Below are 113,187 nucleotides of genomic sequence, written 5' to 3'. Positions count from 1 at the left end.
ATGCCGAGCGAAGGACGCCCGGTCACGTCGATGCGCATCGTCTTCAGGCGGCGATAGAGGACGGTCGATGTGGCGAGATAGTGCTCAATGTCGGAGGTGCCGATGCCGTAGCCGAGCGCACCGAAGGCACCATAGGCGGTGGTGTGACTGTCGCCGGCGGCGATCACCATGCCGGGCATCACGAGGCCCTGTTCGGGCGCGACGACATGCTCGATGCCCTGGCGCGGATCGAGAATGTCGAAATATTCGATCCCGAAATCGCGGGCATTGTCGGCGAAATAGTCCACCTGCCGCGTCGCGTCGGCATCCGGCATCTGCCGCGTGCGGCGGGCCGCGGTCGGGTTGACGTGGTCAACGACCATGAGCGCCGCGGCGGGGTTGCGCACCTCCCGCCCGGCCGCGCGCAAGCCGGCGAAGGCCTGCGGGCTGGTGTATTCGTTCAGGACGGTGCGATCGACATAGAGCAGCACGAGCCCGTCGTCGTCGATCTTGCGCACCACATGCGCGTCGATGAGCTTGTCGTAGAGAGTGCGCCCGGACATTCCGCCTCCATGGGACTTCTGACTTTCCCCGACCGTGCAGGCACCCCTTCTGGAAATCCAATGTCAGCTCATGATATGATTATGCAGAATTTGCATAAGCGGGCGGGATCATGGAAATCAACTGGCTGCACGATTTCATCGCGGTGGCGGCGACGCGCAGCTTTTCACGCGCCGCGGAGCAGAGGAATTCGTCGCAGCCGGCGCTCAGCCGCCGGATCAAGGCGCTGGAGCTGTGGGCAGGCGCCGCGCTGTTCGAGCGCACGACGCACGCGGTGAGCCTCACGGCCGCGGGCGAGGCGTTTCGCCTCACCGCCGAGGACGTCATCCGCCGGCTTTCAGCGGGCCGTCTCGAGGCCCAGGAGCTGGCGCGGGGCTCGTCGGACGTGCTCAAATTCGCATCGACCAACGCGCTGTCGCTGACCTTCTTTCCGGACTGGCTGCGCGGAATCGAGACCGAACTTTCCTTCGTGCCGAGTGTCCAGCTGGTCGCCAACCACATGGAGGCGTGCGAGCGCATGCTGCTGGCCGGCGAGGTGCATTTCCTTCTGTGCCATCATCATCCGGCGGTGGTCGCAGCGGTGACGACATCGCAATTCCGCTCGGCTCACGTCGGCAACGACCGTCTGATCCCGGCATCCGTGCCTGTTTCGAGATCGGGCAAGATCCCGCGCTTCAGGCTTCCCGGAACCGAGGCCGCGCCGACGCAGTTCCTTAGCTTCCGGCCCGAGTCCGGTATGGGGAAGATCCTCGAAGCGGTCCGTTCGACATCGCCGCTGAAGCCGCAGCTGAAGCCGGCGTTCACGTCACATCTCGCCAAGCTTCTCGTCACCATGGTCCAGGCCGGCCGCGGCATGGCCTGGCTTCCGGAGAGCCTGATCGGCGACCAACTCGCATCGGGCGAGCTGGTGAGGGCCGGCGGACGGGAGTGGGAGATTCCGATCGAGATCCACGTGTTCCGGCCGAGATCGCGGCTGACGCCTGCGGCGGAGGCATTCTGGAAACACGTTCAGGAGCATCCACCCGAAAGCAGCACGCGCAAGGCGGCGCGTGTTCGTCGCGGCCGAGGCTAGCGCCGCTACTCCTCCGGCTCGGTCGTGAACAGCAGGGGATAGCCCTTGGCGCGGCCGGCGTCGGTGGCGCGGGTGGCCTTGGTCTCGGCGACGTCCTTGGTGAACACGGCGACGACGCAGGCGCCGAGCTTGTGGGCGGTGATCATCACCTTGTAGGCCTGATCCTCGGTCATCCGGAACTCGGCCTTCAGGATCATGGTCACGAATTCACGCGGCGTGTAGTCGTCGTTGATCAGGATGACCTTGTGCAGCTTCGGCCGCTCGACCTTGGTCCTGGTCCGCGTCTTCGGCTTGCTGACGGTGTCGTTCATTCCGCCTCCTGGACGCGGCGGGCGCGGGTTCCCCGCCGGGAGCGATCAGCTCGTAGCCTTCGCACCATATTGCAGAACCTGCACCTTCTCCAAGGTGATCAGCCCGCTCGATATCATGCCGTCGAGGATGGGCAGGAATGCATTGATGTTGTCCTCGCTGTCGACGATCTCGATCAGCAGCGGCAGATCCTCCGAAAGCCGCAGGATCTTGGAGGTGTGCAGCCGGCTCGACTTGCCGAAGCCCATGGGACCGCGCAGCACGGTGGCGCCGGCGAGATGCAGCTCGCGCGCCTTCGTCACGATTGCCTCGTAGAGCGGTTTGCCGTCGAAATGATCGCTCTCGCCGATGAAGATCCGGAGCGAAACTGCCTGATTGGGAATTTGCATGCTCAGCTCCTTGTCAAGCGGTTGTAGCGGCTCGCCATCATATGGCCGATCCATACCGACACCAGCCAGCAGATCACGGATGCGGCGATGTAGGCGAGCGCGGTGTATTTCATGCCGCCGTGGAACAGGCGGAAGGTCTCGAGGCTGAAGGTCGAAAAGGTGGTGTAGCCGCCGCAGAACCCGGTCATGATGAACTGCCGGTGCTCGGGCCGTGCCAGCATGCGGCCGTCGGGACCGGTCAGCGTCGCGTAGAAGCCGATGATCAGCGAGCCCGTCGCGTTGATGAACAGGGTGGCGAAGGGAAAGCCCGGTCCGGTGTCGAGCGCGAGCCCGACCAGATAGCGCGTCAGTCCGCCGACGATGCTGCCCGCGGCAACCCAGGCATAGAGCGTCGCACTGCGCCAGCGCTCGGAGGATGGGGAGTTCATCGCACGCTAGCCTCCAAGACTGTCCGCAAGGAGGAAACCGCAACTGACGGCGGCAAGGCACAGCCCGACCGAGAGAACGACGTTGCCGAACGCATGCATCGGCTCGCCGCTGCGCGCGAGCGTCAGCGTCTGCAGGCTGAACGAGGACACCGTGGTGTAGCAGCCGAGAAAGCCTGTTACGGCGAACAGCCATGGATCGGGCGCGGCGAAGGCCGAGCCGGGATGGGTTGCCAGCGCGCCGAAAATGCCGATCAGGAAGGCGCCGGTGACGTTGATGGTCATGGTGCCCCACGGAAACGTCTCGCCCAGCCGCCGCGCGATCGCGCCGGAGACGAAGTAGCGCGCGCAGCCGCCGAGGACGCTGCCGATCATGATTGCGATTGCCCCGCTCAGCACGATGAAGCGTCCTCCGTCATCGTTTGTCCTCCGTGGCCAGTCCATTGCCGATGGCGAGCAGCCCCAGCAGTGAAACCAGGGCGAAGCCGAGCCCCGCGAGGAACGTTCCGGCCGGACCATAGGCGTCCCACAGCGCGCCCGCGATCACGCTCGCGGCCAGCAGGGCAAGGCCGGTGAACAGGTTGAAATAGCCGAACGCGGTGCCGCGCAGGCTGGGCGGTGCGGCGTCGGCGACGAGGGCCGAGAGCAGGCCCTGCGTCAGTCCCATGTGCAGCCCCCATAGCACGACGCCGAGAGCAAGGCCTCCGAGACTCGGCAGCAGCGCGAGCGCAAGTTCAGCGCCAGCGAGGAAAACGAGGCCGAGCGCGAGCAGGCCGGTCCGGTTGATGCGGTCCGAGAGCACGCCGGCCGGATAGGCGGAGAGCGCGTAGACGATGTTCATCAGCACCAGCACCGCCGGCACCCACATCGCATTGAGGCCGATGTTCTGTGCGCGCAGGATCAGGAACGCTTCGCTGAAGCGCGCGAGCGTGAAGACGACGCCCACGGCGACGACGCGCCAATAGACCGCGCCGAGCTGGCGCATCGCGGCGAGATTGAGCGGGTTCTTGGCGGGCTCCCGGCCCGGGTCCGGATCCGGCTCGCTCACGGCGAACGTAATCAGGCCGAAGGACAGGAAGGCCGGCAGCACGGCGAACCAGAACACGAGGGCGAAATTGTCCGCCGTCAACCACATCAGGCCGATCGCCATCAGCGGCCCGACGAAGGCGCCGATGGTGTCGAGCGACTGCCGCAGGCCGAAGCTCGCCCCGCGCAGGCCGACGGGCGCGATATCGGCGATCAGCGCATCGCGCGGCGCGCCGCGGATGCCCTTGCCGACGCGATCGACGAAGCGCGCCGCCACCAGCCATCCGACGCTGGGTGCGAGCGGGAACAGCGGCTTGGTGAAGGCGGCAAGGCCATAGCCGAGGGCGGCGAGCAGCTTGCGCCGGCCGAGCCAGTCCGACAGCGCGCCGGAGAAGATCTTGGTGATCGAGGCCGTCGCTTCCGCCATACCTTCGATGAAGCCGACAGTCAGCGTCGAAGCGCCGAGCACGGTGACGAGATAGACCGGCAGCAGCGCGTGGATCATCTCGGAGGAGACGTCCATCAGCATCGAGACGAAGCCCAGCACCCAGATCCCCCTGGGCAGCGCGCTGCGTGCAGTATTCGGTGTCGTCGTCGTCACGTCTTCGCCTTTGTCGCCAGACAACAAAAAACCCGCCACCGGCGGGTTTGTCCATGCTCCCGCCGAAGGCAGAGGCTCAAAGATTGCCCCTCCTCAAGCAGAAGTCATCAGCCCACTACGGTCAGAGGCCGCCGGGCGGTTATCGGGGGACTCCATCCCCATCTGTGCGGCCAACCTAGCACGGAAATCGGGCTGGACAAGTGGCGGGGGCTCTGTCCCGTGACGCGTCGCTCCCACATCGCGCATCGTGAACCCGATGGTGCGAGCGCGTTCCGGCGGCGCGAGCGCGGCCATATGGCGGCAGCTTTGCGCAAAGCGCGTGCACGCCGAACCCGCAGATTCCTAACTCGAATGTGAAGCACAAGCGATCTTCGCGCTTTGCGGCAAGGCGATTGCATGTCACCATCACGTCATACGACGGGAGGCTGCGATGCGCTTGCTGTTCTCGATCGGGGCTGTACTGGTTGCCGGCATGTTCGCCGGAGGGGACGTCGCGGGCATCGCGGCACCGGGGCCGAAATTCGAGCCGCCCAAAACGCAACCGCAGCGGCTTGCGGCCGACAGAGACGCGCAGACGGTCGACGTCGAGTTGATCCTCGCGGTGGACGTCTCCTATTCCATGGACATGGACGAACTCGCGATCCAGCGCGAAGGCTATGCGCAGGCGATCCAGTCGAAGGAGTTTCTCCAGGCGCTGAAGCTCGGCCCGAACGGCCGGATCGCGGTGACCTATTTCGAGTGGGCCGCCTCGAGCGATCAGAAGGTCATCATTCCCTGGCGGCTGGTCGACGGCCCGGAGACGGCCGATGCGGTCGCCGCCGAGATCATGAAGACGCCGATCCGGCGCGCCTCGCGCACCTCGATCTCCGGCGCGATCATGTTCGCGATGCCGCTGTTCGACGAGGATCCCTATCGGGGCTTGCGCCGCGTCATCGACATTTCCGGCGACGGCCCCAACAACAATGGTGGGCCGGTCACCGTGGCGCGCGATGCCGCGCTGGAGAAGGGCATCGTCATCAACGGCCTGCCGATCATGGTCAAGGAGCCGTCCTATTCGACCATGGATATCGACAATCTCGATCTCTACTACGAGGACTGCGTCGTCGGCGGTCCCGGCTCCTTCGTCATCACGATCAAGGATCGCGACAAGTTCAAGGAGGCGATCCGCACCAAGCTGCTGATGGAGGTCGCCGGTCGCACGCCCGAGCGTCCGGTGGTGCGCGTCGCCGACAAGGAGCCGCGCGTCAATTGCCTGATCGGCGAGAAGATCTGGTCGGATCGCTGGGGGCGCTAGAAGCCGGATCCGGAACAGGCGGGGAGGCGGCCTGAAGCGATCAGGCCCAATGTTCCCGTGCCGGCTGAGACCTTTTGCCCGCCCCGGCGATGCCTGAACTTAACCGCTCGTTAACCGGCGCGGGGCCCTAATCGCATGGTTTCTGTTCGTTTCCGCTCGGCATCCTGACATTGCCGAAGCGGACGAAAACGGGTTGTCAGGCCCGTCCCCGAGCAATCCAATGGCCATCGTCTCATCGAGCACCAGTCAGATTTCGCCAGCCAACGAGCGCCTGTATCACCAGAGCGCTTTGATCGGCGACTGGAAGGGCAATTGGGTGGGCAACGGCAACCAGCCCGTCGGCTTCAAGGTCGTGAACATCCGCGGTGCCCGGGCGCAGGTCGAGTACACCCATAACGGGCACACCGAGCGCGGCTTTGCCGAGGTCCAGGGCACGCTCATCACGTTTGGCGGGGTCACGGTCGGCACCAAGGACGGCAAGAACATGGTGATGCTGTTCTCCTTCGGCGGCGCCGGCAAGCAGACCGCGAACCTCGAAAAGCAGGCCCCGCCGGCTTCCGACAGCCGTCTTATGGGAAGCTGGGGCGGCTATTCCAGCGACAACGGCAAGAGCGCGAGCTTCAAGGTCCTGGCCGTCAACGGCAAGGAAGCGCAGGTCAGCGTCACCACCGACGGCGTCACCCGCCAGGGCACCGGCTACGTCTACAAGAACGTCATCATGTTCGGCCAGGCGCAAATCGCGACCGATGACGGGCAGAACGGCAAGATCATCTATCAGGTCGGCACCAAATCCTTCGTGGTGCCCGTGACGAAATATCCGCCGGCGGATTCGTCGTCCTCGGTGGACAGGACCGCCTGAACGCGCCGGCCTCTGCCCGGTGTTTCATCACCGCGTCGGCGCCCGCTTCACCAGATGCGGGATCGTGAGCGGCAGGAGCGCGGCTTCCTGGAGCGCGCCCTTTTCGTTGATCAGATAGCGGTCGTTGAGCGCGAACAGCACTCGCGCCGCCTTGGGCGACGACCAGATGACGTTGCGGTGCGACCCGTGCAAGACCTCGCCCGCGCATGCTAGACTGCGCGGGAGCGATTGCTCGCGACGGAGAGAACAGATGGCCGACGAACATCCGATGCTGGCCGGCTGCGCCACCGTTTTCGTCGTCTCCGACATCGCCGCGAGCCTCGCCTATTACCGCGACGTGATCGGGTTCGAGGTCACCTTCGAATACGGCGAGCCTCCGTCCTATGCCTGCCTTTGCCGCGATGAGGTCGCGCTGCATCTGCTGGCGGCGCGTGCGACGAAACGGATGCCCGGACAAGGCGGTCTCTGCATTTTCGTAAACGACGTCGACCGGATCTATGCCGAGATGACGGGACGCGGCGCAAGGCCCATCAACCGGCCGGAGGACCGCGATTACGGCATGCGCGATTTCGACGTCGTCGATGCCGACGGCAATCAGCTCACCTTCGGCATGGGTATCCCGGAACCCGGCTGAGACGCCGTCGGCGCAGCCTCGCTGGCATTCCTCCTTCCAGGAGGGTATGATTTGTGCGGTTTTCGAAGGTCGTCCGAATGTCCCGCCTTGCAGCTTCATGCGGTCTCGCAGCTCTCCTTGCCGTGCTCGGCCTCGGCGCAGCGCCCGCCGATGCTCAGGTTGCGCCGCTGAGATACTTCATCCCCGGCGGGCCGTTCGGCTTTGGCGGCAGCGATGGCCAGAGCTCCGATCCTTACGGCAGTTTTTCGAGCTTCAATGCCGACGAGGTCGGCGGGCGTACCAATTTCGCCAACGGCTTCTTTGTCGGCAGCCAGCGCGGTAATCTCAATTGGAGCGGCCTCAGTCAGGCCGGATTCAATCAGGCCGGACTTGCCAACAATTTCAGCGCGCTCTCTTATGACAGCACGCAGTTCGGCTACACCACCAAAAGCCTGGGCGGCATGCCGGTCACGTTCTTTGCCGGTGTCGACACGCTGAAATACGGCAACGGCATCGGCAGCTCGGTTGCTCCGCTGACGTCTGGCACGGCCCCCGGCACCAGCGCATTTGCAGGCATCGAGTTCAAGCCGACCTCCAATCTCAGCCTGTCGTTCGGCGCCGGCGTGATCCAGCAGGACTCCGGCCGCATGGACAGCGACATCCGGTCGAACATGCTGCCCGGCGAGTCGCCGGCCTTGAGCGGCCTTCGGCGCTAGGAGCGCATCACCGCTTCCGGCGGCCGCCGCGGCGATCTCGGCAGGTCCGGGCCGGCTCCGAAACGCATCACGATGTCGGGTCGGCGCTCGCCAAGGCCGAGCGAGGCCGCAAATTGCGGCCTCAGCGCCGCCACCTCGACCGGCTGGTTGACGAAGGAATATTTCAGCCCGAGTGCGGTTGCCTGCAAACCAAAACGCTGGCAGGCGCGGCCGACCGCAATCCAGTGCGCCTTGTCGCTGCGATCGGCCGCGAGCACGACGACGCCAGAAGAGCTGGCGAGCTGCTGGCGATACTTCTCGTTTTCCCCGCTCTCGGTGAAGAAGAGCTTCAGCAGCGGCCGCGCCAGCCACGACGGCAAAGCGGGATTTCCCGAGGCGGGCGCGAACAACCCGTCCAGGGTCGCAAGCGCCTCCGCGTCGTTGAAGCGAATCCAGCTCACGAGCTCGCGCATGAAGGCCTTGTCGCGCATTTGCGCCGAATTGCCTTCGAGCACATAGTCGGTGATCCCGGCGATCGCGTTGCGTTCGGTCAACAGGATGGCGGTGACATCAGGTTCGCGGCAGGCATCTTCGAGCCGGCGCAAGGTCTCGGCCGTGGCCGGCTTGCCGTCAAACGGCGCGCGCGTGCATTGCCTGACCGGAATCGCGGCCGCCAATGCCGATGCGGCGACCGGCGCTTGCTCGAGCGCGATCACGATCCTGTCGCCGTCGATGACCGGGTCGGCGCGCCAGCCCAGCGTGGACGCGGCAAGGATGAGGTTCTCGGCGGCGCAGCCGAGACTGACGAAAAGGTGATGGTCGTCGGGATCGACGGCCGGACAGCGGCGCGTGAAATCGGGTGCGATCGCGATCTCGTTGCCGCGCGCCGAGAAGATCCACGGCTGGGTGTTGTGGCTGTTGGCGGCGAGCGTGGCAAAACGCACGAGCTCGCGATCCCTTGGCACGGACTGCAGGGGAGCGCGCGATGCCGCCACGACCGCGTCGAAGGTCACGGCCGCAGCTGCAGCGGGGTCGATCGCCGCCCCGGAAAGTGCGAGCGCGGCCGCGATGAATTGGCGTCGGTCAACCACGAAAGTCCGCTCCACGTTGAATTGCGCAGGACGCTTTTAAGTCAGCGGGCGGCGGCGCGATTGACTGGCATCAAGCTTGGAGGACGCACGCCCGATTATGAGCTCTACCGCGTGAACCGTGCCACCAGCTCGACATGCGGCGTGTGGCGGAATTGATCGACCGGCACGACGACCTCCAGCCGATAGCCGCCGTCGATCAAGAGCCGAGCGTCGCGGGCAAAAGTGGCGACGTTACAGGACACCGCGATCACGACGGGCACCTTGCTTGCGGCAAGCTTCAGGGCCTGCGCCTGTGCGCCCTGCCGCGGCGGATCGAACACGACGGCGTCGAAATCGCGCAGCTCCGGCGGCACCAGGGGGCGGCGGAACAGGTCGCGCGGCTCGGCCTTGATCGGCTTCAGGCCCGGCGTGCGCGCGGCTTTCGCCAGCGCCGCGACGGCACCGGCATCGCTGTCGTAAGCGGTGACACGGGCCTTCTCGGCAAGCCTGAGCGCGAACGGCCCGACGCCGCAGAAGAGATCGAGAACCTCCTTCGCCTTGCCGATGCGCTCGGTGACGAGCGCGGCCAGCGTCTCTTCGCCCGCCACGGTCGCCTGCAGGAACGAGCCCGGCGGCAGCGTCACCTCGGCGCGCCCCATCTTCACCGTCGGGGGCAGGCGTTGCAGCACCAATTCGCCGTGCCGCGTCAGCCGCGCCAGGCGGTGCTGCTCGGCGACGCGCGACAGCGCCGTGACCAGCGGCGTCGGCAGCGGTCCGGAGCCGCGCACGTCGACATCGAGGCCGTTGGCGGTCGCGGTGACCTGGATGTCGAGCGGCTTGGTCACCGGCATCTTCGACGTCAGCGGCTCGGCGAGCGCCCAGGCGGCATCGAGCGCGCCGTCGAGCGCAGGATCGAGGATGGGGCAGCGATCGATGGGGATGACGTCGTGCGAGCTCGTCGCGGAGAAACCGACCTTGAGGATGTCATGCGTGCCGAAGCGGCCGTGCAGGGTGATGCGCCGGCGGCCGGCGCCATGGGCATCGACCAGCGGCGCGACCTCGCAATCGATGCCGGCCTGCGCCAGCGTCTCCACCACGATGCCGCGTTTCCAGGCGTGGTACGGCTCGGCCGCCCAATGCTGGATCGCGCAGCCGCCGCAGACGCCGAAATGCGGACAGAACGGTGTGATGCGTTCCGGGCTGGCAACCTCCACGGCGAGCAGCTTGCGACGGTCGGGATGATGACCCACGACGTGGTCCACCTCGACGGTCTCTCCGCCCAGCGTGTAGGGCACGTAGAGCGCATCGCCCGTGGTCAGGCAAACGCCGTCGCCGCGATGACCGACGTGATCGATGGTCAGGCGCTCAACCACGGCGCGCGCCCAGGAAGAATTCGATGTTGCCGTCGCCGCCCGATATTGACGACGGGAATACCTCGATGTCGGTGCAGCCGAGCGAGGCGGCGAAGGCGGCGATGTCGTCACAGATCTCCTGATGCACGGCGGCATCGCGGACGATGCCTTTCTTGTTGTGCTTCCGGTCTGCCTCGAATTGCGGCTTGATCAGGGCCAGCAGGCTCATCGGCGCCGCCGCGAGGGAAAGCGCGACCGGCAGCACGGTCTTGAGCGAGATGAAGCTGACGTCGATGACGACCACGTCGGGCCGCGCCGGCAGCCGCTTGCCTTCGTAGCTGCGGATGTCGGTCTCCTCCATCGACACGATCTTGGAATGACCGCGCAGCGAGGGGTGCAGCTGGCTGGTGCCGACGTCGATCGCGAACACCAGGCTCGCGCCGTTCGCCAGCAGCACTTCGGTGAAGCCGCCGGTGGAGGCCCCGACGTCGAGGCAGACATGGTCCTCGATCTCGATTGCGTAGCGCTCCAGCGCGCCGGCGAGCTTGACGCCGCCGCGGGAGACATAGGGGTGGGCGGGCTCGGCCTGGATCACCGCGTCCTCGGCGATCGTCTCCGAAGGCTTTGCCACCTGCTTGTCGTCGGCCGTGACCAGCCCGGCCTCGATGGCCGCGCGCGCCCGCGCCCGGCTCTCGAACAGGCCGCGCTCGACCAGCAATACATCCGCGCGTTTGCGGGCAGGGGACAATCGACTCTCCAGGGCAGGGACTGGCGCTTAGGTAGCGATCAATCGCGCGGCCGCCATCCGGACGCAAGTCTCGAACGCGGTCAGATCGTGCCAGACGTCGATCGGCATCGTGGCCGGCGTCACCAGCGGGCAGCCGTGCAGCTCCAGTGCATGGATCATCATGAGGTTGTCGACGAGGCCGAAATCCTCGACCGTCAGCCCCTGGGCATCGACCAGCCGCCCGTCCTCGGAGCTGACGTCCATGAAGCGACCGAGGCGGTCGGCATAGGTGGCGGGATCGTTGGAATAAGCGAAGCAGAGCTTGCGGCGGCCGGCCATGTAGCCGAGCTCGTAGACGGTGCCGGGATCGGCCCCGGCGCCGCGGAACGGGGTGAGGTTGGCAACGATGGCATCAGCCGCATCCATCATCGCCTCGTTGCCGCAAAAGATCTGGCGCGCGGCATCGGGCGCGGTGAGGTCGATGGCGTTGTCGAGGGGATAGAGGCCGGTGAGGCCGTAGCGGCCGCAGATATCGACCTTGCGCCGGCCGATCGCGATCGCATCCGGCAGGAACACGTCGGGGCCTGCCAGATAGATTTTCATGGAAGATGGCTTCGGAGAAATTCAGGCGAGCCGCGAATCGCGGCGAATACTGCGTTCCCTCCCCCGCCTGCGGGGGAGGGCTGAAAGCGGCCGTCAGGCCAGCTTGACCGTCTCGGCCTTGACGTCCTTGCCGAGGGCTTCGAACACCTTGGCGACGATGCCCTTGGCGTCGAGACCGGCGCGGGCGTACATCGCGGCAGGCGTGTCGTGGTCCTGGAACACGTCGGGCAGCACCATCGCACGGAACTTGACCATGCCGGTGTCGAGCACGCCCTGGTCGGTCAGGAACTGCGCGACATGCGAGCCGAAGCCGCCGATCGAGCCTTCCTCGACCGTGATCAGCACATCGTGGTCGCGGGCGAGCTTGAGCACCAGCTCGGTGTCGAGCGGCTTCATGAAGCGCGCATCGGCAATCGAGGTCGACAGGCCGTGGGCTGCGAGCTCGTCGGCAGCCTTCTCGCACTCGGCGAGGCGGGTGCCGAACGAGAGCAGGGCGATCTTGTTGCCCTGGCGGATCATGCGGCCCTTGCCGATCTCGAGCGGAATGCCGACTTCGGGCATCTCGACGCCGCGGCCTTCGCCGCGCGGATAGCGCAGCGAACTCGGACGGTCGTTGATCGCAACCTGCGTCGCCACCATGTTGACGAGCTCGGCTTCGTCGCTAGCTGCCATGATCACCATGTTCGGCAGACAGCCGAGATAGGCGTTGTCGAACGAGCCGGCATGGGTCGCGCCGTCGGCGCCGACGAGGCCGGCGCGGTCGATGGCGAAGCGCACGGGCAGATTCTGGATCGCGACGTCGTGCACGATCTGGTCGTAGCCGCGCTGCAGGAAGGTCGAGTAGATCGCGCAGAACGGCTTGTAGCCTTCGGTCGCAAGACCGGCGGCGAAGGTCACCGCGTGCTGCTCGGCGATGCCGACGTCGAAGGTGCGATCGGGGAAGGCCTTGTTGAAGATGTCGACGCCGGTGCCCGACGGCATCGCCGCGGTGATGGCGACGATCTTGTCGTCCTTCTGGGCTTCCTTGACGAGGCTTTGGCCGAATACGTTCTGGTAGGCCGGCGCGTTCGGCTTGGCTTTCGCCTGCGTGCCGGTCGCGACGTCGAACTTGACGACGGCGTGGTACTTGTCGGCGGAGGCTTCCGCCGGGCCGTAGCCCTTGCCCTTCTGCGTCACGACGTGGACCAGGATCGGACCGGTCTCCATGTCGCGCACGTTCTTCAGAACGGGCAGCAGATGGTCGAGGTTATGGCCGTCGATCGGGCCGACGTAATAGAAGCCGAGCTCCTCGAACAGCGTGCCGCCGTCCATCATGAAGCCGCGGGAGTATTCCTCGACGCGGTTGGCGCGGTTGGCGATGATCTTGGGCAGGCGCTTGTTGATCTGCTTGGCCGCCTCGCGCAGCGTGCGATAGGTCTTGCCGGAGTAGAGGCGCGATAGATACGCGCTCATCGCGCCGACCGGCGGAGCGATCGACATGTCGTTGTCGTTGAGGATGACGATCAGGCGGGAGTTCATCGCGCCGGCATTGTTCATGGCTTCATAGGCCATGCCCGCCGACATCGAGCCGTCACCGATCACGGCGATAACGTTGTTCTTGCCGCCCGAGAGGTCGCGCGCGACGGCCATGCCGAGGCCGGCCGAAATCGAGGTCGAGGAGTGCGCCGCGCCGAACGGATCGTAATCGCTCTCGCTGCGCTTGGTGAAGCCGGAGAGGCCGCCGCCGGTGCGCAAGGTGCGGATGCGGTCGCGCCGCCCGGTCAGGATCTTGTGCGGATAGGCCTGATGGCCGACGTCCCAGATCAGCCGGTCGCGCGGCGTGTCGAAGACGTAATGGATCGCGGTGGTGAGCTCGACCACGCCGAGACCTGCGCCGAAGTGACCGCCGGTCACCGAGACGGCATCGATGGTCTCCTGCCGCAGCTCGTCGGCAACCTGGCGAACCTGCTCGATCTTGAGCTTGCGCAGGTCTTCCGGCGTCCGAATGGTGTCGAGAAGCGGCGTCTTGCTATATGCGTTCACGGCGATTTCCAATTTGTCAGCGCCGGAAGGTCATTCCGGTGCGCGATGGGTTTGCACAATATCGGCGCAGCGCGAGTCCTCAAACCGTCGGAGCCACCTGCATGGGGCCAAGCCTCTTCTTCAAGCTGACAACCCCGTCTTCAAGCTTAGGTAAGCTTAAGTGCGCTCCGGTTCAGTCTCTGTGATCCCTGTCACTTAGATCGGCTTCGTCCGTCCCAGCCAATTTCATTAGCAGTTTGAAGCGCTTGTCGTCGGTAATCGGTGCCCACGCAAGGCTTGCAAAAAGCCACACTCCGCGCAGCTTTACACCAAAGCTTGGGCCAAAGCCAACCCGCCGGACCGATTAGGGGTATGCAGGTGCAACTACCGGGCCAGAGTGGTTAACCGCGGGCGGGGACCAGGGGTTCCCGGCCTGCCCGGTTCTTTGGCAGGCTTTTTTACCCCGAAATCAGGTCTTTTTGACCGCCATGGGCCGATTCGAGGGCCGAGGATTGCCAGCACCGAATGGAACCACGGACCGGCCGGGGACAGGAAGCCGTGCGAACATGAAAACGCGGCGCAAGGCTTCGCCTCCCTGCGAAGAAGTTTCGCAGGAGCGCGGCAATGCTGCGGGAAAGGCTTTGGCTACTGGACGTCCAGCGGCGCCGTCCCGGTGGCCTGGCCGCTGGCATCGGTGGTGATCTTGTCGACCCGCGCCTCGGCCTGGCGCAGCAATTCCTCGCAGCGGCGCTTCAGCGCCTCGCCGCGCTCGTAGATCGTCACGGATTCCTCGAGCGGCACCTTGCCGTCTTCGAGCCGCTTCACGATCGTCTCGAGTTCCTCGATCGCGCGCTCGAAGGTGAGCCTGGAGACGTCGACTTGGGTGTTTTCGGCCATATCCGTTTCCGATCGCCCGATTCGCTTAGCCCGCAGTGAAGGCGGGTTTTGCGGGCTTAATGTGGCGGGTCCTTCAGGCGCCCATCAGGGCGCCGACATGCGCCGTAACAGATTCTTTCAGCCCTTGCAGGTCGTAGCCGCCTTCGAGCACGGACACAACGCGCCCGCCGGCGGTCTTGTCGGCGAGATCCATCAGCTTGCGCGTCACCCAGGCATAATCCTCCGCGCGCAAATTCAGCGAGGCCAGCGGATCGCGGTAATGCGCATCGAAGCCGGCGGAGATGACCAGCAGCTCGGGGCTGAATTTTTCGAGCTGCGGCAGGATCAAATTCTCGAACGCGGAGCGGAATTCCGGCCCGCCGTCCTCGGAGGCGAGCGGCGCGTTGACGATGGTGTCGTGATCGCCGCGCTCGCCCTTGGCTCCGGTGCCCGGAAACAGCGGCATCTGATGCGTCGAGCAGTACATCACGGTGGGGTCGGACCAGAAGATGTCCTGCGTGCCGTTGCCGTGATGCACGTCGAAATCGACGATGGCCGCGCGCTTGATGCCGAATTTACGCTGCGCATGCCGCGCGGCGATCGCGACGTTGTCGAAGAAGCAGAATCCCATCGGCTTGCCGATCTCGGCGTGATGTCCGGGCGGGCGCACCGCGACGAAGGCGTTGCGATGCTCGCCGTTCATCACCGCTTCGGTCGCCGCGACCGCGCCGCCGACGCCGCGCATCACCGCTTCCCACGTGCCGGGGGACATCGAGGTGTCGCCGTCGATATAGACCTGACCGCTCGTCGGCGCGATGTGGCGCAGCTCGGTGACGTAATGTTCGTTGTGGCAGAGCGTGACGAGGTCGAGATCGCCTTCGGGGGCCAGATCGCGCGCCAGGAACTGGAAGCGCTCATGCGACAGCGCTTCTTCCACGGCACGCAGGCGATCGGGCCTTTCAGGATGTCCCGGCGGGGTGACATGGTCGAGGCAGGCCTTGTGGGAGAGAAGAAGCGTGCTCATCAGGTCGGCCTCACAGGAAACGGACTCGCGTCGTCGCTTGGCGCATCCGGCGCCAAAACGCAATCTCAAAGGCCAATCTATGCGCTTGGGCGGCAATGGCAAAGGGGCGTCCGGCCATCGCCCGATTGATCCGGATCAATTCACCCGCAGGATGCGGGTGGGCGGTAACGGACCGATCGGCCCATGCGCCCGGAAGAACGCGAACAGCGCATCGGCGTCGTAGCCGCCATATTGCGGTGCCGTGCCCTGTTTGGCGACGGTAAAACCGTCGCCGCCGACTGCGAGGTAATCGTTGAGGGTGATCCGGTAGCCGCTTCCAGGTTCGATCGGGCGGCCGCTCAGCATCATCCTCTCGGGGATCACGCGCTCGCCGAATGGCTTGGACGCATCCCAGGCATAGCTGAATCCATTCGAGACCTGGAGGATCCGCGGCCGCTTCGGGTCCAGCCATTGCTGCTCGAGCATGTCCTTGAGCTGGCTGCCCGTCAGCGTCATCGTGACGAGGCGGTTGCGGAACGGCTGGCTGGCAAAGACATCGCCGAAGGATATCGCGCCGTTCTCCTTGGGCACGATGTCGGTGCGGATGCCGCCGGGATTGGTAAGGGCGATGACAGCGCTGCCATCCTGGGCCGCCCGGGTCGCGGCAAGCTGGGCGTCCGCGATGATGTCGCCGAGCGCGCTTTCGCCGGCCTCGTTCGGCACGCGCGACAGGGTTTGCGTCACCGATCCGGCCGGCCGGTTGGCGATCGGCGCCGACAGCCTGTCATAGGCCTCGATCAGCGCGGTCTGCTCGGGATCCTTCGCGAGCGACGCGTTGGCGACGAGAAGATTGTCGGCCCTGGCACTGACGATGTCGCGCGTCGTGCGGTCGAGCTTGATGTCGATCGCGGTGACCAGGGTGCCGTACTTGTCCCCGCTGGTGACGAGCCGCCCGTCGATATCGCAGACATAGGCGCGGTGGGTATGGCCGCTGACGACGACGTCGACGGCGCGGTCGAACTTCCTGACGATGTCGACGATCGGCCCCGTGATCCCCGGACATTCGTTGTAGTCGCCCGAGGGCTCGCCGCCCTGGTGGATCAGCACCACGATCGCTTCGACGCCGCGCGCTTTCAACTGCGGCACCAGCGCGTTCACCGTCTCGGCCTCGTCGCGGAATTCGATCCCGGTGATGCCCGATGGCGAGACGATGCCCGCCGTCTCCTTCAAGGTCAGCCCGATGAAGGCGACGGGAATGCCGTCGAATTCGCGGATCTCGTAAGGCGGCAGCACGCTCTTGCCGGTCGCAGTCTCCACGGTGGACGCCGCGAGATAGCGGAATTTGGCGCCGGTGAAGGGATGTGGTCCCTGGCAGCCGTCGACCGGATGGCAGCCGCCGTTCTGCATCCTGAGCAGCTCGGTCTTGCCCTCGTCGAACTCGTGGTTGCCGACGGAGGTGATCGCAAGCCCCATCATCGAGAGCGCCTCGATCGAGGGCTCGTCGTGAAACATCGCCGACAGGAACGGGCTCGCGCCGATCAGATCGCCGGCGGCGACGAAGATCGTGTTCTTGTGTCCCTCGCGCAGCTGCTTGACCAGCGTCGCCATGTATTCGGCGCCGCCGGCCGCGACCATCACCTTTTTGGATTTGTCCTCGGGATCGTTGATGCGGATGCCGCCCGGCGGCGGGCGCAGATTGCCGTGGAAATCGTTGATTGCAAGGATGCGCAACTCGACGGAGGCGGCGGTCTGGGCCGCAGCGGGGAGGGCAAAGGTCAACGTCAGCGCGAGTGCGGGGAGGACGGATCGGTATCGCATGAAACCAAGATTAGTCGGTCCGCACGAAGATTTCACGAAGCATTGTCGTGAACGTGCGGGATGAGAGATCTGTCCTCAACTACGGTCTCGTAGGGTGGGCAAAGCGGAGCGTGCCCACGTCTTAAGGCGTGGGCGCGGCGCAAGTGCGCCTTTGCCCACCCTACGATACTGTTGGCTTGGAGCGGGCTCGTCCTACCGCTTCTTGCGGCTCGCGAACGCGTTGAACGCGGCCACGGCTTCGTCCGACTTCAGCCGCTCGCCGAACAGATGGCCTTCCTGGTCGATGCGGCGGGTGAGCTGTTCGGCCGGCGCGCGCAGCAGCTTGCGCGAGGTTGCGACCGCCTCGGCCGGCAGGCGGCAGATATCGCGCGCCACCTTGCGTGCCTCGACCTCGGTATGCCCCGGCGACACCACGGTGTTGACGAAGCCGGCGGCATGGGCTTCCGCGGCGGAGAAAGTCCGCCCCATCACCAGCATGGCAAAGGCGCGCTGATAGCCCATCGTGTTCGGCACCAAGAGGCTGGCTGCGCCGACCGGCACCAGGCCGAGATGGATGTAGGGTGCGGAGAAGGTCGCAGCGTTCGAGGCGAGCACGTAGTCGCAGTGAAACAGCATCACGGTGCCCATGCCGATCGAGGCGCCGTCAACCGCCGCGATGATCGGCTTGACGTTGAGGGCGAGCGAATAGAGAAACTTGGCGCCTTCCGACAGCGTCTCGGGACGCGATGTGTCGGCGTGCATGAAATCGTCGATGTCGTCGCCGGCGGTGAACACGCCGGAGCCGCCGGTGATGATCATGCAGCGGATATCGGGGTTGTTCTGCGCGGTATCGATCGCGCGGCCCATCTCCCGGTACATGTCCTGGGTGATCGCGTTCTTCTTGCCCGGGCGGCGCAGGGTGATCACACGCGTTCCGCGCTCTTCGGTCACGACGATGTTGCCGTTCGGCATGAGAACTCCCTGCGGTCGCCGCGAGGCTTGCCGCTTTGCAAGCCCCACCAAGCACCAGCCTACATGATCCCGCAGGCGTGCCAATGCGCTGGGTCAAGCTTTTCGCTGCCAGGTCCGGCGAGGCCGCGCATGGCAGCCGTCGTCTTCACGCATCGCAACAATCGGCTACAATGTTTCGTTTGAAAAACCGCTGGTTGTGGTGCACGATCCCGTGGCTCCATTTGACCGATTGCCCGATCGATGGTTGTCGCAACCCGTGTCGACGAATCCTCGCTGCACTACCGCGGCTGGCGCGTCGTGCTGGCCTGCTTCCTGATGGCCTTCTTCATGTTCGGCTTCGGCCTGTACGGGCAGGGCGTTTATCTTGCCGAGCTGCAGCGCGCCCATGGCTGGCCGGGCACGCTGATCTCCGCGGCCAGCACCTTCTCGTTTCTCCTGACCTCCGTGCTCGTCGTCTTCACCGACGATCTGCTCGCCCGCATCGGGCTGCGCTCCCTGATCCTGGGCGGCCTGGTGGCGCTCGGCGCCTCGACGGTGCTGCTGGCGCTGATGCAGACGCCCTGGCAGCTCTATCTCGCCTATGCGCTGATGTCGGTCGGCTGGACCGGCATGGGCACGGTGGTGATCGCGACCGTGCTGAACTCCTGGTTCGAGCGGCGGCGCGGGCTCGCGCTGAGCCTCGCCTTCAACGGTGCGACCTGCGGCGGCATCATCCTGGTGCCGCTGCTGCTGTCGTTGACCGGCAGCATCGGCTTTCGGTCCGCCATGCTGACGGTCACGCTCGCGATGATGGCGCTGGTGGTGCCAGTCGTGGTGATCTTCGTCGGCTGGCCTGCCGGGATGTCGCCGGCATCGGATCGACGTTCCGAAGGCGGCCGCGCGGCCGCGCGGGGCCAATCCCGCAAGGCGCTGCTCGCCAACGCGGCGTTCTGGACCATGGTGCTGCCGATCGCGATCGCGGTGATGGCGCAGATGGGGTTCATCATCCACCAGGTGAGCTTTCTCGAGCCGCTGATCGGGCGCGCCAGTGCCGGCCTTGCCGTGACCCTCATGGCGGCGATGGCGGTGGTCGGCCGGCTGTCGCTCGGCCTGTTCGTGGACCGGCTCGATCCGCGTCTGGCCTGCGCGGCGTCGATGACGAGCCAGGCGGCGGCGCTGCTCGTTCTCCTGCAGAGCACGAGCCCGACCATGTTGCTGCTGTGCTGCGCCGTTTACGGCTTCTCGATCGGCAACATGATCACGTTCCCGCCCCTGATCATCCAGCGCGAGATCGGCGCGGGTGCCTTCGCCGCTGCGATGGGATTGGGTACCTCGATCAGCGGCGTCGTCAGCGCCTTCGGTCCAGGCCTCGTCGGCGTGGTGCGCAGCCTCACCGGCAACTACACGACGGCTTTTGCCATGTGCGTCGCGCTCGATCTCATGGCGGCCGGGTTGGTGCTGTGGCGGCCGGGGAGAAGGGTGAAAGTCGCAAGCTTGTAGGCGGGATGGAGCGCAGCGCAATCCGGGGACAGCTGCCTGCGTATGCCACACGCGTTCCACACATTCGCTATCACCGCCCGACTTGATCGGGCGATCCAGTACTCCGAGACGTTTGTTGTCCATCGAGAAGCTGCGGCGTACTGGATTCCCCGCTTTCGCAGGGAATGACAGCGGAGGAGAGGAGGGACCTCCGACATCCGCTGTAAGTAGTCGCGCTCTCAGCCCAGCAGCACCGCATCCGCCGCCGCAACCGACTCCGCGCTCTCGGTCACCGTGCGCTCGAGCGCGCCGGCCTGCACGGTGATGTTCTCGGCGAAGAAGCGGGCGAGCGAGACGTAGCGCGCGGCGTCCGTGTTGCCGTCGGCTTTTGCGGCGAGCGCCTCGGAGGCGAGCAGGCAGCCGCCGAGCGTGGCGCCGAACTGCTGCAGATAGGGCGTCGCGCCGGCGAGCGCCTCGTTCGGCGCGGACGTCACGCGCTCCAGCAGCCATTTGCTGCTGCGCGTCAGCGCGTCGAGCGCTTCCCGCAACTTCGCACCCGTGGTGCCGAAGGCGGGATCGTTGGAGGCCTCGACCTGCTTGACGGTGGCTGCGAGCTCGTCGAGCAGCGCCCACACCGAGGCGCCGCCGTTCGCCGCCAGCTTGCGCGTGACGAGGTCGATTGCCTGGATGCCGTTGGTGCCCTCGTAGATCGCGGTGATGCGGGCATCGCGATAATGCTGCGCCGCGCCGGTCTCCTCGATGAAGCCCATGCCGCCATGGATCTGGACGCCGAGATAGGCGACCTCGTTGCCGATGTCGGTGGAATAGCCTTTTGCCATCGGCGTCAGCAGCGCCGCGCGCGCGGCGGCATCGGCGCGCACCTTGGGGTCCTTGGCGCGGGTCGAGACGTCGATCGCGACCGCGGTGGCATAGCAGATGGTGCGTGCGGCGGCGGTCTGCGCCCGCATCCGCATCAGCATGCGCTTGACGTCGGGATGCACGAAGATGGCGTCCGAGCCGTCGCCCTTCTTGCCGACGGCGCGGCCCTGCTTGCGCTCCTGCGCATACGACAGGGCTTGCTGATAGGCGCGATCGGCAACGCCGACGCCCTCGAGGCCGACGCCGAGGCGGGCCTGGTTCATCATCGTGAACATGCAGCGCATGCCCTGGTTCTCTTCGCCGATCAAAAAGCCGATCGCGCCGCCGTGGTCGCCCATGGTCATGGTGCAGGTCGGCGAGGCGTGCATACCGAGCTTGTGCTCGACGCCGCTGGCAAAGATATCATTGCGCGCGCCGAGCGAGCCGTCGGCATTCACCATGAACTTCGGCACCAGGAAAAGCGAGATACCCTTGGTGCCTACGGGCGCGTCCGGCAGTCGGGCCAGCACGAAATGCACGATGTTGTCGGTCATGTCGTGCTCGCCATAGGTGATGAAGATCTTCGTCCCCTTGATGCGATAGGTGCCGTCGGCCTGCTTCTCGGCGCGGGTGCGCAGCGCGCCGACGTCGGAGCCGGCCTGCGGCTCGGTCAGCTGCATCGTGCCGGTCCATTCGCCGGAGACGAGCTTTTCGAGGTAGATGGTCTTCAGCTCGTCGCTGCCGTGGGCGTCCAGCGCTTCGATCGCCGAGGCCGTCAGCAGCGGGCAGAGGCCGAAGGCGACGTTGGCAGCGCTCCAGATCTCGGTGCACGCCGCGTTGATCGCGATCGGCAGGCCCTGGCCGCCGAAATCTTCCGGGCCGGACACCGCGTTCCAGCCGCCTTCGGTCCAGCGCTTGTAGGCGTCGGGCCAGCCCGGCGCGGTCGTGACCTTGCCGGCGTCCAGCTTGATGCCGTGCTCGTCGCCGACCTTGTTGAGCGGTGCCAGCACGTCGGTTGCGAACTTGCCGGCTTCCTCCAGCACCGCCGCGGCGATGTCTGCGTCGAAGTCGCCGTAATGACCGGCCTCCACGGCAGCCTTGAGGCCGGCGCCATGGTTGAGCGACAGCAGCATGTCATTGATCGGCGCGCGGTAGGTCATGGTTCACTCCCGTGGACAAATATTGGCGCCGTATTCCCATGAAACGGGGGAGGTCTCAATGGGCGGAACGCCTCCTGCCGGAACAGGCCCGGGCCGGTCATCCCGGGACTATTATAAAGTGTGGCGCGGCCGAGCCCGGGGCCAGCGGTATTTTGCCCCTCCAGGCGGTTGAAATGCCGCGCCGCTCCCTATAGACCGGCTGCGACCGGAGGGAATCTGCGGCGGCCAGTCCTTCGCCATCCCGTCCGTCGTCTGTTGGGGCGTAGCCAAGCGGTAAGGCAGCGGATTTTGATTCCGCCATTCGGAGGTTCGATCCCTCCCGCCCCAGCCAGCAGCTCCGCGGGTCCTGAAATTGCTGGCGAAACGGCCTGGCTGGGGATCTGCTGCACAGGTCTTCGACACCTTACCGCTTGCACGGGGGGCGCTCTGCCGCCCCTTGCCATCGTCGCGGCTGGAAGCTTGCGGCTGGCGCGAGAACCCTGTCGCAACTCTGCATGAGGCACTGCGAAGGAGCGAAGATTGATCAATCGCAAATCAGGATGGCTATCCCGCGCATAAGTTTTCGTGACGACCGGTGGGACGGCAATCGCCGCGAGCCGAAGCGCTCTCCGGAAGGTGGCGGCGCTGACGAGCAGATCGCCCCCACTGCCGGACGATCGGGAAAGGCCTCGCCGCATGAGCTTCAATTCCGTCTCCGAGCAAGTGCCGGGCGCACGCTCATCGACCGCGAAATGGATTGGATGGACAGCCGCCGCACTGCTTGCCTGGGGCACGCTCTACAGCCAGCTCATTCCCCTCTCGCACTGGATCGTCGCGTCGACGGGCGTCGATCCGAACAGCCACCTCGGCGAAGCCGTCGGCTTCTTCGCCTATGACACGCCGAAGGTGCTCATGCTGCTCACGCTCGTCGTGTTCGGCATGGGCGTGGTGCGCAGCTTCTTCTCGCCGGACAAGACCAAGGCGCTGCTTGCCGGCAAGCGCGAGGGCGTCGGCAACGTGCTGGCGGCGTCGCTTGGCATCGTCACCCCCTTCTGCTCCTGCTCCGCCGTTCCGCTGTTCATTGGCTTTGTCAGCGCCGGCGTGCCGCTCGGTGTCACCTTTTCGTTCTTGATCTCGGCGCCGATGGTGAATGAAGTGGCGCTCGGCCTCTTGTTCGGGCTCGTGGGATGGAAAGTGGCGCTCACTTATCTTGGCTTCGGGCTCGCGGTTGCCATCGTCTCCGGCTGGGTCATCGGCCGGTTCAAGCTCGAGCATTGGCTGGAGGAGTGGGTCCGCAACATCCGCGCCGGCGCGGCCGATCTTCCGGCGGAAGAACTTTCGGTCGTCGATCGTATCAAGGCGGGCGTCGATGCTGTCCATGAGATCGTCGGCAAGGTCTGGCCGTGGATCATCGCGGGTATCGCCGTCGGCGCCTTCATCCACGGCTACGTGCCCGAGGATCTGCTGGCGACGATCATGGGACGAGGGGCGTGGTGGTCGGTGCCCGCCGCGGTCGCGATCGGCATCCCCATGTACTCCAACGCTGCCGGCATCATCCCGATCGTCGAGGCCTTGCTCGCGAAGGGGGCCGCGCTTGGAACCGTTCTGGCGTTCATGATGTCGGTGATCGCGCTGTCGCTACCCGAGCTGATCATCCTGCGGAAGGTTCTGACGATCCGGCTGATCGCCGTCTTCGTCGGGGTCGTCGGCACCGGCATTCTCGGTGTCGGCTTTCTGTTCAATGTCCTCTTCTAGAGCGTTTTCGAGCGAAGTGGGTACCGGTTCGCGTCAAGAAAACGCGTCCGAGCAAGAATCTGGGGCCTCGTTTCGATGCCATCGGAACGGAAATGGCTCTAGCAAGTACGGAGAAGGTTCATGCGGGAAGTGAAGGTCCTTGGCCCCGGCTGCAAGCGCTGCGTCGCGACGGCCGAGATGGTTCAGAAGGAGGCGGACAAGCTCGGTATTCCCATCGAGATCGAGAAGGTGACCGACTATGCGGCCATCGCCGGCTACGGCATCGCCGCGACACCGGGCGTCGTCATCGACGGCAAGGTGGTGCATGCGGGCGGTCTGCCGAAGCCCGAAGATCTGGCGCGCTGGCTGACATCCTAGCTCCATCGCATCGTGCCCTGAACCGAGGATCGCCTGATGAACGACGTTCTGCCCGCCTCGGCAATACCCGATCTTCTCAATCGCGAATGCTTCTGCATTACGCTGGACCACGATGCCTTGTGCCGGGAGGTGGAAAGGGAGGCAGGCGATCGCGAGATCTGTGCGAGCCTCGCCAGGGAGCGTCCGAATCTCTTCTCGAATGCGCCCGTATTTCTTTCGGAGGCGGTCACGCGAGCGATGGCTCGGATCGTTCGCGCGATCGAGACCGTGGCGGAAGTGCCGGCCTATCAGGATGCGTCGTTATCCTGGGCTCCGCCGATTGCTGCGAGGAATTTTGGGCCGCGAGGATCCTTCATGGGTTACGACTTCCATGTCGGTTCTGGCGGCCCCAAGTTGATCGAGGTGAACACGAATGCGGGCGGCGCCTTTCTCAATGCCCTGCTCGCCAAAGCACAGCGCGCCTGCTGCCGGGAGGTCGAGGCCGGCCTGATGAGATCTCACCTCGATGAATTCGAACCAGCCGTCTTGCGCATGTTCATCGATGAGTGGATCAGCCAGCGAGGGAAGGGCAGGCCTGGACGGATCGCCATCGTCGACGACGATCCGGAAGGGCAGTATCTGTATCCGGAATTCCTGCTGGCCAGACAGTTCTTCCTGAGGCACGGCATCGATGCGGTCATCGCGGATTCGCGTGCTCTGGCTTACGCCGACGGTGAGTTGAGGTTCGGCGACCGGACCATTGATCTCGTCTACAATCGCGTGGTCGATTTCTCCCTTGAAAAACCCGAGCATGCCGAGTTGCGGGCGGCCTACCTTGACGGCGCGGTCGTCGTGACGCCCAATCCGCACGTTCATGCATTGTATGCTGACAAGCGCAACCTGGCGCTGCTCTCCGATCGGGCGCTGTTGCAGTCGTGGGGAGTCCCGGCGGATGCGCTTCAGGCTCTTACCGGGGTTCCGCGCACCGTTCTCGTCACGTCGGAGAACGCCGAATACCTCTGGACGACGCGCAAGAACTGGTTCTTCAAGCCGGCGACGGGCTATGGCAGCAAGGCGGTCTATCGAGGTGCCAAAGTCACCAAGGGTGTATGGGCCGAGATTATCCAAGGGGGATACGTCGCTCAGGAGTTTGCAGCACCGAGCGAACGCATTGTCCGGTTGGACGGAATGGCCGAACCTCGCAAAATGGATGTTCGCCTCTACGTCTACCATGGCCGGGTGTTGCTGACGGCCGCTCGTCTCTATCAGGGGCAGGCGACGAATTTCCGGACACCGGGCGGCGGGTTCGCGCCGGTCTTCGTGGTTTGAACGCGATCCGGAGGGTCGCCGAGGACGCGAGGGAGCTGGGTCGAGCCGGGCCAGCTAGCTCAACGCGGCCGACAGCTTGTGCATCACCCGGTCGAGCACCTTCACCTCCTCGGCGGTCAGCGCGCCGAGCAGCTCCGTCTCGCGCGCCAGCGCGAAAGGCACGATCTTGCGATAGAGCGCGCGGCCGGCCGGTGTCAGCGAGACGATCAGCTCGCGCCGGTCGTCGGGATGGTGCTTGCGGCTCGCGATGCCGCGCGACTGAAGCCCCTGGACGGCGCGGCTGACTTGCATCTTGTCGAGCGTCGTCAGCGGGCCGATCTCCTTGGTGGCAATTTCCGCTCGCGCGCCGAGAATGGCGAGCACGCGCCATTCCTGCCGCGTCAGCGCAAAGCGCTCGGAATAGACCTCGGCAACGGCCAGCGACACCTGCTCGGCGAGACGCGCCAGCCGGTAAGGAAAATATCGCTGCAGGTCGAGCTCGCCATCATCCTGCGCAGTACCGCGCGCGGTCGCTTCCCGCCCTCGCGACTCGCCCGAACGTCCCGTCACGCCGCTTCCGCCCCGCCGGTCCATGGCAGATTCTTCCGAGCCGATTGATCCAGATCAAATCCGGGAAATAGTAACATCTGATACGAATTTCGCAACGGCAAATCCAGGGAGCGAAACATCATGAAGATCGAGAAGATCCATCACGTCGCCTATCGCTGCGTCGACGCCAAGGCCACCGTCGAGTTCTACAAGAAGGTCATGAACATGGATCTTCTCGGCGCCATCGCCGAGGACCGGGTGCCGTCGACCAAGGCGCCCGATCCCTACATGCACATCTTCCTCGACGCCGGGAACGGCAACATCCTCGCCTTCTTCGAGCTGCCGAATTCGCCGCCGATGGGCCGCGATCCCAACACGCCGGAATGGACCCAGCACATCGCCTTCCAGGTCAAGGATCTCGCCGAGCTCGAAGAGGCCAAGGCGCGCGCGGAAGCCGCCGGCCTCGACGTCGTCGGGGTCACCGATCACACCATCTTCAAGTCGATCTATTTCCGCGATCCCAGCGGTCATCGTCTGGAGATCGCGGCCTGGACCGCCACGCCCGAGCAGATCGACCGCATGAAGTCGGTTGCGCACGAGATGGTCGAGGAATGGTCGCGCACCAAGCGTCCGCCGCGCCACACCGCCTGGATGCACGAGAAGGAATTCGCGGACGCGCATTGATTCCCGGCCGAGCATCAGGAAGCGAACATGACGAGCTACATCTATCCGAAGTTCGGCTATCGGCGTTCCCAGGAGCAGGCCGAGGGGATCGTGAAGCGGCATCCGATCGTGGTGGTCGGCGCAGGTCCCATCGGCCTCACCGCGGCGCTCGACTGCGCGGCACGCGGCCAGCCGGTCGTGGTGCTCGACGACAACGACACCGTCTCGATCGGCTCGCGCGCGGTCTGCTATGCCAAGCGTCCGCTCGAAATATGGGACCGCCTCGGTTGCGCGGCGCCCATGGTCGAGCGCGGCGTCAGCTGGAATGTCGGCAAGGTGTTCTTCCGGGACCAGATGTCCTACCAGTTCGATCTGCTGCCCGAGGCCGATCATCAATGGCCGGCCATGATCAATCTGCAGCAATATCATCTGGAAGAGATGCTGGTGGCCAGATGCCGGGCCAATCCGCTGATCGAGCTGCGCTGGAAGCACCGTCTCCTCAGCCTCAAGCAGGCCGCCGACCATGCCACGCTGGCGGTGGAAACGCCCGACGGCATCTTCCCCATGGAGGCGCAATGGGTGATCGCCTGCGATGGGGCCAACTCCGACGTGCGCAAGATGGTGGGCGCCGAGTTCACGGGGCAGTTCTTCCAGGACCGCTTCCTGATCGCCGACGTCGCCATGAAGGCGGACTTCCCGACCGAGCGCTGGTTCTGGTTCGATCCGCCGTTCCATCCCGGTCAGTCGGTGCTGCTGCACCGGCAGGCGGGCAACATCTGGCGCATCGACTTTCAGCTCGGCTGGGACGCCAATCCCGAGGAGGAGAAGAGGCCGGAGCGGGTGATCCCGCGCATCCGCGCCATGCTCGGCGAGGATACCGAGTTTGCGCTCGAATGGGTCTCGATCTATCAGTTCGCCTGCCGGCGCATCGACAACTTCCGGCAAGGTCGGGTGCTGTTCGCCGGGGATGCCGCACATCAGGTCTCGCCGTTCGGTGCCCGCGGTGCCAATACCGGCGTTCAGGACATCGACAATCTCGCCTGGAAGCTCGCGATGGTGCTGCGTGGCGATGCCTCGGAAGCGCTGCTCGACAGCTATCACGAGGAGCGTGCCTACGCCGCGGACGACAACATCCTGAATTCGACGCGGGCCACCGACTTCATCACGCCGAAGACGAAGCCGAGCCGCTACTTCCGCGACGCGGTGCTGGAGCTCGCCCGGCATCACGGCTTTGCGCGACCGCTGGTCAACAGCGGCCGGCTCTCGACGCCGACCCCTTACGTGACGTCGGCGCTCAACACGCCCGACCATGATGCGATGATGGTCGGCATGCGACCCGGCACGAATGCGGCCGATGCGCCGATTGCGGTGGATGGCAAGCCGGGCTGGTTCCTGCACTGTCTCGGCGATGGCTTCACGGTCGTGGCCTTCGGCAAGGTGAGCGACAAGACCGAGATCGCGGTGGGGCCGTTCGCGGCCAAGCTCCTTCTCGTCGGTCGCGACATCGAGGATCCCACCGGTGTCCTTGCGCAGCGCTACGGCGCCTCGCCCGGGACCACCTATCTGTTCCGCCCCGATCAATACGTTGCGGCGCGGTGGAGCGGATTCGACGAGGCCAAGATCACCGAGGCGGTGCTGCGCGCCTCTGGCCACGACACCGCCGACCGGACGGAGCTTGCGGCATGATGCTCTATTTGTCGCCGAACATCGCCGATCCCGACGATTTCTACGCCGAGCTGATCAACAGCCAGCGCGACCTCGACGAGGAGCAGGCGCTGCGCATGAACGCCCGGCTGATCCTGCTGCTCGCCAATCACATCGGCGACCGCAAGGTGCTGACGGAGGCGATCGGCTGCGCCCGCGGCGGTGGCGGCTAGCGCACGGGAATCTCGGCCTCATCGGCGAGGGCGGCCGCGCCAGGCCTGCAGCGTCGGCGGAGGTCCCGATTGCGTGATCCCACCGCTTTCACTTGGCTTCTCTTGACTTGGCTCAAGGTAAATTCGGCAAAGTTCGACACCCTCGTTGCGCCCACACCAGGGCCGGAGGAAGCGCCATGCTAGGTCGAACCGTTGCTGCAGCGTTGCTGCTCGCCGTCCTGGGCCAGCCAGCTCTGGCTCAATCGTCGGCGGACCATCAGAACCATCATCCCGGACAGGAGCAATCGCCGGCGTCGCCGCAGCCGCAGTTGCAGCCGCAGACGAGTTCTCCAGCGAACCCATCCGCCGAGCGGCAAAGCCCGGCGCGCGGTGGAGACATGATGGGAATGATGGGGCGCGGAATGAAGGGGCAGGGAATGAAGGGCGACGGCGCGACAGGCGGTGACGCCATGGCGCCGCCGGTCGCCTTCCGCATGATCTTCGCGCTGATGGACGCCGATGGCGACGGGACCGTCTCGTTATCAGAGTTTCAGGTCGCGCATGAGCGAATTTTCAGGGCCATGGATCGCGACAAGGACGGCAAGCTCACTCCGGACGAGAGGAACAAGAGCGCCGTCCCGCAGCAATAGCGATCGGAACCCAAAGGGCGGCGCGCCAAGCCATGTTGTTTGCAAGTCATGTCGTTTGATCGGGTTTTGCGATGGGCCCTGGTTGCGATCGCAATCGCAGGATTGACTGCGGGGACACTCGCGCGAGCCGCGGGCCGGCCTGATCTCGCCGATGCCGCGTGGGCGCTCGGCACGGCACCTGTGATTGCGGGATTGGCGGTCTCGATCGTCCAGGACCTCTTGAGAGGCCGCGTCGGCGTGGACGCGATCGCACTGCTGTCGATGAGTGCGGCGTTGGCACTCGGGCAGCCGCTCGCAGGCGCCGTGGTCGCGCTGATGTATTCCGGCGGCAACGTGCTGGAGGAGATCGCGGTCGCGCGGGCCGAGCACGATCTGCGATCCCTGGTCGATCGGGCGCCGCGGCAGGTCCATCGCAAGTCCGGCGAGCGGATCGAGGATGTTCCGATCGGGGACGTCGCGGTCGGCGAAGAGCTGCTGGTCAAGGCCGGCGAGATCGTGCCGGTCGACGGTGTCGTTGCGTCGGCCTTCGCAGCGATCGACGAGTCCGCGGTGACCGGCGAGCCGATTCCGGTGGAGAAGAGCCGCGGAAGCGCCGTTCTGTCCGGCTCGCTGAACGCGGGCGAGACCTTCCAATTGACCGTGACCGCGGCCGCCAGCGAGAGCACCTATGCGGGCATCGTGCGCATGGTGACTGCGGCGCAAACGGCGAGAGCTCCCTTCGTGCGTCTGGCGGATCGCTACGCGCTGATCTTTCTTCCGGTGACGCTCGTCATCGCCTTTGCCGCGTGGCGCATCTCCGGCGACGTGACCCGCAGCCTTGCCGTGCTGGTGGCGGCGACGCCGTGCCCCTTGATTCTGGCCGCACCTGTCGCCTTCATCGCCGGGGTGGCGCGAGCGGCCCGCCGCGGCATCCTGGTCAAGGGCGGCAAGGCGCTGGAGGCGTTGGCCCGTGCGCACACGGTGCTGTTCGACAAGACCGGCACCCTGACGGTGGGCGGAGCGCGATTGCTGTCCGTGGAAGTTGCGCCGGGCGAGGATCCGGACGAGGTCCTCATGCTCGGGGCGTCGCTCGAGCAGGCTTCGCATCACGTGCTTGCGAAGGCCGTCGTCGCTGCGGCCCTCGCCCAGGGGCTCAAGCTGAAACCGCCGGAACACGTCAAGGAGACCATGGGCTCCGGCCTCAGCGGCCTGATCGACGGACGCCAGGTCATGGCGGGCTCGCGAGAGATGGTTCTTTCGCGTGCCGAGCCCTCGCCATGGGAGTTGCGGGCGATTCGACGCGCTTCGTGGCGTTCGGCGCTGATCGTCTTCGTCGCGGTGGACGGCCGTCTCATCGGCGCGTTGTTGCTGGCAGACGAATTGCGGGCCGATACCCCGCGCGCGATCCGGCTGCTGCGCGATGCCGGCATTGCGCGCATGGTGATGGTCACGGGTGATCGCGCCGCCGCGGCGCAGGCCATCGGAGCGGCGCTGGATCTCGATGCCGTGCTGGCCGATCGCGTTCCCTTGGACAAGGTCGAAGCGGTGCGGAGCGAACAGCGGCTGCATCCGACCATCATGGTCGGCGACGGCATCAACGACGCCCCCGCGCTGGCCGTGGCTGACACGGGGATCGCGCTCGGTGCGCGCGGTGCAAGCGCATCCTCCGAGGCGGCGGATGTGGTGATTCTCACCGATCGGCTCGATCGGGTCGGCGAAGCGATCATCATCGCCCAGCGCGCGCGGCGCATTGCCCTGCAAAGCATCTTCGTCGGGATGGGGTTGTCACTGGCGGCAATGGCGGCTGCCAGCCTTGGCTGGCTCGATCCCGTACCCGCCGCGATCGTTCAGGAGGTGATCGATGTTGCCGTGATCCTGAACGCATTGCGAGCGCTGAACCCGCCCCACGCCAGGAGCGGTCCGCGCCTCACCGCGGAGCAGGGGCTGACGTTGCATCATGATCATCAGGCCCTGCTCAGGGATCTCGACCGCCTCCGCCATATCGTCGATGCGCTGGACGATACGGAGCCCGAATCCGCCGCCGACCTGATTGGTGAAGCCGACCGGCTGGTTCAGGCCAGCGTCGTGATGCACGAACGCGAGGACGAGGACAGCGTCTATCCGAAGCTCACGGAGGTGCTGCGCGACCGGCACGGGCTCTCCGCCATGAGCCGCGCGCATCGCGAGATACTGCATCTTGCGCGGCTGCTCGCGCGGATCGCGGAGGATCTGCCGTCAGAGAAGATCGACCGCTACCTCGTTCGGGACGCTCAGCGCGTGATCGAGGCGATCGAAACGCTGGTGCGCATGCACACGGCCCAGGAGGAAGATATCTACGAGGCCGTTGCCGCATAGGGTGAATCCATGCCGCGCGCTGGCGCCCGGCGATTGCCGCATCACCAGACCGACGCGCCCGCGTCGATGAGTCCGCGCAGCTCACGAGCGGACTTGAGTCAGCTCAATGCAGCGTGGGGCGATCGGTTCTAGCTGACGGCGCAAGGCCGCGAGGGAAGCATGCAGAAACTCAAACGGGTATTGTGGGGCACTCTGGCGGTTCTCGTCCTGCTGTGGCTGTTCGCGGAGCCCAGGCCATTTGGGCCGGGTTCCTTCTTCCCACTTCGCGAGAGGATGGTGCAGCTGAGCGGCGTCCTGGCAATCGTTTGCATGAGCATGGCGATGATCCTCGCGCTACGACCACGTTGGCCCGAGGCGTGGCTCGGCGGCCTCGACAAGATGTACCGCCTGCACAAATGGCTCGGCATCGCAGCCCTGGTGACTGCCATTATCCATTGGCTCTGGGCCAACGCCCCGAAATGGGCGGTGGGTTGGGGCTTGCTGACCCGACCACAGCGTGGCGAAAAGCCCGCCATCGAAAATCCGATCGAGGCCTTCTTCGGCAGCCTTCGTGAGCCGGCGGAAGGGCTGGGGGAGTGGGCCTTCTACGGCGCTGTCGTTCTGATGGCTTTGGCGCTCATTCAAATGTTCCCCTATCGGCTGTTCTACAAGACGCATCGGCTCCTCGCCGTCGCCTACCTGGTTCTGGTCTTTCATGCGGTCACGCTGATGAAGTTCAGCTACTGGATGTCGCCGGTCGGTTGGGTCGTGGGGGCGCTGCTTGCCTTCGGGACATGGGCGGCCGCGGTGACGCTGTTGCGGCGGATTGGGGCTCGGCGCCAGGTCCAGGGCACGATCACCTCGCTCAAATATTATCCCGGCGTCAGGACGATCGAGACCGAGATCGAGGTGCCCCATGGCTGGCCGGGGCATCGGCCGGGCCAGTTCGCCTTCGCCACGTCCGACGTCTCGGAGGGCGCGCATCCCTACACCATCGCCTCCGGCTGGAACGCCGCAGATCCCCGGATCATCTTCATTACCAAGGAACTTGGGGACCACACCAGCCGGCTGCGGGAGAACCTCCGTGTCGGGCAGAAGGTGAAGGTGGAAGGGCCCTATGGCTGCTTCACGTTCGATGACGATTGTGCGCATCAGATCTGGATCGGCGGCGGTATCGGCATCACGCCCTTCGTGGCCCGCATGAAACAGGCGGCCATGAAGGATGTTCCTGGTTGCTCGGTCGCGCAGACCGTTGACCTCTTTCACACCACCGCAGACGTGGACGAGGAAGCCCTCGGCAAGCTTGCGGCAGATGCGCGCTCGGCAGATGTTCGTCTCCACGTTCTCATCGACGCCCGCGACGGACGACTGACCGGCGAACGCATTCGCGAAGCCGTCCCGCAATGGCGCCAGGCGAGCATCTGGTTCTGTGGTCCGGCGGCTTTTGGCGAAGCGCTCAGGCGCGACTTCGGCGCGCGCGGCTTCCCCGTCGAGCAACGGTTTCACCAGGAGCTGTTCGCGATGCGATGATGAAAGCCGCATGTGCATGCGGCTTCCCAACTTGCCCTGGCGGCCAGTCCCTGTAATCTGCAACAAATAACAGGGAAGGGTTCGATGGGAGGAGTTTTGGAGGGCGTGCGTGTGCTCGATTTCGGGCGCTATATCGCAGGTCCCTATTGTGCGACCTTGCTGGCCGAATTCGGCGCCGAGGTCATTCGCGTCGAGAAGCGTGACGGCAGCGAGGATCGCTTCGTGGCGCCGGTCGGCGAGAATGGCGAGGGCGCGCTGTTTCTCCAGGTCAACCGCAACAAGAAATGCGTCACGCTCGATCCGATGAAGCCCGAGGGGCAGGAGGTGATGCGCCGCCTGATCGCGACCGCGGACGTCGTGGTCGCCAATCTGCCGCCGCAGACTCTGCGCGCGATGAAGCTCGACTACGAGTCCCTGAAGGCGATCAAGCCGGACATCATCCTGACGACGGCAACCGCGTTCGGCGGGCCGGGACCCTGGTCCGACCGTGTCGGCTTCGACGGTGTCGGACAGGTGATGTCGGGATCGGTCTACATGACGGGTGCGGGCGATCCGCCCTATCGCGCTGCGGTGAACTGGGTGGATTTCGGCACCGCGCTGCATTGCGCGTTCGGCACGCTCGCAGCGCTGATCGAGCGCGGCAAATCCGGGCGCGGGCAGATCGTCGAGGGCGCGTTGCTCGCAACCGCCTTGTCCTTCACCAATGCGACGCTGATCGAGCAGGCCGTCATCAACGTCAACCGCGTCCCGACCGGCAATCTCGGCCAGACAGCAGCGCCCGCCGACATCTACCGCACCAGGGACGGCTGGGTGCTGTGCCAGGTCACGGGACATCCGCTGTTCAAGCGCTGGGCAAGGCTGATGGGCGAGGAGAATCTGTGGCTGAAGGATCCGCGTTTTGCCGACGACATCAGCCGCGGCAACAACGGCGCCGTCATCAGCGAGCGGATGGCGCGCTGGTGCGCCGAGCGCACGACGCAAGAGGCGGTCGATACGCTGGGCCAGGCCATGATTCCGACCGGGCCGGTGCTTTCACCGCAACAGGCGCTGGATCATCCGCACATCCGCGCCACCGGCTTCATGCAGGACGTCGACTATCCCGGCCTGCCCAAGCCCGCACCGGTGACGCGTGCCGCGGTCCGTCTCTCGGAAACGCCGGGCGAGATCGCGCATCGCGCGCCGACGCTCGGCGAGCACACCGATCTCGTGCTCGGTGAGCTCGGCTATGGCGAGGCCGAGATCGCGGCGCTTCGGCAAGGCGGGATCATCTAAAGCATGATCCGGAAAAGTGCGAAGCGGTTTTCCGGAAAGATCATGCGCAAACAGCAACCTAAAGCGCGATGACGATTCATCCCGATCTCATCGCGCTTTAGTTCGACGCCAGCGCGGCCTTCGCCACTTCGGCCATCCAGCCCGCCGCCACGGGCAGGATCGCATCGTTGAAATCGTAGCGCGGACCGTGCAGCTCGGCGCCGTCGCGCAAGGGTCCGTTGCCGATCCAGACAAAGGCGCCCGGCCGCTGCTGCAGGTAATGGGCAAAATCCTCGCCCGCCATGCTGGGCGCGAGGTCGCGGCGCACGGGCGCCTGCACCTTCTCGGCGGCGATGCGCGCGAGGCCAGCCTCATCAGGCGTGTTGACCACGACGCCGACGCCCCAGACGATCTCGGGCGTCACCTTGACGCCGAAGCTGGTCGCAATCCCGGCGCAGCTCCGTTCGATGCCGTCGAGGATGACGTCCTTCACCGCCTCGCGGTGGTAACGCAGCGTGCCGCGGATGGTCACGCGTCCGGCGATCTGGTTCGGCGCGGTGCCGCCTTCGATGGTGCAGAGCGAGAGCACGGCAGTGTCGAGCGGATCGACACTGCGCGCGACCACCGATTGCAGGGCCACGATCAGATGGCCGGCCGCCACCACCGGATCGCGCGTCAGATGCGGCATGCCGGCGTGGCCGGCATGGCCCTCGATGGTGATGGTGATGCGCCCGCCGGAGGCCATGACGACACCGTCGTGCACGGCAACGCTACCGGCGGCAAGGCCCGGCCAATTGTGGAAGCCGAACACGCGCTCCATCGGAAAGCGGTCGAACAGCCCGGCCGCGACCATCGCGCGCGAGCCACCAAAGCCTTCCTCGGCCGGCTGGAAGATGAAATCGACCGTGCCGCTCCAGCTGGTGTCGGCCGCGAGCAGCGCGGCGGCGCCGAGCAGCGATGCGGTGTGCCCGTCATGGCCGCAGGCGTGCATCACGCCCGATGTCCTGGAGGCGTAGGGCAGGCCGGTGTCCTCGGTGATCGGCAGCGCGTCCATGTCGGCGCGCAGGCCGACCCGCCTTTGCGCGTGCCCGCGGGTCAAGGTCGCGACGATGCCGTGGCCGCCGATGCCGGCCTCGAAGGGAATGCCGAGCTCGGTGAGCTTGTCCTGCACGAAGGCCGCGGTCTCCTTCTCCTGGAGCGACAGCTCCGGGTGGGCGTGAAGGTGTTGGCGCCACGCGGTCAGTTTCTGATGCAGCTCGGGTGTCAAGGCGGCGGTCTCTCGCAAAATGTCGGTGGCCGCCACCATAGCGGATTATCCGCGGCCCGCATCCCGCGTTGGGGAATGGCTCGCGTGCAGCCGCATCGTCATGGCCGGGCTTGACGCCGTGCTCTAAGGCGCCAGCGTCGCCAGCCCCTTCCAGTCGAAGCTGATCCCATGCCCGGGGCGGTCCGGCGCCAGCGCCTTGCCGTCCTCGAGCACCAGCGGATGCTCGATGTACTTGTCGAGGCCGAATCCGTGCGCTTCGAGATAGGAGCGGTTCGGGCAGGCGGCGAGTAGGTGCACGGTGATGTCGTGCGCGCCGTGGCTGGTAACGGGCAGGTTGAAGGCCTCCGCCAGCCGCGCGATCTTCATGAAGGCGGAAACGCCGCCGCAATTGGTGACGTCGGGCTCGGGATAGGACACCGCGCCGCTCGTGATGTAGTTCTTGAACTCCCACAGCGAGCGCAGATTCTCGCCCGCCGCGATCGGCACGCCGCCGGCCTGCATGATGCGCGCATGACCCGCGACGTCGTCGGGAATGATCGGCTCTTCCAGCCAGGTCAGGTCGTAGGGCACGAACGCCCGGGCCGCACGGATGGCCTCCTCGACGGTCCATTTCATGTTGGCGTCCACCATCAGCGGAAAGCCGTCGCCGAGATGCTGTCGCATCGCGGAGACCTTGGCGACGTCGGATTTCAGGTCGGGCCGGCCGACCTTCATCTTGATGGCGCGAAAGCCCTTGGCGAGATTGCCGTCGGTCTGCGCGAGCAGCGCATCCACGGACAGATCGAGGTCGATGCCGCCAGCATAGCACGGCACGTGCGCATCGAAGCCGCCGAGCAATCGATACAGCGGCAGCTTGGCGCGCCGCGCCTTCAAATCCCACAGCGCGATGTCGAGCGCCGAAAGCGCCAGCACCACCGGCCCGCCGCGCCCGCCATAATGCAGCGCCCACCAGACATGCTGCCAGATCGCCTCGGTATCGTCGGCTTCACGGCCTTCGATCAGTGCCGGGATCTCGCGCTTGAGGATATCCGCCGTCGCCCCGCCATTGCGCCCGACCGTGTAGGTGTAGCCCACACCCTCCGCGCCGTCGGCATCGCGGATGCGGCAGGTGATCAGCTCGAACGCCGTGATCTCGCCATGGGTGGAGTCGGAGAGCGTGACGGGAAGGGGGATCCGGTAGAGGGCGGATTCGACGTTTGCGATGCGCGGCATGGTGCCTCCCTGTTTCTTCCTTGCTTCGTAGGGTGGGTTAGCCGAGCATATGCGCAGAGCGCATGTGCTCGGTGAAGCCCACCACTTCCCTCGGTGCGGAAAGCAAAGGTGGGTTACGCCTTCGGCTAACCCACCCTACGCGCTTTTTGCTTGTGGTTCGTAGGATGGGTAGAGCGCAGCGAAACCCATCATCAACGTCGCAAGGCGCGATGGGTTTCGCTTGCGCTCTACCCATCCTACGATTTCACCGCTTGTGGGCGATATAACTGATGGTGATCGAGGCACGCCGTGGCGGCGTCCGCCACACCGACATCCCGAGCGTGTCGGCGCCGACGCGCCAGCTCGCGCGAAGAAGGTTGTCGTCGCTGGACGGCTTGTCGGTCCGCTCACGGGCCTTCAATGATGTTTCGATCAGCCCGGGCAACGCGTCGGCGGAGACGCCGACGGCCGACACGGTGCAGCTCACGCTCACGCCATCGTCAGGCCCTGTGAAATAGGCAGACATGCTGCCGAGCCTCTCGCCCCGCCTGATCAGCTGCGCCGTGTAGAGAATGTCGATGCTGGCCCGCCGCTCCATCTCGGCCGTGATCGGGCCGCCGTCACTGACGAAACCCAGTCCCGTTGCGATGCGTTCGACCTGGCTCGGCCGCGCCGGTTTCGGCGCGCAGACCTTCGCGAAGAGATCGACCAGCAGCGCAGTGTTGTCCTCTTCCGCGCCAGCCACGCCCGCAAGCGCCAGCAGCGCAAGTCCTGCGAGCGGCAGCCGGCCCACGACCATCACCGCATCGTCGCGACGTGCAGCGCCAGCGCACAGGCGCGGTCGTATTCGTCGAGGTTGATCCATTCGTCGACCGTGTGCGCCTCGTTCTGGCCGGCGCCGAAGGTCACGGTCGGAATGCCGTGACGGACCATCCAGTTGGCGTCGAGGCCGCCATTGGCGGTGCGGACGTTCGGCGTGCCGCCGACCGCGGACACGGCCTCGACCGCGCGCTTGATCACGGGCTGGCTGTCCTTCATGCGGAACGGATAATAGTCGGTCTCGGCCTTGAACTTGACCTTGCCGGACTTTCCTTGCGCGTTCGTCACCTTCTTGGCCGCCTTCTCGAACGCGGCCTTGTAGGCCTTGGTGATCTCCTTGAAGAATTTGCCGTCATGGCTGCGGCATTCGCCGCGGACATGGACGTAGTCGGTGACGACGTTGGTGGCATCGCCCGCCGGCCGGCCTTCGCCGCCGGTGACGGGGCCGACATTGCTGGTGCCCATCCGCGCGCTCGCGCCCTTGCCCTTCACCACCTTGCCGAACCAGCCGCCGGCCTTCACGTCGGCTAAAGCCAGCGCCATGATCATGGTCGAGGAGATGCCGCGCTCCGGCGCGACGCCGGCATGCGAGGCGCGGCCGAAGATCTCGACGGTCCAGCGGTCGGCGCCGACGGCGCCGATGACGACGTTGGAGGCGGAGCCGCCGTCATAGTTGAAGGCCATCACGGGCGAGCCGAGCTCGTCCAGCTTGACGTGGCGCGCGCCATAGAGCCCGCTCTCCTCGCGCACGCAGAACAGCAGCGTGATCGGCGGATGATCGAGCTTCTGCTTTTCGAGCTCGGCCGCCAGCGTCACCAGCACGCCGCAGCCGCAGCGGTTGTCGCCGCCGAGCGCGGTCCTGGCCTCGTTGACGATCTTGCGGCCCGATTTTTTCGGCTTGGCACCGGCGCAGAGCGGCACCGTGTCCATGTGGGTCATGAACATGATGCGCGGCTGGTTGTGCAGCGCGCCGCGGCCGGGGAGGTCGACGATGAGGTTGCCGGTCTCGGTCGGCACGGGAATGCGGGTGTTGGCATCGTCGAGGCGGATCGCCTTGGCCGGCACGCCGGCCTCCTTCAGCGCGGCCGTGAGCTCACGCCCGATCGCTGCCTCCTGTCCGGTCACGCCCTCGACGGCGAGGAAGCGCATGAGACGGTCGGTGGCGGCTTTGGTGTCGACAGGCATGAGTTCATTCCCTTGATGCGCGATGCGAGTCAGCATCCCCCGCAGCACGCGGTTGTGCAAGGCGGCCTCGATGCATGAAGTCTGGCGCTGCCTTGCCAGGTGCGCATGGTCCCGGAAGGAGCCTCGACCACGCCTCGGGCCGGGCGAGCGATCGACCGGCGCGGGCATCGCCTCGCGCGCATAATGTGTCCGGATGTTGCTGTCCGGTGACAGCTTTGGCCGTGATTCGCCTCTAGCCTAGGGTGTTTTCTGGCGCCGCGGCACGCCGAGACCTTGCCGAAACATATTGGGGGCAATGATGCGGATCGCGGCCGTTGCGGGAAGTGCCTTATTGTTCGGTGTCGGCGCGGCGAATGCCGCGGATATGGCGGTCAAGGCGAGACCGATGCCGGTCGCCGCGCAGATTTTCAGCTGGACCGGCTTTTATGTCGGCGCCAATGTCGGCGGCGCCTGGACGCCCAGCAGCGGCAGCAGCGATGGCGGAGCGCTGTTTCCTGCTTTCGGCGTGCCGCCGCCGGTCGCGGCAGTGCTGACGATTGTTCCCGGACAGACTGGCACCCTTGCCGGCGGCGGCAGCCACAGCGGTGTCATCGGGGGCGGCCAGATCGGCTACAATTGGCAGGTCCAGCAGTTCGTGCTCGGCGTCGAAGCCGACGCGGTTGGCACCGGCTTGAACGGCAGCAGCGGCAGCGCTTCGCGCACCTTCGGTGCCCCGACGTTTGCACCGGCGGTGACGCAGACGGTAACCGTCGATTTCGGTCATATCGACTGGATGGCCACCTTCCGCGGTCGCGCCGGCGTCACGGTGGACCGAGCGCTATTCTACGTCACCGGCGGCGCCGCCGTCGCCGAGATCGGCGGTTCCAGGACCACCGTCGTTAACGGGCCGGGCATTGGCATCCCGGCGGGAACGTTCACGGCAACGAACGGTGGCTCGACCACGCGCTGGGGCTGGACCGTCGGCGGAGGCATCGAATGGGCGTTCAACCCGAACTGGAGCCTGGCCGGCGAATATCGCTACACCGACTTCGGTAGCCGCAGCGCCACCTTCACCGTTCCCGATGGGCTTGGCGGCGTGTTTGCGACGGGGACGGCAAGCTCGCGGCTGACCGTCCAGCAGGCGACCCTCAGGGTCAATTATCGCTTCGGCGGGCCGGTGGTCGCGAAATACTGAGCTCGGGCTCCACGACAGCCGCGAAGCGTGGGGACGGCGTGAGCGAAGTGCTCAGCTCGCCCCGCGCAGCGGCGATGTATAGGCCAGGAAGACCAGCACGCCGAATGCCAGCATCGCTGCCATGAACAGCAGCACCGCCGGCAGCCCGGCGAAGGCGGCCACTGCGCCGGTGACCGACTGCATGAGGGCGGTGCCGAGGAAAAAGGCGAGGTTCACCGCGGCCAGCGCCTTGCCCGCGGTTTGCGCGTCCACCAATTGCCGGCACATGCCGAACAGCAGCGGCTGTGCGGAGGTCGCAAGCCCGATCAGCACGAACAGCGCGAGATCATATCGCGGCGGCATGACCGGCACGCCAAACAGCCAGGCAACCGCGAAATGCGGTGCGCCCAGCGCCATCAGCGCAACCAGCACGGCCGCGACTGCATGCGTGCCGGCGACGAGGTCGCGACGGCGGCCGACCTTGCGGTCGACCATGCCCATCAGCAGCGGGCCCGCGATCATCGCCAGCGTGTAGGCGCCGAGCTGATTGCCGGCCTCGACCCGCGACAGGCCCTTGATCTCCATCAGCCATGGCCCGCCCCACAGCCCGCGCAGCACCAGCGAGGTCGCCAGCGACACCATCGCGAGCGCAATCAGTCCGCGCAAGGGACGCGACAGGCCGAGCCTGAGCACCTCGATCATCTGCGACAGCGGCGAGGAATCGTCCTTGTGCTCGGCCGGCTGGTTCGGCACCAGCACGAACACCGCCAGCGCCACCGCGACGCCGCCGAGCGCCGAGATCCAGAACCCCGCGCGCCAGCCATATTGATCGACCACGAAGGCAAGCGGGCTCGCCGACAGCAGCATGCCGATATTGCCGATCGAGAGGATCGCGCCGGACCACAGGCCGAAGCGGCCTGCCGACAATTGCTTGGCGGCGAGCGTCATCGGGCACATCAGCATGCCCGAGGTGGCAATGCCCAGCAGCAACTGGCCGAAAGCAAAGCTCGAGGCCCCCGTGGCAAAGCCCGACGCGATCGCGCCGACCACGGTTCCCGCAAGCAGGCTCAGCGACACCGGCCGCACGCCGAAGCGATCCATCGCCGCGCCGACCGGGATCTGCGACGCGGCAAAGGCGAAATGATAGACCGAAGTGAGGCTCGCCAGCGCCTGCGGCTCGAGTTGGAAGTCCGCGGCCATGAGGTCGAGGCTGATTGCGGGAATGGTGCGCAACAGGGTGGAGAGCATGTGGCCGCAGGCGAGCGCGACGAGCGCAAAGATCAGTGCGCGGGTCGCGGTGCCCGCGTCGTCGTCGGCAGTGGTCTTCATGAGCGTCCGTCCCGGCAACTTTCGTGTCGCGTTACACGATCGAAGCGATCGTGCCAATGCGCCGAAAGGCATGGCGGCATGATCGGGCCTGGTGCGATGACATCACGGGATAGTTCCGGCCGGGGCGAGCATTCAGGCGTCCCGCTTCAACTCTCCCAGCAGCTTCGCCGCCTCGCCGAGCAGCTCCCGGATCGCACGTCGCTCGGCGATCCGCGCTTGCGTGAAGGCGCCGTGCTTGCGCGCGTTGCGGTTTCCCCATGGCGCGCCCGATCCGGGCGCGCCGCCGTGCATGCGGCAGCGGAGCCTGCCGCACATCGCCGGTGCGCGGCAGGCGAGTCCGCTGCGGGTGGCGGCGCCGCAGCGCGGGCTCGCCGCCATCGCGCGCGTGTTGCGGATGTGACCGGCGCTCACACGGTGGCGCCTTGCATGGCTGCGGTCGGTTCCGCCTCCGTTGTCGCGCCCGGCTCGGCAGCGATCAGATGCGCGTGCTGCGCGACATTCCCAACGATCGCGCTGCCGCCGTCCTGCACCGACAGGTTCTGCACCGTGATCGGGCGCTCGCCATTGCCGCGGTGGCGGTTGAGGGCTTCCATCTGCGCCGCGAAGGTGCGGGCCAGCCGGGTCAATGTGCGCGAGATGCCCTCCTGCTGCGGGATGCCTTCGGCGAAGGCGAGGCGGGATGCGGAGCGCATTGTGGCGACGTGAACGGACACCATCTGCGCCGTCAACATCACCTCGATCGAATCCCTGGGCGCGATGCCCTTCACCATCGAGATCATGAAGGCGAGATTGTCCTCGTCGGGCTTCTGCAGGATCACGCTGGCTTTCATCAACTGCTTGAGGATGCCGTGCAGCGCGTCGCGGTCGACGGCGCCGAGCGCCTCGCCCATCAACCGTTCGCCGGCTTGCGCGTCGGAATGCTGGATCACGATGTCTTGCCGATTGAGCTTGATCCGTGGGCTCGGCCGGCTGCTGCCATACCTGGCGGCGGGCGTCGTGCTGTTGCGTGTCAGGGCTGTCGTCATGTCGATGTCTCCTTGGGCCTACGATAGGCGCGAATCGGCCTCGCGCGCGCGAGGCCGATTCCTGCACTGCCGTGCGGCGGTTGCGATTTTCGGATGTCGATGAGAGGCTTGTACGCGATTGAACGAAGCGCTTGTGGCCGGTCAGGCCGGGCTGCTTACGGTTGTCGCGATGATGTAACTATACCCCTGTTTTGCCCGACGACACAAAAACGATTTCGTAAAATCCGAGTCTTTCGCCCCCAGCGTAAGTCCTTGTTTCGACAAGGGCCGTCTACTGTGCATGGGGTTGTTTTCGCATTTTTTGTTTGGAAACTGTTGCGGACCTGCCGTGCGGCGGAATGCCGGCGCCCAAACGCGATTGCGAAATCCGGCGTGACCGCTATTCATGAACGCGGATGCATCGCACCAACAAACATGCACAAGCGGCGCCGCGAGGTCTGGGAGAGAACCAATGCAACGAACCGCCCACCTGCTGGCCGTCATCGCCGGATTGTGCGCCGCTGTGCTGTCGACGGGGGCCATGGCGCAGAAATATCCGGTGCGGCCGGTCAAGGTCATGGTCGGGTTCAGCGCCGGCGGTCCGGTCGATGTCGTCGCGCGCATCATCGGCGATCGCCTCAGCAACAAGCTCGGGCAGCCCTTCGTGGTGGAGAACCGCGCCGGCGCCAACGGCATGATCGCCGCCGAAGGCGTCGCGCATGCCGAGGGCGACGGCTACACCATGCTCGCCTGCAACTCCTCCACCATCACGCTCAACAAGACGTTGTTCAAGGATATCCGTTACGATCCGGAAAAGGATTTTGCGCCGCTTACCACCGTCGTCTCGGCGCCGCTGGTGCTGGTGGTCAATCCGGAGAATCCCAAGACCGCCGACATCAAGACCGTCGCCGATCTCGTCGCAGCCGCAAAGGCCGCGCCCGGTGCGCTGGCTTACGGCTCGGGCGGCAACGGCAACCTTGCCCATCTCGCCATGGAGCTGCTCAGCCAGAAGGCCGGCATCAAGCTGATCCACGTGCCTTATCGTGGCGGCTCGGCCTCCGAGGTCGGCATCCTCGCACAGGAGGTGCTGGCGGTGTTCGATCCGCTCTCGGCCGTGCCGCTGGTCAAGGCCGGCAAACTGCGCGCGCTCGCGGTGTCCTCGGCCGAGCGGCTGCCGTCACTGCCCGACGTGCCGACCGTTGCGGAAGCCGGCTATCCCGGCTTCGACATCTCGTTCTGGGTCGGCTTCTTCATGCCGAAATCCACGCCCGCGCCGATCCTTCAGACGCTGCACCAGGAGATCGTCGCGGCTGCCAAGGATCCGGCGGTCGCGGAGAAGCTCGGCTCGCAAGGCGTCGTCAGCGTGCTCAGCCCGGCCGACTACGCCGCCAAGATCGCGAAGGAGACGAAGGACCTCGCCGAGGTCGTCGCGGCCGCGAACATCAAGGCGGAGTAGGCTGAGTGGTTCTGCTGGTCGTAGACGCTGAAGCCTCCACAGCGTCATGTCCGGGGCCTGCCTCTCCGACCTCGTGTTCCCGGCACTCTTCGCGGGCATCGCAGGGTCCGTGCGGGCATGGCGATGGAGGTCGGAGCCGCCCAGGCGGGCGGCTCCGCACTCTAGCCCGACGACCGTTCGCGCAATGCGAGGCGAATGGCGCGGCCCTTCGCGCTCTTCCCGGCGGCACGCGCCACGATCATGCTGCGCGCCTTGCCGTGGGCGGACGCGCTCTTCCGCAGCAAGGTTGCGAACCGCTTGCGGGCGCGGCTCGTCGCCAGTCGCGCGGCGAGCTGTTCGGCCTTGCGAATGAACGCAATGGCTGATGGCGTCAGGTTTACGGGAACCCAGGCGACATCCTTCGTCTTCGACAGGCTGCCGACACCTTCGCAAGGCGCCTCGCGCGGCAAGTCGATCCGGATCGCAAGCGCCTCTGCGCGTTCGGTCCAGTCCTCGGCCTTGGTGCCGGTGATGATGCGGACATAGTCACGCGTCTCGCGCGGCAGCTCGCTCTCCTTGGCGAGCCATTTCTGAACGCGGCCCGGGCCGGCATTGTAGGCCGCAGCGGCGAGGCCGAGATTGCCGAAATCATCGCGCAGCTTGCGCAGGAACTTCGCGGATGCGGGCAGCGCCTTCATGGGATCAAAGGGATCGTCGAGCCCGACTTCGGCGGCCGTCTCCGGCATGAACTGCGCGACGCCCTGTGCGCCGGCCTGGCTGACCTCGTTGGACTTGAAGCGGCTCTCCTGCCAGAGCAGGCGGGCAAAGAACGGCACGGGAATGCCGCTGGCTTCGGCAGCCTCGCGAAGCGCGTGACAGAACCGTTCGGTCGGTGAAGCCGGAGCCTGCATGGCCGGCTCGACCGCCGGCGGCGGCTCGATCACCTGTTCATAGGCGGCGCGCGCATTGGCGAGCTCGATCGCCTGCACGCTTGCAAGGAAGAGTTCGACCACAGGAACAAGTGGGGAGGCCCGATCGTTCTGAAGAACGGCGTGATCGAACGTTGATGTCTGCCGGGATGCCGACGGATCGAGATCGCACATCAGAATCATGAACGCGGCGCAAGCCGCGACGACAAATCGCATTGCTGGGGCAACCTCGAACTGTGGGGTGAACGGCCAGCGCTGCGCCGGCGATAAGGAGTTCTTAACCGTCCGATTGCGGCAAAGCTGCGATCTCGCGGGTGTCTACGGTGTTACTACGGTGTTCCCAAAGGGAAACTTCCCGCGATTTTGCGGGCCTTTCGCGAGCGGGATGAGCGGTCATGACACGATGGATGCTTGGCGCGGTGATGTCGCTGTGGCTCGTATGTCCGGCGCTTGCGCACAGTCTCGATGCAAAAGCCGTGAACGATGCTGCGCGACCCGAAAGGTTGCCGGCTGCTGACAAGGTCAGCGCGCCCGCAATCAAGCTTCAGATCCTGCTCGACCGCGCGCAATTCTCACCCGGCCAGATCGACGGCAAGCTCGGCGAAAACGCGCAGAAGGCGCTGAAGGCGTTTGCGGAGCAGAATGGGCTGAGCTTCGACAAGGCCATTGCTCCGGAACTCTGGGACAAGCTGAATGCAGCCAGCGAAGGTCCGGTCCTCGTCGATTACAAGATCACCGACGCAGACGTGAAGGGGCCTTTCCTCAAGAAGCTGCCGGCCAAGCTCGACGACATGAAGACGCTGGAGGCGCTGAGCTTCACGAGCCCGCTCGAAGGGCTTTCGGAAAAATTTCACATGAGCGAAGAGCTGTTGAGAATGCTCAATTCGGGGAAATCGTTCGACAAGAGCGGCGAGACGATTGTCGTCGCCAACGTCTTGGCGCGGCGGGAGCTTCCGCGCATCTCTCGTATCGAGATCGACAAGATTCACGCGACGCTGAAGGCCTACGAGGGCTCCGGTCGTCTGGTCGCATTCTATCCGGCGTCAATCGGCAGTCCTGATCGCCCGACGCCGACGGGGGCGTTGAAGGTCACCGGCACCGATGAACAGCCGACCTACCACTACAATCCCGAGTACAAATTCAAGAGCGTGAAATCCAGGAAGCCGTTCGAGATCAAACCGGGGCCCAACAATCCGGTCGGATCGTACTGGATCGGGCTGTCGGCGCAGGGCTATGGCATCCACGGCACGGCCGAACCCGACCGGGTCAGCAAGTCCGCATCGCACGGCTGCGTCAGGCTCACCAATTGGGATGCGCGCGTGCTCGGCGAGAACGTCAAGCGCGGCACGCCCGTGGTGTTCCTGGATGCGCCGATGGAGTCTTCCTCGAAGCAGCGAGGCACAGCGGCCGGCAAGCGCGCGGCGCACGCGTCCTCGAACTAGTCCTTGGGGAAGTCCTTGCGCATCGCGATCTCGGCGGCATCGCCGGGCGACAGCACGGTCTGATCGAAGGCGGCTTGCGGCGTCGTCATGATGTCGTAGAGCGAGATGCCCTTGATCGGCTTGCCCATGAGTTCGCGGACGCAGTCGGCGAGCGTGCCGTTGTAGACGAGATAGGGCGGACCTCGGTCCTTCTGCCGCTCGCCCTTCAGCGACGGCCACTTCTTCAGTTCGGCCGGCGCGTCATAGGCGATCGGCGATCCCTCTTTGAACATGCGTTTGGCCCCGGTGGCTTGGATCGCGGGGAATCCTAGAGCAGCCGGGTAAACACGCGTTAAAGAATTAGTTCAAATCAGCCGGTCACGAAGGCGAGCAGGGTGCCGTTGGCCTTGGCCGGCGGCACGCAGACCGCGGACCCGCTGCGCACGGCGGCCGACCCCAGCGCCTTCTCCGTCGCCGCGAGATCGCCGCTGACGAGCACCAGCGCGGCGCCGCCGCGCTCGGAGAGGCCGGCGAGCGGCACGCCGGGGTAGCGCTTTCCAAGTTGCTCCAGTGTCAAATAGACGAAGTCGGCGCGATCGCCGCCCGAGGGCACGGTCACGGCGCCGTCGGACTCCACCTTCGGCTCGCGGTCGATCAGCCGGCCGAGATGCGCGGCCTCCTGCGCCGGTTCGGGCGTCGCGATCAGCGTCTGCTTGATCCGCTTCGCCGCGTTGGCATGCTTCATCAGTTCGGGAATCCACACGGTCTCGCGCGTCTTGTGCTGGCAGGCGAAGATGCGGACGCCGCCGGGCGCTTCGGCGGTCGGCCACATGAAGGTGCGGAATTTGGCGGCGGAGACCGTGCCGTTTGGCAGCGTCACCGGCCGTTCGAAATCGGTCGGCCCGATCGGCGTCAGGCCGCGCGCGCGGATTTCCTCGGCACCGGCGGCGGAATCGACGGCGGTGAACGCGATGCGCTCAATGCCTTCGCCGCGCTTGTCGAGGAAGGTGCGGGCCGGCGCGTTGTGCTCGGTTGCGGCGAGCACGCCGAGCAGCTCCATATAGTCGGGGTCGAACATGATGGTGTAGTTGCCGGTGCCCATATGCGCGCTGTGCGTGCCGCGCGGGGAGACGGTGAAGCCGAGTTGCCGGTAGTTCTCGGCGGCCTTGTCGAGATCTTTCACCATGACCACGGCGTGGTCGATACCGATGACGTTTTTGAGGGCCACTGTTCTTCCCCGATTGCCAACTGCTTTCGAGCCGCGGCGGCGGCTTCCGGTCCTGTCTACGCCGGATAGGCGCTCAAGTCATTTTCAATTCGGCGCGAGACGCGGAATTTCATTCCGCGAAATGATCAGCCGGCGCGCTGGCATCAATGAGCCTGCTCGAGATAGGTGGCGAGCACGGCGCGCTCTTCGCCGGTCATCTCGGTGACGTTGCCCGGCGGCATGGCGCTGGACCAGGCCGCGACGCGGCCGATCAGGCGGATGTTGCGGTGGATGTGCTCGGGGGCGTCGAGCAGAATGCCTTTCGGTGCGGTGACGATCCCGGCCCAAACCGGCTCGGCCGCGTGGCACATGCTGCAGCGGGACATCACGATCTCCTCGACGTTGGCGAGCGTGACCGGTGCAGACAGCGCGCTCGTTTTCACCGCGCGCGGGCCGGCCGCGGAGAGGAAGAGGATTGTGACGACGCCCGCCGTGGCAACGCCCCATGCCCACCATGGCGATTTGCGCCCCGCGTGCCGCTCGTTGAAGAAGTGGCGGATCACGGGACCGAGCGCCAGAATGATCGCAACGATGATCCAGTTGAATTTTGTCGCGTAGAGCAGGGGATAGTGGTTGCTGATCATCAGCACGACCACGGGGAGCGTCAGATAGTTGTTGTGGACCGAGCGTTCCTTGCTGGCCTTGCCGAGCTTCGGATCGGGCGCTTGCCCCGCGATCAGCGCCGCCACGATCTTCTTCTGGTTCGGGATGATCAGGGTGAAGACATTGGCGACCATGATGGTGCCGATGATCGCGGCGATCTGGTTGAAGGCGCCGCGGCCGCTCAGCACATGGGTGAAGGCATAGGTCAGTGCGATCAGGAACAGATAGCCGCCGACGGCGAAGGGCAGCTCGCGCTGCGCAAGCCCGGTGCGGCAGGCGGCCTCATAGAGCAGCCAGGCCAGCGCGAGGCTGGCGAGGCTGAACAGGCCGGCCTGGAACGGCGTGAGGTCGAGGACCGACTTGTCGACCAGGAACAGATCGGCCTCGAGATAATACACCACCACCATCAGCGCGAAGCCGGACAGCCAGGTGGTATAGGCCTCCCATTTGAACCAGGTCAGCTCATCCGGCATCTGGCTGGGCGCGACCAGGTATTTCATGATCCGGTAGAAGCCGCCGCCATGGACCTGCCAGGCTTCGCCCTGAACGCCATCGGGCAGGTCGGCCCTCGGTTTCAGGCTGAGGTCGAGGGCGATGAAGTAGAAGGAACTGCCGATCCAGGCGATCGCCGCCACCACGTGCAGCCAGCGCAGCAGCAGGCTCGCCCATTCCGATATGATGGATCCCCACATGATCTTCCCGACGATCGCGATGCCGCGACTTGCGGCCGCGCCCATGTAATCTGTCGCATCGATCGGCCGCATTTTCCAGTACGATGGTCGTGATGGATGCACATCGTGCGGATATCGGCGGGCAGGGCTCGCGGGCATAGAGGGTCGGGAGGACGACGAGGTGAAGAGCAGAATTTCGATCGTGGTGCTGGCTGTGGGGCTGACCGCGGCGACCGCCCAGGCCGAGCCGGTGTTGCAGGGCAAGGACGCCTATGGTGATTGGCAGGCCGACAAGCCCGGCACGGTCAGGCTGATCCGGCCGCAGGATCTGGTCAGGCCCGGCGCCACGCGTTCCGTCGCAAGTTCGTCGCGCGTGGTGCCGCGCCCGCCGGAGGCTGTGCTCCGGGTACCGGCGGGCTTCAAGATCGAGCTGTTCGCCGAAGGCCTGCGCGCGCCGCGCATCGTGCGGGTGGCGCCGAACGGCGATGTGTTCGTCGCGGAGACGCGGGCCGGCACCATCCGCGTGCTGCGCGCCGGCGAGGGCGGCAGGGTTGCGACCAACGAGGTCTTTGCCAGCGGTTTGCGCCAGCCTTTCGGCATCGCCTTCTTTCCGAACGGCGACAATCCGCAATGGGTCTATGTCGCCAATACCGACAGCGTCGTCCGCTTCCCTTATCAGACCGGAGACGTCAAGGCGCGCGGCAAGGCGGAGACGATCGTGGCGAGCCTGCCGCATGACGGCGGGCATTCCACCCGCGACCTCGTCTTCACACCGGACAACAAGCGCATGCTGGTCTCGGTCGGCTCGCTCAGCAATGTCGCGGAAGGCCTGGGCACGCCGCCGGGCGGGTTGGAGGCGTGGTCGAAAGCGCAGCCGCTCGGCGCGGCCTGGGCCAGCGAGACCGAGCGCGCGGCGGTGCTGGCTTTCACGCCCGACGGCAAGGAGCGGAATATCTACGCCACCGGCATCCGCAACTGCGTCGGTCTTGCGATCCAGCCCCAGACCGGTCTGCCCTGGTGCTCGACCAACGAGCGCGATGGTCTCGGCGACGATCTCGTGCCCGACTACGTCACCAGCGTGAAGGAAGGCGCGTTCTACGGCTGGCCGTGGTTCTACATCGGCAACAACGAAGACCCGCGCCACGCCGGCGCGCGGCCTGATCTCAAGGACAAGGTGACGGCGCCCGACGTGCTGATCCAGCCGCATTCGGCCTCGCTCGGCATGACGTTTTACCAGGGCGCGCAGTTTCCGGCCGAGTACCAGGGCGATGCCTTCGCCGCCGAGCACGGCTCCTGGAACCGCTCCAAGCGCACCGGCTACAAGGTGATCCGCATCCGGATGAAGGACGGCAGGCCGACCGGGGAGTACGAGGATTTCGTCACGGGATTCGTGGTGAGCGACAGCGAGGTGTGGGGCAGGCCGGTCGGCGTCGCGGTGGCGAAGGACGGATCGCTGCTGGTGTCGGAGGACGGCAACGGCACGATCTGGCGGGTGACAAGCGCGCCGCGATGACGGTGTAACCCTCTCCTCTTCTGGGAGAAGGGAACGACACTACGCTCGCTTCTATCCCCGCCGCACACTGGCTCCGCCATCGACCGGCAGCGTCACGCCGGTGATGAAGTTCGCCTCGTCCGACGCCAAAAACAGCGCGGCGTTGGCGACGTCCCAGCCCGTTCCCATCTTCTTGCGCAGCGGCACCTTGCTGTCGCGCTCGGCTTCGACTTCGGCGCGGGTCTTGTGCCACTCGCGGGCGCGGGTGTCGACGGCCATCGGCGTGTTCATCAGCCCGGGCAGGATGACATTGGCGCGGATGCCGTACTCGGCATTCTGGTAGGCGAGCTGTTCGGTGAAGGCGATCATCGCCGACTTCGTCGCCTTGTAGGCGACGTAAGGATAGGTCGTGATCGCGGCCATCGAGGAGATGTTGATGATGGCGCCGCTGGCTTGCGCGCGCATGATCGGGATCACTTCTTTCGCGGCGAGAACGCAGCTCTTGAGGTTGATGGCGACGACGCGGTCGAACGCTTCTTCGGTGATCTCAAGGAGCTCGGCATCGCCGCCGGACAGGCTGACGCCGACATTATTATGAAGCACGTCGATCCGGCCCCAGCGGGTCTGGGCGTCCTTGACCATCGCCTTGATGTCGGCAGCCTTGGTCACGTCAGCCTTGAAGGCCGCGGCAGTGCCTTGTTTCGCGGCGATCATCGCGACCGTCTCCTGCGCCGATTCCAGATGATGGTCGACGCACAGGACCTTGGCGCCCTCGCGCGCGAAGGTCAGCGCGGTGGCGCGGCCGTTGCCCATGCCTTCGCCGGGGCTCTGTCCGGCGCCGACCACGATCGCAACCTTGTCCTTCAAGCGCATCTCAGTTCACTCCCGGGATCGGGTACTGCTGGAGTACCTCTTTGTAATAGGGCTCGTTATCGATCTTCATGGTTGCGAGCACGCGGATCACGCCGCAATAGAAGGCGATGGTGAGAACGAGATCGACCATCTGCTCGTCGGAGAGATGCGCTTTGATTTCGGCGAAGGTCGCATCGGACATGGCGAGCTCGCGCACCATCTCGCGGGCGCCTTTCAGGATTGCTCTCGCCAGCGGCTCGAGCTTCGAGGGCCCTCCTTCGGTCTCCGCCATCAGGCCGGCGATGTCCTCGTCGGTGACGCAAAACTCCTTGCCGATCTTCACATGGTGGGTGAACTCGTATTCCGACTTCTCCATCCAGCCGACCTGGAGGATTGCGAGCTCCCGCAGGCGCGGATCGAGCTTGCTCTTGAAGCGGATATAGCCGCCGATGCCGTTGAACGCGCGCGCCATCTCCGGCGAGTTGACCAGCAGCTTGTGCAGATTGGTGTTGCGCTTGAGCATGTCGCGATATTCGGGCGCGACCTGGTCGGCCTCGAGATAGGGCAGGCGGGCCATTTGCATGTTTCCTCTAGTGTTCCTGTGACTCGCGTTCGGGGGCTTGCAGCGTCACGCCGCCGTCGACCACCAGCACCTGGCCGGTGATGTAGCGCGCAAAATTGCTGAGCAGGAATTTGACGGCGTGGCCGACGTCCCAGCCGGTGCCTTCGGTCTTGAGCAGGGAGGCTTTGGCGCGGTTGGCGCGCGCCTGCTCGCTCATGCCGCGGGCATAGACCATCGGCGTGTACATGGGGCCGGGACAGATGCAGTTGACGCGGATGTTGTCGCGGCCGTGGTCGACCGCCATGGCGCGCGTCAGGCCGATGATGGCAGCCTTCGACGTCGAGTAGGTCGTGAGCCCGCGCGGCCGCAGCGCCGAGATCGAGGAGATGTTGACGATCGCGCCGCCCCCGGCGGTCCCGATCATGGCGGGGATCGCATGCTTGGACAGCAGGAACATGGTCTCGACATTGACCTGCATGACGCGGCGGTATTGCTCGGGCGCCTCGTCCACCACGCTGCCGCGGCTGCCGATGCCGACATTGTTGTCGAGGAAATCGAGCCGGCCCCAGCGGTCGAGTGCAGCTTCGACCAGCGCCTTGCAATCGCCCTCGCCGGTGACATCGCCACCATGCGCCGCCGCCGTGCCGCCTTCGGCGGCGATCATCTCCACGGTGCGTTCGGCGAGCTTGAGGTCGCGATCGGCAACGAGCACTTTTGCGCCGGCGCGGGCCAGCAGGATTGCTGCAGCGCGGCCGTTGCCGATGCCGTCGCCCGCGGCGCCGCCGCCACTGATCAGCGCAACCCTGCCGGCAAGACCGGCATCGTCCTCAGGGCCCTGCATCTCGTTTCATCCCGATATTTTGTCCGCAAACTAGCAACGACGCGCGGAGGTGAGAAGACCGGATGGCCCGCGCTCATGTCATTGACATCGCGTGGAATTGCATGCCGCTGCACGAGATTGGCGACCACAGGGGCGCGCGTCCTGGAACCGACCTCGCGCAATCGCGTTTGTTGCCGAGCCTGTCCCGCGCTAGGCTCCCGCCCGGGGCTTCCCAACCGCCAGTGGCTTGCCGATGAATCTGCTCGATCCGCAAGGGCCCGTGGCTGCGGCCAACAGCACCATCCTGATCGACTCCGTCTTCATCATGCTTGCGATCGTGGTGCCTACCATTGTCGCGATCCTGGCGTTTGCGTTCTGGTTTCGCGCCTCGAATAGCAAGGCGCGCTACCAGCCGGACTTCGTCTATTCCGGCCGCGTCGAGATGGTGGTGTGGTCGATCCCGGCGCTCACCGTGATCCTGCTCGGCGGCGTCGCCTGGATCGGCTCGCACCAGCTCGATCCCGCAGCGCCCGTGCCGGGGACCGGCAGTCCGGTCCGCATCCAGGCGGTGTCGCTGGACTGGAAATGGCTGTTTATCTATCCCGACCAGCGGATTGCCACCGTCAACACACTGACGGTGCCGGCTGGCGCCGAGCTGAACTTCCAGCTGACGTCGTCGAGCGTCATGAACACGTTCTTCATCCCACAGCTCGGCAGCATGATCTACACCATGAACGGCATGGTGACGAAGCTGAACCTGCGCGCCGACAATGAGGGCAAGCTCAAGGGATTGTCGGCGCATTTTTCCGGCGACGGCTTTCCCGACATGATGTTCGACGTCAACGTGATCTCGCCGCTCGCCTTTCCGGACTGGGTGGCGGCCACGGCAAAGACGGACGCAGTGCTGGACGAGGCCAGCTACAAGAAGCTGATGCAGCAGGGTATCGAGAAGGGCAGGCCGGCCTATCGCCTCGAAGACCCGCGCCTGTTCGACCTGATCGCGAACCAGCACATTCCGCCGGGACCAGGCCCGGAGCTGATCTCCGATGCCGGCCGTCCCCACAGTGGAGGCCACGATGCTCGGTAAGCTCGATTGGTCCGCAATCCCGTTCGACCAGCCGATCCCGCTCGTCGCGGGCGCAGTGGTGCTGGTCGCGATTCTCGGTGTGTTGATCTGGGTCGTGGTGAAGGGGCATCTGCCCTATCTCTGGCACGAATGGATCACCAGCGTCGATCACAAGCGCATCGGCGTCATGTACATCCTGCTGGCCTCGGTGATGCTGCTGCGCGGCGGCAGCGATGCCATCATGATGCGGATTCAGCAGGCGGTCGCCTACCAGTCGCAGGGCTACCTGCCGCCGGAGCACTACAACCAGATCTTCTCGGCCCACGGCACCATCATGATCTTCTTCGTGGCGATGCCGTTCGTGATCGGGCTGATGAACCTCGTGGTGCCGCTCCAGCTCGGCGTGCGTGACGTCGCGTTCCCGACGCTCAATTCGGTCGGCTTCTGGCTGACGGCGACCGGCGCATTGCTGGTCAATCTCTCCCTCGTGATCGGGGAGTTCGCGCGCACCGGCTGGCTCGCCTTTCCGCCGCTGTCGGAGCTCTCCTATTCGCCGGGGGTCGGCGTCGACTATTACGCCTGGTCGCTGCAGATCTCCGGTGTCGGCACGCTGGTCGCCGGCATCAACCTCGTCACCACCGTGCTGAAGCTGCGCACCAAGGGCATGAACTATCTGCGCATGCCGATGTTCTGCTGGACCACGCTGGCCTCGAACCTGCTGATCGTCGCGGCGTTTCCGATTCTCACCGCCACGCTCGCGATGCTGCTGCTCGACCGCTATCTCGGCTTCCATTTCTTCACCAACGAAGCCGGCGGCAACGTCATGATGTTCATGAACCTGATCTGGGCCTGGGGCCATCCGGAGGTCTATATCCTCGTGCTGCCGGCCTTCGGAATTTTCTCCGAGGTGGTCTCGACCTTCTCCGGCAAGGCGCTGTTCGGCTATCGCTCGATGGTGCTCGCGACCATGGCGATCTGCGTCATCTCCTTCATGGTCTGGCTGCATCATTTCTTCACGATGGGGGCGGGGCCCGACGTCAACGCCATCTTCGGCATCGCCAGCATGATCATCGCGATACCGACGGGGGTGAAGATCTACAATTGGCTGTTCACGATGTATGGCGGCCGCATCCGCTTCGCGACGCCGATGCTGTGGTCGGTCGGCTTCATGGTCACCTTCATCATCGGCGGCCTGACGGGCGTGCTGCTCGCGGTGCCGCCGGCCGACTTCATGCTTCACAACAGCATGTTCCTGGTGGCGCACTTCCACAACGTCATCATCGGCGGCGTGCTGTTCGGCGCCTTCGCCGGCTTCGAATACTGGTTTCCGAAGGCGTTCGGTTTCCGCCTCGACGAACGCTGGGGCAAGGCTGCGTTCTGGTTCACCTTCCTCGGCTTCTTCGTCACCTTCATCCCGCTCTATGTCGCCGGAATGCTCGGCATGACCAGGCGGATGCAGCACTACGACGTCGCGGCGTGGCGGCCCTGGATGATCGTGGCCGCATTCGGCATGGCCGTGCTGACGATCGGCGTGATCTGCCAGATCCTGCAGCTCGTGGTCAGCATCCGCAATCGCGAGGCGCTGCGCGACCGCACAGGCGATCCCTGGGACGGCCGCTCGCTGGAATGGGCGACATCGTCGCCGCCGCCGGTGTTCAATTTCGCCTTCAATCCCGACGTGCGCGGCGAGGACGCCTATTGGGACATGAAAGCCCGCGCCCGGCAGCAATCGCTCGAGCACGACGCGCCCGAGTATCGTGACATCGAGATGCCCCGGAACTCGCCGACCGGGTTCGTCTGCGCGTTCTTTGCCACCATCATGGGCTTTGCGCTGATCTGGCATATCTGGTGGATGGTGATCCTCGGCGGCCTCGGCGCGTTCGCGACCTTCGTCGTGTTCGCCTGGCGCGACCATGACGAATACGTCATCCCGGCCGAGGAGGTCGCCCGTATCGACCGCGTCAATCTCGAGGAGCGGCGCAGCCTCGTCAGCATGGCGGGGGCGATCTGATGTCGATGACCGCAACCGCCGGCCGTGCGCGTGCCGATCCTCATCACATCGGCGTCGTGATCGAGCATCCCGGGCCTGCATCGAAGCGGATCGTCACCGCCTACGGCTTCTGGGTGTTCCTGCTCTCCGACATCGTGATGTTCTCCTGCTTCTTCGCCGCCTATGCGGTGCTGTCCGGCCAAACCGCCGGCGGCCCGAAAGGCTCGGAGATTTTCGAGCAGGGGAATGTCGCGATCGAGACGGTCTGCCTGCTGCTGTCGAGCTTCACCTGCGGCATGGCGAGCATTGCCGCCGACGTCCGCAACCGTTTCTGGTTCTATCTCGGCATGGCCGTGACCTGCGTGCTGGGCGTGATCTTCCTCGTTATCGAGTTCCGCGAATTCGCCGACCTCGTCGCGCGCGGCTACGGCCCGTCGCGTAGCGCGTTCCTCACCGCGTTCTTCTCGCTGGTCGGCTGCCACGGACTTCATGTCACCGCCGGCGTGCTGTGGCTCCTCACCATGATGGCCCAGGTGTTCGCGAAGGGCTTTCGCGCCGACGTCTTGCGCCGGATGATGTGTTTTGCGCTGTTCTGGCATGCGCTCGACATCATCTGGGTCGGGGTCTTCTCCGTCGTCTACCTGCTTGGGAGTGGCGTATGAGCGACCAGACGCATATGCATGCCGAACATGACCTCGCACCGGGCGACGAAGAGCAACATAGTGTCGGGGTCCGTATCCTCGGCTACGTCGTCGGGCTGGCGCTTGCGCTGCTGCTCACGGCGACGTCGTTCTTCATCGCCGGCACCGATCTGGTCTGGCAGCCCTCGATTCCCGTCGCGCTGATTGTGCTCGCGATCGCGCAGATGGGCGTGCATCTGGTGTTCTTCCTGCACATCACCACCGGTCCGGACAACACCAACAACGTGCTGGCGCTGGCCTTCGGCCTTCTGGTGGTCTTTCTCGTGGTCGGCGGCACGGTCTGGATCATGGCGCATCTGAATGCCAACATGCCGCCGATGGACCAGATCATGCGGATGCAGTGATTGAACCGGCACAAAAAAGAAGAGCCGCTTGTGGTGACAAGCGGCCCAAGTCTAGGGAGGAAACGCCCAAGCAAGGCAATCGGCCGAGGCCGGATTGCTGCCAAGGAAACGCATGCGCAAGCGCTTGCGTACGCATAGAAATGCAGCAACTCCCGACGAAGTTCAATTCCGGATCAATACGGTCCCGAACTACCACTCACGGATGCGTGAACGACCAAGTTCACTTCGGCCGGCGGCAATTATAGGCCTTCCGGAATCCGGCGGCCTGGGCATCGTCCTCCGAGCAGAACCAGCGGTCCGGCTTGGTGGTGGCGGGGTAGCTCGGGCAACCCCGCAAATGATAGATGCCGATATTGCCGGTGACGCGGGCGCGCACTGCAAGCTTGCCCTTGATGCTGCATCTCGGCGGCATCGTCAGCTCCTCCGGGAAGAGCACGGCTCGAATTTCCTTGTCGCGGTCCTGGCGGCAGGCAGCGCCGAGGAGGGCGCCGTCCTTCTTGCCACTGCGAAAGTCTTGCGGTGCAGCAAAGCAGCCCTTCCAGAGTCCGGCCGAAGCCGTCTTGGCTTCGCCCGCCGCCGGCTTGACGTTCGCCTTGATCGGCTCCCGCGCGACGGCAAATCCGAGCTTGACCAGCTGCTCGTTCAAGGTCGCCTTGTCGCCCTCGGCCGTGCAGATGGCGCGATGGCGCTTGCCGAAGCTCTTTTCCGGCCCGACATCGTCACAGCGCACCGAGCGCTTGTTGATCAGCTTCGCCAGCTGGTCGCGGGCCTCGATACCGCAGGTCCAGGGATCGGCGTGATCGTCGATGCAGACCTGGTCCAGCTCGGGCGCGTCGACACCGTCGAGCCGGTAGGTGACGTCGCCAAGCTGGATGGAGTTGCCGTCGCGGACGGTTGCGGCAGCGGTCAGCGCGGAGGCCGGGCTCGAAGTGCCCGCAATGCCAGACAGGGCGAAAAGCAAAACGAGCGCAAAGGCGCGGGCGTCGGCAAAGAAATTTCGGAAGGACATAAGGTCTCGCTATCGATGGCTCGGTCGCTTGTTCCTAGCATCCGGATGTGTCGATACCAATGGTCTGCGCCCTGCGAAGTGCGACATTCCGGCCTCACGGCTTTACTCGGCCGCAGCTCTGATCCTATCGTTTGGCGGCCTCGTGGAATGCGAAAGGCCGAATCGCCCGGAAAGCGGCGAGGGCGGGAGGAAGAGTTACGATGAAAGACCCCGTGGACGTCCTGATCATCGGCGCCGGCGCTTCGGGCGCGGCGGTGGCGTGGTCGCTGGCCGAGACCAAGATGCACATCCTCTGCCTGGAGCAGGGCGGCTGGATGAACCCGGCGGAATATCCAAGCACGGGCCGGGACTGGGAGGCCAAGTTCTACGGCGAGTGGTCGTCGAGCCCGAACGTCCGCGGCCGGCCCGAGGACTACCCGATCAACGACGACAATTCGCCGATCAAGGTCGTCAACTACAACGCCGTCGGTGGCTCGACCGTGATGTACACCGCGCACTGGCCGCGGCTGCATCCTTCCGATTTCAAGGTCAAAACGCTCGATGGCGTCGCGGACGACTGGCCGATCGACTACGACGCGCTGACGCCGTTCTTCGAGGAGAACGACCGCATAATGGGCACGTCGGGGCTCTCGGGCGATCCGCTCTCGCCGCTGACGCATCCGCCGATGCCGCAGCAGCCGATGGGATTGTCCGGCGCCATCGTCGGCAAGGCCATGAACAAGCTCGGCTGGCACTGGTGGCCGTCGGACACGACGGTCGCGACCATGGACTACGAGGGCCGGGCGCGCTGCATCAATCTCGGCCATTGCACGCCGGCCTGCGCGCAAGGCGCGAAATCCTCCACCGACATCACCTATTGGCCGCACGCGATCCGCGCCGGCGTCGAGCTGCGCACGCATTGCCGGGTGCGCGAGATCACCACCGACGAGAACGGCATGGCCTCGGGCGTGGTCTATTACGACAAGGACGGCGTCGAGCAGTTTCAGCCCGCGCATGTCGTCATCATCGCCTGCAACGGCGTCGGTACGCCGCGCCTGCTGCTGAACTCGAAATCCAACCGCTTCCCGAACGGCCTTGCCAATTCATCCGGCCTCGTCGGCAAGAACTTGATGTTCCACCCCTATGCGCAGATCTACGGCTATGTGGAGGAGCCGACCGATAGCAACCGCGCGCCGCCGACCTGCCTGTGGAGCAAGGAGTGGTACGACACGGACCTGTCGCGCGGCTTCGTCCGCGGCTATGGCGTCCAGTTCGTGCGCGGCGCAGGTCCGGTGTTCGAGGCCGTCGTCAGCGAGCAGAAGGGTATCTTGCCGTGGGGCGAGGATCATCATCGCGTCTTCCGCAAGCTCAACGGCCATCGGCTCGGCTTCTCCGCGATCTGCGAGGATTTGCCGGAGGAGCATAATCAAGTCACGCTCGATCCCGTCCTGAAGGACAGCCACGGCATTCCCGCGCCGAAGATCGACTACACCATCAGCGAGAACAGCCGGAAGATGATGGAGCACGCGCTGGCGCGCGGCCGGGAGGTTCTGGAAACGGCAGGCGCGACCGACATCTGCATCAACTCGCCGATCCCCTGGGGTGGCTGGCACCTGCTCGGCACCGCGCGGATGGGCACCGATCCCAATCGGTCCGTCGTCAACGAATGGGGCCGCGCGCATGACGTGAAGAACCTCTTCATCGTCGACGGCAGCATCTTCGTCACCTCGGGTGGCGTGAACCCGACCTCCACCATCCAGGCCCTTGCGCTCTACATCGCCGACCAGATGAAGCAGCGCCTCGCCAATCTGTTCGACTGAGGCCGTCATGTCCGCAGACAATCTCACGCGTACCCAGCGCGACGACCTCCGCACCATCGCCGCGATGATCGTCCCTGCCAGCGACGCGTACAAGGTGCCGGGCGCCGACGATCCCGCAATCCAGGCCGACATGCTCGCAACGCTCGGCCGTGACACCAAATTGGTGGCGGCGGCACTGGATCATTTGGCGCGGCTTGCCGGAGGGCCGTTCGCCGAGCTCGATGCCAACAGGCGCGAGGCGGTAGCACAGGAGTTCCGTAAGGTGGGCGGCGCGGCTGCCGCGACGCTCGTTCGGGTCGTCCTGCAATGCTACTATCGGGACGACCGGGTGCTGCGCTCGCTCGGGCTCGAGCTGCGCGCGCCGTTCCCCAAGGGCCATGTGCTCCCGGATGGCGACTGGTCGCTGCTCGATCCGGTGAAGGCGAGGGGCGGCACGCTGAGGCGGGCGCCCTAGCCACCTGGGCAGTTCAGCCCTGCGCATCCGGCAGGCACCTTGCGCGCCAGGCGACAGGCCACCATCTGTGTGAGCCTTCAAGGACTCTTGCCATGCTGGATTTTACCTCGGATATCGTCGATGACGCGCCGTCATCGCGAACAGGCCCGTCTGCCCCGGTCGACGACCGGGCGCTGCTGGACGCCTATTCCAACGCCGTGATCGACGTGACCGACCGCGTCGGTCCTGCGGTCGTGCGTGTCGAGACGGGTCCAAAGGTGCCGAACGGCCGTGAGCGCGGCGGGCTCGGTTCAGGCATCGTGATCTCGCCTGATGGCCTCGTCCTCACCAACAGCCACGTGGTCGGCACATCCAAGGAGATCCGGCTGCGCGATGTCGAGGGCCATGTCGGCGAGGCCCAGGTGCTCGGCGTCGATCCCGACACCGATCTTGCACTGCTGCGCGCCAACGGCGTGCGGCATCTGCCTTATGCTGCGCTCGGCAATTCCAAGACGTTGCGTCGTGGCCAGTTGGTGATCGCGATCGGCAATCCGCTCGGCTTCGAATCGACCGTGACCGCGGGTGTAGTCTCGGCCCTCGGCCGCTCGATCCGCTCGGTCAGCGGGCGCACCATCGAGGACGTGATCCAGACCGATGCCGCACTCAATCCCGGCAATTCCGGCGGGCCCTTGCTGTCGTCGAATGCCGAGGTGATCGGCATCAACACGGCCATCATCAACGGTGCGCAGGGCATCTGCTTTGCGGTTGCCAGCAACACTGCGCAATTCGTGCTCTCGGAGATCATCCGTCACGGCTATGTCCGCCGTGCCTATATCGGCGTTGCCGGGCAGACCGCGCCGGTCCCGCGGCGGCATGCGGTGCTGGCCGGCGTCGAGAACAAGATGGGCGCGCTGCTCATGCAGATCGAGCCCGATGGCCCGGCGGCCAAGGCTGGTCTGCTGCCCGGTGACGTCGTGATCAGGCTGGACGGCGTCGAGATCAATGGCGTCGACGATCTGATCCGCGTGCTCGACCGCGACCGCATCGGCCGGCGGCTGTCCATGGACGTGCTGCGGCTCGGCCGGCTGCGGGCGATCGACATCGATCCGATGGAACGCAAGCCCGCCCGCTAGCTGCGAGCCCGTGGGCGGGGTATGACGGTGTCATGCCTCGCCTACGGATACTTGCCGCATGATGCCGGCACACGAGACCTACGACGTCGTTGTCATCGGCGCCGGCGCCGGCGGCATGACGGCCGCGGCGGTCGCCGCCGCCGAAGGCTTGCGCGTGCTGATGATCGAGAAGACGGCCTTTGTCGGAGGCACCACGGCCTGGTCCGGCGGGATGGTCTGGATCCCTGCCAATCCCAAGATGAAGGAGGCGGGGCTGTCGGACAGCGTCACGGATGCCGTCCGCTATCTCTCGAGCACGGTGCCCGAGGCCGCCAACGCGGGTCTGCGCGCCGCCTTCCTCGCGCGCGGGCCGGAGGCGATCTCCTGGCTCGAGGCCAACACCGAGGTGCGGCTCCAGCCGGTAAAGGCCTATCCGGACTATTACCCTGAGCGATTGGGCGCGACATCGGGCGGGCGGGTGCTGGAGCCGGTGGCGTTCGACGGCACGCGGCTGGGCAAGGGGTTTGCGCGGCTGCGCGCGCCGTTGCCTGAGTTCACGCTGTTCGGCGGGATGATGGTCAATCGTCTTGATATTCCGCACTTGCGGCGCGTCGGAAAATCTCTGCGCTCGACCTTGCGCGCGGCGCGGCTGGTGTCCTCATACGCTTTGCAACGGCTGCGCAGCCCCCGCGGGACGACGCTGCATCTCGGCAATGCGCTCGCCGCGCGGCTCTATGCCTCGCTGCTGGCCCGTCAGGTCGAGATCCTCTTCAGCGCGGATGTCGAGAACTTGTCGATGCAGGGCGACCGCGTCGCCGGCGTGGTGATCCGCCACGGCGCCCGTGACCGCGTGATCGCCGCGCGCCGCGGTGTGGTGCTCGCGACTGGCGGTTTCTCGCACGATATGTCACTGCGCAAGCGTTTCTTCCCACCTGCGGCCGGACATGTCTCTGCGACGAATGCGGCATGCACCGGCGATGGGCTTCGCCTTGGAGCCACAGCCGGCGCCGCACTCAACACCGAGGCGACCTGCCCGGCCTATTGGGTGCCGGCCTCGCTATTCCCCAGGGCCGATGGCAGCCGTGGCGTTTTCCCGCATACGGTGACCGACCGCGCCAAGCCCGGTGTGATCGCCGTCAACGCGGCCGGGCGGCGCTTCGTCAACGAGGCGCTGTCGTACCACGAGTTCGTGCTCGGCATGCTGCGCGATGGCCAGGGCGAGCCGGATCGGCCGTTCTATCTGATCTGCGACCGTCCGTTCCTGTGGGCTTACGGCCTCGGCCGCATCAAGCCGTTCACGTGGAATGTGCGGCGCCATGTGATGAGCGGCGAACTGGTCGAGGCGGCTGACATTGCGCAGTTGGCGGCCAAGATCGGTATCAAGCCGTCCGCGCTGACGGCGACGCTCGCGAGCTACAACGAGGGCGCAAAGGAGGGGCGCGATCCCGAGTTCGGCCGCGGCAGCACCATCTATCAGCGGCATCTCGGCGATATCAGCCACAAGCCCAACCCCTGCGTCGCGCCGATCCTCCGCGCCCCGTTCTTCGCGATGCGCATCTACCCAGCCGATCTCGGCACCGCCATCGGCATGAAGGCCGATGCGCAAGGACGCGTGCTGCGCGCGGACGGCACGCCGGTCGCCGGCCTCTATGCCTGCGGCAACGACATGGGCTCGATCATGAACGGGAATTATCCGGGGCCCGGTATCACGCTCGGGCCGGCGCTGACGTTCGGGTATATCGCGGGGCGGCATCTGGCGGAGGGTGGCGTGACGGCGACGACGCCTGTGGTCGCAGGAACTCCCGTCTAGCCATCACCACCACTGTCATGCCCCGCGAAGGCGGTACATCCAGTACGCCGCGGCCTATCGATTCAACCACAGCTGTTTCGGAGTACTGGATCGCCCGGTCAAGCCGGGCGATGACACCGGGTGCTGGGCGAGCGCGCCCCACAATCACCGTCATTGCGGGCGTAGCGAAGCAATCCAGGCTGCCTCCGTGGAAAGAGTCTAGATTGCTTCGTCGCAAGAGCTCCTCGCAATGACGGGGAGAGAGGCTCGCGCCCAACTGCTACTCCGCTGCCGCCGCAAAGCGGCTGTTCTCCAGCTCAGCCTCCAGCCGCGCCTTCTCGGCTGCCGCCAATTTGACGTTGGCTTCCTTGACGTGGCCGAAGCCGCGGATCGTCTCCGGCACGCGGGCGAGCCTTGCCAGCAGCGGGATCTGTTCGGCCTTCAGCCCGGCGGTGCGCTGATCGATCATCGCCAGATAATCCGCAACCAATTTGCGCTCGGTCCGGCGCTCCTCGGTGCCGCCGAACGGATCGAACGCGCCGCCCCGCAGGAACTTGAGCCTGGCAAGAACGCGGAAGGCGTGGAGCATCCAGCCGCCGAACTCCTGTTTCTGAAGTCGGCCTGTCGTCTTGTCGCGTTTGGCGAAGATCGGCGGCGCGAGGTGGTACTTCAGCGTGAAGTCACCATCGAACTTTTCCGACACCTTCTTGGCAAAGCTGCCGTCGGTGTAGAGCCGCGCGACCTCGTATTCGTCCTTGTAGGACATCAGCTTGAACAGGTTTTTCGCGACGGCTTCGGACAGCTCCGTGGACGCCGGCGAAGCCGCCCTCTCGGCCTTGCGCACCTTGGCGACGGCCGCGAGATAGCGGTCGGCGTAAGCCTTGTCCTGATAGGAGGTCAGGAATTCCGCGCGGGTCGCAATGATATCGTCGAGCGACTTGGTCGGTGCGGCGGCCCTGTTCTTGAATTGCAGCACGCTGCGCACCCGCGCCATGTCGTGGGCGGCGAGGCGGCCCCAGGTGAAGGCGAGCTTGTTCATCTCGATCGCGGCGCCGTTGATCTCGATGGCACGGAGCAGGGCCTCCAGCGACAGCGGGATCGCGCCCTTCTGGAAAGCAAAGCCGAGCATGAAGGGATTGGTCGCGATGCTGTCGCCCATCAATGCGGCGGCAATGCCGGTGGCGTCGATGATGTCGAGGTTGTTGTCGCCGATGGCGTCGCGCAGCACGGTCTGCATCGTGCCCATCTCGAAGTCGAGATCGGGATTCTGCACGAAGCTCGCGGTCGGCTGCAGGTCGGCGTTGATGTAGGCCCTGGTCACGCCACGCTCGGCGCGGCTGAGCGCGGAGGGACCTGCCGAGACGATCATGTCGCAGCCGAGGATGACGTCGGCGCCGCCGGTCGTGATGCGGACCGCCGAGATATCCTCCGGCTTCGGTGCGATGCGGACATGGCTCATCACCGCGCCGTTCTTCTGCGACAGGCCGGTGAAATCCAGCGCCGAGCAGCCGCGGCCGTCGACATGGGCGGCCATGCCGAGCAGGGCCCCGATGGTGATGACGCCGGTGCCGCCGATGCCGGTGACGAGGATGTTGTAGGGGCCGTCAAGCTCACGTGCGGGCGGCAGCGGCAGGTCGGCGAAGAGCTGGCCGGAATCCACCGCCGAGGTCTTCATGCGCTTGAGCGTGCCGCCATGCACGGTGACGAAGCTCGGGCAGAAGCCCTCGACGCAGGAAAAGTCCTTGTTGCAGTTCGACTGGTCGATCTGGCGCTTGCGGCCGAACTCGGTTTCCAGCGGCTGCACCGAGACGCAGTTGGAGGCCTGCGAGCAATCGCCGCAGCCTTCGCAGACCAGCTCGTTGATGAAGGCGCGCTTGGCGGGATCGGGATAGAGCCCGCGCTTGCGGCGGCGGCGCTTTTCCGCGGCGCAGGTCTGATCGTAGATGATGGCCGTGAGGCCGCTGATGTCGCGCAGCTCGCGCTGCACGGCGTCGAGCTCGCGGCGGTGGTGGATGGTCGCGCCTTGCGGGAAGTAATTGCCTTCAGGATATTTCGCGGGATCGTCCGAGACGATCGCGAGCCGCTTGACGCCCTCGGCCCAGACCTGATGCGCAATCTGTGCGACGTTGAAGGCGCCTTCCGCCGGCTGGCCGCCGGTCATCGCCACGGCGTCGTTGTAGAGGATCTTGTAGGTGATGTTGATGCCGGCGGCCGATGCCGCACGAAGGGCGAGAAGCCCGGAATGCGTGTAGGTGCCGTCGCCGAGATTCTGGAAGATGTGCTTCTCGCTGGTGAAGGGCGACTGGCCGATCCAGTTCACGCCCTCCGCGCCCATATGCGAGATCAGGTCGGTGCGGCGGGTCGGCATGCTCAGGGCCATGCCGTGGCAGCCGATGCCGGCCATGGCGCGGCTGCCCTCGGGCACGCGCGTCGAGGTGTTGTGCGGGCAGCCCGAGCAGAAGAACGGCGTGCGCGCGAGCTTGATCTGCGTGGTGGCGGTGACGGGATTGTCGAAAGCCTCGAGCCGGGCGAGGCGCTGCTCCAGCACCGGGCTGTGATGGCCGAGCTTGCGCAAGCGCGCCACCACGGCGCCGGCGACGATGGTCGGGGTCAGCTCGCCCTCGCTCGGCAGCAGCGGCGCGCCGCGCTCGTCGCGCTTGCCGGTGACGGTCGGGCGCTTCGAGGCATCGATGTTGTAGAGGATGCGCATCAGCTGGTCTTCGATGAAGCCGCGCTTCTCCTCGACCACGAGCACGTCCTGAAGCCCTTCGGCGAAGCGCTTGGCGCCGCTCTCGTCCAACGGCCAGGTCAGCGCGACCTTGTATATGCGAAGGCCGAGATCCTGCGCGTCCTTGTCGGTGATCCCCAAGTCAGCCAGCGCCTGGCGCAGATCGAGATAGGCCTTGCCGGTCGCGACGATGCCAAGCCTTGCCGGCTTTGAATCGAGCACGATGCGGTCGAGCTGGTTGGCGCGGGCAAAGGCTTGCACCGCGGCCATCTTCGGCCCGAACAGGCGCTTCTCGGCCTCGAGCGGCGGATCGGGCCAGCGGATGTTGAGGCCGCCGGGCGGCATCTCGAAATCATCGGGAATGACGATCTTGATGCGCTCAGGGTCGCTGTCGATCGACGCGGAGCTTTCCACGGTCTCGCTGATCGCCTTGAAGCCGACCCAGCAGCCGGAGAAGCGCGATAGCGCAAAACCGTAGAGGCCGAGATCGAGATAGTCCTGCAGCGTCGCCGGATTGATCACGGGGATCAGGGCGGCGGCGAACACCTGCTCGCTCTGATGCGCCAGCGTCGAGGACTGGCAGCCATGGTCGTCGCCGGCGAGCGCCAGCACGCCGCCATTGCGCGAAGTGCCGGCCGCATTGGCGTGCTTGAGCGCATCGACCGAGCGGTCGACGCCCGGGCCCTTGCCGTACCAGATGCCGAACACGCCATCGACCTTGGCGCCGGGGAACAGGCCGACCTGCTGGCTGCCCCAGACCGCGGTCGCCGCCAGATCCTCGTTCAGGCCGGGGACGAAGGCGATGTCGTGCTGCTGGAGGTGCGACTTCGCGCGCCATAGCGCGTGATCGTACATGCCAAGCGGGGAGCCGCGATAGCCGGAGATGAAGCCGCCGGTGTTGAGCCCCTGAAGCCGGTCGCGTTCGCGCTGCAGCATGGGCAATCGCACCAGGGCCTGCGTGCCGGAGAGGAAGATCCGCTTGGATTCGAGCCGATATTTGTCGTCCAGCTCGACCTGCAACAGCGTCATTTCGAAGGTCCTTGTTCTTCTCGGTCTGGCGGGGATTTTGCGCCGCGGAAAGAGAGGCGGCTTGCGAAGCGGATGGTTGCAGTCAAAAGCATGGGTGGGCGAAGTCAATACGGCTAGCCGCATCCGTGGCGCTCCTGCTAGTCATGGCTGTCTGTGGAGGACACCAATGGCTGCAAACGCGTTCGAGACTGAAATCACCGAGACGGCCGAGTCGCTGATCGGCCCGTGGCGGCAGCCGCGCCAGATGCTTCAGGCGCAAACCTACGATGCGCACGCCTCCATCCACGACGACGCGACCGCGCAGAAGCTCGGCTTCGAGGGGGGCACCATCGAGGGACCGACGCATTTCAGCCAGTTTGCCCCACTCGGTGCGCGGCTGTGGGGACAGGCCTGGTTCGAGAGCGGCTGTCTCTCCGCGCATTATCGCAGCGTCTGCTACGAGGGCGAGGAGGTGCAGGCGATCCTGTCGAAGCCGCTGCCTGCGACGCGCCAGTGCCAGATCCAGATGGTCAAGCGCGATGGCACCGAGGTGCTGCGCGGCACGGCTTCGGTCGGTGAACCGCACGCCGCGACCGCACTCGAGGCGCGCCTCGGCGAACTGAAACCGCTCACCGACCCCGTGATCCTGCGCGACGTGAAGGTGGCCCATACCAGCAAGCGGCAGACGGTGCGCATGGCGTTCGACCAGAACATGGGCGACCTCTATCCGTTCTCCCTCAGGCAGAAGCTCGCCGTCATCACCGAGAACTCGCCTTATTATTCCAGCGCCGACAATCCCTGGCGCAGGCCCATCATCCCGATGGAGATGCTGAGCGTGCTGTTCCAGTACCGCTCCAAGGAGGATCCGCTGCCGACCAAGGGCCCGGCCGTCGGCTTGTTCGCCGACCAGGAGATCCGGCTGGTGAAGGGGCCGCTGTTCGAGGGTGAGGAGTACGAGGTCGAGCGCGAGGTGGTCGCGCTCTCCGGCAGTCGCCGCACCGAAAGCGCCTGGGCCAGGACGCGCGTGTTCGACAAGGCCGGCGCGGTGGTCGCGACCATGCTGCTCAACATGGCGACGCTGAAGGATTCCTACGCGCCGTATGAGGAGGAGTATCGGCAGCTCCATGGAGCGGGGCGGTAGCCGCAAGGTGTCGCCATGCGCGAGACCGCCCATCCCTTAGGCAAATGCCCTTCGCGAAGCCGTCGCACAGCGAATGAGCAGGCGCCGATCTCCGGCGTAAGTTTCTGACCGCACAACGAATTCCCTCGCGACTGGCGCTCCGTCGCAATTGTACACAATGGCACGCCGCTTGCAGAACTCTGGCCAAGAGAGTTCTCGCGAGGGGCGGGCGTCATGCTGGACTCGAGCAAGCGGACATGGGGCGTCATCGGCGCCGAGCCTGAGCCGATCAAGCTCGACTGGCCCGCCACCGCGCTTCTCATCATCGACATGCAGCGCGACTTCATGGAGCCCGGCGGCTTCGGCGAGACGCTCGGCAACGACGTCGGCCAGCTCGCGCGCGCGGTGAAGCCGATCGGCGAGGTGCTGAAGGCGGCGCGCGACACCGGCATGCTGGTGATCCACACCCGCGAGGGCCATCTGCCCGATCTCTCCGACGCGCCGCCCGCAAAGGTCGAACGCGGCGCGCCGTCCTTGCGCATCGGCGATCCCGGCCCGATGGGGCGCATTCTTATCCGCGGCGAAGCCGGCCACAACATCATCCCCGAGCTCTATCCGCTCGACAGCGAGATCGTGATCGACAAGCCCGGCAAGGGCGCGTTCTACGCCACCGAGCTCACGGACGTGCTGGAGAAATACGGCATCGAGAATCTCCTGGTGTGCGGCGTCACCACCGAAGTGTGCGTCAACACCACGGTGCGCGAGGCCAATGACCGCGGCTATCGCTGCGTCGTCATCTCCGACGGCTGCGCGTCCTACTTCCCCGAGTTTCACGAGATGGGCCTGAAGATGATCAAGGCCCAGGGCGGCATCTTCGGCTGGGTCGCGGATTCAGCCGCAGTTCTGGAGGCAATGAAGGTTTCGACCACATAGGGGCGTTATCATGAGCACATTGACGGGGACGGCCGGCAGTTCTGATCTGAACAAGTCCGCTTTTAAGCCGGCACTATGGACATCGGGCGACTGGAACGCGTTTTTCGGCTTCGGCACCAACATCCTCGTCAACATGCTGGTGCTCACGGGCCTGCTGCGCTTCGTCCTGAAGATGCCTGACAGCCTCGTCTTCGGCCGCATCCTGCCCGCGCTCGGGCTGATGATGTGCCTGTCGACCTTCTACTACGCCTACCTTGCCTATCGGCTCGCGCAGAAGACCGGCCGCGACGACGTCTGCGCGCTGCCGTCAGGCGTCAGCGTGCCGCACATGTTCATCGTCACCTTCGTGATCATGCTGCCGATCACGATCAAGACAGGCGATCCGCTGAAGGGGTGGTCGGCGGGCCTCGTCTGGGTGTTCTTCCAGAGCTTCATCCTGATGATCGGCGGCTTCATCGCGCCGTTCATCCGCAAGATCACGCCGCGCGCGGCGCTGCTCGGCACGCTGGCCGGCGTCTCCGTCACCTTCATCTCGATGCGGCCGGCGCTCGAGATGTACATGACGCCGCAGATTGGTCTGGTCTGCTTCGCCATCATTCTGGTGAGCTGGTTCGGCGGCGTAAAATATTGGCGCGGCATTCCCGCAGGCCTCGTCGCGATCGCGGCCGGCATGATCATCGCCTGGGGCTCGAACCTGTTCGGCCTCGATCTCGGTGGATTGAGCATCAAGGGTGTCGGTGATGCCTTCGCGAATTTCGGCTTCTCGGTGCCGATTCCGGCGGTGGGCTACGTCTTCTCCGGCTTCGAATTCCTCGGCATCATCCTCGTCACCGCCATTCCGTTCGGCATCTACGACCTCGTCGAGGCCATGGACAATGTCGAGAGCGCGGAAGCCGCCGGCGACGAATATCCGACCACGCGCGTGCTCACCGCCGACGGCGTCGTCAGCCTGATCGGCTGCCTGATGGGCAACCCCTTCATCAACGCCGTCTATATCGGCCATCCCGGCTGGAAGGCGATGGGCGGCCGCATCGGCTACTCCGCTGCAACCGGCCTCATGGTGATCGTGCTGGCCTGGTTCGGCATCATCTCGGTGCTGCTGGCACTCGTGCCCGTCGTCGCGATCTCGCCGATCCTGCTCTACATCGGCATGCTGATCGGTGCCCAGGCGTTCCAAACCACGCCAGTGAAGCACGCGCCCGCGATCGTGCTGGCGTTGACGCCGCATCTGGCCGCCTGGGCCAAGCTGCAGATCGACACCATGCTGGGTTCGACCATGAACGCGGCGGCGAGTGTCGGCGGCATGGCCGCCGACAAGGCCGACGCCGTGAAGGCTGCGGCGATCGCTGCGCTGCCACAGCAGGGCGTGTTCTATCACGGCCTCGAGGTGATGGGTGGCGGCTCCATCCTCGGCGGCCTCATCCTGGGTGCGATCGGCGTCTTCATCATCGAGCGCGATTTCGAGAAGGCATCCGCCTTCGCGCTGGTCGGTGCGGTGCTGACCTATTTCGGCTTCATGCATGGCGAGGCCGTCGGCATCGGCGCTGGCTTCGGCGTGACGCCGGCGGTCGCTCTGGCTTACGCCGCGATGGCCGCCGGCCTGTTCGCGGCCGGCAAGCTCGGCGCCAGCGAGCACTATGCCGCGCATCCGGAAATGTCGGCCGCACCTGCGGAGTAGAAGAAGCCGAGCAGAGATAGTGGCCGGGGGGCATGATGTCGCCCGGCCACTTTCTTTCCGGGCCGCGCGCGCAGGCAAGTCAACCCAGCTGATTGATCCATTCGCGGAATAGCTCCGGGCCAGCATCAACGGCCGTCTCGACGACCTCGGCAGCCGGACCAGCAAGGCCACCAGCGGCGTCGCCATGGCCTTTGCCATGGCCGGCGTGCCCACGCTGCTGCCGGACGAGACCTTCGCCGTGACGATGAACTACGGCACCTTCGAGCGGGCCAATGGTCTTGCGCTCAATGCGGCACTCCGCCTCAATCGGAACACGCAGTTCAACGGTGGAATCGGCTATGGACCCGACCAGCGGGTCGCCGGCGGACGCGTTGGACTGCGCGTGGGGTGGTGAGCGCACGGATCGGATCAGGGCCGTACGGCCGGCGTCTCCATCGGCAGGCCGTGTGCTCGCGACATCAGATAGAGCTCGAGCGCGACCAGCTCAGGCGAGCCGTAATCATAGGCCTGGGCGCGCACGCCGCTCATGCAGCTGCGCAGCCGTCGCTCCAGCGAACCCAGCGTCTGCCATTCCAGGCGGTAGAGCGGATAGCCGGTCGGTTGTGCTTGCGTGATGGGCGCGCCCGCGAGGCGCCTGTCGAAATTGTCGTCGTGGCAATTGCTGCAGGCGAGGTTGAGTTGGCCCTCCCGCCGCATGAAGAGGTCGCGGCCTTGCTCGACGAACGGCCTTGCCTGGGGATCGTCGCCAGCGGTGATGGCGACACCGCGCGATTGATGGGCGACGAAAGCGGAGAGCGCCAGGAGGTCGCGGCTCTCGTAAGGCAGAGGCGTGGCCTGCTGGTGATTGGACCGGCAGAGGTTGATCCGCTGGTCGAGCGTGACAGGACGGCCGAGCGCCTTGTCGATGGCCGGGTAGCGCGCCGCGACCCCCTTCATGCTGCCGCGCGCATCGCCATGGCAATCCGCGCAGGCTTTCTCCGCGCTGCCGGCCTTCTTGGCCCACAACGCCTCGCCGTCGAGCACGAACAGCATGCCGGGATTTGAGGTGTCGTCATCCTGCATCGCGCGCGTCTCCGGCCCCATGAAGGAATAGCCGGACCGGCGCCCATCGGGCGGAATCTCGCCGGCGAGCAGGGCCGGGGCCGCGGCGAACAGTGCGGCCGCCGCTATCGCGCGCCAAACGCTCATTCGACGGTGATCGAGGCCGATGCGGTGGACGAATAGCCGTTGTCGCCGATCCATTCGAACTCGAACTTGCCGCTCTCCTTGGCCACGGTGAAGAAGGACAAGTATGGATTCGCGGCGATCGCCGGAAAGAGGTCGGCGCGAAAGATCTCGGCGCCATTGTAGCGGCAGGTGAAACTCGTGATGATATCGCGCGGCACGAGCTTGCCGTCCACGGTATGGCGGAAGCCTGTCTCCATGATGTGCGAGGTCAGTGCGCGGAGTTCGATGACATCGCCGCGTTTGGCCTTGGCGGGAACGTTGATGAGCGCGGCCATCAGTTCATCTCCTCGGTGCAGGCGGCCAGCGTCACGACGACGTCGGCGGCAACCTGCCAGAAGGTGTCGTCAGAGAGGCGGGCAATCGCGACCACCTTCTGGGTGTCGGCGAGCCGGATCCGGGTCGAGACCTGGGCCCGGCCGGAGGAGGGAGTGAGATAGAAATTGCCGATGTTCGGCTGCGGGTTCTTCTCGTTGAAGACGTGGATGCTCTTGACGTGGTCGTCGGCCGTCATCGGGCTTGCGACGCTCACCGTCATCGGCACGGTGTTTCCGTTCTCGACCAGCGGCGGAATGTCGAGCTTCACCTTGCCGGTGCGAATTGGCGCTTCGCCGACGACGTTGCGGATCGCAGTGTTGAGCATCGCTGGTGTCGCTCGGAGCGGACGCAGGGTGACGATGGGGACGGTCCCGGCGACCGTCACGCCTCCGGCAAGGTTCAAAAATTGTCGTCGCGTGGTTGGCATGAACAGTCCTAGTCGCGAAGCGTTGCAAGAAAGGCCACGATGTCCTCGATCTCCGCAGCCGACAAGATCGGCTTGCCGGCGAAATTGCGGCCCACCCGCACGAGGCGTTCGTTGCGATAATAGGATGGCATGATGGTTTGGGCGTTGAATCGCGACGCATCGACCAGTCGAAGCCGCAACTGACTCGCCGTCCATCGGTTCCCGACCCCGGTGAGGTCGGGCGCGAGGTCGCCCTGGAACCGTGTTTCAGGGAACGGGCCGGAATGACAGAGGATACAGGTCGTGGTGCGCGCGAGCACCAGCGCGCGTCCGCGCGCAGCCTCGCCGGGCGCGCCGGTGAGTGAGATTGGAATTCCATCGCCGGCGATCTTGTAGGGGACAAGCTCTTCCGCGCTCGCAGCCCACGAAAGAGCGAGACTTGCGGCGATCAGCGCAGCGATATGGACGGGCGCTCTAGCCAAAGGTGTCCGCCGTGATGGTTTGAAACCAGCGCTCCGCCTCATTCGCTTCGCGGGCGCGCAATTCGCGCGGGGCATCGACCGGACTGGTGGCGCCGCCCTCGACCTCGGCGAAGATGTCACCCTTCGGCTGGTAATTGCCGGCGAGTGAAAACCCGTAACCGGGGGCAACGATGTTGTAGCAGACGCCGGTGAGCCGCGGCGCCTCGGGGGCGCGGCCGGCAAGGAGACTCGCAATGGCCGCGGCGCAGGCCTTGCCTTGCCCGCTTGCGGCCGACGCCGATTTGGGAATGCCGCCGCCAAGGCAGGCATCGCCGATGACATGGATGTTCTTGACGAGTTTTGACTCGAACGTCACGGGATCGATCGGACACCAGCCGGTTGCGTCCGCAGCGCCCGCGATTTCGGCGATGCGGCCTGCGCGCTGCGGCGGGATGACGTTGGCGACGTCAGGCGTGTAATTGCCGAACTCGGTGACGATGGTCATGGTCGCCGCATCGACCGAGGTCACGCGGCCGCCTTGCGACAGGCCGATGCGCTCGATCATGTCGCCGTAGAGCTCTTTCCACGCCTTCTCGAACAGCCGCTGCTGGGAAAAATTGTCCTTGGCGTCGAGGACCAGTACCTTCGAACGCGGCTTGTTCATCTTCAGATAATGCGCGATCAGGCTGGCGCGCTCGTAAGGTGCGGGCGGGCAGCGCGAGGGATTGGCCGGGATTGCAATGACGACCGTGCCGCCATCGGCCATCGCTTCCAACTGCCGGCGCAGCAGCAGTGTCTGTGCGCCGGCCTTCCAGGCGTGCGGCATCTTCTCCGATGCGGCGTCGTCGTAGCCGGGCAGGGCTTCGCCATGGAAGTCGATGCCGGGCGAGAGCACGAGACGATCATAGGTCAACACTGTGCGATCGGCCGTCGTGACGCTTCGCTGCTGCGGCTCGATCGTCGCGGCCGCCTGGCCGATCACGGTGATGCCGTCGGCGGCGAGCTTGTCATAGCCGAAATGCTGCGTCTCCATCTCGCGCAGGCCAGCGATCACCTCGTTGCTGAACGGGCATGAGGTGAAGATCTTGTTCGGCTCGATCAGCGTAACCTCCAGTTTCGCATCGGCGCGCTTGAGCGCACGCGCGCAGGCCGCGCCACCGAAGCCGCCGCCGACCACGACGATGCGGCCTGCCGATTGCGCACGCAGGATCGAAGGTGTGGCGAGCGATGTGGCCGCAGCGGTGATGCCGAGAACGGCATTCCGCCGTGTCACCGGCACATTCATGAGTCGTGTCCGAAAAAGGTGTGCCGCAACGGCCGTCGTGGCCGCTGCGGCGTTTCTCAGGCGAAGGTGATGTTCTGGTCGCGCAGCGGCACCGAGCGGATGCGTTTGCCGGTCGCGGCGAAATACGCGTTGAGCACCGCCGGCGCCGCAACGCCGATGGTGGGTTCGCCGACGCCGCCCCAGAACCCGCCGCTCGGCACCATCACCGATTCCACTTTCGGCATTTCGCCGATGCGCATCGAATTGTAGGTGTCGAAGTTGGTTTGCTCGATCTTGCCGTCCTTGACGGTGCAGCCGCCGTAGAACAGCGCGGACAGACCATAGACGAAGGAGCCCGCGATCTGCCGCTCCACCTGTGCCGGATTGACGACATAGCCGGGATCGGTGGAGGCGACGATGCGATGCACCTTGATTTTGCTGCCGTCGGTCACCGAGATCTCGGCGGCGCCGGCGACATAGCTGCCATAGCCCATGACCTGGGCGATGCCGCGATAGGCGCCCTGCGGCGCCGGCGTGTCCCAGCCGATCTTCTCGGCGACCGCATTGAGCACCGCGAGGTGCTTGGGATGTTTGCCCATCAGCCTACGGCGGAACTCGAGCGGGTCCTGGCCTGCGGCCTGGGCGAGCTCGTCCATGAAGCATTCCATGTAGATCGCATTGTGATTGACGTTGACGCCGCGCCAGAAGCCCGGCGGAACGTGCGGATTGCGCATGGCGTGCTCGACCAGCAGGTTCGGCACCGAATAGCCGAACGCGGCCTCACCCGATTGGGCGACGCCCTGGAAGGCCGCGGGGTCCATGCCGTTCTGCAGCGCTTCGGGGCGCAGCGAGAACAGGATCGACTGCCCGGACAGGCGGTAGTGCAGCGCGACCAGATTGTTGTCGGCATCGAACGCGCCGGTCATCTTGCACTGGGTGATCGGGTGATATCTCCCGTGCGCCATGTCCTCTTCACGCGACCACAACAGCTTGATCGGTGTGCCCGGCATCTGCTTGGCGATCATCACGGCCTGGCGGACATAGTCGGTCTGGCCGCGACGGCCGAAGCCGCCGCCCAACATCACCTTGTGGACGTCGCACTTGTCGGCCGGCAGGCCAGAGGCCTCCAGCACCGCGGCGAACGCCGCTTCGCCGTTCTGCGTGCCGCACCAGACCTCGCATTTGTCCGCCGTGTAGAGCGCGGTGGCGTTCATCGGCTCCATCGTGGCATGGTTCTGGTAGGGATAGGAGTAGACGGCCTCGACCTTCTTCGCCGCACTCGCAATCGCCGCCTTGGCGTCACCGTTCTTGTTGCCGACATAGGCCGGCTGATCGTTGTTGAGGCCTTCCGCCAGCCATTTCGCGATCGACTCGCTGGAGACCTTTGCGTTGTCGCCTTCGTCCCAGACGATCGGCAATGCCTCCAGCGCGGTCTTGGCGTGCCACCAGGTGTCGGCGACCACGGCGACGGCGGTGTCGCCGACCTTGACGACCTTCTTGACGCCTTTCATGCCGGTGATCTTGGCTTCGTCATAGCTCTTCAGCTTGCCGCCGAACACCGGGCAATCCTTGATCGCGGCATTCAGCATGTCCGGCAGCTTGACGTCGGCGCCGTAGATCATGGCGCCTGTGGTCTTGTCCACGGTGTCGAGCCGCTTCACGCCCTTGCCGATCAGCTTCCAATCCTTCGGATCCTTCAGCTTGACGTCCGAAGGCGGCGTCAGTTTCGCCGCAGCCTCGGCGACCTTGCCGTAGGTTGTGGTCCTGGCCGTTGGCGTATGGGTGATGACGCTGTTGGCCACAGTGCATTCGGAAGCCGGCACTTTCCATCCTTCGGCGGCGGCCTGGATCAGCATCACGCGCGCGGTGGCGCCGCCCTTGCGGACGTAGTCCTGCGAGGAGCGGATGCCGCGGCTGCCGCCGGTGGAGAAATCGCCCCAGACGCGCTTGCGCGCCACGCTCTGGCCGGGTGTCGGATATTCGGTCGTGACCTTGGTCCAGTCGCATTCGAGTTCCTCGGCGACGAGCTGGGCAAGGCCCGTCAGCGAGCCCTGGCCCATCTCGGAGCGGGCGATGCGGATCACCACGGTGTCGTCGGGCCTGACCACGACCCATGCGCCGATTTCCGGCGAGCCATCGGCGGCGCGGACCACGGCAGGGCCGCCGAAGGGGATGTCGAGGCCGATGGCAAGGCCAGCGCCCAGTGTGGCGCTGCCGATGACGAAGGCACGGCGGTTCATCTTGGGAGAGACGTGCTTGTTCATGGGGCGGCTCCTTTAGGCGCTTGCGATCGTGTGGATCGCTTCGCGCACCTGCTGGAAGGTGCCGCAGCGGCAGATGTTGGTGATGGCTTCGTCGATATCGGCGTCGGTCGGTTTCGGCTTCTCACTCAAGAGCGCCGCCACCGCCATGATCATGCCGCTCTGGCAATAGCCGCATTGCGGCACGTCCTGGGCGATCCAGGCCTCCTGCACCTTGTGCAGCGCGCCGCCGTTCGCGAGCCCTTCGATGGTCGTGATCCGCTTGCCAGCGGCCTCGCTGACCGAGACGCCGCAGGATCGGGTGGCAACGCCCTCGATGTGAACGGTGCAGGCGCCGCATTGTGCAATGCCGCAACCGTATTTGGTGCCGGTCAGGCCGGCATTCTCGCGGATCGCCCAGAGCAGCGGCGTATCCGGCTCGACGTCGAGAGTGAAGGTTTTTCCGTTGATTGTTAGGTTTGCCATCGCAGTCCCCTGATTGGCCCAATCCACCGATTGAACTCAGGGCGCAATGTGTCCGGCAAACTGGAACTGTTCAAATCAACAGTCCGAGGGGTGGCTGCCGAATATTTTCGCGGCGTGGGAAGATGACGGGGCGAGCGGGGTCACGGCCGAAACGAGCCCGGCCCGAGCGAGATCCTCCTTCTCTCGCTCCGCCAGGATGCCGTCTGAGGCGACGCCCCGAATTGTTCCCGGCGCACCTATCGGCGAGTTTGCCACCATTGTCGGGATGCAACGCGGCGATGCTTTGCTACACTGGGGCGGCGACAGAGGAGTTCCATGATCGTGCCGAGCCCCTGCAATGTGCTGATGCTCTATCCGCTGTTCACGGCGGAGTCGTTCTGGAGCTTCGGCGAATCCTGCAAGTTGATGGGCGTTCGGCGGCCCGCGGCCCCGCTCGGCCTGATCACGGTCGCCGCGATGTTGCCTTCGAGCTGGACCGTCCGGCTGATCGACTGCAATACGCAAGCGTTCGGTGACGAGGATCTCGCCTGGGCCGATGTCGTCTTCACCGGCGGCATGTTGCCGCAGCAGGCCGACACGCTGCGCCTGATCGAGCAGTGCCGCGCGGTCGGCAAGCCGGTCGTCGTCGGCGGTCCCGATCCGACCTCCAGCCCGCACGTCTACGAGAAGGCCGACTTCCGGGTGCTGGGCGAGGCCGAGAGCGTCATCGACGAGTTTATCGCGGCCTGGGAGGGTGGAGCACGCTCGGGCGTCTTCACGGCGCCGAAATTCCAGGCCGACGTCACCAGGACGCCGGTGCCGCGCTTCGACCTCCTGAGGTTCGAGGATTATCTTTATCTCGGCGTGCAATATTCGCGCGGTTGTCCGTTCACCTGCGAGTTCTGCGACATCATCGAGCTCTACGGCCGGGTGCCGAGGACCAAGACGATCGAGCAGATGTTCGTCGAGCTCGAGACGCTCTACCAGATGGGCTACCGCGGCCATCTCGACTTCGTCGACGACAATTTCATCGGCAACAAGAAGTCGCTGCGCCAGTTCCTGCCCCGGCTCGCCGAGTGGCAGCGCGCCCACAACTATCCTTTCGAATTGTCGACCGAAGCGTCGGTCAATCTCGCCGACGATCCCGAGCTATTGGAGCTGATGGGCGCCGCCAACTTCTTCGGCATCTTCGTCGGCATCGAAAGCCCGGATCCCGCGACCTTGGTCGCGATGCGCAAGAAGCAGAACACCAGGCGCAACATCGCCGAGAGCATCCACAAGATCTACGCGGCCGGCATGCTGGTCACCGCCGGCTTCATCGTCGGCTTCGACAACGAGAAGGTCTCGATGGCCGAGGCGATGATCGATTTCATCGAGGAGGCTGCGATCCCCGTCGCCATGGTCGGGCTGCTCTATGCGCTGCCGAACACGCAGCTGACGCGGCGACTGGAGAAGGAGGGACGGCTGCACGCGGACCACGATCTGGCTTCGACGAAGGGGGGCGATCAGTGCACCAGCGGCATCAATTTCGATCCGGTGCGGCCGTTGCGGGATATCCTGATGGACTACAGGACCGTGCTGGAGCGCGTCTATAGCCCGGCCGCCTATGCGGGACGCGTGGACAAGCTGATGACGCTGCTCGACCGCTCGCGGCAGCGTCACGAGCTTGCGGAGGGCGACATCCGCTCGCGGGTCGGGGCCATGGAGACCGTGCATCGCGTGATCACCGCCATCCCCGAGGCGCGCGGGCCGCTGTGGCAGACCTTCATGAACTGCGCCAAGCGCGATACTTCGTCGGCGCGCATCGCGGTGCAGATGATCGCAGCCTATGCGCATCTCGGGCCGTTCTCGCGCAAGGTCATCGATGCCATCGATGCGCGCCTCGCCGCGCTCGACGACGAGGCGGTCATCCCGGCCGCTGCGACGATCGATGCGACCGTGGCCCGGCATCTGGCCTGAAAGCCTACTTCACCGCCAGCCGCAGAAAGCTCATCACGCTGCCGAGCGCGGCAAAGCCGGCGCCGAGGGCCAGAGCCAGCGTTGCGCCGTCGTGACCGGCAAGCGCAAAGCAGGCTGCGGCGAGCGCCGCTCCCGTCGTCTGTCCGGTCAGGCGCGCGGTCGCCACGATGCCGGAAGCGCTGCCGCTGCGATGCGGCGGTGCGCTCGACATCACCGCCTTCATGTTCGGCGCCTGGAAGAAGCCGAAGCCCATGCCGCAGATCACCATCCGCCAGATGATATCGGCAATGGCGGGATTGGACGGCAGCATCGCGAGCAGCGCCATGCCGAGGCCGAGCAGCACGAGGCCGATGCCGCCGAGCAGGCCGACCGCGTGGCGGTCGGACAGGCGCCCCGCGATCGGCGCCATGATGCCGACCACCAGCGGCCATGGCGTCATGAACAAGCCGGTCTCGACCTGCGAGCGGCCGAGCACGTCCTCCAAATAGAACGGCAGCGAGACGAAGGCGAGGCCCTGTACGGCGAAGGAGCAGACGGCCGTCGCTGCCGACAGCGCGAACATCGGCCGCGCGAACAGGTCGATTGGCAGCATCGGCGCCGGATGGTTGGCGTGCCGGCGCGTCAGGATGAAGCCGAGCGAGAGCGCCGCGACCAGCTCGATGCCCACGACCACCGGCGACAGATTGTGCGCGGCGCTGCCGATGCCGGTGATGAACAGGCCGAGACAGGCCGACGCCAGGACCGCGCCGAGAAAATCAAAGCCGTGATCGGCCCGCGGCGTCTTCGGCAACATCGCAACGCCGATGCCGATCGCGACGAGGCCAAAGGGGATGTTGACGGCAAACAGCCACGGCCACGGCCCGATCGCGAGGATGGCCGACGCAATCGACGGGCCGAACGTGAAGGCGGTCGCGACCACCAGCGCGTTGTGGCCGAAGCCGCGGCCGAGCATCCGTCCGGGATAGACGAAGCGTACCAGCGCGGTGTTGACGCTCATGATGCCGCTGGCGCCAAGGCCTTGCAGCGTGCGCGCGACCAGCAGGCTGTCCAGCGACCATGCCACCGCGCAGAGCAGCGAGGCGATGGTGAACAGGATCAGGCCGCCGAGATAGATGCGCTGGTGCCCGACGATCTCGCCGAGCGCCCCGAGCGGCAGCAGCGTTGCCACCAGCGCGATCTGGTAGACATTGACGACCCACACCGACCGCTCCGGCGAGACGTGCAGATCGGCGGCAATGGCGGGCAACGCGATGTTGGCGATCGCGGTGTCGAGCGAAGCCATCGCCAGCGCGGTGAAGATCGCCGTGATCGCCCAGCGGCGCTGGGCCGCCGGAAGTCCATCGGCGACGGGATGGTCGGGCTCGCGTGCGGAGGTGGGTAACGTGATTGTCATTGCTTGGACGCGTGGCTCCGGCGGCGCGGCTCAAAAGGGACGTTTGGCATGTACTACGGTGGGGCCGCCTTCCACAGGCATTTGCTTGCATGCTGTGTATGCGGGAAGGGAAGGCGATGTGGCCGCGTGCTGGCGTATGATCGCGGCACGACTGCAAATGCGGGGGAAACGCCATGCAAATCGTCGTTCTGCCGGGTGACGGCATCGGGCCCGAGATCACGACCGCGACAACGAGCGTGCTGCGCGCGGCCTCCGAGCGCTTCCAGCTCAATCTGCGGCTGGAGGAGCACGCAGTCGGGCATGCCAGCCTGAAGCTGTCAGGCACGACCGTGCGTCCTGAACTGCTCGACATCGTCCGCGCCGCCGACGGCCTCATCCTGGGACCGACCGCGACCTTCGACTTCAAGGACGAGGCGCATGGCGAGATCAATCCGTCCAGGCACTTCCGCAAGAACCTCGACCTCTACGCCAATGTCAGGCCCGCGCGCACCTATGTAGGGCGGCCAGGGCGGCTCGGCGATTTCGACCTCGTCGTGGTCCGCGAGAACACCGAAGGCTTCTATGCCGACCGCAATATGGAGCTGGGCAATGGCGAGATGCTGGTCACGCCTGACGTCGTGATCTCGCTGCGAAGGATCACGCGCCTCTGCTGCGAGCGCATCGCGCACGCCGCCTGCAGTCTCGCCATGAAGCGGCGCAAGCACCTCACCATCGTGCACAAGGCCAATGTGCTGAAGATCGGCGACGGCATGTTCCTCGACATCTGCCACACGGTGGCAAAGGATTATCCCGGGCTCGCAGTCGACGACATCCTGGTCGACGCCATGATGGCACATGTGGTGCGCAACCCTGACCGGTTCGACGTCATCGTGTCCACCAACATGTTCGGCGACATCCTGTCCGATCTCACCGCCGAGCTCTCCGGCAGCCTCGGGCTCGGCGGCTCGCTCAATGTCGGCGACCGCTACGCCATGGCGCAGGCCGCGCACGGCTCGGCGCCTGATATCGCAGGCCAGGACGTCGCCAATCCGGTGTCGCTGATCCTGTCGACTGCGCTGCTGCTGGCCTGGCACGGCGAGAGAAGCGGCGCCGTCCGCTATGAAGAGGCCGGGCGTGCGATCGAGGCGGCGGTGGCCAGATCGATCGGCGAGGGCCGGGCGACACGCGACGTCGGCGGCAAGCTCGGCACGATCGCCGCGGGCGCGGCGATTGCGGAGATCCTGCAGGCGGGATGAGGGGCCAAGCAAAAAGTCGAAAAACAACCCCATGCACAGTAGACGGCCCCTTGATCCATAAGGGATTTTCAAAGCGCGTCGCGGCGACATTCGCGACGGCGATCAGGTTGGCCCGTCGGGCAAAACACCAAGCTCCGGTTGCGTGCGTGGGGCTGAGCCAAAGCGCGCTCTCGTCACCCGCGATACGCTCCTCAAGCCGCATGGCGGGGCGCATCCGCCAGCCTCTCGTTGAGCCAGATCAACACTCCTGCGGCGGGCCTGCGGACCTTTCCATGAGCGCATGCGATGGAAGAGGGCCGATATGCAGATTCTGTTCAGGGAAATCCGCGAAAACCCTTTGCTCTGGATGCTGGTGTTCGTGCCGATCGTGCTGGTGGCCGAGGCGGCGGTGCCGCATTCGCACACGCTGCTGTTCGTGCTGGCCGTGCTGGCCATCGTGCCGCTGGCGGCCCTGCTCAGCCATGCCACCGAGGCGGTCGCTGCGAAGACCGGCGATGCCGTCGGCGGGCTGCTCAATGCCACGCTCGGCAATCTGACGGAGCTGATCATCGCCATCACGGCGCTGCGGGCCGGCCAGTACATGCTGGTGAAGGCGTCGATTGCGGGCGCGATCGTCACCAATGCGGTGTTCATGCTGGGGGCCTGCCTGCTGCTCGGCGGCCTGCGCTACCACGTGCAGGAGTACAACCGCGCCGGCGCGCGCCTTTCGTCCGGCCTGTTGCTGATGGCAACCGTGGCCCTGCTTGCGCCTTCGGCGGTCGCCGATCTCGAGCACCTGCCGCAGGGCGGGGCCATCCTGAACACGCTGAGCCTCGGCATTTCGATCCTGCTGATCATCGCTTACGCGCTCGGCCTGTGGTTCTCGCTGGTGACGCACAAGGAATTGTTCGCAAGCGCCGATCACGGCGACGACAAGGAGGCGCACTGGCCGATCGGCGTAGCCGTGGGCACGCTGCTGGTCGTCACGGTGCTGGTCGCGCTGGTCAGTGAGATCTTCGTGGAATCGGTGCAGAAGGCGGCGGAAACCTTCGACATGAGCCCGGCCTTCGTCGGTTTCATCGTCGTCTCGCTGGTCGGCGCCGCCGCCGAATTTGCGGTGGCCTTCGCTGCGGCGCGAAAGGACCGGCTCGACATGGCCGTCAGCATTGCGCTCGGCAGTGCCTCGCAGATTGCTCTGTTCGTGGCACCCGCGCTGGTGCTGCTCAGCTATGTGGTCGGGCCGAAGCCGATGGACCTGCAGTTCTGGCCGGGTGCCGTCACCATGGTGATGATCGCGACGGTCACGTCGGCCTACATCACCGCCAGTGGCCGCTCGGCATGGTTCATAGGCGCGCTGATGATCTTCATCTATGCGGTCTTTGCGCTCACGCTGTATGTGGTCCCACCGGCAGGCCAGGGATGAGCCGCCGGCATCGGTGGCTCATCGGAGAACGGAGACGGCGGCAAGCATCGTCGGCAATATGAGCCACTCCTCCTACCGGCTTACCCTGACCTGGTCCTCCCAGTCCTCCCACGCGACGTTATTGATTTCCAGATAGCTCGAGACGGCTGAGCCGATGGTCGGAAAGAACTGGGCTTCGCCAACCTGAGCATACAGGCCGAAGCGCTTCAGCTTGTCCTTTACCGGATCCTTGAGCTCGGCAAAGCAGAGTTCAATGCCCCTGGCGTTGAGCGCCTCGTCCAGCTCGGCAACGGTGTCACAGGCGGTGACGTCGACGCTCGTGACCGGTTCGGCGGCGACCACCAGCCAGCGCACAGGGGTCGGCGATTTCTCGACCGCAGCCAGGATTCGCTCCTTGAAGAACTCGGCATTGGCGAAGAACAGCGGCGCATCCCAGCGGAACAGCACCAGTCCGGGGATCAGGCGGGCATCGGGATATCTGGTGATGTCGTGATAGCCCTTGACACCCCGCGCTCGCCCAAGAATTGCGGAGTGCGGACGCCAGCCGTCCCACAGGAATTCCGCAACGGCCACCGCAATAGCGAGACCGATTCCCGGAATTGCGCCGAACACGGCCACGCCCACGAAGCACAGCACGGTCAACCAGAACTCCCACCGCTGGATCCGGTAGATCCGCTTGAGATCGCTGATTTCGATCAGGCCGATCGCGGCCGCGATCACCACCGCCGCCAATGCGGCATTCGGCAGCTGCTGTAGCAGGTTCGGCGCAAGCAGCAGAAGGAATGCGATCGCGAGCGCGCCGACGACACTCGTCAGCTGCGTGCGCGCGCCGGCGGCTTCGGCAACGGGCGTGCGCGACGAGCTGCTGCTGATCGGGAAGCCCTGAAAGAAGCCGGCTGCCAGGTTGGCCGCGCCAAGACCCATCATTTCCTGGTTCGGATCGACCTTGTCGCCCAAACGAGCAGCATAGGTTCGCGACAACACGCTGGTATCGGCAAACGAGACCAGAGCGATGGCGGCTCCGCCGGCCAGCACGGGGATCAGGTCGCTGTAGGCGATCTTGGGAATCGAGAAGGCCGGCAGGCCCTGCGGAAGTGGCCCCAAGACTTTCACACCATGACTGGTTCCGAGATCAAGGAGTGCGACAACAAGGGTTGCTCCGACGACGGCAATCAGGATTCCCGGCATTCGTTTGTGGCCCTTGAGCAGCAGGATGACGATCAGTGTGCCAAGTCCGACTGCGAACGCGGCCCAATTGATCTTGCCGCCGCTGATGCCGACGGCAATCGCCCAAAGGTCTCTCAGCGGGCCTTCGCTGTCGATCGAGAAGCCGAGCAGCTTTGGCAGTTGGCTGATCAAGACGGTCAGCGCGATGCCGTTCATATAGCCGTACCGTATCGGCTTGGATAAGAGCTCGGTCACAAAGCCCAATCGCGCGATGCCCGCCGCGATGAGCACAGCTCCTGAAACAAGCGCCATCATTGCGGCAAGCATTGTTGCGCGAACCGGATCGCCGCCGGCCAAGGGGGCAATAACGCCGAGGATGACGGCAGCCAGCGCCGAGTCCGGGCCGAGCACGATGATACGGCTCGGACCGAACATCGCGTAGACCAGAAGCGGGACGATGGTTGCATAGAGCCCGTGGATACCCGGCAGACCCGACGCGGCTGCATACGCAATGCCGACTGGCACGAGCATCGCCGCCAGCACGAGACCCGCGAAAACATCGTGCCGAAGCCAACCTGCTTCGTAGTGGCGCAGCGTATCGATCCCGGGGATCCAACGTGTCCAATCGCTCACGAACCTCACTCCAAAGGTCAGTCGTCACACGGTGGTACACCGGCCGAGGTCTGGAACGTCATCATGGACGGCCTCTGTAATGTCAACGCACGGATTCAATCGGTACGCACCGCGCCATTGGCGACAAAACAGCAGCCCGGACGAATACGGGCAGTCTGGTATCGGCTTGCCGGTAGCGCGCAAGGTCTGGCAACGTCTCGAACGGGCGCTTGACGCAAATCAAGGTTGTTGACGCCGCGACCCTCTTCGCAGCTCTCGTCAAGTTGACCAGTCGGCCGGAACACTGGCAGGATGCGATCCGGAAAGACAATGATCGTCGTCAAGCCAGGAGACGTCTATGCATAGGCGGGCGGTCGTTTTGGGAGGCGCGGCCGCGGCGCTATTATGGCGCGGGGCCGGCGCCCAAACGCGCGGCGGGCCGCCATCCCGCCTTGGCATTCTCCGTTACGGAAGGCCATCCAGCGACGAGACCCTCGAACCGTTCTTCGCCGGCATGAGCGCGCTCGGCTATGTCGACGGCAAGACGATCACCTACGATTATCGTCACGCCAACAATGACGAGCACCGGCTCGCCCCGCTTGCGACCGAGCTCGCTGCAACCAGGCCGGCGATCATGATGGCTTTCGGAGGTGATATCGCGCCTTATGTGCGGGACGCCGCGAAGAACCTGCCGATCGTATTCTCGGTCAGTGCCGACCCTGTCAAGCTCGGCCTGGTGGCGAGCCTCAGCCGGCCACAGCGCAATGCGACCGGAGTGACTTTCCTGCATGACGAACTCGGCTCGAAGCGGCTGCAACTCCTGAAAGAAGCGGTGCCGCGCGTATCCCATGTCGCATTCTTGTGGAATCCCAACCATCTCGACAATGAGCTCGAAGACACGCAGCGGGCGGCCCAACCGCTGGGGATCAAGCTGTTGTCGCTGACCGTTCGAACGGTCGACGAGCTCTCTCCTGCTCTCGATAAGGCCACGGCAGCCCAGGTCGATTCCGTCTACGTCGTCACCTCGACGCTGATGATCAACCTGATGCCGCGTATCGTCGGCTATGCGGAGGAGCGTCGGTTGCCGCTGATCGGTGGCTGGGGTGCTTGGGCTTCCGGCGGTGGGTTGATGTCCTACGGTCCCGACGTCAACTCAATGGTGAGGCGCACGGCGGCCTATGTCGACAGGATCCTGAAGGGAGCGCAACCGTCCGAGCTGCCGGTGGAGCGGCCTACCAAGTTTCTGCTCACCATCAACTTGAAGACGGCGAAGGCGCTCGACCTTGCCATCCCCGAGAGTTTTCTGATTGGGGCCGATCAGGTGATGGATTGAGCACGGTTTGTGTTCGAGCAGGGGACGCCGCCCGTCGATGACGCTGTCGGCTTCATGGCAAAAGAGTCATGATCTCATAGGCGACCACGGCGGCACCGAGACAGCGCCGCCAAGGATTCACGCCGCGAATGATCTCGTCGGCGCCCCAAATGATGAGCCCGCCTTTCGCGACGATCGTCAAGCCGACGCTGGCTTTGCCTGCAGAGGGCCAGATCCACAGCAGAAGGCCAGCAGCGATCACGATCCATAGGGTGAGGTTGGGCCATTGCGCGATGGTGATGGCGCCAGTTTCCCGGCTCCGAAAGAACCATCGAAAGAGGCGCTGCACGACGAGCTAGCCGATCAGAGCGTAACCTCACCCTCTTCACGTCCCTTCCAATAAGTGATGCGGTTGGCCTTCACCTTGATAAGGACGATGCCCGGCGTATCGATGCCACGGTCGAACCATTTGTCGAGATCGCTGGTCCAGTGTTGCTGGAAGGCGGCCTTGTCCCGGATCAGTTCGGCGGTCCCTTCGACGGCGACATAGATCCCCGTCGAGAAAAGGCCCGCTTCTGACGAATAGCCGAGCGCGACTTTCGGATTCCGTTGGATGTCCGATACGGTGCGGGTCCGTTCATAAGCAAAATAGTAGGACGTGCCGTCATAGGCGACATCGCCGTTGTTGCTCATCGGACGGTTGGCAATTTCGCCGTTCTCGGTGTGGGTCGAAAGAATGGCGATGTCGATGCCGGCCATTTGCTTCGCGATCTCGGCCAGCGACTGCTTGGACATGGAATTTTCTCCAGTGGGGCTGGAGCAACGGCGGGATGAGGCCCATGTTCCGAGCGCTTTTCTTACCTCCAAATATAAAGCCGCCCCCGACATAGCCGGAGGCGGCTTTGACTTAGACCGGATTAGTGGCCCGTGCCGGGCTTGCTGGTCTTCGGGGGCTTGCCGTCTTCCATGCGGCCTTCATTGCGAAGATCGCGTCCTTCCTGGGCCTTGCGCTGGCTCTCGGGATCCTTGCCGTGCTCGTTCATCTCTTCCTTGATGTAGCCGGCGCCTTCTTTGATCTTGCCTTCAACGCTCATGATCTTCTCCTTCTCTATATGGGAGACAACGCGTTGCAGGACCTGCCGTTCCGGCGGCAGAACGGCGCCAATTTGCGTGGAACCGGAAGATGGCGGGGTACGGCGCGCACCTGGCCCATCCACAATATCTGTGCTGGCGCCGAGCTGCCACTCCCCGCCCTAGAACTGATACCGCCGCAGCCCTCCGTCCACCGGGATCACGGTGCCCGTGATGTACCGCGCCACCGGTGAGGCCAGAAACACAGCGAGCACGGCGAGATCCTCGGGCTCGCCCCAATAGCCGACCGGGATCTCTTCCTCGGCGAAGCGCTCGCGATAATCCGGCGCGTAGTTGCGGCGGATCTGTTCGCTCATGATGCGGCCGGGCGGGATGCAGTTGATGGTGATGCCGTGCTCGCCGATCTCGCGCGACAGGCCCTTGGCCCAGGCGTGCACGGCGGCCTTGGCAGCGAAGGCGGCGTTGAGGCCTTCGGGCTCGGACTTGCCGGTGATGTTGACGATGCGGCCCCATTTGCGTTCGATCATCTGCGGCAGCAGCGCATGCGCGATGCGCCGATAGCTGGTGAAATTCAGCGCGATCGCCTCGTCCCATTTGCTGTCGGGAGCATCGACGGGCAGGGGGCGGCTGCCGCCGGCATTGTTGATGAGGATGTCGACATGGCCGAGCTCCTTCATTGCAAAAGCCGCGATTTTTTCCGCCGCGTCCTTGGCCATGACGTCCTGCTCGAGCGGCGTGATCAGTCCGCCACCGACCTCCTTCACGAGCTCTGCGAGCAGGTCGCCTCGCCGCGCCACGCCGACGACGCGTACGCCTTCGGCGGCCAGGCCCTTGGCGATGGCACGGCCGATGCCGATGCTCGCTCCCGTGACGAGCGCGGTTTTCGATTTGAGCCCGAGGTCCATGGTCACATGCTCTCTTGTTTCGTTCTTGCTTGTTGCCGTTCGTTTCCTGCCCATCCCGCGGGCCCTGCGAATTGCCTGAGCGGGACGAGCAGTGGTAACCAAGCGCGACGTTGAAGGAAACACGAAAAAGAAAAGGCGTTGAGCGATGGTCTGGGATCCGCAGCAATATCTGAAATTCTCCGGCCACCGGCTCCGGCCCGCCGTGGACCTCTTGATGCGGATTCCGGATCTTGGCCCGCGCGCGATCGCCGATCTCGGGGCCGGCGCGGGCAACGTCACGAAACTGATCAAGGAGCGCTGGCCGGATGCCACCGTGACCGGCGTCGAGGGTTCAGCCGAGATGGTTGCCGCCGGCCGCAAGGCCGCACCCGACGTGGAATGGTCGCATGAAGATCTCGGCCATTGGCGCCCCGCCAGGCAATACGACTTGATCTATTCCAATGCCGCACTGCACTGGCTGCCCAATCATGCGGCACTGTTTCCCTTGTTGATGGAGAAGGTGAAGCCTAGCGGCATGCTTGCGGTGCAGATGCCGCGCAACTTCCTGGCACCATCGCATGTGCTGATCGGCGAGACCGCGCTCGATGGTCCGTGGCGCTCCAAGGTCGAGCACCTCGTCACGCCGCCGCCGGTCGAGGGGCCGGCCTATTACCATGATCTTCTCGCGCCGATGTCGGCCAATATCGACATCTGGGAGACAGAATATCTGCAAGTGCTCGAAGGCAAGAACCCGGTCAAGGAATGGACCAAGGGGACCTGGTTGACGCGCTATCTCGACGTGCTCCAGGGCGACGAGAGAAGCGCGTTCGAAGCCGCCTATAGCGCGCGCGTGGCGAAGGCCTATCCGAAGAATGCGGCGGGGCAGACCCTGTTCCCGTTCCGCCGTCTGTTCATGGTCGCCCAACGCAAGGATTGATGCGCTGCCGCAATGCGACATAAGCGCTCGTTCCCCGGGACGCGCGCGGGTGCGAGGTTGCGTTAACTGCGCTCGTCAAGATAGCTTGGCTGCGGCAAATTGGGCTTAGGTCTAGTTGTTCGGCTTGCGGATTGCTGCCACTACTCGGACCGGAAAACAAGAAAGCACCCGGTTTGTCTGGGGTTGTTGGGGAGGTCATCATGCGCAAACTGCTTCTCGCGGTCGCGGCGGCCGCGCTGATTCTCGCTCCTGCCGTTGCGCAGGCCCAAACTCCGATCGTCATCAAGTTCAGCCATGTCGTTGCCAACGACACCCCCAAGGGCAAGGGCGCGCTGAAGTTCAAGGAGCTTGCGGAGAAATACACCGACGGCAAGGTCAAGGTCGAAGTCTACCCCAACTCCACGCTCTACAAGGACAAGGAGGAGATCGAGGCGCTGCAGCTCGGCTCGGTGCAGATGCTCGCACCCTCCACCGCGAAATTCGCGCCGCTCGGCATCAAGGAATTCGAGGCACTCGATCTGCCCTGGCTGTTCAAGGACGACGCGACCTATTCCAATGCGATGAAGGGCACCGTCGGCAAGTGGCTGTTCCAGAAGCTCGAGTCCAAGGGCATCACCGGGCTGGCTTATTGGGACAACGGCTTCCACATGCTGTCCGCCAACCGTCCCCTGGTGAAGCCGACCGATTTTCAGGGCCTGAAGTTCCGCATCTCCGGATCGAAGGTCGCCGACCAGTATTTCCGCCTGCTCGGGACCATCCCGCAGATCATGGCGTTCTCCGAAGTCTACCAGGCGCTGCAGACCGGCGTGGTCGACGGCTGCGAGAACACCGCGTCCAACTATCTGACACAGAAGTTCTACGAGGTGCAGAAGGACATCACCGTGTCCTATCACGCGCATCTGCAATATGCCGTCATCGTCAACGCGAAATTCTGGTCGGGCCTGCCGCCCGACATCCGCACCCAGCTCGACAAGGCGATGGCGGATGCGACAGACTACACCAACCAGATCGCGCATCAGGAGAACGAGGACGCGCTGGCCGAGATCAAGAAGACGGGCAAGACCACGCTGCATTATCTGACCGATGCCGACCGCAAGGCATGGCAGGAAGCGATGCAGCCGACGTATAAATGGGCAAAGGGGCGGGTCGGGCAGGAGGTGCTCGATCTCGTCGCCAAGGAACTTGACGTCAAGATGAACTGACGGCCGCGCCCTAACAAGAACAATAGCAACGGTCGGGGGTGATCGCACTCCCGGCCGTTTCGCTCTTGAAAAGACGAGCCAATGCTGGGGGGACCAAGTTGCTGCGTGTGCTGAATCGTTTTCTCGATCATCTCGAGGAGTGGCTGATCGCGACGATGATCGCGGCCGCGACGTCGCTCATCTTCGTCGCCGTGCTGCACCGTTACGGCGCCGGGCTGTCGATCGACATCGCCAAATGGGCGGAGGCCCGCAACCTTTCCTTTCTGGCCGTCCCCGCCCGCGCGGCGTTCGTCTGGCTTGCCGCACTCGATTTGTCCTGGGCGCAGGAGCTCTGCATCTACATGTTCATCTGGATGGCCAAGTTCGGCGCCGCCTACGGCGTGCGGACCGGCATCCATGTCGGCGTCGACGTGCTGGTCAACATCCTTCCCGGTGGATCGCGCCGACGGGTGATCACCTTCGGCCTTCTGTGCGGCGCGCTCTTCACCGCCATCGTCGCCTATTTCGGCGCCGCCTTCGTCGGCCAGATGTGGCAGACCGGCCAGCAGTCCAACGATCTGGAAGCACCGATGTGGATGGTGTATCTCACCATTCCGCTCGGCTCCGGCCTGATGTGCTTCCGCTTCCTGCAGGTCGCCTGGTCGTTCTATCGCACCGGCGAGCTGCCGCATCACGACATGGCCGGCGTCGAAGGCGTCGAGGTGGACCCGGTGCATCCGGCGCCGGTGACGCCCACCCAGGTGGTCCGCGACGAGCGCAGCCCGCTCGGCTGGATCCTGATGCTGCTGCCGGTGCTGATCGTCGCCGTGTGCTTTGCGCATGCGGGCCATATCATCACGCTGCCGCAGGGCCTGCGCGTTCTCATCGTGTTCGCGCTTCTGCTCTCCTTGATGTTGACGGGCATGCCGATCTCGATCGCGCTCGGTCTCACCGTGCTCAGCTTCATGTTCACGCTGACCGACGTGCGAACCGAATCGGTGGCGCTGAAGCTGTTCACCGGCATCGAGAATTTCGAGATCATGGCGATCCCGTTCTTCATCCTTGCCGGCAATTTCCTGACCCATGGCGGCGTTGCGCGGCGCATGATCAATTTTGCGACCTCGCTGGTCGGTCATTGGTACGGCGGCCTCGCGCTGTCGGGCGTGGTCGCCTGCGCGCTGTTCGCGGCGATATCCGGCTCCTCGCCGGCGACCGTGGTGGCGATCGGCTCGGTGATCCTGCCCGCGATGGTCGCGCAAGGCTTCCCGAAGCGGTTCGGCGCCGGCGTGATCACGACATCCGGCTCGCTCGGCATTCTGATTCCGCCCTCGATCCCGATGGTGCTCTACGCCGTCTCCACCAACAGCTCGGTCGGCAAGCTCTTCATCGCCGGCATCGTGCCCGGATTGGTGCTGGCCTCGCTGCTCGGCGCCACGACGTTCTATCGCGCCTGGCGCAACGACTATCCGCGGATGCCGAAGGCGACATTCCTCCAGCGTCTCGACGCTTTCCGCAAGTCGATCTGGGGCATCCTGCTGATCGTGATCGTGATCGGCGGAATCTACAGCGGCCTGTTCACGCCGACCGAAGCCGCCGCCGTCAGCGCCGTCTACGCCTTCATCGTCGCGGTGTTCATCTACAAGGATCTGAAGCTGCGGGACGTGCCGCGGGTGCTGCTGTCATCGGCCAACCTTTCGGCGATGCTGCTCTACATCATCACCAACGCCGTGCTGTTCTCGTTCCTGATGACCTACGAGAACGTGCCGCAGGCGCTGGCGCAATGGATGATCGACCAGGGCCTGGGGTGGATCGGCTTCCTGCTGCTCGTCAACCTGCTGCTGCTGCTGGCGGGCAACGTGATGGAGCCGTCCTCGATCATTCTGATCATGGCCCCGATCCTGTTTCCGGTCGCGATCAAGCTCGGCATCGATCCGATCCATTTCGGCATCCTGATGACGGTCAACATGGAGGTCGGCCTGTGCCATCCGCCTGTCGGCCTCAATCTCTACGTGGCCTCGGGCATCGCCAAGATGGGCATCACCGAGCTCACGGTCGCGGTGTGGCCATGGCTGCTGACCATGCTGGGCTTCCTCGTGGTGGTGACCTATTGGCCCGGTCTGTCGCTGTGGCTGCCGCGGTTGCTGGGGATGTAGCGTGGGTGAAGGACCGCACATGGCTAACGCGCGGTTAATCCGCGCGTTAAAATGCAAGCGTGGTGCGACGCACCCCTTTTTACCGATGTGAGGTAGAACCTTGCCAGCAGACGGGAGCTGGCATGTTCTTCGACAGAATGGAATCCGGACGGGCGTCGATTTCCGACGCCGTCTATTTGGAAGTCATCGTGGGCCTTCACGGCACGACGATGCCTAACATTCTCGCGGCCGCCTGCCTTGCAATGGTCGGTGGCATCACGACCTACGAGACCGGAGACGTGGTGACGGCGGTCCTGACGGTCGCCGGTGTCGTGGTGGCAATCGTCCGTCTGTTCGAAATTCTTGCCTTCCGTCGTCGTCTCGCGCGTTCACCGCAACTCGTTCGGACCGAGGCCGCGACCTGGGAGCGGCTTTATATTGCCGGCACCGTTGCGACGGCGTTGGTGCTTGGCGTGTTCGCCGCGCGCAGCATCGTGCTGGGCGATGCGCTCTGCTCCGTCATGGCGATCGGGATCGGATTCGGCTTCGGCGCCGGCGTGGTGGCGCGGCTGGCGCTGCGTCCCGTCGCGGCGCTGCTCGATCTGGTTGCGATCGCCGGTCCCACTGCGATCGTCACTTTCATGCAGCCGGATCTGCGCCACGTCGGCCTTGGGCTCCTCATCCTGATGTACGTGGTCGCGAGTTTCGAGATGGTGCGGCTGAGCTTCAACGCCTCGATCAGCCAGATTACGCTGAAGCGCAAATTCGAGCAGCTCGCGCGCTCGGATTCGATGACCGGCGTATCCAACCGCTCGGTGCTGATGACGGACCTGCCCCTGATGCTGTCAGCCGGGATGGTTGCGGTCCATACGCTCGATCTCGACCGCTTCAAGGAGGCCAACGACCGGTTCGGCCATCCCACCGGCGATGCGCTGCTGAAACAGGTCGCAGGAAGGCTCCAGGCGCTCGTCACGCAAGACGACCTGTTGATCCGCATGGGCGGCGATGAATTCGTCCTGGTCCAGGGCGCGGCGGCCGATGCGGAGGCGATGGCGCGGCGCATCGTGGAGTCGATCAGCGCGCCGTACGAGGTCGACGGACAGGAGATCGAGCTCGGAGTCAGCGTCGGCGTTGCCGTCGCGCCGGACGACGGGCGCACCGCCGACGCGCTGCTGTCGCGCTCCGACAAGGCGCTATACCGGGCCAAGCAACGTCGCGGCGGCTATGTGCTGGCGCGGGAGTTGCGGGTGGCGGAAGCGGGTGTTGCAACGGCGATGACCGAAGGACTGGCCGCATAAGCGGCGTGGACGGTGCCAGCTCCTCTCGCGAGCGGGAAAAGGGAAGACGAGACATCCGCCGTCCTTTCGTCTCCACCGGTTATGGCAATCGATCGCGAGATGCGGTTAGATGCCGCGCAGCCGGCCGGGAGGGGAAAACATGATCGACATCAGCAACGAGCCGAAGGACGCGACGCCGTCCGTCATCGCGCAGCAGGCGGCGATGCTGAACGCGCTGCCGTTTTCCGACAGGCGGGATTTCGACGATGCCGCGCGCGGCTTCCTCGGCACGATCGAGCAGGCGAAGATATCAAATCCGCAGGGGCGGACGGTCTGGAGCCTCGAGCCCTACGACTTCCTGTCGGCTGACCAGGCGCCGCCGACGGTCAATCCGAGCCTGTGGCGGCAGTCGCGGCTCAACATGCAGCATGGCCTGTTCGAGGTCGTGCCCGGCGTCTACCAGGTGCGCGGGCTCGACATCGCCAACATGACGCTGATCGAGAGCGACAACGGCGTCATCGTCGTCGACACCCTGACCTCGATCGAGGGGGCGCGGGCTGCACTCGATCTCTACTTCAAGCACCGTGGCCTGAAGCCGGTTGCCGCCGTCATCTTCACGCACACCCACACCGACCATTGGGGCGGCGCGCGCGGCGTGCTGGAGGAGGATGCGCTCGCCACCGGCCGCGTGCCCATCATCGCACCGAACCTGTTCATGGAGCACGCCGTCTCCGAGAACATCATCGCGGGACCGGCCATGCTGCGCCGGGCGCAGTACCAGTTCGGGCCGCTGCTCGCCAAGGGGCCGCGGGGGCAGGTCGATTGCGGGCTCGGCAAGTCGATGGCGGCAGGATCGGTTGCGCTGCTGCGCCCGACCGATCTGATCATGGCGACCGGCGACAGGCGCGTCATCGACGGCGTCGAATTCGAATTCCAGATGGCGCCGAACAGCGAAGCACCGGCGGAGATGCACTTCTTCATCCCGCGCTACAAGCTGTTGAACCTCGCCGAGAACTGCACCCACAACTTCCACAATCTGCTGCCGTTCCGCGGCGCCGATGTACGCGATGCACTGGCCTGGTCGAAATATCTGGGCGAGGCGTTGCAACTGTGGGACGGCAAGGCGGAGGCGATGTGCGGTCAGCATCACTGGCCGGTATGGGGACGCGAGCGCATCGGAACGATGATCCGCCAGCAGCGCGACCTCTACAAATTCGCGCACGACCAGACCATCCGCCTGATGAACCACGGTCTCACCGCGGCCGAGATCGCCGAGACCATCCGGCTGCCGAACAGCCTGGAGGGCGCCTGGCACGGCCGCGGCTATTACGGCCATATCCGGCACAATGTGAAGGCGATCTACCAGAAATATCTCGGCTGGTACGACGCCAACCCGGTCAATCTCGATCCGTTGCCGCCGGTCGAGTCAGGCAGGAAATATGTCGAATACATGGGCGGCGCGGACGCGATCCTGGCGCGGGCGCACACCGATTTCGACAAGGGGGAGTTTCGCTTCGTCGCGCAGGCACTCAGCCATCTTGTCTTCGCCGAACCTGATCATGCGGCGGCTCGCGGTTTGCTCGCCGACACGCTGGAGCAGCTCGGCTACGCCGCCGAGAGCGCGACCTGGCGCAATGCCTATCTGTTCGGCGCGCAGGAATTGCGCCAGGGCATGCCGAAGGTGCCGGCCCGGCCGCCGATGCCGCGCGAGACGCTGGCGGCGCTGCGCACCTCCCAGCTCTGGGACGTGCTTGGGATTCGCCTCAACGGCCCCAAGGCGGAAGGCAAGCACATCGTCTTGAACTGGCGCTTTTCCGACACCGGCGAGACCTTCGTGCTCAACCTCGAGAACTGCGCGCTCACTTATACCGAGGGCGTGCAGGCGGAGAGTGCCGACGCCAGCTTCACGCTGGCGCGCGCTACGCTCGATGAGGTCATCGCGAAGCTGACGAGCTTCCCGGAGGCGGTGGCTGCCGGCAAGGTCAAGCTGTCGGGCAATCCCATGAAGCTTGCCGAACTGATGGTCCTGATGGACGAATTCCCGAGAATGTTCGAGATCGTGGAGCCGAAGCGGGCAGTGGTGCGGTAGGGGGAAGCCCGGGTTGACGCGCTGAGGGCGCGTCACACTCCGCTGTCGTCTCCGCGAAGGCGGCGACCCATCGCCACAGGAAGTGCTTTGGGCGCTGGCTGGTAACTCCGAGCCTTCGCAAAGCCAATGCTGCGGAGTAGGGGTCCCGGATCGGCGCGCGCTGAAGGCGCGCTTGTCCGGGACCACAGTTGCGGTTGCGGCCGCCCTTACTCCGCGCTGCTCACCAGCTTGATCCGCGGCGCCTTTTCCTCGGCGAGGCTGCGGTAGGCTGCGAGATAGTCCAGCGCCATGCGCCGCGCCGTGAAACGCGTCTCGAACTGCCTGCGGATCGCGGCGCGGTCGAGTTGCCCGAGGCGGCCGACGACGCCGGCTGCGCTGAGCACGTCCTCGACCACGAACCCGGTCAGGCCTTCGTCGATGATCTCGGGCACCGAGCCGCGGTTGAAAGCGACGACGGGTGTTCCGCACGCCATCGCCTCGATCATCACGAGGCCGAACGGCTCCGGCCAGTCGATCGGCAGCAGAAGCCCGAGCGCACCGCTGAGGAAATCCGATTTCTCGTGATCGCTGATCTCGCCGATGAACTCCACCAGCGGATTGTTCTCGATCATGGGACGGATCAGCTCGTCGTAGTAATCCTGGTCGGCGCGATCGACCTTGGCTGCGATCTTGAGCGGAATGCCGCAATGGGATGCGATCTTGATGGCGCGATCGACGCCCTTCTCCGGCGCGATGCGGCCGAGCACGGCGAGATATTCCTGCTTTGTCGGCTTCGGCGTCAGCAGGTTCTCCGGCAAGCCATGGTAAATCGTCTTCACCCAGTTTGCCTGCGGCACCGGACGGCGCTGCGCATTGGAGATCGAGACGACGGGCATCTTGGAGAAGGTGTTGAAGACCGGCTGATGCTCCGGCAGATCGAGCCGGCCGTGCAGCGTGGTCAAGAACGGCGTCGGCTGCCGGTGGAACAGCGACCAGGGATAGTAGTCGAGATGAAAGTGGAGGAAGTCGAACTCCTCGTCGTCACATTTCTGCCGCACGCGCTCCAGCAGCACCATGTGCAGCGCGTTGGGGTCGCGCACGGAACCGTCGAGGCGTAGCGCCCTGGGCCATAGCGCATCCAGCTTTGCCGAGGTCTGCGAGTCGCCGCTGGCGAACAGCGTCACATCGTGTCCAAGGGCCACGAGCTCTTCCGTCAACCAGTGCACCACCCGCTCGGTGCCGCCATACAGCTTGGGTGGAACAGCCTCCGTCAACGGAGCAACCTGCGCGATGCGCATCTCACCTTCTCCTTTGTGCGATCATGATCGTAGAAGCCCCCGCGTGCCGGCACCGGCAATGCCAGCGAGGGGAACGTTCCCGCACTTGCGAAGTTCCTTCCCCCGAACGTTACTTATTCGACACGTCCGGTATTCGTCGCGATGCTGCCATCACATCTTCGCAGATCGTCCGCATCCGCATGTCGTGATGACGTTGCCCGGAACCGGGGCGAACTGGTCGATGTTCAGTCGATAACAAAATGAAAATCAACAAAATGGGGCGATAGCCATATGGATCATCTTTCTGGATATTCGCGCAGGCCATTTGCCTTTGTCCTGCGCTATCTCCGGATGCGAATGGCTTCGCATCTGGTGATCCTGACCGCGGTGGTTGCAGCGGTTGCCTGCTCAGTAGGCACCCAGTACGGGGTCAAGGCCCTTGTCGACGCCTTGTCTGCGGGCCCTTCGCAGGGCGGCGGCGTATGGCTGGCATTCATTTTACTCATGTCGCTAATCACTGCCGACAACTTCCTGTGGCGGATTGCGAGCTGGACGGCGAGCTTCACCTTCGTTCGTGTCACGGGTGATTTACGACGTGACATATTTCGTCATCTGACCGGCCATGCGCCGAGCTACTTCTCGGACCGGATGCCGGGCATGCTGACGAGCCGCATCACGGCGACGTCGAATGCGGTGTTCACGGTCGAGAACATGTTCGTATGGAACGTGCTGCCGCCGTGCATTGCCACAATTGCGGCCATCGCCTTGATTGGAACCGTCAGTCCCTACATGGCGCTCGGCCTGATCGTGATTGCCGGCGGCATGGTGATCGCGATGTTCCGCCTCGCTGCCGCGGGCAAGCCGCTGCATGACGATTTCGCCGACAAGGCGGCCGTGGTGGATGGCGAGATGATCGATGTCATCAGCAACATGCCGCTGGTCCGCGCGTTCTGCGGCATCAGCCACGAGCACGAGCGGTTCGACGCGACCGTGAACCGGGAGCTCACCGCGCGCGGCCGGAGCCTTCGCTATCTGGAGAAGCTGCGCCTCACCCATGCTGGCGTTACCGTGCTTCTGACGGTGGCGCTGATGGCCTGGGCGATCACGCTCTGGCAGAAGGGCGAGGCGACCACTGGCGACGTGGTGCTGGTCTGCACCCTCGGCCTTTCCATTCTCAACGCGACGCGCGATCTCGCGGTGGCGCTGGTCGACGTCACCCAGCACGTCGCGCGGCTGACCGAGGCGATCGCCACGCTGCTGGTGCCGCACGAGCTGCGCGATCACCCCGACGCCGAGCCGCTGGTGAAGAGCGGTGCGGCGATCGCGTTCAACAACGTCACCTTCGGCTATCCCGGCGGAGAGAAGATCTTCGAGCGGTTCAGCCTGCGGCTCCAGCCCGGCCAGCGCGTCGGCCTGGTCGGCCAGTCCGGCGGCGGCAAGTCCACGCTGTTCACGCTGCTCCAGCGCTTCTACGATACCGACGAGGGCAGCATCACCATCGACGGTCAGGATATTTCGATGGTCACACAGCAGAGCCTGCGCGAGGCGATCTCCGTCGTGCCGCAGGACATTTCCCTGTTCCACCGCTCGATCCGCGAGAACATCCGCTACGGCCGGCCGAACGCGACCGACGACGAGGTGCTGCGCGCCGCGATCGCGGCGCGCTGCGATTTCGTCGAGAGCCTGCCCGAGGGGCTCGACACCATGGTCGGCGACCGCGGCGTCAAGATGTCCGGCGGCCAGCGTCAGCGCATCGCGATCGCGCGCGCTTTCCTGAAGGACGCGCCGATCCTGTTGCTGGATGAGGCGACCGCGGCGCTCGACAGCGAGTCCGAGGAGGCCATCCGCGAGGCGCTGTCGCGCCTGATGCGCGGACGCACCGTGATCGCGATCGCGCACCGGCTCGCGACGCTGCGCAATTTCGACCGCGTGGTGGTGCTGAGGCATGGTAAGATCATCGAGGATGGCTCGCCGGAGCGCCTGATGCAGGGCCACGGGCCATATCGCGAGCTGGTCACGCAGGAAATGAGCCGGCTCGCGCAAGCCGCCGCGTAAACCCACAGTCGCGTTGTTGAGTCGGTTGCGTTTCGAAACAAGCGCAGGGGAGCAGCTCATGTCGGCCGAAGCCGTAGCCCAATTCGTCTCCGTGACGCACACCTCCGAACAGGTTGCGGAGCAGCCCTTCTACATTCCCATGACCGGGCCATCCGCCCGGCCGCGGCGGTCCCTCAAGCACGACGACATGTTCATCGTGCTCGACAGCCATGGCGATATCGGCGCCTCGGCCGGCGGTCCGGACGGTCTGTTCCACCACGACACGCGCTATCTGGCGCGGCTGGAGCTCGTGCTCGACGATCTCCAGCCGCTGCTGCTCGGTTCCAATTTGCGCGACGACAATTCGTCGCTGACCGTCGATCTGACCAATCCGGACATCTACCGTCAGGGCCGTCTCGTCTTCCAGAAGGATCTGCTGCACGTCGTGCGCACGATCTTCCTGTGGCGCGGCACCGCCTATCAGCGCATCGGCGTGCAGAACCATGGCGATGCGCGGGCCAGCTTCGAGCTGACCCTGCTGTTCGACAACGACTTTGCCGATCTGTTCGAGGTTCGCGGCGAGCGACGCCCGCGCCGCGGGGTAGGCACGAGCAAGCTGCTCGGGCCGACCGACGTGCTGTTCGAATATCGCGGTCTCGACGACGTCGAGCGCACCACGGGCCTGCATTTCGATCCGCGTCCGACGCGATTGACGGTCAATGCCGCGACCTGGCAGCTCGAGCTGGATCCGCATGAATCGAAATCGCTGTTCGTGGCCGTGTCGTGCAACCGGCCGGTCGCGGAGAAGCCGGCGCGCTTCTTCCGGGGCCTGCTCGCCCATCGCCGCGAGATGCGCCAGTCCACGATGGGCGCCGCCAGCATCGAGACCTCCAACAACATCTTCAACGAGGTGCTGTGCCAGGCGATGGCCGACCTCAACATGCTGATGACGGAGACGCCGCAGGGGCGTTATCCCTACGCCGGCATTCCCTGGTATTCGACGACGTTCGGCCGCGACGGCCTGATCACCGCGCTCCAGATGCTGTGGGTCGATCCGCGCGTTGCCAAGGGCGTCCTGCGCCGGCTCGCACATTTCCAGGCCCAGGCGATCGATCCGCTTGCCGATGCCGCGCCAGGCAAGATCCTGCACGAGATGCGCGGCGGCGAGATGGCCGCGCTGCGCGAGGTGCCGTTCGCGCAATATTACGGCAGCGTCGATTCGACCGCGCTGTTCGTGCTGCTCGCCGGAAGCTATTTCGAACGCACCGGCGACGAGAAGACCCTGATCGAGCTGTGGCCGGCGATCGAGGCGGGGCTGGCCTGGATCGACGGTCCCGGCGATCCCGACCAGGACGGCTTCGTCGAATACCAGCGCGCGACCGAAAAGGGGCTGGCCAATCAGGGCTGGAAGGATTCGTTTGACGCGATCTTCCACGCCGACGGGCAGCTCGCGGAAGGCAATATCGCGCTCGCCGAAGTCCAGGGCTACGTCTACGCCGCCAAGCAGCTCGCTGCGCGTTGCGCCTTGCGGCTCGGCAAGCAGGACCGCGTGCGCAAGCTCGAGGCCGACGCCAGGGCGCTGGCCGAACGCTTCGAGAAGGCTTTCTGGTGCGAGGAGCTCGGCACCTATGCGCTCGCCCTCGACGGCAAGAAACGGCTGTGCAAGGTGCGGACCTCGAACGCCGGTCAGGTCCTGTTCAGCGGGATGATCCGCGAGGACCGCGCCCGCCTCGTCGCCGCCGACCTGATGCGGCCGCATTTCTTCTCGGGCTGGGGTATCCGCACGGTCGCCGTCGGCGAGGTGCGCTACAACCCGATGTCCTATCATGACGGGTCGATCTGGCCGCACGACAACGCGCTGATCGCACTCGGGCTTGCGCGCTACGGCCTCAAGCATTCGGTGGCGCACGTCTTCAAGGGACTGTTCGACGCGGCGACCTACATGGATCTGCGCCGGCTGCCCGAGTTGTTCTGCGGCTTCCGGCGCGAGAAGCGGCGCGGCCCGACGCTCTATCCGGTCGCCTGCGCGCCGCAGGCCTGGGCCAGCGCGACGCCGTTCACGCTGCTGGAAGCGGCGCTCGGCCTCGAGTTCGACGTGGCGCGCGGCGAGATCCGATTGCGCAACCCGCATCTGCCGGCGTTCCTCAACGAGGTGATCCTGCGCGATCTGCGCCTCGGTGAATCCAGCGTCGATCTTCGCGTCAGTCGTCACGGCGACGACGTGGCGCTGGAGGTGTTGCGCACGCGCGGCCAGATCCAGGTCTCGATCGTGCTGGCGCGCTAGCGGCGCGCAAGGAGGACGTCATGCGTGGGATAGCAGCATTGACCCTTGGTACGGCCGTCGTCGCGAGCCTGGCGGCCGCGACCGTGCGTGCCGCGGACGAGCCGCCCATAGGCCCGAGTGAGGCCAATGCGCCGGCGACGGCCCAGCCGCCGGCCTCGACCGTCACCGTCACGCCGAAGGATGCCGCCCCGCCGCCGTCGGTGACCATCATCGGCGCGAGCGAGGCCCATGGCGTGCTCGGCCGCGACGTGCGCAGCGCGGCCGGCGAGGACATGGGCCGCATCGTCGACGTCATCGTCGATCGCACCGGCCACGTCCGCGCCGCGGCGATCGATTTCGGCGGGTTTCTCGGCGTCGGCAGCCGCAAGATCGTGGTGGACTGGAACGCACTGCGCTTCGGCAAGATTGCCAACAAGAAGGACAGCATCACGCTGGAATTGACCAAGGCGCAGGTCGCGGCCGCACCGGAATACAAGGAGGACACGCCGATCGTCGTGCTCGGCGCATCCGGCAGCCTTCAACCGCTGCAAGCGATCCAGTGAGGTGCAGGGAGGGCTGACCGCCTGTGCTGTTGTCGAGGAAGCCGAACCGTGCAGATTGCGAAGGCCGCGTTGAAGGGGGCAACGTCGCCGCGCCACCGGCCGCCGGCATTCCGGCGCCGTCGCGCCAGAGCTTGCGCGGCCTCGATTGGTTCATCTTCTTCCTCGCCGACGTGCAGACCGGATTCGGCCCCTTCATCGCGGTCTATCTGACTACCCAGAAATGGACCCAGGTCGAGATCGGCCTCGTCCTGTCGATCGGCGGCATCGTCGCCCTGATCGGGCAGATGCCGGGCGGCGCGATCATCGATGCCGCGAAATCCGAGCGCCTGGTCGCCGCCCTCGCCATTGCGACCATCGGGGCTTGCGCACTGGCCTATGCCGCGATGCCGATCTTTCCCGTCGTGGTGGCCGCGGCCACCTTGCACGCGGCGGCGAGCTGCGTGCTGGGGCCGGCGATTGCGGCGATCAGCCTTGGCCTCGTCGGTCCGCTCGCGATCGGCGAGCGGCTCGGCCGCAACGCGCGCTTCGCCTCCCTCGGCAACGGCGTCGCGGCGGCGGTGATGGGTACCGCGGGCTATCTGTTGTCGAGCCGCTCGGTGTTCCTGGTCACTTTCCTGCTCGCGATCCCGACCCTGATCGCGCTCTCGTACATCCGCGAAAAGGAAGTCGATATCGCCCGCTGTCACGGCGAGATGCCGCGCGAATCGGCAGATCGCGGCGACACCAACATTTGGCATCTGATCCGGCAGCGTCCGCTGATCGTCTTCGCCCTCAGCGTTCTGCTGTTGCAACTGGCGAACGCTTCCATGATGCCGCTGATGGCAAGCGCGGTGACGGCGCGGTCCGCCCAATGGGCGACGGTGCTCGTCGCCTTTTGCATCGTGGTTCCCCAGGCGATCGTGGCCCTGCTGTCGCCGACGGTGGGGCGCAAGGCGCAGCTCTGGGGCCGACGGCCGCTGTTGCTGATCGGTTTCGGCGCGCTGGCGATTCGCGGCTTGTTGTTCGCAACCGTGCGCGACCCCTATCTCCTGGTGCTCGTGCAAGTGTTTGACGGCATTACCGCAGCGGTATTCGCGGTCATGATTCCGCTGATCGTCGCCGACGTCGCCTTCGGCAGCGGCCATTTCAACCTGGCGCAGGGCATCGTCGGCACCGCGACCGGCATCGGCGCGTCCCTGAGCACGGCGCTCGGCGGCTATGTCAGCGACAAGTTCGGCAACGCGACCGCCTTTATCGGGCTGTCCGGCATTGCCGCGACCGGGCTCCTGCTGATTCTCTTCGTGATGCCGGAGACGCGGCGCACCGTGCGATAGCCGCAAAAGAAAAGGCCGGCCGAAGCGAGTTCGGCCGGCCAAGTCACGGGGGAGAAACCGATCAGGCGTCGAGATGCTGCAGGCGCTGGCGATTGCGCAGCACGATCTGGCGGGCGCCGGAGAAACCGAGAATGCCCTGGGCGTGAAGCTGCGACAGCGCGCGCGACACGGTTTCGAGCGTGAGGCCGAGATAGTCGCCGATGTCGCGGCGGCACATCGGCAGGGCCATCATGCCGGCAACGGCGAGGCGGCGGTCCATTTCGAGCAGGAAGGTCGCAACGCGCTCCATCGCGGTCTTGCGGCCCAGCAGCAGCATGTGGTCTTCGGCATGGCGCAGCTCGCCGGCGGTCATGGCCCAGAGCTTGCGGGCAACCTGCACGTCGGTGCCTGCAGCCTTCTCGAGGCTGGCGCGCTTCACGAGACGGACGGTGGTGTCGATGATGGCTTCGGCAGCAAGGCGGTGAGCGGGACCGGATTCGAGGCCGAACACGTCGCCGGGAAGATGGAAGGCGCCGATCTGGCGGCGGCCGTCGGAGAGGAGCTTGTAGCTGCTCACAGCGCCCGACACGACCTGGTAGACATACTCGGCCGGCTCGTCCTCGCCGTAGATTTCCTCGTCCTTGCGGTAGGAGAATTCCGTGGCGACCAGACCGACGTGGCCCGTGATCGCGCCGAACTGGTCGGTGACGGGATGGGCAGGGGCAATCTTGCCGACAAGGGTGTTGATCGCCTGGGTGTTGATCGTCTGGGTCAGCATCTGCGCCATCTCCGTTGTGATGACGCTTTGGTACGCGGTATCAGGGGCTTCGAAAATTTCGAGCGATATCTTAAGGGGGTTGCCTTACGTAGATGTCCGGAGGCGAGGACCCGATCCGGATCCGCTCGGCCGCGCACGCTCAATGCGTCCGGATCTTCAGAAAAGCCAATATAGAACAAATAGCTAGCGGGGGCGATCCTGGATGGCGCGGCGGATGCGCTTGACCAGATTTTCGTCCAGGAGCGGCTTCAGGACCACGTCCTTGACGCCCGCCGCGGCAGCTCGGGCCGAAATGTTCTCGTCCGGATAGCCGGTGATCAGGATCACGGGCGTGCCGCGATCGGCCTGGCGCAGGCGGTTGGCCAGCTCGATGCCGTTGATGTCGGGCATCTTGTAGTCGATGACGTAGCAGTCCGCTCCGCGCGCGACGCCCGCGTTGAGCAGCGCGGTGCCGCTCCTGAAAGTCCGCACGGCAAAGCCGTCGGTTTCCAGTAGAAACCGCAGAGAGCCCAGAACGGCGGCATCATCATCGACCACGTAGACGGTGGGGAGCGCTGAGGACGACGGCCGCTCATGATGTGAACCGACCTCGATCATCCTGCTTGGCTAGCATAGCATTGGGAAGTGGCCTTGACTTGCCTCAATCCGATTTGCCCAAATCCGATCAGCCTCAGTCGTTGAGCATGCCGGCGCGCATCGCCAGCCGGACCAGCTCCGAAAGGCTGTTGGCCTGCATCTTGGTCATGACGTTGGCCCGATAGACCTCGATGGTGCGCGGGCTGATGTCGTATTCGCGGGCGATCAGCTTGTTGGACAGGCCCGCGATCAGCCCTTCCATGACCTGGCGCTCCCGGGGGCTCAAGGAGGCCACGCGGGCGGCGATGTCCTGCGCGACGGCTTCGTTCTTGGCGGCGGGCTCGGCCTGGCGGATCGCCGACTCGATCATCGCGGTGAGACGGTCGTCATCGAACGGCTTTTCCAGGAAATCGACCGCCCCGAGCTTCATCGCCTCGACCGCGAGCGGCACGTCGCCGTGACCGGTCATGATCAGGATCGGGAATGTGCTTTGCTGCGCCTTCATCCGCTTCAAGAGCTCGATCCCGTCGAGGCCGGGCATGCGCACGTCGGAGACGACGCAGCCGAAGCCGAGGCTGGGCAGGGCATCGAGAAAGGCGAGCGCGTCATCGAACAGCGTGACGCTGAATCCAGCGGAATCGAGCAGAAAATTCAGCGAATCGCGCATCGCGGCGTCGTCGTCGATGACGTAGACATGTCCCTTGGTCGCCATGAATCAGCTTTCGTCGGTTGCCGGCAGAGTGAAGCGGAATGTTGCGCCGCCCGATGCATTGTTCTCGGCCCACATGCGGCCGCCATGAGCCTCGATGATCGAGCGGCTGATGGAGAGCCCAACGCCCATGCCGGTGTCCTTGGTGGTGAAGAAGGTCTGGAACAGGTTTGGAATGACGTCGTCCCGGAAGCCGGTACCGGAGTCGGAGACCTCCACTTCGATCATGTCGTCGCCGACGCGGGTGTTGGCGACGACGAGCTCGCGCTGCTGGGACTGCGCCATCGCCTCCAACGCGTTGCGGAACAGATTGACCAGCACCTGCTGGATCTGCACCCGGTCGGCAAGGACGAGATCGGCGTCGGGATCGAGCCTGAAGCGGAGCTGCACGTTCTGCTCGCGCGCGCCGGCGAGCCCGAGCGCGCCGGCCTCCTCGATCAGCTTGGACAGGCTCTCGACCCGCTTCTCCGATTCGCCGCGGGAGACGAAGTCGCGCAGGCGCCGGATGATCTGGCCGGCGCGCAAGGCCTGCTCCGCTGCGCGATCGAGCGCGCTTTCGACCTTCGGTGAGTTGGGATCGCTGCTGCCGGCGAGCAGGCGCCGCGATCCCTTCATGTAATTGCTGATCGCCGCCAGCGGCTGGTTGAGCTCGTGGGCGAGCGCGGAGGCCATTTCGCCCATCGCGGTCAGCCGCGAGACGTGGACGAGCTCGGATTGCAATTCCTGCAGCCGGGCCTGGGTCTGCTGGTGCTCGGTGAGGTCGCGGACGAAGCCCGTGAAATAGGGTTCGCCGGCGGATTCCATCTCGCCGATCGACAGGTGCATCGGAAAAGTCGTGCCATCGCGGCGCTTGCCGGTCACGATGCGGCCGATGCCGATGATGTGCGGATCGTTCGTGGTGCGGTAACGGGCGATGTAGCCGTCGTGGCGGCTGCGATCGGGCTCCGGCATCAGAATGCTGACATTCTGGCCGATCGCCTCGTGCTCGGACCAGCCGAACAGGCGCTCCGCGGCCGTGCTGAAGAGCTGCATGATGCCGTGACCGTCGATCACGATCATGGCGTCGGGAATGGTGTGGAGAATGGAGCGGAGGTGGGTTTCGCGGGTGCGCAGCGCCTCCTCGACCTGCTTTTCCTCGTCGATGTCGAGAAAGATGCCGCTGAGATGACGGGCCGCGCCGGCTTCGTCCCGAATGACTCCGGCCCGGGCGCGGATCCACTGCCCGCTGCCGGCGGCGTTCGCCACCCTGAAAGACACGTCGAAGCCGCCGCCACGCTCGGAGACGCGCTTGACTGCGCTCTCGACCCGCTCTCGGTCCGGAGGTTGAAGGCGCGACAGAAAGAGCTCGTAGCTCGGCGGCTGATCGGGCTCGACGCCGAGCAAAACCCTGGCGGTGTCGGACCAGTCCAATTCCCGTGTCGCGAGATCGAGATCCCAGGTGCCGACGCCAAACCCTTCGATCCGAACGCGAAAACGTTCGCCCCGACCATCGTCCTGCAAGTGCGTTACGCGGGTCGGCGACAAATGATGCTCCTATCCTGATGGGGCGGCTCCGGACGCGGTTACCACTCCCCCAATGTCGCTCAAGGCCGGGCCGGTGGCAAGTTCCGTCGCTTGCGGATTGACGGCAAGCCGGGCGTCGGCGGCCTTCTTGATCTATCTCATCCCGAAGTGCGGAGGCCGGCGTAGATTTCACCAAGGTTTTTGCACTGGAGAATTCCGATGACATACGCGACGGTGATGGTCAGCCTGGCGCTCGATCAGTCCAACGAGGCGCGTCTTCAGGTTGCCGGTGAGCTTGCCGAGCGATTCGAGGCGGCCATCGTCGGGGTCGCCGCGGCACAGTTCGCACCGCCGCTCTATTTCACCGACGGCGCCGAGGCGCAAGCGCTGATCGACGAAGGCGAAGCCTCGGTCAAGCGGCGGCTGGCCGGCCTCGAGGCGCAATTCCGTGCCGCCACCAGGAATCGCGGGGGACACGCGGAGTGGCGCAGTGCCATGGACTTTCCGGCGCGATTCGCCCTGGCGCAGGCGCGCTGCGCCGACATTGTCGTCAGCGGCGGGCAGAGCCCGGCCTTTTCCGACGCGTTCGCGCTCGCAAGCCCCAAGGATCTGGTGATGCAGGCCGGACGCCCGCTTCTGGTCGTCCCCGACGCGGTCGACTGGCTCGACCTGCGCAGCGTGCTGGTGGCGTGGAAGGACACGCCGGAAGCGCGGCGGGCGGTGGCCGATGCGCTGCCGATGCTGCGCAAGGCGAAGGAGGTCACCATCGCCGCCGTTCCCGAGCGCGACGAGGATCGTGCGGTCGTGACGGCAGGCGTCACCGACGTTGCCGCCTGGCTTGCCCGCCACGGCGTCACCGCGACGGCGCGCATCTGCGAGGGCGGCAGGAACGAAACCGCCGCCGCGCAACTGGAGAAAGTCGCCGGCGACGTCGATGCCGGCCTGATCGTGGCGGGCGCCTATGGTCATTCGAGATTTCGTGAACTGATCCTGGGAGGCGTCACCCAGTATCTGGTCACGCAGACTGCCCGCAGCGTGCTGCTGTCGCACTGACGGCCGGCCGGAATCGGATCGAGGAGGACGCGCCGTGTACAGATTTCTTGAACAGACCGTCGACGGCTACATGACGCGCAACGTCAAGGCGGTGCAGCGCGACCGCGACTTGCTCGAGCTCAGCGAGATGTTCGAGACCGACGACTTCAACTCCTATCCGGTCGAGGACGACGGACAGGTGGTCGGCATCGTCACCAAATTCGACATCCTGAAGTGCTTCGCCTTCACGCCGAGCCAGATGCTGCCTCGCTATCACGACCTGATGAGCCGCAAGGTCGGCGACGTCATGACGCCCGAGTTCATTTATGTCAGCCCCGACACGCGCCTGACACGCGTGCTTCAGATCATGGTCGAGCATCGCATCCGGAGCATCATCGTGCTCGACAGCGCGCAGAAGCTGGTCGGAATCATCGCCCGCGAGGACGTCATCGCAGCACTCCAGGCGACGGCCCGCGACTGACGGATCAGCCCCGATCGCAAGTCCACGCGCAGCCTCCGTGATTCTACGGAGGCTGTTGTCGTCTTGCGCGCGGCGCCGGAACTGTTTCCCCCCCTGATTCCCTGCGGCGAGGCGCGCGCACGAATTTTCCACATGGTTGTTGCCGCCTTCAGAGGCGGCAGGGGCAGGTCAACCGGCCGAAATCCGCAGGGAGCCAGCAAGATCTTAGCCCGCTGCGAAGAACTTAAGTGCCGTTCTTGATTTCAATCAATTCCCGGTGATGGCGAGTGTGGTTCTTGGCGTTGTGTTCTTTCAGAGAGAATCCGCATGAGCCAGCCCTCCATTTCCAAATCCATGACCATCGGTGAAAGCGGCCTGGCTGTCGTGTTCGCAGTCACCGCCTTCCTTTGCGTAATCGCTTCGGCCAAGGCGCTCGACGCGCCTTTCGCCTTCCATGCCGCGCTCAGCGCGGCGGCGAGCCTGGCGGCGGTGTTCGTCATCATCAACCGCTACCTCGATCGCCCGGCGGCGCTGCCGCCGCAGGAGATCAACGGGCGCCCCAACTACAACATGGGGCCGATCAAGTTCTCCTCCTTCATGGCGATGTTCTGGGGCATTGCCGGCTTCCTCGTCGGCCTCCTCATCGCCTCGCAGCTGGCCTGGCCCGCGCTGAACCTCGATCTGCCCTGGACCAGCTTCGGCCGCCTGCGGCCGTTACACACCTCGGCCGTGATCTTCGCCTTCGGCGGCAACGTTCTCATCGCCACCTCCTTCTACGTGGTGCAGAAGTCCTGCCGCGCGCGCCTCGCCGGTGACCTCGCGCCGTGGTTCGTCGTGGTCGGCTACAATTTCTTCATCCTGATCGCGGGCACCGGCTATCTGCTCGGTGTCACCCAGTCGAAGGAATATGCCGAGCCGGAATGGTACGCCGATTTGTGGCTGACCATCGTCTGGGTCGCCTACCTGCTCGTCTTCCTTGCCACTGTCATCAAGCGCAAGGAGCCGCACATCTTCGTCGCGAACTGGTTCTATCTCGCCTTTATCGTGACGATCGCGGTCCTGCATCTCGGCAACAACCCGGCGCTTCCCGTCTCGGTGTTCGGCTCGAAGTCCTATGTCGCCTGGGGCGGCATCCAGGACGCCATGTTCCAGTGGTGGTACGGCCACAACGCGGTCGGCTTCTTCCTGACCGCCGGCTTCCTCGCCATCATGTACTACTTCATTCCCAAGCGTGCCGAGCGGCCGATCTATTCCTACCGGCTGTCGATCATCCACTTCTGGGCGCTGATCTTCCTCTACATCTGGGCAGGTCCCCACCATCTGCACTACACGGCGCTGCCTGACTGGACCCAGACGCTGGGCATGACCTTCTCGATCATGCTGTGGATGCCCTCCTGGGGCGGCATGATCAACGGCCTGATGACGCTGTCGGGCGCCTGGGACAAGCTGCGCACCGATCCCGTGCTGCGCATGCTCGTGGTCTCCGTCGCCTTCTACGGCATGTCGACCTTCGAAGGTCCGATGATGTCGATCAAGGTGGTCAACTCGCTCAGCCACTACACCGACTGGACCATCGGCCACGTGCATTCCGGCGCGCTCGGCTGGGTCGGCTTCGTCTCCTTCGGCGCGCTCTACTGCCTGGTGCCGTGGGCCTGGAATCGCAAGGGCCTCTACAGCCTGAAGCTCGTCAACTGGCACTTCTGGGTCGCGACCCTCGGCATCGTCCTCTACATCTCGGCGATGTGGGTGTCCGGCATCCTCCAGGGCCTGATGTGGCGCGCCTACACCTCGCTCGGCTTCCTCGAATATTCCTTCATCGAAACCGTCGAGGCGATGCATCCCTTCTACATCATCCGCGCCGCCGGCGGCGGCCTGTTCCTGATCGGCTCGCTGATCATGGCCTACAATCTCTGGATGACCGTTCGCGTCGGCGAGGCGGAAGTCCAGATGCCCGTCGCTCTTCAGCCGGCGGAATGAGGAGCAAAGCAATGTCGTTCTGGACACGCCATCAAGTCTTCGAAAAGAACTCGATCATCCTGATCGTCGGCATCCTGCTGGTGATCGCGATCGGCGGTCTCGTCGAGATCACCCCGCTGTTCTACCTCAAGAGCACGATCGAGAAGGTCGACGGGGTCAGGCCCTATACCCCGCTGGAGCTCGCGGGCCGCAACGTCTACGTCCGCGAGGGCTGCTATCTCTGCCACTCGCAGATGGTCCGCCCCCTGCGCGACGAGGTCGAGCGCTACGGCCACTTCTCGCTCGCCGCCGAGAGCATGTTCGACCACCCGTTCCAGTGGGGCTCCAAGCGCACCGGTCCTGATCTCGCCCGCGTCGGCGCCAAATATTCCGACGACTGGCACGTGACCCATCTGACCAACCCGCGCGCCATCGTGCCGCAGTCGGTGATGCCGGGCTATTCGTTCCTCAGCCAGAACGAGGTCGATCCGGACACGATCGCCGACCATATGCGTACGCTGAGGACCGTCGGTGTGCCCTATACGGACGACCAGATCGCAAGTGCCAGCACGGATATGAAGGCCCAGGCCGATCCGGAAAACGCCGGCACCGACGCCTTCAACAAGCGCTACGCCAAGGCCGCCGTGCGCAACTTCGACGGCAAGACCGGTGCGCCGACCGAGATGGATGCGCTGATCGCGTACCTGCAGATGCTCGGCACGCTGGTCGACTTCAAGATCTACAACGAGAAAGCCAATCTTCGCTGAGAAGGCATGAACGATGAAAGCTATCCTGACAGTCCATAATCTAGCGTCAGAGCTCGTGACGACGATCTGGACGCCGGTGTTCGTCGCGATCTTTCTCGCGATCATCGCCTACGCATTTTGGCCCCGTAACAAGCCTGTTTTCGATGAAGCAGCGCACCTGCCCTTGCGGGAGGAGTGAGAGACCATGACCGATCATCATAGCGACATCGATGCCGTCTCCGGCAAGTCCACCACCGGGCACGAGTGGGACGGCATCAAGGAGCTCAACACGCCGCTGCCGCGCTGGTGGGTAATCTGCTTCTACCTCACCATCGTCTGGTCGATCGGCTACTGGATCGTCTATCCGGCCTGGCCGCTGATCTCCAGCAACACCACGGGCATGTTCGGCTACTCCTCGCGCGCCGACGTCGCGGTCGAGCTCGCCAATCTCGAGAAGATCCGCGGTGACAAGATGGTGGCGTTGGGCGCGGCTTCGCTCGCCGACATCGAGAAGGACCCGGCCTTGCTGGCGCTCGCCCGCGCCAAGGGCAAGACCGTGTTCGGCGACAATTGTGCGCCCTGCCACGGCTCCGGCGCTGCCGGCGCCAAGGGCTATCCGAACCTGAACGACGACGACTGGCTGTGGGGCGGCACGCTCGACCAGATCATGCAGACCATCCAGTTCGGCGCGCGTTCCGGCCACGCCAAGACCCATGAGGGCCAGATGCTCGCCTTCGGCAAGGACGGCGTGCTGAAGCCGGACGAGATCGTCACGGTCGCTAACTACGTGCGGTCGCTGTCGGGCTTGTCGACCCGGAGCGGTTTCGACGCCGCCAAGGGCGAGAAGATCTTCGCGGAGAACTGCGTCGCCTGCCACGGCGACGGCGGCAAGGGCAACCAGGAGATGGGTGCACCGAACCTGACCGACAAGATCTGGCTCTACGGCTCCGACGAAGCGGCTTTGATCGAGACCATCAGCCAAGGCCGCGCCGGCGTGATGCCGGCTTGGGAAGGGCGGCTCGATCCCGCCACCATCAAGGCGATGGCTGTCTACGTCCACTCGCTGGGCGGCGGAAAATAGCAGGTCGGCGGCTCAAGGAATTCAGACGGGGGTGAACAAAAGTGCCCCCGTTTGAGCTGGATCAACTGACGCGGCGATGTCGGGTCTAGGTTTAATCGCACCTCTTTTAGAAGTTCCAAGCGATGAACAAGACCGTGAACCCGAACGAACTCAAGCCTGCGGACGACGTCGGGCCGCTCTATGCGGCCCGCAAGAAGGTCTATCCGCAGAGCGTGTCCGGCACCTTCCGCCGGATCAAATGGGGCCTGATGGCGATCTGCCTCGGCGTCTATTATTTCCTGCCGTTCGTTCGCTGGAACCGTGGCCTCGGCGCCCCCAGCCAAGCCGTGCTGATCGACCTGCCCAACAGCCGCTTCTATTTCTTCTTCATCGAGCTGTGGCCGCAGGAAGTCTACTATTTCACCGGTCTTCTGATCGTCGCCGCGGTCGCGCTGTTCCTGATGAACTCGGTTGGCGGCCGCATCTGGTGCGGCTATCTCTGTCCGCAAACCGTCTGGACCGATCTGTTCTATGCTGTCGAGCGCCTCATCGAGGGTGACCGGCGCGAGCGGATGAAGAAGGACAAATCGTCCGATCCGATGAAGCTCGAGCGGATCTCCGAGATCGTGCTCAAGCATTCGATCTGGCTCATGATTGCCTGGTGGACCGGCGGCGCCTGGGTGCTCTACTTCAACGACGCGCCGACCCTGGTGAAGGAGCTCGTCACCTTCCAGGGGCCGATGATCGCCTATATCTGGATCGGCATCCTCACCGCGACGACCTACGTCCTCGCCGGCTACATGCGCGAGCAGGTCTGCACCTATATGTGCCCGTGGCCGCGCATCCAGGCCGCGCTCACCGACGAATGGGCGCTCAACGTCACCTATCGCTACGACCGCGGCGAGAAGCGTACCTCGGTCAAGAAGGCCGCCGAGCTGCGCGCGCTCGGCCAACAGGTCGGCGACTGCGTCGATTGCTACCAGTGCGTCGCGGTCTGCCCGACCGGCATCGACATCCGCAACGGACCGCAGATGGAATGCATCCAGTGCGGCCTCTGCATCGACGCCTGCGACAACGTGATGGCCAAGATCGGCCGCCCGAAGCGGCTGATCGGCTACGACAACGACATCAACATCCACCGCCGCCAGGAAGGCAAGGCGCCGATCTACCGGATCGTCCGGCCCCGCACCATCGTCTACAGCGCGATCATCGCCGCGATCGGCGGCTTCATGGTCTACATGCTCGCAACCCGCAGCCTGCTCGATGTCAACGTGCTGCATGACCGCAATCCGGTCGCGGTCAAGCTCAGCGACGGCTCGATCCGCAACGCCTACACCGTGCGGCTGCTGAACAAGAGCGGATACGATCGCGCCATCGCCATCGACGTGGAGGGGCCGGTCAATCCCACGATGCACGTCGTCGGCGCCGACTCGGTGACGCCGGACCGGCCGATCATCGTGATCCCGCGCGATTCCACCAGCGAGTTGCGGCTGCTCGTCACCGCGCCGGCCGAAAACAATCCGGAGAAGTCGATTCCGGTCCGCTTCCACGTGATGGACATCGGACTGGGCGTCGCGGCGAGCGCCACCGACAATTTCGTCGCGCCGTAAATCCAGGAGACCGTCATGTCATCCAAGCCGCTGACCGGAACCAAGGTCTTCATGATGCTGGTCGCTTTCTTCGGCCTCGTGATCGGCGTCAACGTCACGATGATGAAGCTGGCGATCGCGACGCTGCCCGGCACCGACGTCGACAGCCCCTATGCTGCCGGCCTGACCTACGACCGCGAGATCTCCGCGGCGCAGGACCAGGCCGCGCGCAAATGGAAGGTCAACGCACATATCGAGCGCCGCAACGACGGCCGCGCGGTAGTCCAGGTCGAGGCGCGCGATGCCGGCGGCCAGCCGATCGCCGGGCTGAAATTCGCCGGGCGCCTGGAGCGGCCGACCGACAAGCGCGCAGATCTCGCCGTCGAGCTCTCCGAAGCCGGCAACGGCCTCTATCGCGGCGATACCGCATCCGTCGCGCCGGGTCAGTGGGACCTGGTGATCGAAGGCGAGGCGCGGGGCACGCGCGTGTTCTTGTCGCGCAACCGCGTGATCCTGAACTGAAGGATTTTGTCATGCAGGTCACGCGCGATTTCTCTCATTATGTTCGCGAGGCGGGCGAGGGTGTCCAGCACATCGATCTCGCAGTCGAAGGCGTTCATTGCGCCGGCTGCATGGCCAAGATCGAACGCGGCCTGTCCGCGATTCCCGACGTCACGCTGGCACGCGTCAACCTGACCGACCGCCGGGTCGCGCTGGAGT

Annotated in this window: 106 protein-coding genes, 1 tRNA gene, 1 pseudogene and 1 riboswitch (2 of these 109 cut by a window edge); of the genes and pseudogenes, 56 read left to right on the top strand and 52 right to left on the bottom strand. The window is 65.1% G+C overall.

Annotated features, from left to right (window positions below):
• Positions 1-542, bottom strand: the start of a protein-coding gene (leuC, locus tag CO669_RS10085) for a 3-isopropylmalate dehydratase large subunit (protein ID WP_097659649.1). It extends 883 nt beyond the left edge of the window; only the first 542 of its 1,425 coding nucleotides appear in the window; the start codon lies at positions 540-542; its stop codon lies off the left edge, out of view.
• Positions 543-652: 110 nt separating this feature from the next.
• On the opposite strand from leuC, the gene CO669_RS10080 reads away from it, so the two are divergent.
• A complete protein-coding gene (locus CO669_RS10080) occupies positions 653-1,612 on the top strand; it encodes a LysR family transcriptional regulator (RefSeq protein WP_097659648.1) in 960 nt (319 codons plus the stop codon).
• A gap of 5 nt (positions 1,613-1,617) precedes the next feature.
• Here CO669_RS10080 and clpS read toward each other — a convergent pair whose 3' ends face one another.
• From clpS to CO669_RS10055, 5 genes are read right to left on the bottom strand one after another with little or no spacing between them, the layout of a single operon-like run.
• A complete protein-coding gene (gene clpS / locus CO669_RS10075; protein ID WP_097659647.1) occupies positions 1,618-1,923 on the bottom strand; it encodes an ATP-dependent Clp protease adapter ClpS in 306 nt (101 codons plus the stop codon).
• Positions 1,924-1,968: 45 nt separating this feature from the next.
• A complete protein-coding gene (locus CO669_RS10070) occupies positions 1,969-2,310 on the bottom strand; it encodes a DUF190 domain-containing protein (protein WP_097659646.1) in 342 nt (113 codons plus the stop codon).
• 2 nt (positions 2,311-2,312) lie between these two features.
• Positions 2,313-2,738: a fluoride efflux transporter CrcB gene (gene crcB / locus CO669_RS10065; protein WP_097659645.1), complete on the bottom strand. Its 426-nt coding sequence runs from the start codon at positions 2,736-2,738 to the stop codon at positions 2,313-2,315.
• 6 nt (positions 2,739-2,744) lie between these two features.
• On the bottom strand, positions 2,745-3,179 hold the full coding sequence (gene crcB, locus CO669_RS10060; protein ID WP_097659644.1) for a fluoride efflux transporter CrcB: 435 nt from the start codon (positions 3,177-3,179) through the stop codon (positions 2,745-2,747).
• A complete protein-coding gene (locus CO669_RS10055; protein ID WP_097659778.1) occupies positions 3,151-4,362 on the bottom strand; it encodes an MFS transporter in 1,212 nt (403 codons plus the stop codon). The genes crcB (CO669_RS10060) and CO669_RS10055 overlap by 29 nt, the downstream gene beginning before the upstream one ends.
• Before the next feature lie 91 nt (positions 4,363-4,453).
• A riboswitch (Fluoride riboswitch) is annotated at positions 4,454-4,531 on the bottom strand.
• Between the two features lie 261 nt (positions 4,532-4,792).
• Here CO669_RS10055 and CO669_RS10050 point away from each other — a divergent pair.
• Both CO669_RS10050 and CO669_RS10045 read left to right on the top strand, forming a co-directional pair.
• Positions 4,793-5,656: a DUF1194 domain-containing protein gene (locus tag CO669_RS10050; protein ID WP_097659643.1), complete on the top strand. Its 864-nt coding sequence runs from the start codon at positions 4,793-4,795 to the stop codon at positions 5,654-5,656.
• A gap of 220 nt (positions 5,657-5,876) precedes the next feature.
• Complete coding sequence (locus tag CO669_RS10045; RefSeq protein ID WP_097659642.1) at positions 5,877-6,515, top strand: hypothetical protein; 639 nt, start codon at positions 5,877-5,879, stop codon at positions 6,513-6,515.
• Positions 6,516-6,542: 27 nt separating this feature from the next.
• On the opposite strand, the gene CO669_RS36305 is transcribed toward CO669_RS10045, so the two are convergent.
• Entirely contained in the window at positions 6,543-6,707 is a 165-nt protein-coding gene (locus CO669_RS36305) for a hypothetical protein (RefSeq protein WP_245444253.1), read from the bottom strand.
• 58 nt (positions 6,708-6,765) lie between these two features.
• On the opposite strand from CO669_RS36305, the gene CO669_RS10035 reads away from it, so the two are divergent.
• Together CO669_RS10035 and CO669_RS10030 are read left to right on the top strand one after the other, a co-directional pair.
• Positions 6,766-7,149 (top strand): bleomycin resistance protein, encoded by a 384-nt coding sequence (locus tag CO669_RS10035; RefSeq protein WP_097659641.1) that lies wholly within the window; start codon positions 6,766-6,768, stop codon positions 7,147-7,149.
• Between the two features lie 77 nt (positions 7,150-7,226).
• Positions 7,227-7,844, top strand: a complete 618-nt coding sequence (locus tag CO669_RS10030) for a hypothetical protein (protein WP_097659640.1) — start codon at positions 7,227-7,229, stop codon at positions 7,842-7,844.
• On the opposite strand, the gene CO669_RS10025 is transcribed toward CO669_RS10030, so the two are convergent.
• The 9 genes from CO669_RS10025 to CO669_RS09985 form a co-directional block, all read right to left on the bottom strand.
• Positions 7,841-8,914: an Acg family FMN-binding oxidoreductase gene (locus tag CO669_RS10025; protein ID WP_245444251.1), complete on the bottom strand. Its 1,074-nt coding sequence runs from the start codon at positions 8,912-8,914 to the stop codon at positions 7,841-7,843. The two genes, CO669_RS10030 and CO669_RS10025, sit on opposite strands and share 4 nt — an antisense overlap.
• Positions 8,915-9,018: 104 nt before the next feature.
• Complete coding sequence (locus CO669_RS10020; protein WP_097659638.1) at positions 9,019-10,266, bottom strand: class I SAM-dependent RNA methyltransferase; 1,248 nt, start codon at positions 10,264-10,266, stop codon at positions 9,019-9,021.
• A complete protein-coding gene (locus CO669_RS10015) occupies positions 10,259-10,993 on the bottom strand; it encodes a TlyA family RNA methyltransferase (RefSeq protein ID WP_097659637.1) in 735 nt (244 codons plus the stop codon). Before CO669_RS10015 ends, CO669_RS10020 begins: the two co-directional genes overlap by 8 nt.
• 27 nt (positions 10,994-11,020) lie before the next feature.
• On the bottom strand, positions 11,021-11,575 hold the full coding sequence (locus CO669_RS10010) for a nucleoside 2-deoxyribosyltransferase (RefSeq protein WP_097659636.1): 555 nt from the start codon (positions 11,573-11,575) through the stop codon (positions 11,021-11,023).
• Positions 11,576-11,668: 93 nt separating this feature from the next.
• Positions 11,669-13,597: a 1-deoxy-D-xylulose-5-phosphate synthase gene (dxs, locus tag CO669_RS10005; protein WP_097659777.1), complete on the bottom strand. Its 1,929-nt coding sequence runs from the start codon at positions 13,595-13,597 to the stop codon at positions 11,669-11,671.
• 624 nt (positions 13,598-14,221) lie between these two features.
• Entirely contained in the window at positions 14,222-14,473 is a 252-nt protein-coding gene (locus tag CO669_RS10000; protein WP_008132970.1) for an exodeoxyribonuclease VII small subunit, read from the bottom strand.
• Between the two features lie 73 nt (positions 14,474-14,546).
• On the bottom strand, positions 14,547-15,476 hold the full coding sequence (locus tag CO669_RS09995) for a histone deacetylase family protein (RefSeq protein WP_097659635.1): 930 nt from the start codon (positions 15,474-15,476) through the stop codon (positions 14,547-14,549).
• A 135-nt stretch (positions 15,477-15,611) separates the two neighbouring features.
• Positions 15,612-17,273: a bifunctional metallophosphatase/5'-nucleotidase gene (locus CO669_RS09990; RefSeq protein WP_097659634.1), complete on the bottom strand. Its 1,662-nt coding sequence runs from the start codon at positions 17,271-17,273 to the stop codon at positions 15,612-15,614.
• 192 nt (positions 17,274-17,465) lie between these two features.
• Complete coding sequence (locus CO669_RS09985; protein ID WP_097659633.1) at positions 17,466-18,224, bottom strand: enoyl-CoA hydratase-related protein; 759 nt, start codon at positions 18,222-18,224, stop codon at positions 17,466-17,468.
• A 240-nt stretch (positions 18,225-18,464) separates the two neighbouring features.
• Between CO669_RS09985 and CO669_RS09980 the strand changes: the two genes are divergently transcribed.
• Entirely contained in the window at positions 18,465-19,703 is a 1,239-nt protein-coding gene (locus CO669_RS09980) for an MFS transporter (RefSeq protein ID WP_097659632.1), read from the top strand.
• Positions 19,704-19,921: 218 nt separating this feature from the next.
• Here the strand turns inward: CO669_RS09980 and CO669_RS09975 are convergent, their stop codons facing one another.
• Positions 19,922-21,700 (bottom strand): acyl-CoA dehydrogenase family protein, encoded by a 1,779-nt coding sequence (locus tag CO669_RS09975; RefSeq protein WP_097659631.1) that lies wholly within the window; start codon positions 21,698-21,700, stop codon positions 19,922-19,924.
• A 256-nt stretch (positions 21,701-21,956) separates the two neighbouring features.
• On the opposite strand from CO669_RS09975, the gene CO669_RS09970 reads away from it, so the two are divergent.
• The 4 genes from CO669_RS09970 to CO669_RS09950 all read left to right on the top strand — a co-directional run bounded on the left by CO669_RS09970 (position 21,957) and on the right by CO669_RS09950 (position 25,099).
• A tRNA-Gln gene (locus CO669_RS09970) sits at positions 21,957-22,031 on the top strand.
• 344 nt (positions 22,032-22,375) lie between these two features.
• Positions 22,376-23,434, top strand: coding sequence for a permease (locus tag CO669_RS09965; RefSeq protein WP_097659630.1), 1,059 nt, complete (start codon positions 22,376-22,378; stop codon positions 23,432-23,434).
• A gap of 120 nt (positions 23,435-23,554) precedes the next feature.
• Entirely contained in the window at positions 23,555-23,791 is a 237-nt protein-coding gene (locus CO669_RS09955) for a thioredoxin family protein (protein WP_097659629.1), read from the top strand.
• A 36-nt stretch (positions 23,792-23,827) separates the two neighbouring features.
• The gene (locus CO669_RS09950; RefSeq protein ID WP_097659628.1) at positions 23,828-25,099 is read left to right on the top strand and encodes a hypothetical protein; all 1,272 of its coding nucleotides are present in this window, start codon (positions 23,828-23,830) and stop codon (positions 25,097-25,099) included.
• Positions 25,100-25,153: 54 nt separating this feature from the next.
• On the opposite strand, the gene CO669_RS09945 is transcribed toward CO669_RS09950, so the two are convergent.
• Positions 25,154-25,648 (bottom strand): MarR family winged helix-turn-helix transcriptional regulator, encoded by a 495-nt coding sequence (locus CO669_RS09945; protein WP_097659776.1) that lies wholly within the window; start codon positions 25,646-25,648, stop codon positions 25,154-25,156.
• 120 nt (positions 25,649-25,768) lie between these two features.
• On the opposite strand from CO669_RS09945, the gene CO669_RS09940 reads away from it, so the two are divergent.
• The 7 genes from CO669_RS09940 (at position 25,769) to CO669_RS09910 (ending at position 33,911) form a co-directional block, all read left to right on the top strand.
• Positions 25,769-26,311 (top strand): VOC family protein, encoded by a 543-nt coding sequence (locus CO669_RS09940; protein WP_097659627.1) that lies wholly within the window; start codon positions 25,769-25,771, stop codon positions 26,309-26,311.
• Between the two features lie 27 nt (positions 26,312-26,338).
• Positions 26,339-27,976 carry an FAD-dependent oxidoreductase gene (locus tag CO669_RS09935; RefSeq protein ID WP_097659626.1) on the top strand — a complete coding sequence of 546 codons (1,638 nt, stop codon included), beginning with the start codon at positions 26,339-26,341 and terminating at the stop codon, positions 27,974-27,976.
• The gene (locus CO669_RS09930; protein WP_097659625.1) at positions 27,973-28,167 is read left to right on the top strand and encodes a DUF2783 domain-containing protein; all 195 of its coding nucleotides are present in this window, start codon (positions 27,973-27,975) and stop codon (positions 28,165-28,167) included. The genes CO669_RS09935 and CO669_RS09930 overlap by 4 nt, the downstream gene beginning before the upstream one ends.
• 203 nt (positions 28,168-28,370) lie before the next feature.
• Positions 28,371-28,796, top strand: coding sequence for an EF-hand domain-containing protein (locus CO669_RS09925; protein WP_502694463.1), 426 nt, complete (start codon positions 28,371-28,373; stop codon positions 28,794-28,796).
• A 48-nt stretch (positions 28,797-28,844) separates the two neighbouring features.
• Positions 28,845-31,130, top strand: coding sequence for a heavy metal translocating P-type ATPase (locus CO669_RS09920; RefSeq protein ID WP_097659623.1), 2,286 nt, complete (start codon positions 28,845-28,847; stop codon positions 31,128-31,130).
• A 159-nt stretch (positions 31,131-31,289) separates the two neighbouring features.
• Positions 31,290-32,639 (top strand): ferredoxin reductase family protein, encoded by a 1,350-nt coding sequence (locus CO669_RS09915; RefSeq protein ID WP_097659622.1) that lies wholly within the window; start codon positions 31,290-31,292, stop codon positions 32,637-32,639.
• A gap of 84 nt (positions 32,640-32,723) precedes the next feature.
• On the top strand, positions 32,724-33,911 hold the full coding sequence (locus tag CO669_RS09910) for a CaiB/BaiF CoA transferase family protein (protein ID WP_097659621.1): 1,188 nt from the start codon (positions 32,724-32,726) through the stop codon (positions 33,909-33,911).
• A gap of 97 nt (positions 33,912-34,008) precedes the next feature.
• On the opposite strand, the gene CO669_RS09905 is transcribed toward CO669_RS09910, so the two are convergent.
• The 4 genes from CO669_RS09905 to CO669_RS09890 all read right to left on the bottom strand — a co-directional run bounded on the left by CO669_RS09905 (position 34,009) and on the right by CO669_RS09890 (position 38,352).
• The gene (locus CO669_RS09905) at positions 34,009-35,157 is read right to left on the bottom strand and encodes an amidohydrolase (protein ID WP_097659775.1); all 1,149 of its coding nucleotides are present in this window, start codon (positions 35,155-35,157) and stop codon (positions 34,009-34,011) included.
• Between the two features lie 123 nt (positions 35,158-35,280).
• Complete coding sequence (locus tag CO669_RS09900; RefSeq protein ID WP_097659620.1) at positions 35,281-36,369, bottom strand: mandelate racemase/muconate lactonizing enzyme family protein; 1,089 nt, start codon at positions 36,367-36,369, stop codon at positions 35,281-35,283.
• Between the two features lie 244 nt (positions 36,370-36,613).
• The gene (locus tag CO669_RS09895; protein ID WP_097659619.1) at positions 36,614-37,147 is read right to left on the bottom strand and encodes a hypothetical protein; all 534 of its coding nucleotides are present in this window, start codon (positions 37,145-37,147) and stop codon (positions 36,614-36,616) included.
• Positions 37,147-38,352: a M20/M25/M40 family metallo-hydrolase gene (locus tag CO669_RS09890; protein ID WP_097659774.1), complete on the bottom strand. Its 1,206-nt coding sequence runs from the start codon at positions 38,350-38,352 to the stop codon at positions 37,147-37,149. The genes CO669_RS09895 and CO669_RS09890 overlap by 1 nt, the downstream gene beginning before the upstream one ends.
• Positions 38,353-38,647: 295 nt before the next feature.
• Here CO669_RS09890 and CO669_RS09885 point away from each other — a divergent pair, with 295 nt between their 5' ends.
• Entirely contained in the window at positions 38,648-39,526 is an 879-nt protein-coding gene (locus CO669_RS09885) for an outer membrane protein (RefSeq protein WP_283806779.1), read from the top strand.
• A 51-nt stretch (positions 39,527-39,577) separates the two neighbouring features.
• Here the strand turns inward: CO669_RS09885 and CO669_RS09880 are convergent, their stop codons facing one another.
• The 3 genes from CO669_RS09880 to CO669_RS09870 form a co-directional block, all read right to left on the bottom strand.
• Positions 39,578-40,834 (bottom strand): MFS transporter, encoded by a 1,257-nt coding sequence (locus CO669_RS09880; RefSeq protein WP_097659617.1) that lies wholly within the window; start codon positions 40,832-40,834, stop codon positions 39,578-39,580.
• A 132-nt stretch (positions 40,835-40,966) separates the two neighbouring features.
• Positions 40,967-41,245: an HGGxSTG domain-containing protein gene (locus tag CO669_RS09875; RefSeq protein WP_097659616.1), complete on the bottom strand. Its 279-nt coding sequence runs from the start codon at positions 41,243-41,245 to the stop codon at positions 40,967-40,969.
• Positions 41,242-41,859 (bottom strand): hypothetical protein, encoded by a 618-nt coding sequence (locus CO669_RS09870; protein WP_097659615.1) that lies wholly within the window; start codon positions 41,857-41,859, stop codon positions 41,242-41,244. Before CO669_RS09870 ends, CO669_RS09875 begins: the two co-directional genes overlap by 4 nt.
• A 451-nt stretch (positions 41,860-42,310) precedes the next feature.
• Here CO669_RS09870 and CO669_RS09865 point away from each other — a divergent pair, with 451 nt between their 5' ends.
• Positions 42,311-43,294 carry a Bug family tripartite tricarboxylate transporter substrate binding protein gene (locus CO669_RS09865; protein ID WP_097659614.1) on the top strand — a complete coding sequence of 328 codons (984 nt, stop codon included), beginning with the start codon at positions 42,311-42,313 and terminating at the stop codon, positions 43,292-43,294.
• A 161-nt stretch (positions 43,295-43,455) separates the two neighbouring features.
• Here CO669_RS09865 and CO669_RS09860 read toward each other — a convergent pair whose 3' ends face one another.
• A complete protein-coding gene (locus CO669_RS09860) occupies positions 43,456-44,418 on the bottom strand; it encodes a lytic transglycosylase domain-containing protein (protein WP_097659613.1) in 963 nt (320 codons plus the stop codon).
• A 179-nt stretch (positions 44,419-44,597) separates the two neighbouring features.
• On the opposite strand from CO669_RS09860, the gene CO669_RS09855 reads away from it, so the two are divergent.
• Positions 44,598-45,644, top strand: a complete 1,047-nt coding sequence (locus CO669_RS09855) for a L,D-transpeptidase family protein (RefSeq protein WP_097659612.1) — start codon at positions 44,598-44,600, stop codon at positions 45,642-45,644.
• Here the strand turns inward: CO669_RS09855 and CO669_RS09850 are convergent.
• The 3 genes from CO669_RS09850 to CO669_RS09840 form a co-directional block, all read right to left on the bottom strand.
• A complete protein-coding gene (locus CO669_RS09850; RefSeq protein ID WP_097659611.1) occupies positions 45,641-45,916 on the bottom strand; it encodes a hypothetical protein in 276 nt (91 codons plus the stop codon). The genes CO669_RS09855 and CO669_RS09850 overlap by 4 nt on opposite strands.
• Before the next feature lie 77 nt (positions 45,917-45,993).
• Positions 45,994-46,851, bottom strand: coding sequence for a VOC family protein (locus tag CO669_RS09845; RefSeq protein WP_097659610.1), 858 nt, complete (start codon positions 46,849-46,851; stop codon positions 45,994-45,996).
• 143 nt (positions 46,852-46,994) lie between these two features.
• On the bottom strand, positions 46,995-48,185 hold the full coding sequence (locus tag CO669_RS09840) for a urate hydroxylase PuuD (protein WP_198963947.1): 1,191 nt from the start codon (positions 48,183-48,185) through the stop codon (positions 46,995-46,997).
• Between the two features lie 160 nt (positions 48,186-48,345).
• Between CO669_RS09840 and CO669_RS09835 the strand changes: the two genes are divergently transcribed.
• Positions 48,346-49,677, top strand: coding sequence for a PQQ-dependent sugar dehydrogenase (locus tag CO669_RS09835; RefSeq protein ID WP_097659609.1), 1,332 nt, complete (start codon positions 48,346-48,348; stop codon positions 49,675-49,677).
• A 51-nt stretch (positions 49,678-49,728) separates the two neighbouring features.
• On the opposite strand, the gene CO669_RS09830 is transcribed toward CO669_RS09835, so the two are convergent.
• Genes CO669_RS09830 through CO669_RS09820 form a run of 3 tightly spaced genes read right to left on the bottom strand, consistent with a single transcriptional unit; the run spans position 49,729 to position 51,911 of the window.
• Positions 49,729-50,529, bottom strand: coding sequence for an SDR family NAD(P)-dependent oxidoreductase (locus CO669_RS09830; RefSeq protein WP_097659608.1), 801 nt, complete (start codon positions 50,527-50,529; stop codon positions 49,729-49,731).
• Position 50,530: 1 nt separating this feature from the next.
• The gene (locus CO669_RS09825; RefSeq protein WP_097659607.1) at positions 50,531-51,085 is read right to left on the bottom strand and encodes a carboxymuconolactone decarboxylase family protein; all 555 of its coding nucleotides are present in this window, start codon (positions 51,083-51,085) and stop codon (positions 50,531-50,533) included.
• 13 nt (positions 51,086-51,098) lie between these two features.
• The gene (locus CO669_RS09820) at positions 51,099-51,911 is read right to left on the bottom strand and encodes an SDR family NAD(P)-dependent oxidoreductase (RefSeq protein ID WP_097659606.1); all 813 of its coding nucleotides are present in this window, start codon (positions 51,909-51,911) and stop codon (positions 51,099-51,101) included.
• Positions 51,912-52,143: 232 nt separating this feature from the next.
• On the opposite strand from CO669_RS09820, the gene CO669_RS09815 reads away from it, so the two are divergent.
• The 4 genes from CO669_RS09815 to cyoD are packed head-to-tail and all read left to right on the top strand — an operon-like array spanning position 52,144 to position 55,991.
• Positions 52,144-52,977, top strand: coding sequence for a cytochrome ubiquinol oxidase subunit II family protein (locus tag CO669_RS09815; protein WP_097659605.1), 834 nt, complete (start codon positions 52,144-52,146; stop codon positions 52,975-52,977).
• The gene (cyoB, locus tag CO669_RS09810; RefSeq protein ID WP_097659772.1) at positions 52,967-54,967 is read left to right on the top strand and encodes a cytochrome o ubiquinol oxidase subunit I; all 2,001 of its coding nucleotides are present in this window, start codon (positions 52,967-52,969) and stop codon (positions 54,965-54,967) included. Before CO669_RS09815 ends, cyoB begins: the two co-directional genes overlap by 11 nt.
• The gene (locus CO669_RS09805) at positions 54,967-55,608 is read left to right on the top strand and encodes a cytochrome (ubi)quinol oxidase subunit III (protein WP_097659604.1); all 642 of its coding nucleotides are present in this window, start codon (positions 54,967-54,969) and stop codon (positions 55,606-55,608) included. The genes cyoB and CO669_RS09805 overlap by 1 nt, the downstream gene beginning before the upstream one ends.
• The gene (gene cyoD, locus CO669_RS09800) at positions 55,605-55,991 is read left to right on the top strand and encodes a cytochrome o ubiquinol oxidase subunit IV (protein WP_097659603.1); all 387 of its coding nucleotides are present in this window, start codon (positions 55,605-55,607) and stop codon (positions 55,989-55,991) included. The genes CO669_RS09805 and cyoD overlap by 4 nt, the downstream gene beginning before the upstream one ends.
• Positions 55,992-56,211: 220 nt before the next feature.
• Here the strand turns inward: cyoD and CO669_RS09795 are convergent, their stop codons facing one another.
• Entirely contained in the window at positions 56,212-57,000 is a 789-nt protein-coding gene (locus CO669_RS09795; RefSeq protein ID WP_097659602.1) for a thermonuclease family protein, read from the bottom strand.
• 200 nt (positions 57,001-57,200) lie between these two features.
• Here CO669_RS09795 and CO669_RS09790 point away from each other — a divergent pair, with 200 nt between their 5' ends.
• The 4 genes from CO669_RS09790 to CO669_RS09775 all read left to right on the top strand — a co-directional run bounded on the left by CO669_RS09790 (position 57,201) and on the right by CO669_RS09775 (position 62,154).
• Positions 57,201-58,799 (top strand): GMC family oxidoreductase, encoded by a 1,599-nt coding sequence (locus CO669_RS09790; RefSeq protein WP_097659601.1) that lies wholly within the window; start codon positions 57,201-57,203, stop codon positions 58,797-58,799.
• 7 nt (positions 58,800-58,806) lie between these two features.
• On the top strand, positions 58,807-59,253 hold the full coding sequence (locus CO669_RS09785; protein ID WP_097659600.1) for a hypothetical protein: 447 nt from the start codon (positions 58,807-58,809) through the stop codon (positions 59,251-59,253).
• 92 nt (positions 59,254-59,345) lie between these two features.
• Positions 59,346-60,365 (top strand): S1C family serine protease, encoded by a 1,020-nt coding sequence (locus tag CO669_RS09780; protein ID WP_097659599.1) that lies wholly within the window; start codon positions 59,346-59,348, stop codon positions 60,363-60,365.
• 58 nt (positions 60,366-60,423) lie between these two features.
• The gene (locus CO669_RS09775) at positions 60,424-62,154 is read left to right on the top strand and encodes an FAD-dependent oxidoreductase (protein WP_097659598.1); all 1,731 of its coding nucleotides are present in this window, start codon (positions 60,424-60,426) and stop codon (positions 62,152-62,154) included.
• A gap of 259 nt (positions 62,155-62,413) precedes the next feature.
• On the opposite strand, the gene CO669_RS09765 is transcribed toward CO669_RS09775, so the two are convergent.
• Positions 62,414-65,890 (bottom strand): indolepyruvate ferredoxin oxidoreductase family protein, encoded by a 3,477-nt coding sequence (locus tag CO669_RS09765; RefSeq protein WP_097659597.1) that lies wholly within the window; start codon positions 65,888-65,890, stop codon positions 62,414-62,416.
• A 166-nt stretch (positions 65,891-66,056) separates the two neighbouring features.
• Here CO669_RS09765 and CO669_RS09760 point away from each other — a divergent pair, with 166 nt between their 5' ends.
• From CO669_RS09760 to CO669_RS09745, 4 genes are all read left to right on the top strand, one after another.
• On the top strand, positions 66,057-67,010 hold the full coding sequence (locus CO669_RS09760; protein ID WP_097659596.1) for a hypothetical protein: 954 nt from the start codon (positions 66,057-66,059) through the stop codon (positions 67,008-67,010).
• A 213-nt stretch (positions 67,011-67,223) separates the two neighbouring features.
• Positions 67,224-67,922 carry a cysteine hydrolase family protein gene (locus CO669_RS09755; RefSeq protein ID WP_097659595.1) on the top strand — a complete coding sequence of 233 codons (699 nt, stop codon included), beginning with the start codon at positions 67,224-67,226 and terminating at the stop codon, positions 67,920-67,922.
• 10 nt (positions 67,923-67,932) lie between these two features.
• The gene (locus CO669_RS09750; RefSeq protein WP_097659594.1) at positions 67,933-69,600 is read left to right on the top strand and encodes a regulator; all 1,668 of its coding nucleotides are present in this window, start codon (positions 67,933-67,935) and stop codon (positions 69,598-69,600) included.
• Positions 69,601-69,784: 184 nt separating this feature from the next.
• Positions 69,785-69,994: a YadA-like family protein gene (locus CO669_RS09745; protein ID WP_245444248.1), complete on the top strand. Its 210-nt coding sequence runs from the start codon at positions 69,785-69,787 to the stop codon at positions 69,992-69,994.
• 14 nt (positions 69,995-70,008) lie between these two features.
• On the opposite strand, the gene soxA is transcribed toward CO669_RS09745, so the two are convergent.
• From soxA to CO669_RS09710, 7 genes are read right to left on the bottom strand one after another with little or no spacing between them, the layout of a single operon-like run.
• Positions 70,009-70,788: a sulfur oxidation c-type cytochrome SoxA gene (soxA, locus tag CO669_RS09740; protein ID WP_198963930.1), complete on the bottom strand. Its 780-nt coding sequence runs from the start codon at positions 70,786-70,788 to the stop codon at positions 70,009-70,011.
• Positions 70,785-71,102 (bottom strand): thiosulfate oxidation carrier complex protein SoxZ, encoded by a 318-nt coding sequence (gene soxZ, locus CO669_RS09735; RefSeq protein ID WP_097659592.1) that lies wholly within the window; start codon positions 71,100-71,102, stop codon positions 70,785-70,787. The genes soxA and soxZ overlap by 4 nt, the downstream gene beginning before the upstream one ends.
• On the bottom strand, positions 71,102-71,569 hold the full coding sequence (locus CO669_RS09730) for a SoxY-related AACIE arm protein (protein ID WP_097659591.1): 468 nt from the start codon (positions 71,567-71,569) through the stop codon (positions 71,102-71,104). Before CO669_RS09730 ends, soxZ begins: the two co-directional genes overlap by 1 nt.
• Before the next feature lie 8 nt (positions 71,570-71,577).
• On the bottom strand, positions 71,578-72,030 hold the full coding sequence (gene soxX, locus CO669_RS09725) for a sulfur oxidation c-type cytochrome SoxX (RefSeq protein WP_097659590.1): 453 nt from the start codon (positions 72,028-72,030) through the stop codon (positions 71,578-71,580).
• Positions 72,023-73,294 (bottom strand): NAD(P)/FAD-dependent oxidoreductase, encoded by a 1,272-nt coding sequence (locus tag CO669_RS09720; RefSeq protein ID WP_097659589.1) that lies wholly within the window; start codon positions 73,292-73,294, stop codon positions 72,023-72,025. Before CO669_RS09720 ends, soxX begins: the two co-directional genes overlap by 8 nt.
• Positions 73,295-73,350: 56 nt before the next feature.
• Positions 73,351-75,537 (bottom strand): xanthine dehydrogenase family protein molybdopterin-binding subunit, encoded by a 2,187-nt coding sequence (locus tag CO669_RS09715; protein WP_097659588.1) that lies wholly within the window; start codon positions 75,535-75,537, stop codon positions 73,351-73,353.
• A 12-nt stretch (positions 75,538-75,549) separates the two neighbouring features.
• Complete coding sequence (locus CO669_RS09710; RefSeq protein ID WP_198963929.1) at positions 75,550-75,999, bottom strand: (2Fe-2S)-binding protein; 450 nt, start codon at positions 75,997-75,999, stop codon at positions 75,550-75,552.
• A gap of 315 nt (positions 76,000-76,314) precedes the next feature.
• Between CO669_RS09710 and CO669_RS09705 the strand changes: the two genes are divergently transcribed.
• Positions 76,315-77,937 carry a B12-binding domain-containing radical SAM protein gene (locus tag CO669_RS09705; RefSeq protein ID WP_097659586.1) on the top strand — a complete coding sequence of 541 codons (1,623 nt, stop codon included), beginning with the start codon at positions 76,315-76,317 and terminating at the stop codon, positions 77,935-77,937.
• A gap of 4 nt (positions 77,938-77,941) precedes the next feature.
• Here the strand turns inward: CO669_RS09705 and CO669_RS09700 are convergent, their stop codons facing one another.
• Complete coding sequence (locus CO669_RS09700; RefSeq protein ID WP_097659585.1) at positions 77,942-79,330, bottom strand: MFS transporter; 1,389 nt, start codon at positions 79,328-79,330, stop codon at positions 77,942-77,944.
• A gap of 173 nt (positions 79,331-79,503) precedes the next feature.
• Between CO669_RS09700 and CO669_RS09695 the strand changes: the two genes are divergently transcribed.
• Entirely contained in the window at positions 79,504-80,565 is a 1,062-nt protein-coding gene (locus CO669_RS09695; protein WP_097659584.1) for an isocitrate/isopropylmalate dehydrogenase family protein, read from the top strand.
• 301 nt (positions 80,566-80,866) lie between these two features.
• Positions 80,867-81,967 (top strand): calcium/proton exchanger, encoded by a 1,101-nt coding sequence (cax, locus tag CO669_RS09690; protein WP_097659583.1) that lies wholly within the window; start codon positions 80,867-80,869, stop codon positions 81,965-81,967.
• A gap of 72 nt (positions 81,968-82,039) precedes the next feature.
• Here cax and CO669_RS09685 read toward each other — a convergent pair whose 3' ends face one another.
• The gene (locus tag CO669_RS09685; protein WP_097659771.1) at positions 82,040-83,767 is read right to left on the bottom strand and encodes a SulP family inorganic anion transporter; all 1,728 of its coding nucleotides are present in this window, start codon (positions 83,765-83,767) and stop codon (positions 82,040-82,042) included.
• Positions 83,768-84,104: 337 nt separating this feature from the next.
• Here CO669_RS09685 and CO669_RS09680 point away from each other — a divergent pair, with 337 nt between their 5' ends.
• On the top strand, positions 84,105-85,079 hold the full coding sequence (locus CO669_RS09680; protein ID WP_097659582.1) for an ABC transporter substrate-binding protein: 975 nt from the start codon (positions 84,105-84,107) through the stop codon (positions 85,077-85,079).
• A 52-nt stretch (positions 85,080-85,131) separates the two neighbouring features.
• Here CO669_RS09680 and CO669_RS09675 read toward each other — a convergent pair whose 3' ends face one another.
• The 4 genes from CO669_RS09675 to CO669_RS09665 all read right to left on the bottom strand — a co-directional run bounded on the left by CO669_RS09675 (position 85,132) and on the right by CO669_RS09665 (position 87,055).
• Positions 85,132-85,407 carry a hypothetical protein gene (locus CO669_RS09675; protein ID WP_097659581.1) on the bottom strand — a complete coding sequence of 92 codons (276 nt, stop codon included), beginning with the start codon at positions 85,405-85,407 and terminating at the stop codon, positions 85,132-85,134.
• Positions 85,408-85,421: 14 nt separating this feature from the next.
• Positions 85,422-85,853, bottom strand: a complete 432-nt coding sequence (locus CO669_RS09670) for a pyridoxamine 5'-phosphate oxidase family protein (protein ID WP_097659580.1) — start codon at positions 85,851-85,853, stop codon at positions 85,422-85,424.
• A 122-nt stretch (positions 85,854-85,975) separates the two neighbouring features.
• Positions 85,976-86,152 carry a hypothetical protein gene (locus CO669_RS35930; RefSeq protein WP_198963928.1) on the bottom strand — a complete coding sequence of 59 codons (177 nt, stop codon included), beginning with the start codon at positions 86,150-86,152 and terminating at the stop codon, positions 85,976-85,978.
• 159 nt (positions 86,153-86,311) lie between these two features.
• Positions 86,312-87,055, bottom strand: coding sequence for an SDR family NAD(P)-dependent oxidoreductase (locus tag CO669_RS09665; protein ID WP_097659579.1), 744 nt, complete (start codon positions 87,053-87,055; stop codon positions 86,312-86,314).
• A gap of 145 nt (positions 87,056-87,200) precedes the next feature.
• On the opposite strand from CO669_RS09665, the gene CO669_RS09660 reads away from it, so the two are divergent.
• The 6 genes and pseudogenes from CO669_RS09660 to CO669_RS09640 all read left to right on the top strand — a co-directional run bounded on the left by CO669_RS09660 (position 87,201) and on the right by CO669_RS09640 (position 94,650).
• Positions 87,201-87,971 carry a methyltransferase domain-containing protein gene (locus tag CO669_RS09660; RefSeq protein ID WP_097659578.1) on the top strand — a complete coding sequence of 257 codons (771 nt, stop codon included), beginning with the start codon at positions 87,201-87,203 and terminating at the stop codon, positions 87,969-87,971.
• Positions 87,972-88,171: 200 nt separating this feature from the next.
• Positions 88,172-89,173: a DctP family TRAP transporter solute-binding subunit gene (locus tag CO669_RS09655; protein ID WP_097659577.1), complete on the top strand. Its 1,002-nt coding sequence runs from the start codon at positions 88,172-88,174 to the stop codon at positions 89,171-89,173.
• A gap of 155 nt (positions 89,174-89,328) precedes the next feature.
• A pseudogene (locus CO669_RS36515) lies at positions 89,329-89,808 on the top strand (TRAP transporter small permease); the annotation flags it as partial.
• Between the two features lie 216 nt (positions 89,809-90,024).
• Positions 90,025-91,305 (top strand): TRAP transporter large permease, encoded by a 1,281-nt coding sequence (locus tag CO669_RS36295; RefSeq protein WP_245444268.1) that lies wholly within the window; start codon positions 90,025-90,027, stop codon positions 91,303-91,305.
• A gap of 59 nt (positions 91,306-91,364) precedes the next feature.
• Complete coding sequence (locus CO669_RS09645; protein WP_245444244.1) at positions 91,365-92,582, top strand: GGDEF domain-containing protein; 1,218 nt, start codon at positions 91,365-91,367, stop codon at positions 92,580-92,582.
• A 139-nt stretch (positions 92,583-92,721) separates the two neighbouring features.
• The gene (locus CO669_RS09640; protein ID WP_097659574.1) at positions 92,722-94,650 is read left to right on the top strand and encodes an alkyl/aryl-sulfatase; all 1,929 of its coding nucleotides are present in this window, start codon (positions 92,722-92,724) and stop codon (positions 94,648-94,650) included.
• Positions 94,651-94,856: 206 nt separating this feature from the next.
• Here the strand turns inward: CO669_RS09640 and CO669_RS09635 are convergent, their stop codons facing one another.
• Positions 94,857-95,927 carry a glycosyltransferase family 4 protein gene (locus CO669_RS09635; protein ID WP_097659573.1) on the bottom strand — a complete coding sequence of 357 codons (1,071 nt, stop codon included), beginning with the start codon at positions 95,925-95,927 and terminating at the stop codon, positions 94,857-94,859.
• Positions 95,928-96,197: 270 nt separating this feature from the next.
• Between CO669_RS09635 and CO669_RS09630 the strand changes: the two genes are divergently transcribed.
• Genes CO669_RS09630 through CO669_RS09615 form a run of 4 tightly spaced genes read left to right on the top strand, consistent with a single transcriptional unit; the run spans position 96,198 to position 102,079 of the window.
• The gene (locus CO669_RS09630; RefSeq protein WP_097659572.1) at positions 96,198-97,961 is read left to right on the top strand and encodes an ABC transporter ATP-binding protein; all 1,764 of its coding nucleotides are present in this window, start codon (positions 96,198-96,200) and stop codon (positions 97,959-97,961) included.
• 58 nt (positions 97,962-98,019) lie between these two features.
• A complete protein-coding gene (locus CO669_RS09625; RefSeq protein WP_097659571.1) occupies positions 98,020-100,224 on the top strand; it encodes an amylo-alpha-1,6-glucosidase in 2,205 nt (734 codons plus the stop codon).
• A gap of 20 nt (positions 100,225-100,244) precedes the next feature.
• On the top strand, positions 100,245-100,766 hold the full coding sequence (locus CO669_RS09620; protein ID WP_198963927.1) for a PRC-barrel domain-containing protein: 522 nt from the start codon (positions 100,245-100,247) through the stop codon (positions 100,764-100,766).
• Between the two features lie 23 nt (positions 100,767-100,789).
• The gene (locus tag CO669_RS09615) at positions 100,790-102,079 is read left to right on the top strand and encodes an MFS transporter (RefSeq protein ID WP_097659570.1); all 1,290 of its coding nucleotides are present in this window, start codon (positions 100,790-100,792) and stop codon (positions 102,077-102,079) included.
• Between the two features lie 61 nt (positions 102,080-102,140).
• Here the strand turns inward: CO669_RS09615 and CO669_RS09610 are convergent, their stop codons facing one another.
• From CO669_RS09610 to fixL, 4 genes are all read right to left on the bottom strand, one after another.
• The gene (locus CO669_RS09610) at positions 102,141-102,836 is read right to left on the bottom strand and encodes a helix-turn-helix domain-containing protein (RefSeq protein WP_198963926.1); all 696 of its coding nucleotides are present in this window, start codon (positions 102,834-102,836) and stop codon (positions 102,141-102,143) included.
• Positions 102,837-103,019: 183 nt separating this feature from the next.
• On the bottom strand, positions 103,020-103,433 hold the full coding sequence (locus tag CO669_RS09605) for a response regulator (RefSeq protein WP_097659568.1): 414 nt from the start codon (positions 103,431-103,433) through the stop codon (positions 103,020-103,022).
• A 73-nt stretch (positions 103,434-103,506) separates the two neighbouring features.
• Positions 103,507-104,124: a response regulator FixJ gene (fixJ, locus tag CO669_RS09600; protein WP_097659567.1), complete on the bottom strand. Its 618-nt coding sequence runs from the start codon at positions 104,122-104,124 to the stop codon at positions 103,507-103,509.
• 3 nt (positions 104,125-104,127) lie between these two features.
• Positions 104,128-105,645, bottom strand: a complete 1,518-nt coding sequence (gene fixL / locus CO669_RS09595; protein ID WP_097659566.1) for a sensor protein FixL — start codon at positions 105,643-105,645, stop codon at positions 104,128-104,130.
• Positions 105,646-105,843: 198 nt separating this feature from the next.
• Here fixL and CO669_RS09590 point away from each other — a divergent pair, with 198 nt between their 5' ends.
• The 9 genes from CO669_RS09590 to CO669_RS09550 form a co-directional block, all read left to right on the top strand.
• The gene (locus CO669_RS09590) at positions 105,844-106,677 is read left to right on the top strand and encodes a universal stress protein (protein WP_097659565.1); all 834 of its coding nucleotides are present in this window, start codon (positions 105,844-105,846) and stop codon (positions 106,675-106,677) included.
• Between the two features lie 34 nt (positions 106,678-106,711).
• Positions 106,712-107,137, top strand: coding sequence for a CBS domain-containing protein (locus CO669_RS09585; RefSeq protein ID WP_097659564.1), 426 nt, complete (start codon positions 106,712-106,714; stop codon positions 107,135-107,137).
• 306 nt (positions 107,138-107,443) lie between these two features.
• On the top strand, positions 107,444-109,093 hold the full coding sequence (ccoN, locus tag CO669_RS09580) for a cytochrome-c oxidase, cbb3-type subunit I (protein WP_097659563.1): 1,650 nt from the start codon (positions 107,444-107,446) through the stop codon (positions 109,091-109,093).
• An 11-nt stretch (positions 109,094-109,104) separates the two neighbouring features.
• A complete protein-coding gene (gene ccoO, locus CO669_RS09575; RefSeq protein ID WP_097659562.1) occupies positions 109,105-109,839 on the top strand; it encodes a cytochrome-c oxidase, cbb3-type subunit II in 735 nt (244 codons plus the stop codon).
• A 13-nt stretch (positions 109,840-109,852) separates the two neighbouring features.
• Positions 109,853-110,017 carry a cbb3-type cytochrome oxidase subunit 3 gene (locus CO669_RS09570; RefSeq protein ID WP_097659561.1) on the top strand — a complete coding sequence of 55 codons (165 nt, stop codon included), beginning with the start codon at positions 109,853-109,855 and terminating at the stop codon, positions 110,015-110,017.
• A gap of 6 nt (positions 110,018-110,023) precedes the next feature.
• On the top strand, positions 110,024-110,899 hold the full coding sequence (gene ccoP / locus CO669_RS09565; RefSeq protein ID WP_097659560.1) for a cytochrome-c oxidase, cbb3-type subunit III: 876 nt from the start codon (positions 110,024-110,026) through the stop codon (positions 110,897-110,899).
• A gap of 122 nt (positions 110,900-111,021) precedes the next feature.
• Complete coding sequence (ccoG, locus tag CO669_RS09560) at positions 111,022-112,488, top strand: cytochrome c oxidase accessory protein CcoG (protein ID WP_097659559.1); 1,467 nt, start codon at positions 111,022-111,024, stop codon at positions 112,486-112,488.
• Positions 112,489-112,503: 15 nt separating this feature from the next.
• On the top strand, positions 112,504-112,989 hold the full coding sequence (locus CO669_RS09555; protein ID WP_097659558.1) for a FixH family protein: 486 nt from the start codon (positions 112,504-112,506) through the stop codon (positions 112,987-112,989).
• A gap of 11 nt (positions 112,990-113,000) precedes the next feature.
• Positions 113,001-113,187 carry the start of a cation-translocating P-type ATPase gene (locus tag CO669_RS09550; RefSeq protein ID WP_097659557.1) on the top strand. Its footprint extends 2,003 nt past the window's final position, so only the first 187 of its 2,190 coding nucleotides appear in the window; it begins with the start codon at positions 113,001-113,003; its stop codon lies off the right edge, out of view.

Origin of the sequence: Bradyrhizobium sp. Y36, assembly GCF_002531575.1 — a bacterium.
In the GTDB taxonomy this organism is placed as follows: Bacteria; Pseudomonadota; Alphaproteobacteria; order Rhizobiales; family Xanthobacteraceae; genus Bradyrhizobium.
Note: the sequence above shows the minus strand (reverse complement) of the source record. Positions and strands in the feature narration are given on the sequence as shown.

Bases quoted from the DNA above. Each gene is read 5' to 3' on its own strand.
- CO669_RS10080 (WP_097659648.1), top strand. From the start codon at position 653: ATGGAAATCAACTGGCTGCACGATTTCATCGCGGTGGCGGCGACGCGC.
- clpS (WP_097659647.1), bottom strand. From the start codon at position 1,923: ATGAACGACACCGTCAGCAAGCCGAAGACGCGGACCAGGACCAAGGTC.
- CO669_RS10070 (WP_097659646.1), bottom strand. From the start codon at position 2,310: ATGCAAATTCCCAATCAGGCAGTTTCGCTCCGGATCTTCATCGGCGAG.
- crcB (WP_097659645.1), bottom strand. From the start codon at position 2,738: ATGAACTCCCCATCCTCCGAGCGCTGGCGCAGTGCGACGCTCTATGCC.
- crcB (WP_097659644.1), bottom strand. From the start codon at position 3,179: ATGGACTGGCCACGGAGGACAAACGATGACGGAGGACGCTTCATCGTG.
- CO669_RS10050 (WP_097659643.1), top strand. From the start codon at position 4,793: ATGCGCTTGCTGTTCTCGATCGGGGCTGTACTGGTTGCCGGCATGTTC.
- CO669_RS10045 (WP_097659642.1), top strand. From the start codon at position 5,877: ATGGCCATCGTCTCATCGAGCACCAGTCAGATTTCGCCAGCCAACGAG.
- CO669_RS10035 (WP_097659641.1), top strand. From the start codon at position 6,766: ATGGCCGACGAACATCCGATGCTGGCCGGCTGCGCCACCGTTTTCGTC.
- CO669_RS10030 (WP_097659640.1), top strand. From the start codon at position 7,227: ATGTCCCGCCTTGCAGCTTCATGCGGTCTCGCAGCTCTCCTTGCCGTG.
- CO669_RS10010 (WP_097659636.1), bottom strand. From the start codon at position 11,575: ATGAAAATCTATCTGGCAGGCCCCGACGTGTTCCTGCCGGATGCGATC.
- CO669_RS10000 (WP_008132970.1), bottom strand. From the start codon at position 14,473: ATGGCCGAAAACACCCAAGTCGACGTCTCCAGGCTCACCTTCGAGCGC.
- CO669_RS09995 (WP_097659635.1), bottom strand. From the start codon at position 15,476: ATGAGCACGCTTCTTCTCTCCCACAAGGCCTGCCTCGACCATGTCACC.
- CO669_RS09990 (WP_097659634.1), bottom strand. From the start codon at position 17,273: ATGCGATACCGATCCGTCCTCCCCGCACTCGCGCTGACGTTGACCTTT.
- CO669_RS09985 (WP_097659633.1), bottom strand. From the start codon at position 18,224: ATGCCGAACGGCAACATCGTCGTGACCGAAGAGCGCGGAACGCGTGTG.
- CO669_RS09980 (WP_097659632.1), top strand. From the start codon at position 18,465: ATGGTTGTCGCAACCCGTGTCGACGAATCCTCGCTGCACTACCGCGGC.
- CO669_RS09975 (WP_097659631.1), bottom strand. From the start codon at position 21,700: ATGACCTACCGCGCGCCGATCAATGACATGCTGCTGTCGCTCAACCAT.
- CO669_RS09965 (WP_097659630.1), top strand. From the start codon at position 22,376: ATGAGCTTCAATTCCGTCTCCGAGCAAGTGCCGGGCGCACGCTCATCG.
- CO669_RS09955 (WP_097659629.1), top strand. From the start codon at position 23,555: ATGCGGGAAGTGAAGGTCCTTGGCCCCGGCTGCAAGCGCTGCGTCGCG.
- CO669_RS09950 (WP_097659628.1), top strand. From the start codon at position 23,828: ATGAACGACGTTCTGCCCGCCTCGGCAATACCCGATCTTCTCAATCGC.
- CO669_RS09940 (WP_097659627.1), top strand. From the start codon at position 25,769: ATGAAGATCGAGAAGATCCATCACGTCGCCTATCGCTGCGTCGACGCC.
- CO669_RS09935 (WP_097659626.1), top strand. From the start codon at position 26,339: ATGACGAGCTACATCTATCCGAAGTTCGGCTATCGGCGTTCCCAGGAG.
- CO669_RS09930 (WP_097659625.1), top strand. From the start codon at position 27,973: ATGATGCTCTATTTGTCGCCGAACATCGCCGATCCCGACGATTTCTAC.
- CO669_RS09920 (WP_097659623.1), top strand. From the start codon at position 28,845: ATGTCGTTTGATCGGGTTTTGCGATGGGCCCTGGTTGCGATCGCAATC.
- CO669_RS09915 (WP_097659622.1), top strand. From the start codon at position 31,290: ATGCAGAAACTCAAACGGGTATTGTGGGGCACTCTGGCGGTTCTCGTC.
- CO669_RS09910 (WP_097659621.1), top strand. From the start codon at position 32,724: ATGGGAGGAGTTTTGGAGGGCGTGCGTGTGCTCGATTTCGGGCGCTAT.
- CO669_RS09900 (WP_097659620.1), bottom strand. From the start codon at position 36,369: ATGCCGCGCATCGCAAACGTCGAATCCGCCCTCTACCGGATCCCCCTT.
- CO669_RS09895 (WP_097659619.1), bottom strand. From the start codon at position 37,147: ATGGTCGTGGGCCGGCTGCCGCTCGCAGGACTTGCGCTGCTGGCGCTT.
- CO669_RS09890 (WP_097659774.1), bottom strand. From the start codon at position 38,352: ATGCCTGTCGACACCAAAGCCGCCACCGACCGTCTCATGCGCTTCCTC.
- CO669_RS09885 (WP_283806779.1), top strand. From the start codon at position 38,648: ATGATGCGGATCGCGGCCGTTGCGGGAAGTGCCTTATTGTTCGGTGTC.
- CO669_RS09880 (WP_097659617.1), bottom strand. From the start codon at position 40,834: ATGAAGACCACTGCCGACGACGACGCGGGCACCGCGACCCGCGCACTG.
- CO669_RS09870 (WP_097659615.1), bottom strand. From the start codon at position 41,859: ATGACGACAGCCCTGACACGCAACAGCACGACGCCCGCCGCCAGGTAT.
- CO669_RS09865 (WP_097659614.1), top strand. From the start codon at position 42,311: ATGCAACGAACCGCCCACCTGCTGGCCGTCATCGCCGGATTGTGCGCC.
- CO669_RS09860 (WP_097659613.1), bottom strand. From the start codon at position 44,418: ATGCGATTTGTCGTCGCGGCTTGCGCCGCGTTCATGATTCTGATGTGC.
- CO669_RS09855 (WP_097659612.1), top strand. From the start codon at position 44,598: ATGACACGATGGATGCTTGGCGCGGTGATGTCGCTGTGGCTCGTATGT.
- CO669_RS09850 (WP_097659611.1), bottom strand. From the start codon at position 45,916: ATGTTCAAAGAGGGATCGCCGATCGCCTATGACGCGCCGGCCGAACTG.
- CO669_RS09840 (WP_198963947.1), bottom strand. From the start codon at position 48,185: ATGTGGGGATCCATCATATCGGAATGGGCGAGCCTGCTGCTGCGCTGG.
- CO669_RS09830 (WP_097659608.1), bottom strand. From the start codon at position 50,529: ATGCGCTTGAAGGACAAGGTTGCGATCGTGGTCGGCGCCGGACAGAGC.
- CO669_RS09825 (WP_097659607.1), bottom strand. From the start codon at position 51,085: ATGGCCCGCCTGCCCTATCTCGAGGCCGACCAGGTCGCGCCCGAATAT.
- CO669_RS09820 (WP_097659606.1), bottom strand. From the start codon at position 51,911: ATGCAGGGCCCTGAGGACGATGCCGGTCTTGCCGGCAGGGTTGCGCTG.
- CO669_RS09815 (WP_097659605.1), top strand. From the start codon at position 52,144: ATGAATCTGCTCGATCCGCAAGGGCCCGTGGCTGCGGCCAACAGCACC.
- cyoB (WP_097659772.1), top strand. From the start codon at position 52,967: ATGCTCGGTAAGCTCGATTGGTCCGCAATCCCGTTCGACCAGCCGATC.
- CO669_RS09805 (WP_097659604.1), top strand. From the start codon at position 54,967: ATGTCGATGACCGCAACCGCCGGCCGTGCGCGTGCCGATCCTCATCAC.
- cyoD (WP_097659603.1), top strand. From the start codon at position 55,605: ATGAGCGACCAGACGCATATGCATGCCGAACATGACCTCGCACCGGGC.
- CO669_RS09795 (WP_097659602.1), bottom strand. From the start codon at position 57,000: ATGTCCTTCCGAAATTTCTTTGCCGACGCCCGCGCCTTTGCGCTCGTT.
- CO669_RS09790 (WP_097659601.1), top strand. From the start codon at position 57,201: ATGAAAGACCCCGTGGACGTCCTGATCATCGGCGCCGGCGCTTCGGGC.
- CO669_RS09785 (WP_097659600.1), top strand. From the start codon at position 58,807: ATGTCCGCAGACAATCTCACGCGTACCCAGCGCGACGACCTCCGCACC.
- CO669_RS09780 (WP_097659599.1), top strand. From the start codon at position 59,346: ATGCTGGATTTTACCTCGGATATCGTCGATGACGCGCCGTCATCGCGA.
- CO669_RS09775 (WP_097659598.1), top strand. From the start codon at position 60,424: ATGATGCCGGCACACGAGACCTACGACGTCGTTGTCATCGGCGCCGGC.
- CO669_RS09765 (WP_097659597.1), bottom strand. From the start codon at position 65,890: ATGACGCTGTTGCAGGTCGAGCTGGACGACAAATATCGGCTCGAATCC.
- CO669_RS09760 (WP_097659596.1), top strand. From the start codon at position 66,057: ATGGCTGCAAACGCGTTCGAGACTGAAATCACCGAGACGGCCGAGTCG.
- CO669_RS09755 (WP_097659595.1), top strand. From the start codon at position 67,224: ATGCTGGACTCGAGCAAGCGGACATGGGGCGTCATCGGCGCCGAGCCT.
- CO669_RS09750 (WP_097659594.1), top strand. From the start codon at position 67,933: ATGAGCACATTGACGGGGACGGCCGGCAGTTCTGATCTGAACAAGTCC.
- CO669_RS09745 (WP_245444248.1), top strand. From the start codon at position 69,785: ATGGCCTTTGCCATGGCCGGCGTGCCCACGCTGCTGCCGGACGAGACC.
- soxA (WP_198963930.1), bottom strand. From the start codon at position 70,788: ATGAGCGTTTGGCGCGCGATAGCGGCGGCCGCACTGTTCGCCGCGGCC.
- soxZ (WP_097659592.1), bottom strand. From the start codon at position 71,102: ATGGCCGCGCTCATCAACGTTCCCGCCAAGGCCAAACGCGGCGATGTC.
- CO669_RS09730 (WP_097659591.1), bottom strand. From the start codon at position 71,569: ATGCCAACCACGCGACGACAATTTTTGAACCTTGCCGGAGGCGTGACG.
- CO669_RS09720 (WP_097659589.1), bottom strand. From the start codon at position 73,294: ATGAATGTGCCGGTGACACGGCGGAATGCCGTTCTCGGCATCACCGCT.
- CO669_RS09715 (WP_097659588.1), bottom strand. From the start codon at position 75,537: ATGAACAAGCACGTCTCTCCCAAGATGAACCGCCGTGCCTTCGTCATC.
- CO669_RS09710 (WP_198963929.1), bottom strand. From the start codon at position 75,999: ATGGCAAACCTAACAATCAACGGAAAAACCTTCACTCTCGACGTCGAG.
- CO669_RS09705 (WP_097659586.1), top strand. From the start codon at position 76,315: ATGATCGTGCCGAGCCCCTGCAATGTGCTGATGCTCTATCCGCTGTTC.
- CO669_RS09700 (WP_097659585.1), bottom strand. From the start codon at position 79,330: ATGACAATCACGTTACCCACCTCCGCACGCGAGCCCGACCATCCCGTC.
- CO669_RS09695 (WP_097659584.1), top strand. From the start codon at position 79,504: ATGCAAATCGTCGTTCTGCCGGGTGACGGCATCGGGCCCGAGATCACG.
- cax (WP_097659583.1), top strand. From the start codon at position 80,867: ATGCAGATTCTGTTCAGGGAAATCCGCGAAAACCCTTTGCTCTGGATG.
- CO669_RS09680 (WP_097659582.1), top strand. From the start codon at position 84,105: ATGCATAGGCGGGCGGTCGTTTTGGGAGGCGCGGCCGCGGCGCTATTA.
- CO669_RS09670 (WP_097659580.1), bottom strand. From the start codon at position 85,853: ATGTCCAAGCAGTCGCTGGCCGAGATCGCGAAGCAAATGGCCGGCATC.
- CO669_RS35930 (WP_198963928.1), bottom strand. From the start codon at position 86,152: ATGAGCGTTGAAGGCAAGATCAAAGAAGGCGCCGGCTACATCAAGGAA.
- CO669_RS09665 (WP_097659579.1), bottom strand. From the start codon at position 87,055: ATGGACCTCGGGCTCAAATCGAAAACCGCGCTCGTCACGGGAGCGAGC.
- CO669_RS09660 (WP_097659578.1), top strand. From the start codon at position 87,201: ATGGTCTGGGATCCGCAGCAATATCTGAAATTCTCCGGCCACCGGCTC.
- CO669_RS09655 (WP_097659577.1), top strand. From the start codon at position 88,172: ATGCGCAAACTGCTTCTCGCGGTCGCGGCGGCCGCGCTGATTCTCGCT.
- CO669_RS09640 (WP_097659574.1), top strand. From the start codon at position 92,722: ATGATCGACATCAGCAACGAGCCGAAGGACGCGACGCCGTCCGTCATC.
- CO669_RS09635 (WP_097659573.1), bottom strand. From the start codon at position 95,927: ATGCGCATCGCGCAGGTTGCTCCGTTGACGGAGGCTGTTCCACCCAAG.
- CO669_RS09630 (WP_097659572.1), top strand. From the start codon at position 96,198: ATGGATCATCTTTCTGGATATTCGCGCAGGCCATTTGCCTTTGTCCTG.
- CO669_RS09625 (WP_097659571.1), top strand. From the start codon at position 98,020: ATGTCGGCCGAAGCCGTAGCCCAATTCGTCTCCGTGACGCACACCTCC.
- CO669_RS09620 (WP_198963927.1), top strand. From the start codon at position 100,245: ATGCGTGGGATAGCAGCATTGACCCTTGGTACGGCCGTCGTCGCGAGC.
- CO669_RS09610 (WP_198963926.1), bottom strand. From the start codon at position 102,836: ATGCTGACCCAGACGATCAACACCCAGGCGATCAACACCCTTGTCGGC.
- CO669_RS09605 (WP_097659568.1), bottom strand. From the start codon at position 103,433: ATGATCGAGGTCGGTTCACATCATGAGCGGCCGTCGTCCTCAGCGCTC.
- fixJ (WP_097659567.1), bottom strand. From the start codon at position 104,124: ATGGCGACCAAGGGACATGTCTACGTCATCGACGACGACGCCGCGATG.
- CO669_RS09590 (WP_097659565.1), top strand. From the start codon at position 105,844: ATGACATACGCGACGGTGATGGTCAGCCTGGCGCTCGATCAGTCCAAC.
- ccoN (WP_097659563.1), top strand. From the start codon at position 107,444: ATGAGCCAGCCCTCCATTTCCAAATCCATGACCATCGGTGAAAGCGGC.
- ccoO (WP_097659562.1), top strand. From the start codon at position 109,105: ATGTCGTTCTGGACACGCCATCAAGTCTTCGAAAAGAACTCGATCATC.
- CO669_RS09570 (WP_097659561.1), top strand. From the start codon at position 109,853: ATGAAAGCTATCCTGACAGTCCATAATCTAGCGTCAGAGCTCGTGACG.
- ccoP (WP_097659560.1), top strand. From the start codon at position 110,024: ATGACCGATCATCATAGCGACATCGATGCCGTCTCCGGCAAGTCCACC.
- ccoG (WP_097659559.1), top strand. From the start codon at position 111,022: ATGAACAAGACCGTGAACCCGAACGAACTCAAGCCTGCGGACGACGTC.
- CO669_RS09555 (WP_097659558.1), top strand. From the start codon at position 112,504: ATGTCATCCAAGCCGCTGACCGGAACCAAGGTCTTCATGATGCTGGTC.